General features: G+C 60.2%; 84 protein-coding genes, 2 tRNA genes and 1 pseudogene (2 of these 87 only partly in view). 39 read left to right on the top strand and 48 right to left on the bottom strand.

The annotated features are described in order from the left end of the window. On the top strand, positions 1-1393 hold the 3' portion of the coding sequence (locus C5F70_RS23295; RefSeq protein WP_017848568.1) for a phosphoenolpyruvate carboxykinase. It extends 149 nt beyond the left edge of the window; only the last 1393 of its 1542 coding nucleotides appear in the window; the start codon falls outside the window, past its left edge; its stop codon occupies positions 1391-1393. 86 nt (positions 1394-1479) lie between these two features. Here C5F70_RS23295 and C5F70_RS23290 read toward each other — a convergent pair whose 3' ends face one another. Beyond that, positions 1480-1836 (bottom strand): DUF1493 family protein, encoded by a 357-nt coding sequence (locus C5F70_RS23290; protein ID WP_017848567.1) that lies wholly within the window; start codon positions 1834-1836, stop codon positions 1480-1482. An 861-nt stretch (positions 1837-2697) separates the two neighbouring features. Between C5F70_RS23290 and C5F70_RS23280 the strand changes: the two genes are divergently transcribed. The 3 genes from C5F70_RS23280 to C5F70_RS23270 all read left to right on the top strand — a co-directional run bounded on the left by C5F70_RS23280 (position 2698) and on the right by C5F70_RS23270 (position 6552). Next, the gene (locus C5F70_RS23280) at positions 2698-3873 is read left to right on the top strand and encodes a tetratricopeptide repeat protein (RefSeq protein ID WP_017848566.1); all 1176 of its coding nucleotides are present in this window, start codon (positions 2698-2700) and stop codon (positions 3871-3873) included. A gap of 286 nt (positions 3874-4159) precedes the next feature. Continuing rightward, a complete protein-coding gene (locus C5F70_RS23275) occupies positions 4160-6097 on the top strand; it encodes an ATP-dependent DNA helicase RecQ (RefSeq protein WP_104904123.1) in 1938 nt (645 codons plus the stop codon). A 23-nt stretch (positions 6098-6120) separates the two neighbouring features. Beyond that, positions 6121-6552, top strand: a complete 432-nt coding sequence (locus C5F70_RS23270) for a thioesterase family protein (protein ID WP_046385048.1) — start codon at positions 6121-6123, stop codon at positions 6550-6552. A 118-nt stretch (positions 6553-6670) separates the two neighbouring features. Here the strand turns inward: C5F70_RS23270 and C5F70_RS23265 are convergent, their stop codons facing one another. From C5F70_RS23265 to C5F70_RS23250, 4 genes are all read right to left on the bottom strand, one after another. Then, a complete protein-coding gene (locus C5F70_RS23265) occupies positions 6671-7147 on the bottom strand; it encodes a glycine zipper domain-containing protein (RefSeq protein WP_017848563.1) in 477 nt (158 codons plus the stop codon). Between the two features lie 199 nt (positions 7148-7346). Next, positions 7347-9695 carry an FdhF/YdeP family oxidoreductase gene (locus C5F70_RS23260; protein ID WP_017848562.1) on the bottom strand — a complete coding sequence of 783 codons (2349 nt, stop codon included), beginning with the start codon at positions 9693-9695 and terminating at the stop codon, positions 7347-7349. Beyond that, on the bottom strand, positions 9692-10531 hold the full coding sequence (fdhD, locus tag C5F70_RS23255; RefSeq protein WP_046385046.1) for a formate dehydrogenase accessory sulfurtransferase FdhD: 840 nt from the start codon (positions 10529-10531) through the stop codon (positions 9692-9694). Before fdhD ends, C5F70_RS23260 begins: the two co-directional genes overlap by 4 nt. Positions 10532-10628: 97 nt before the next feature. Next, the gene (locus C5F70_RS23250; RefSeq protein WP_017848560.1) at positions 10629-11516 is read right to left on the bottom strand and encodes a LysR family transcriptional regulator; all 888 of its coding nucleotides are present in this window, start codon (positions 11514-11516) and stop codon (positions 10629-10631) included. Between the two features lie 131 nt (positions 11517-11647). On the opposite strand from C5F70_RS23250, the gene lysM reads away from it, so the two are divergent. Then, on the top strand, positions 11648-12091 hold the full coding sequence (lysM, locus tag C5F70_RS23245; protein ID WP_017848559.1) for a peptidoglycan-binding protein LysM: 444 nt from the start codon (positions 11648-11650) through the stop codon (positions 12089-12091). Positions 12092-12133: 42 nt separating this feature from the next. On the opposite strand, the gene yrfG is transcribed toward lysM, so the two are convergent. Beyond that, positions 12134-12796, bottom strand: a complete 663-nt coding sequence (gene yrfG / locus C5F70_RS23240; protein WP_017848558.1) for a GMP/IMP nucleotidase — start codon at positions 12794-12796, stop codon at positions 12134-12136. Between the two features lie 87 nt (positions 12797-12883). Here yrfG and nudE point away from each other — a divergent pair, with 87 nt between their 5' ends. Next, a complete protein-coding gene (gene nudE, locus C5F70_RS23235) occupies positions 12884-13450 on the top strand; it encodes an ADP compounds hydrolase NudE (protein WP_017848557.1) in 567 nt (188 codons plus the stop codon). Continuing rightward, positions 13447-14283: a 3'(2'),5'-bisphosphate nucleotidase CysQ gene (gene cysQ, locus C5F70_RS23230; RefSeq protein ID WP_017848556.1), complete on the top strand. Its 837-nt coding sequence runs from the start codon at positions 13447-13449 to the stop codon at positions 14281-14283. Before nudE ends, cysQ begins: the two co-directional genes overlap by 4 nt. 76 nt (positions 14284-14359) lie before the next feature. Here the strand turns inward: cysQ and C5F70_RS23225 are convergent, their stop codons facing one another. The 4 genes from C5F70_RS23225 to rfbB form a co-directional block, all read right to left on the bottom strand. Beyond that, a complete protein-coding gene (locus C5F70_RS23225; protein ID WP_017848555.1) occupies positions 14360-14818 on the bottom strand; it encodes a YiiD C-terminal domain-containing protein in 459 nt (152 codons plus the stop codon). A 26-nt stretch (positions 14819-14844) separates the two neighbouring features. After that, positions 14845-16230, bottom strand: coding sequence for a sigma-54 dependent transcriptional regulator (locus C5F70_RS23220; RefSeq protein ID WP_017848554.1), 1386 nt, complete (start codon positions 16228-16230; stop codon positions 14845-14847). Beyond that, positions 16227-18035, bottom strand: a complete 1809-nt coding sequence (locus C5F70_RS23215) for an ATP-binding protein (RefSeq protein WP_104904122.1) — start codon at positions 18033-18035, stop codon at positions 16227-16229. The genes C5F70_RS23220 and C5F70_RS23215 overlap by 4 nt, the downstream gene beginning before the upstream one ends. Positions 18036-18145: 110 nt before the next feature. After that, on the bottom strand, positions 18146-19228 hold the full coding sequence (gene rfbB / locus C5F70_RS23210; RefSeq protein ID WP_046488737.1) for a dTDP-glucose 4,6-dehydratase: 1083 nt from the start codon (positions 19226-19228) through the stop codon (positions 18146-18148). 154 nt (positions 19229-19382) lie between these two features. Here rfbB and C5F70_RS23205 point away from each other — a divergent pair, with 154 nt between their 5' ends. From C5F70_RS23205 to C5F70_RS23190, 4 genes are all read left to right on the top strand, one after another. Continuing rightward, positions 19383-22292, top strand: a complete 2910-nt coding sequence (locus tag C5F70_RS23205; RefSeq protein ID WP_104904121.1) for an aminotransferase — start codon at positions 19383-19385, stop codon at positions 22290-22292. Between the two features lie 120 nt (positions 22293-22412). Next, entirely contained in the window at positions 22413-23519 is a 1107-nt protein-coding gene (gene aguA, locus C5F70_RS23200) for an agmatine deiminase (protein WP_104904120.1), read from the top strand. Positions 23520-23753: 234 nt separating this feature from the next. Beyond that, on the top strand, positions 23754-23969 hold the full coding sequence (locus C5F70_RS23195) for a hypothetical protein (protein ID WP_017848546.1): 216 nt from the start codon (positions 23754-23756) through the stop codon (positions 23967-23969). Between the two features lie 587 nt (positions 23970-24556). After that, on the top strand, positions 24557-25843 hold the full coding sequence (locus tag C5F70_RS23190) for an OprD family porin (protein ID WP_104904119.1): 1287 nt from the start codon (positions 24557-24559) through the stop codon (positions 25841-25843). Positions 25844-25981: 138 nt separating this feature from the next. Here the strand turns inward: C5F70_RS23190 and C5F70_RS30675 are convergent, their stop codons facing one another. From C5F70_RS30675 to C5F70_RS23150, 8 genes are all read right to left on the bottom strand, one after another. Continuing rightward, positions 25982-26320: a hypothetical protein gene (locus C5F70_RS30675; protein WP_158683881.1), complete on the bottom strand. Its 339-nt coding sequence runs from the start codon at positions 26318-26320 to the stop codon at positions 25982-25984. 136 nt (positions 26321-26456) lie between these two features. After that, entirely contained in the window at positions 26457-28034 is a 1578-nt protein-coding gene (locus tag C5F70_RS23180; protein WP_026140221.1) for a M48 family metallopeptidase, read from the bottom strand. A 13-nt stretch (positions 28035-28047) separates the two neighbouring features. After that, on the bottom strand, positions 28048-28413 hold the full coding sequence (locus C5F70_RS23175) for a hypothetical protein (protein ID WP_017848541.1): 366 nt from the start codon (positions 28411-28413) through the stop codon (positions 28048-28050). 37 nt (positions 28414-28450) lie between these two features. After that, positions 28451-29794, bottom strand: coding sequence for a CHASE2 domain-containing protein (locus C5F70_RS23170; RefSeq protein ID WP_104904117.1), 1344 nt, complete (start codon positions 29792-29794; stop codon positions 28451-28453). Between the two features lie 339 nt (positions 29795-30133). After that, complete coding sequence (locus C5F70_RS23165; protein ID WP_104904116.1) at positions 30134-31132, bottom strand: NADP-dependent oxidoreductase; 999 nt, start codon at positions 31130-31132, stop codon at positions 30134-30136. A gap of 68 nt (positions 31133-31200) precedes the next feature. After that, the gene (locus C5F70_RS23160) at positions 31201-32070 is read right to left on the bottom strand and encodes an alpha/beta fold hydrolase (RefSeq protein WP_104904115.1); all 870 of its coding nucleotides are present in this window, start codon (positions 32068-32070) and stop codon (positions 31201-31203) included. Between the two features lie 46 nt (positions 32071-32116). After that, complete coding sequence (locus C5F70_RS23155) at positions 32117-32905, bottom strand: SDR family oxidoreductase (RefSeq protein WP_104904114.1); 789 nt, start codon at positions 32903-32905, stop codon at positions 32117-32119. Between the two features lie 66 nt (positions 32906-32971). Next, positions 32972-34072: an alkene reductase gene (locus C5F70_RS23150; protein WP_104904113.1), complete on the bottom strand. Its 1101-nt coding sequence runs from the start codon at positions 34070-34072 to the stop codon at positions 32972-32974. A 146-nt stretch (positions 34073-34218) separates the two neighbouring features. Between C5F70_RS23150 and C5F70_RS23145 the strand changes: the two genes are divergently transcribed. From C5F70_RS23145 to C5F70_RS30665, 4 genes are all read left to right on the top strand, one after another. Continuing rightward, positions 34219-34788, top strand: a complete 570-nt coding sequence (locus C5F70_RS23145) for a TetR/AcrR family transcriptional regulator (RefSeq protein WP_104904112.1) — start codon at positions 34219-34221, stop codon at positions 34786-34788. A 539-nt stretch (positions 34789-35327) separates the two neighbouring features. Beyond that, positions 35328-35843 (top strand): hypothetical protein, encoded by a 516-nt coding sequence (locus C5F70_RS30670; protein WP_158683880.1) that lies wholly within the window; start codon positions 35328-35330, stop codon positions 35841-35843. A gap of 259 nt (positions 35844-36102) precedes the next feature. After that, positions 36103-37776 carry an AAA family ATPase gene (locus tag C5F70_RS23140; RefSeq protein WP_104904111.1) on the top strand — a complete coding sequence of 558 codons (1674 nt, stop codon included), beginning with the start codon at positions 36103-36105 and terminating at the stop codon, positions 37774-37776. Continuing rightward, positions 37773-38579, top strand: coding sequence for a hypothetical protein (locus C5F70_RS30665; RefSeq protein WP_158683879.1), 807 nt, complete (start codon positions 37773-37775; stop codon positions 38577-38579). The genes C5F70_RS23140 and C5F70_RS30665 overlap by 4 nt, the downstream gene beginning before the upstream one ends. A gap of 254 nt (positions 38580-38833) precedes the next feature. Here the strand turns inward: C5F70_RS30665 and C5F70_RS23135 are convergent, their stop codons facing one another. From C5F70_RS23135 to C5F70_RS23095, 7 genes are all read right to left on the bottom strand, one after another. Then, positions 38834-40447, bottom strand: a complete 1614-nt coding sequence (locus C5F70_RS23135; protein WP_104904110.1) for a TIGR04141 family sporadically distributed protein — start codon at positions 40445-40447, stop codon at positions 38834-38836. 568 nt (positions 40448-41015) lie between these two features. Next, positions 41016-41972 carry an integrase domain-containing protein gene (locus C5F70_RS23125; protein WP_104904109.1) on the bottom strand — a complete coding sequence of 319 codons (957 nt, stop codon included), beginning with the start codon at positions 41970-41972 and terminating at the stop codon, positions 41016-41018. A 910-nt stretch (positions 41973-42882) separates the two neighbouring features. Further along, positions 42883-44205 carry an integrase arm-type DNA-binding domain-containing protein gene (locus C5F70_RS23115; protein WP_104904108.1) on the bottom strand — a complete coding sequence of 441 codons (1323 nt, stop codon included), beginning with the start codon at positions 44203-44205 and terminating at the stop codon, positions 42883-42885. Between the two features lie 172 nt (positions 44206-44377). Continuing rightward, a tRNA-Thr gene (locus tag C5F70_RS23110) sits at positions 44378-44453 on the bottom strand. Between the two features lie 130 nt (positions 44454-44583). Next, positions 44584-45960, bottom strand: a complete 1377-nt coding sequence (locus C5F70_RS23105) for an HlyD family type I secretion periplasmic adaptor subunit (protein WP_026140219.1) — start codon at positions 45958-45960, stop codon at positions 44584-44586. Next, complete coding sequence (locus C5F70_RS23100; RefSeq protein WP_102618928.1) at positions 45950-48103, bottom strand: type I secretion system permease/ATPase; 2154 nt, start codon at positions 48101-48103, stop codon at positions 45950-45952. Before C5F70_RS23100 ends, C5F70_RS23105 begins: the two co-directional genes overlap by 11 nt. A gap of 46 nt (positions 48104-48149) precedes the next feature. Next, positions 48150-49502, bottom strand: coding sequence for a TolC family outer membrane protein (locus C5F70_RS23095; RefSeq protein ID WP_017848528.1), 1353 nt, complete (start codon positions 49500-49502; stop codon positions 48150-48152). Between the two features lie 347 nt (positions 49503-49849). Between C5F70_RS23095 and C5F70_RS23090 the strand changes: the two genes are divergently transcribed. Together C5F70_RS23090 and C5F70_RS23085 are read left to right on the top strand one after the other, a co-directional pair. Then, entirely contained in the window at positions 49850-65110 is a 15261-nt protein-coding gene (locus C5F70_RS23090) for a retention module-containing protein (protein ID WP_104904107.1), read from the top strand. 123 nt (positions 65111-65233) lie between these two features. Further along, positions 65234-65572 (top strand): hypothetical protein, encoded by a 339-nt coding sequence (locus C5F70_RS23085; RefSeq protein ID WP_017849960.1) that lies wholly within the window; start codon positions 65234-65236, stop codon positions 65570-65572. A 44-nt stretch (positions 65573-65616) separates the two neighbouring features. Here C5F70_RS23085 and lapD read toward each other — a convergent pair whose 3' ends face one another. Further along, the gene (lapD, locus tag C5F70_RS23080; RefSeq protein WP_046385016.1) at positions 65617-67575 is read right to left on the bottom strand and encodes a cyclic di-GMP receptor LapD; all 1959 of its coding nucleotides are present in this window, start codon (positions 67573-67575) and stop codon (positions 65617-65619) included. A gap of 11 nt (positions 67576-67586) precedes the next feature. Next, positions 67587-68303: a cysteine protease LapG gene (gene lapG / locus C5F70_RS23075; RefSeq protein WP_017849958.1), complete on the bottom strand. Its 717-nt coding sequence runs from the start codon at positions 68301-68303 to the stop codon at positions 67587-67589. A gap of 265 nt (positions 68304-68568) precedes the next feature. On the opposite strand from lapG, the gene bcsQ reads away from it, so the two are divergent. Further along, on the top strand, positions 68569-69528 hold the full coding sequence (bcsQ, locus tag C5F70_RS23070) for a cellulose biosynthesis protein BcsQ (RefSeq protein ID WP_104904106.1): 960 nt from the start codon (positions 68569-68571) through the stop codon (positions 69526-69528). Between the two features lie 241 nt (positions 69529-69769). Here bcsQ and C5F70_RS23065 read toward each other — a convergent pair whose 3' ends face one another. The 5 genes from C5F70_RS23065 to C5F70_RS23045 form a co-directional block, all read right to left on the bottom strand. Next, positions 69770-70957 carry a methyltransferase gene (locus C5F70_RS23065; protein ID WP_104904105.1) on the bottom strand — a complete coding sequence of 396 codons (1188 nt, stop codon included), beginning with the start codon at positions 70955-70957 and terminating at the stop codon, positions 69770-69772. Beyond that, on the bottom strand, positions 70938-71627 hold the full coding sequence (locus C5F70_RS23060) for an ABC transporter permease (RefSeq protein WP_104904590.1): 690 nt from the start codon (positions 71625-71627) through the stop codon (positions 70938-70940). Before C5F70_RS23060 ends, C5F70_RS23065 begins: the two co-directional genes overlap by 20 nt. Positions 71628-71665: 38 nt before the next feature. Then, on the bottom strand, positions 71666-72361 hold the full coding sequence (locus C5F70_RS23055; RefSeq protein ID WP_104904104.1) for an ABC transporter permease: 696 nt from the start codon (positions 72359-72361) through the stop codon (positions 71666-71668). A 74-nt stretch (positions 72362-72435) separates the two neighbouring features. Beyond that, positions 72436-73188, bottom strand: coding sequence for an ABC transporter substrate-binding protein (locus C5F70_RS23050; RefSeq protein WP_017849952.1), 753 nt, complete (start codon positions 73186-73188; stop codon positions 72436-72438). A 13-nt stretch (positions 73189-73201) separates the two neighbouring features. Next, the gene (locus C5F70_RS23045) at positions 73202-73975 is read right to left on the bottom strand and encodes an ABC transporter ATP-binding protein (RefSeq protein ID WP_017849951.1); all 774 of its coding nucleotides are present in this window, start codon (positions 73973-73975) and stop codon (positions 73202-73204) included. A gap of 179 nt (positions 73976-74154) precedes the next feature. On the opposite strand from C5F70_RS23045, the gene C5F70_RS30660 reads away from it, so the two are divergent. After that, the gene (locus tag C5F70_RS30660; RefSeq protein ID WP_158683878.1) at positions 74155-74340 is read left to right on the top strand and encodes a hypothetical protein; all 186 of its coding nucleotides are present in this window, start codon (positions 74155-74157) and stop codon (positions 74338-74340) included. 190 nt (positions 74341-74530) lie between these two features. After that, positions 74531-75922, top strand: coding sequence for a GABA permease (gene gabP / locus C5F70_RS23040; protein WP_017849950.1), 1392 nt, complete (start codon positions 74531-74533; stop codon positions 75920-75922). A 140-nt stretch (positions 75923-76062) separates the two neighbouring features. Here the strand turns inward: gabP and C5F70_RS23035 are convergent, their stop codons facing one another. Beyond that, a complete protein-coding gene (locus C5F70_RS23035; protein WP_104904103.1) occupies positions 76063-76476 on the bottom strand; it encodes a hypothetical protein in 414 nt (137 codons plus the stop codon). Between the two features lie 69 nt (positions 76477-76545). After that, positions 76546-77493, bottom strand: coding sequence for an alpha/beta fold hydrolase (locus tag C5F70_RS23030; protein WP_104904102.1), 948 nt, complete (start codon positions 77491-77493; stop codon positions 76546-76548). 284 nt (positions 77494-77777) lie between these two features. Between C5F70_RS23030 and C5F70_RS31240 the strand changes: the two are divergent. The 3 genes and pseudogenes from C5F70_RS31240 to C5F70_RS23015 all read left to right on the top strand — a co-directional run. Further along, positions 77778-77950: pseudogene (locus C5F70_RS31240) on the top strand (type II toxin-antitoxin system RelE/ParE family toxin); the annotation flags it as partial. Between the two features lie 41 nt (positions 77951-77991). Further along, positions 77992-78966 (top strand): arsenic resistance protein, encoded by a 975-nt coding sequence (locus C5F70_RS23020; RefSeq protein ID WP_104904101.1) that lies wholly within the window; start codon positions 77992-77994, stop codon positions 78964-78966. A 78-nt stretch (positions 78967-79044) separates the two neighbouring features. Continuing rightward, complete coding sequence (locus C5F70_RS23015) at positions 79045-80652, top strand: glycosyltransferase family 39 protein (RefSeq protein WP_017849945.1); 1608 nt, start codon at positions 79045-79047, stop codon at positions 80650-80652. Positions 80653-80795: 143 nt separating this feature from the next. Here C5F70_RS23015 and C5F70_RS23010 read toward each other — a convergent pair. The 4 genes from C5F70_RS23010 to C5F70_RS22995 form a co-directional block, all read right to left on the bottom strand. After that, a tRNA-Phe gene (locus C5F70_RS23010) sits at positions 80796-80871 on the bottom strand. Positions 80872-80974: 103 nt separating this feature from the next. Further along, a complete protein-coding gene (locus C5F70_RS23005) occupies positions 80975-81247 on the bottom strand; it encodes an oxidative damage protection protein (protein WP_017849944.1) in 273 nt (90 codons plus the stop codon). Then, positions 81244-82311 (bottom strand): A/G-specific adenine glycosylase, encoded by a 1068-nt coding sequence (mutY, locus tag C5F70_RS23000; RefSeq protein ID WP_046490893.1) that lies wholly within the window; start codon positions 82309-82311, stop codon positions 81244-81246. Before mutY ends, C5F70_RS23005 begins: the two co-directional genes overlap by 4 nt. Continuing rightward, the gene (locus C5F70_RS22995) at positions 82308-84527 is read right to left on the bottom strand and encodes an AsmA family protein (RefSeq protein ID WP_102618614.1); all 2220 of its coding nucleotides are present in this window, start codon (positions 84525-84527) and stop codon (positions 82308-82310) included. The genes mutY and C5F70_RS22995 overlap by 4 nt, the downstream gene beginning before the upstream one ends. A 323-nt stretch (positions 84528-84850) precedes the next feature. On the opposite strand from C5F70_RS22995, the gene C5F70_RS22990 reads away from it, so the two are divergent. The 7 genes from C5F70_RS22990 (at position 84851) to C5F70_RS22960 (ending at position 90550) form a co-directional block, all read left to right on the top strand. Beyond that, positions 84851-86512: an OFA family MFS transporter gene (locus tag C5F70_RS22990; RefSeq protein WP_046490889.1), complete on the top strand. Its 1662-nt coding sequence runs from the start codon at positions 84851-84853 to the stop codon at positions 86510-86512. A 169-nt stretch (positions 86513-86681) separates the two neighbouring features. Then, entirely contained in the window at positions 86682-87275 is a 594-nt protein-coding gene (hisB, locus tag C5F70_RS22985; protein ID WP_017849940.1) for an imidazoleglycerol-phosphate dehydratase HisB, read from the top strand. Beyond that, positions 87275-87913, top strand: coding sequence for an imidazole glycerol phosphate synthase subunit HisH (gene hisH, locus C5F70_RS22980; RefSeq protein ID WP_017849939.1), 639 nt, complete (start codon positions 87275-87277; stop codon positions 87911-87913). The genes hisB and hisH overlap by 1 nt, the downstream gene beginning before the upstream one ends. After that, entirely contained in the window at positions 87914-88171 is a 258-nt protein-coding gene (locus C5F70_RS22975; protein WP_017849938.1) for a DUF2164 domain-containing protein, read from the top strand. 39 nt (positions 88172-88210) lie between these two features. Beyond that, the gene (hisA, locus tag C5F70_RS22970) at positions 88211-88948 is read left to right on the top strand and encodes a 1-(5-phosphoribosyl)-5-[(5-phosphoribosylamino)methylideneamino]imidazole-4-carboxamide isomerase (RefSeq protein WP_104904100.1); all 738 of its coding nucleotides are present in this window, start codon (positions 88211-88213) and stop codon (positions 88946-88948) included. 9 nt (positions 88949-88957) lie between these two features. Continuing rightward, complete coding sequence (gene hisF, locus C5F70_RS22965; RefSeq protein ID WP_010563131.1) at positions 88958-89728, top strand: imidazole glycerol phosphate synthase subunit HisF; 771 nt, start codon at positions 88958-88960, stop codon at positions 89726-89728. A 66-nt stretch (positions 89729-89794) separates the two neighbouring features. Further along, positions 89795-90550: an ABC transporter substrate-binding protein gene (locus C5F70_RS22960; protein ID WP_017849936.1), complete on the top strand. Its 756-nt coding sequence runs from the start codon at positions 89795-89797 to the stop codon at positions 90548-90550. Here the strand turns inward: C5F70_RS22960 and C5F70_RS22955 are convergent. The 4 genes from C5F70_RS22955 to gpmI form a co-directional block, all read right to left on the bottom strand. After that, positions 90541-91320, bottom strand: a complete 780-nt coding sequence (locus C5F70_RS22955) for a divergent polysaccharide deacetylase family protein (protein WP_017849935.1) — start codon at positions 91318-91320, stop codon at positions 90541-90543. The genes C5F70_RS22960 and C5F70_RS22955 overlap by 10 nt on opposite strands. Position 91321: 1 nt before the next feature. Further along, positions 91322-92638 carry a S41 family peptidase gene (locus C5F70_RS22950; RefSeq protein WP_046490883.1) on the bottom strand — a complete coding sequence of 439 codons (1317 nt, stop codon included), beginning with the start codon at positions 92636-92638 and terminating at the stop codon, positions 91322-91324. Between the two features lie 30 nt (positions 92639-92668). Beyond that, positions 92669-93964, bottom strand: coding sequence for a murein hydrolase activator EnvC (locus C5F70_RS22945; RefSeq protein ID WP_017849933.1), 1296 nt, complete (start codon positions 93962-93964; stop codon positions 92669-92671). A gap of 246 nt (positions 93965-94210) precedes the next feature. Beyond that, entirely contained in the window at positions 94211-95737 is a 1527-nt protein-coding gene (gene gpmI / locus C5F70_RS22940) for a 2,3-bisphosphoglycerate-independent phosphoglycerate mutase (RefSeq protein ID WP_046385000.1), read from the bottom strand. A 151-nt stretch (positions 95738-95888) separates the two neighbouring features. On the opposite strand from gpmI, the gene C5F70_RS22935 reads away from it, so the two are divergent. From C5F70_RS22935 to secB, 3 genes are read left to right on the top strand one after another with little or no spacing between them, the layout of a single operon-like run. After that, entirely contained in the window at positions 95889-96302 is a 414-nt protein-coding gene (locus C5F70_RS22935; protein ID WP_017849931.1) for a rhodanese-like domain-containing protein, read from the top strand. Between the two features lies 1 nt (position 96303). Next, the gene (grxC, locus tag C5F70_RS22930; protein ID WP_017849930.1) at positions 96304-96558 is read left to right on the top strand and encodes a glutaredoxin 3; all 255 of its coding nucleotides are present in this window, start codon (positions 96304-96306) and stop codon (positions 96556-96558) included. 41 nt (positions 96559-96599) lie between these two features. Further along, entirely contained in the window at positions 96600-97079 is a 480-nt protein-coding gene (gene secB / locus C5F70_RS22925; RefSeq protein ID WP_104904099.1) for a protein-export chaperone SecB, read from the top strand. Positions 97080-97197: 118 nt separating this feature from the next. On the opposite strand, the gene C5F70_RS22920 is transcribed toward secB, so the two are convergent. Continuing rightward, a complete protein-coding gene (locus C5F70_RS22920) occupies positions 97198-97653 on the bottom strand; it encodes a tRNA (cytidine(34)-2'-O)-methyltransferase (RefSeq protein ID WP_017849928.1) in 456 nt (151 codons plus the stop codon). Between C5F70_RS22920 and C5F70_RS22915 the strand changes: the two genes are divergently transcribed. Beyond that, positions 97652-98092, top strand: a complete 441-nt coding sequence (locus tag C5F70_RS22915) for a hypothetical protein (protein WP_017849927.1) — start codon at positions 97652-97654, stop codon at positions 98090-98092. The two genes, C5F70_RS22920 and C5F70_RS22915, sit on opposite strands and share 2 nt — an antisense overlap. Before the next feature lie 531 nt (positions 98093-98623). Here C5F70_RS22915 and ntrC read toward each other — a convergent pair. The 4 genes from ntrC to glnA all read right to left on the bottom strand — a co-directional run bounded on the left by ntrC (position 98624) and on the right by glnA (position 103604). Further along, positions 98624-100060 (bottom strand): nitrogen regulation protein NR(I), encoded by a 1437-nt coding sequence (gene ntrC, locus C5F70_RS22905; protein WP_017849926.1) that lies wholly within the window; start codon positions 100058-100060, stop codon positions 98624-98626. Then, positions 100057-101142 carry a nitrogen regulation protein NR(II) gene (gene glnL / locus C5F70_RS22900; protein WP_017849925.1) on the bottom strand — a complete coding sequence of 362 codons (1086 nt, stop codon included), beginning with the start codon at positions 101140-101142 and terminating at the stop codon, positions 100057-100059. The genes ntrC and glnL overlap by 4 nt, the downstream gene beginning before the upstream one ends. Before the next feature lie 311 nt (positions 101143-101453). Beyond that, entirely contained in the window at positions 101454-101990 is a 537-nt protein-coding gene (locus C5F70_RS22895) for a chorismate mutase (protein ID WP_046490877.1), read from the bottom strand. Between the two features lie 207 nt (positions 101991-102197). Continuing rightward, the gene (gene glnA / locus C5F70_RS22890; protein WP_017849923.1) at positions 102198-103604 is read right to left on the bottom strand and encodes a glutamate--ammonia ligase; all 1407 of its coding nucleotides are present in this window, start codon (positions 103602-103604) and stop codon (positions 102198-102200) included. A gap of 334 nt (positions 103605-103938) precedes the next feature. On the opposite strand from glnA, the gene thiI reads away from it, so the two are divergent. Next, on the top strand, positions 103939-105393 hold the full coding sequence (gene thiI / locus C5F70_RS22880; protein WP_046384997.1) for a tRNA uracil 4-sulfurtransferase ThiI: 1455 nt from the start codon (positions 103939-103941) through the stop codon (positions 105391-105393). Between the two features lie 139 nt (positions 105394-105532). Continuing rightward, complete coding sequence (gene typA / locus C5F70_RS22875; protein WP_017849921.1) at positions 105533-107353, top strand: translational GTPase TypA; 1821 nt, start codon at positions 105533-105535, stop codon at positions 107351-107353. 195 nt (positions 107354-107548) lie between these two features. On the opposite strand, the gene C5F70_RS22870 is transcribed toward typA, so the two are convergent. Continuing rightward, entirely contained in the window at positions 107549-107983 is a 435-nt protein-coding gene (locus tag C5F70_RS22870) for a YkgJ family cysteine cluster protein (RefSeq protein WP_017849920.1), read from the bottom strand. 236 nt (positions 107984-108219) lie between these two features. On the opposite strand from C5F70_RS22870, the gene C5F70_RS22865 reads away from it, so the two are divergent. The 3 genes from C5F70_RS22865 to C5F70_RS22855 all read left to right on the top strand — a co-directional run. Next, entirely contained in the window at positions 108220-110670 is a 2451-nt protein-coding gene (locus tag C5F70_RS22865) for a glycogen/starch/alpha-glucan phosphorylase (protein ID WP_046490873.1), read from the top strand. Positions 110671-110827: 157 nt separating this feature from the next. Next, complete coding sequence (locus C5F70_RS22860; RefSeq protein ID WP_104904098.1) at positions 110828-114367, top strand: DUF2339 domain-containing protein; 3540 nt, start codon at positions 110828-110830, stop codon at positions 114365-114367. After that, on the top strand, positions 114367-115343 hold the 5' portion of the coding sequence (locus tag C5F70_RS22855; RefSeq protein ID WP_104904589.1) for a DUF3999 domain-containing protein. The gene runs 376 nt beyond the window's last position; 977 of the gene's 1353 nt are visible here — the first part of the coding sequence; its start codon is at positions 114367-114369; its stop codon lies beyond the right edge, outside the window. The genes C5F70_RS22860 and C5F70_RS22855 overlap by 1 nt, the downstream gene beginning before the upstream one ends.

Genomic DNA, 115343 nt, shown 5'->3' with positions numbered 1-115343 from the left:
TTTCATCGTTGAAGAGCCTTCGACCCAGGACGCCATTGCCTGGGGCCCGATCAACCGCAAGTTCCCGGCCGACAAGTTCGATGCCTTGTGGGCTCGCGTCGAGGCGTTCAACAACGCGCAAGAACATTTTGTTTCCCACGTGCATGTAGGGGCCTCCGAAGACCACTACCTGGCCGTGAAGATGACCACCCAGACTGCCTGGCATAACCTGTTCGGTCGTTGCCTGTTCATCAACCCGGCCCAGTACAACCCGGCCGGCCGTGACGAGTGGCAAGTGCTCAACGTGGCCAACTTCGAGTGCGTGCCTGAGCGTGACGGCACCAACTCCGACGGTTGCGTGATTCTCAACTTCGCCCAGAAAAAAGTGCTGATCGCCGGCATGCTTTACGCTGGTGAAATGAAGAAAGCCATGTTCTCGGTGCAGAACTTCCTGCTGCCGGCCGCCGACGTACTGCCGATGCACTGCGCCGCCAACATTGGCGAAGCAGGCGACGTGACCCTGTTCTTCGGCCTGTCCGGCACCGGCAAGACCACCCTGTCCGCCGACGAAAGCCGTTACCTGATCGGTGACGACGAACACGGCTGGGGCAAGGGCGTGGTGTTCAACATCGAAGGCGGTTGCTATGCCAAGTGCATCGACCTGTCGGAGAAGAACGAGCCGGTTATCTGGAAAGCCATCAAGCACGGCGCGGTGCTGGAAAACGTCGTCATCGACGAGGCCAAGCATGCCGACTACAGCGATGTCAGCCTGACCCAGAACAGCCGTGCCGCCTACCCGCTCGAGCACGTGGCCAAGCGTTCCGAGAAGAACCTCGGCGGCGAGCCAAACGCTGTGATCTTCCTGACCTGCGACCTGACCGGCGTACTGCCGCCTGTGTCGATCCTCAGCGAAGAACAAGCGGCCTACCACTTCCTGTCCGGCTACACCGCACTGGTGGGCTCGACTGAAATGGGTTCGGGCAGCGGCATCAAGTCGACCTTCTCGACTTGCTTCGGTGCGCCATTCTTCCCACGCCCGGCCGGCGAATACGCCGAGCTGCTGATCAAGCGCATCCGCGGCTTCGGCTCCAAGGTCTACCTGGTCAACACCGGCTGGACCGGCGGCGGCTACGGCGTCGGCCAACGCTTCAACATCCCGACCACCCGCGGCGTGATCGCAGCGATCCAGAGCGGCGCGTTGATCGGCGTTGAAACGCAACACCTCGACACCATCAACCTGGACGTGCCATTGGCTGTACCGGGTGTTGAGACCGGCCTGTTGAACCCACGTAACACCTGGGCTGACAAGGCTGCCTACGACGAAGCGGCGAAGGCGCTGGCGGGTCTGTTCATCGAGAACTTCAAGAAGTTTGACGTGAGCGATGCGATCAAGGCAGCGGGTCCGAAGTTGTAAGATTCGGTCGTTGTGAAAAAGCCGCCCCTTGTGGGCGGCTTTTTTGTGCGCGAACGGTCAGTTGGCGCCTGCCGCTGTTTTGTCGGTTAGCTCAAGTTTTCCAGCGTCTGCGTGTCCCAGCTGTGGGTTTTGATCGCCAGGTAAAGCATGCCGATAGTCAGCGGCACCTTTTCGCCACGCCCCTTGGCCCGCCGCTTGAGGAACACATCAAACACCGGTGGGTTGAAGTAACGATAAGTGTCGTAGTCGCCCAGATCGAGGGCGAATTCCTGTTCCAGCGCTTCCATGAGTTGCTTGGCTTCGCTGCCGTCGCAGCCCAGGTCGAAGTTGAGTGAGGTCTGCAGGCGAATGGTCTTGTGTTTGGGCAGGCCGATTTCTTCGTGCAGCAGTTGCAGGAGTTGCTGCATGACCGGGTCTTCGGGGAAGTTGGGGGCGAGGTTCATGGTGGGAGCACGCAGGAGTGGGTGAGGGGGACGGTCGCGTTTGAGGCGAAATTTGTTTCGGGTGATGAAGAGTGCCAAGCCTATCAAGAACAGGGCTAGAGGAAGGAGTTGAATGCTAAGGATGATGGCGACGTAGGGTAGCCAGAACAAAAGGACTAACCCAGTTACGACGAAGGTAACGGCGAAACGCTTTCTTAGCGTGCAGTCGGTGATTTTGTAGTAAAGCGATAAATAGAAGGCAAGAAATAGCGCCGTCTGTAGGTAAAGCCATTGATTATGGTTCATTTGAATACACGTGCATTGAGATGCTTGAGCGCTGAGGGTCTATGCCACCGCTCGCCTGAGCATCGAGGCCGATGATGATGTCTGCGCTATGCAAGTTGCAGGGTTTGCGAGATATCAAATCGCTGAGCGCTTGCTTGCCGTTAGGCTTTACGGTGGAGCGAATCACGGAGAGCGTGACGCCGTAATGACCGATGTATTGAGTCCTTTCTAAATTCACGGGCTTTTGCCGAAATAGTTGAGAGGACGCTATTTTCGGTCAGCCGCAGGTCACTTCTATAGAGGGCCAAGCGGGTGTTTGAAGCGGTTTAGGAAGAGGATTACGCTGTATTTGACGGTTTCTTACAGATGCTTCCGGCATTTTTTATTTCGCCGGGACTTGCCGGGTAAAACCAATCAATTGTGGGCGTTGCGCTTGCCCGTCGTCCGAGGCGAAGGCTGATCTTGGCGTAGTACCAAGTGCTCGATAAAACCACATCACATTCTGTAGAAAAATTCTGCCAGCGCTCTGAATTCAGCGTATGTTTCACCGCGAAATCTTACAGGGCGATTCCGCCTACTACTTAAAGGGAGTTAAGCATGGGTTTGCTTCGTGTCGCTTCGGCGATGTCATTGTGTGCAGTGGCTTTTTCGATCCAGGCCGAGCAGTTGCCGATCGAGGTGCTCAGTGCGGTGGTCAAGGACCAGAAAATCGCCGACGCCGAAGTCCTGCTGCAACGTAACGGCGCACAGAACGTAGTGGGCCGCACCAACGCCCAAGGCCAGGTGACCCTCACCAGCGAAGCGGCCGATGATGCCAGCAACCTGTTGATCATCAAGAAGCCCGGCTATTCCAACCTGGTAGTGAAGTGCCCCTGTGCCGGCATGACCTACGCCATCAGCCCGGTGATGGAAAACCTCGACGGCCTGCGTGTGGTGCTGACCTGGGGCAAGACCCCGCGCGACCTCGACTCGCATATGATTTTCCCCGGCAATAACATCTTCTTCCGTAACAAAAAGGGCACCGACGCTGAGTTGGATGTGGACGACACCGACAGCTATGGCCCGGAAACCATTACCCTGCAGAAGAAGCACTACGGCGAAAGCTACGTGTATGCCGTGCATGACTACTCCAACAGTGGTTATCCAAACTCGAACGAGTTGTCCAACAGTGAGGCCAAGGTGTTTGTGTACATGGGACAATCCCTGGTACGCACCTACTACGTGCCGCAGAACCGCGCTGGCAACCTGTGGACCGTGTTCCGCATGACCGGTAGTGGCGACTTCCAGGACATCAACACGTTCACCGGTGTGAGAGTCGGTGCCGAAGACGTACTCAATGAGGTCAAGCCGCTGCTGGACGACAGCGTGGCTGTCACCGCAGTGGCTGTCAGCTCGTCGGTACAAGCGGATGCGAAGAAGCTGAACCTGAAGGGCGAAGCAGCCTACCAGGCAGGTAACCTGGACCAGGCCATCGACCTGTTCCGTCAGGCCATCGACCTGGACAATAGCTTCGGCAAAGCCTACGGCAACCTGGGCCTGGCGTATCAGAAGGCCGGCAACACCGCCGAGTCGATCTGGGCCAACCGCAAGGCCATCGCCCTGGCGAACGGTGCCACTGCCGCGACCGTGCGTGCCGGCGCCTACTACAACATTGCGCGGATCTACGAAGCGGCGGGGCAGTTCGCGGATGCGTTGCGTCACTACCAGTTGGCCAAGGAACAGAAGGCCAATCCGGTGTATGACACGGCGATCGAGCGTGTGCAGAACCGCTGATTTAGCTGTAGGGCCGTTCTAAGGTGTGGGAAGGAGGTTGCTCCCGATGGCGGTAATTCAGTCGGTTAATTTCTGACTGATACACTGCCATCGGGAGCAATCCCCTTCCCACATTTGGTTTGTGATGTTCCTACTTACACAGTCGAACTTGTCACATTTGGCCCAAGGCCATTGCCCCATCCTGTGTATCATCCTGTCTCTTTTTTCCTTGCGACCTATCTCGATTCGCTGAGCGTCCCAGGCTATGTTTTTGAGCCACCTTCAGCGGTCAATGGAGTGACAGCTTATGCACGACACCCTCCAGCAGGTCTTTGGTTATCCACAATTTCGTTTGGGCCAGGAAGCCGCAGTCAGCGCCGTGCTGGCCGGTCGTTCGGCGGCAGCGATTTTTCCGACCGGGTCGGGCAAGTCCCTGTGTTACCAGCTGTCGGCGGTGTTGCTACCGCACCTGACGCTGGTGGTATCGCCGTTGCTGGCGCTGATGCAGGACCAGTTGGGTTTCCTGCAACGCCATGGCATCTCGGCCGGCAGTATCGATTCGGCGCAAAGCCGCGATGAGGCCAATGAGGTGATGGCGCGCGCGCGCTCGGGCGAGTTGAAAATCCTGATGATTTCCGTGGAGCGCTTGAAGAACGAGCGCTTTCGCAACTTCCTGCAGAGCGTGCCCATTTCATTGCTGGTGGTGGATGAGGCGCACTGTATTTCCGAGTGGGGCCACAACTTCCGTCCGGATTATTTGAAGCTGCCGGACTACCAGCATCAGTTCAATATCCCACAAGCGCTGCTGCTGACGGCTACAGCGACGCCCAAGGTGATTGCCGACATGCAGGCCAAGTTCGCCATTGCGCCTGACGACGTGATCACCACGGGCTTCTACCGGCCGAACCTCAACCTGTTGGTAGAGCCGGTGAGCGGCGCGGACAAGCGTCGGCGGCTGGTGCAATGGATGAACGAGCGGCCCGGCCAGCCGAGCATCGTCTACGTTACCTTGCAGAAAACCGCCGAGCAGATCGCCGAGCACCTGAATCGCCATGGCATCCAGGCCGAGGCGTATCACGCCGGCTTGCCCCACGATAAACGCGAGGGCATCCAGCAGCGTTTCATGGGTGGGCGCTCCAATTGCATCGTCGCCACCATCGCGTTTGGCATGGGCATCGACAAGAGCGATATCCGCAACGTGGTGCATTTCGACCTGCCCAAATCCATCGAAAACTACAGCCAGGAAATCGGCCGCGCCGGGCGTGATGGGCAACCCTCGGATTGCCTGGTGCTCGCCAACCGCGACAGCCTCAATGTGCTGGAAAACTTCGTGTACGGCGACACGCCCGAGCAGGAGGGCATTCGCCGTGTGCTGGACGAGTTGCAGGCCGCGCGAGGGGACGGGCAGTGGGAGTTTCTGCTGCGCTCGCTGTCGGACCACAGCAACATCCGCGAGCTGCCCCTCAAGACGCTGCTGGTGCAGTTGGAACTCAAAGGCGTGATTGCGCCGCGCTACGCGTTTTACGCCGAATACCGGTTCAAGTACCTGATCGAGCCTGAGGCCTTGTTGGCGCGGTTTTCCGGGGAGCGGCAGGCGTTTGTCGCAGCGATCGTCCAGGTGTGCAAACGGGCCAAGACCTGGGCGACGGTGGATTTCGACACGCTTTATCAACAGCACCAGGCCGAGCGCAATCGCGTGGTGAAAGCACTGGATTACTTCCAGGAGCAGGGCCTGATCGAGCTGGAAAGCAAGCAGATGACGGAGGTCTACAGCCTGCTGAATACCGATTTCGATCCGCAGGTGTTGAGCGCCGAGTTATACACAGGCTTCAAGCAACACGAGGTCACGGAAGTGGCGCGGATTCACGCCATGCTCGACCTGTTCGCCACCGAACACTGCCTGGGCCAGCGCCTGGCCCGCTATTTCGGTGATGAACATGCACCGCAGCGCTGCGGGCATTGTTCGGTGTGCCACGGCCATGTCGCGCATTTGCCGGCGCCGCCGAGCCTGGCGCCGCTTGTGGATAAAAACTTCATGGGGCTGTGCGGTGATTTTATCCACAGGCATCATGAGTACTGCGGCCAACTGCCCGGCGCCGAACGGCTGACGCGGTTCCTGGGCGGTATCAGCGTGCCGCTGTTCACCAAATTGAAGGCACGCGGCATCCCTGGTTTTGCTGCGCTGGAGGACTACCCCTACGCCGAGGTACGCGAGTGGGCCGAAATCCATTTGAATAACCTGTAAACCCACTTTGACGAGACGCGCCGATGCCTGACTCCATGCCCCAACGCGCCGATTACCGGCACTTCCAGCCGATCATTACGCGCTGGCACGACAATGATGTGTATGGTCATGTGAACAACGTGACCTACTACAGCTTCTTCGACACCGCGGTGAATACCTACCTGATCGAACACGGTGGCTTGGATATTCATGACGGCGAGGTGGTGGGGTTTGTGGTGAGTTCGGCGTGTGATTACTTTGCTTCCGTCGCCTTTCCCGAGCGCATCGAAATAGGCCTGCGGGTCGGCAAGTTGGGCAACAGCTCGGTGCAGTATGAGTTGGCGGTGTTCAAGGCAGGCGAAGAGGACGCCTGTGCGGCAGGGCGCTTCGTGCATGTGTTCGTGGATCGGGGGACGAACCAGCCGGTGACGATTCCGGAGCGGTTGCGCGAGGCGTTGCAGCGCTTGCTGGCCTGACTGTGGGAGGGGGCTTGCCCCCGATAGCGGTGTATCAGCCAGCACATGGGTGACTGAAACTCGGCTATCGGGAGCAAGCTCCCTCCCACAGTGTTTCTTCAGTGTTCTTTAGATCTGATCAATCACGGTAGTGATGCTTGTTCTTGCGATGGCCATAGGCATGGCCACGGCCAGGGTGACCATCCCGGTAGTAGCGACGGTCGTCACGGCCACGGTAACGACGGTCGTCGTCATCGCTCTTGTTGCCCATGTAGTTGCCCAGCGCGCCGCCCGCGCCGCCGCCAGCGGCTGCGCCGATCAGGCTGCCGGTGGTGCCGCCCATGCTGCGGCCTACCACGTTGCCGCCCGCTGCGCCCAGGGCGCCGCCAATGGCTGCTTCGCCGCGGCTGCGCTTGTCAGCGCCGACCGCACTGCCGCCCGCGCCGCCCAGGGCTGCGCCGATGGCTGAACCGGTATTACCGCCGACCTGCTGGCCGACAACCGAACCGAGTACCCCGCCCAATGCGCCGCCTACACCGGCTTCGGTGGTGCCACCGGCCATGGCTGCGCCACTGACCAGGCCAAGGGACAACAAGAGAATCGAGGAGAACTTCATAGAGAGACCTCAAGAGGATGACGGCGCGATCCTGAGGCTGTGTCGACATTGTGACAATAGAAATCCGACCAGTAACACGACTTGTACACAATTCTCTAACTTACTGTTTTAGCTAGGGAACTTAAGTGATTTCGGCGGGTCTTTAGTTACTTCGGAACGGCCGCTTTTATGCAAAAGCGGCCTTTTTTGTGCCCGGGATTTACGCCGAGCGCGCCATGATCAGGCCATTGTCGCTCGCCGCTTCCAGGCGGATAGCCACAAATTTCGACGTCGGCGTATGGCTGCCATCCCCGGTGCTTTCCAAGGGCACCAGCGGGTTCACTTCCGGGTAGTAAGCCGCTGCCTGCCCCGCCGGAATATCGAACGCGAGCAAGGTGAAGCCTTTTACGCGGCGCTCACGGCCGTCTTCCCACAGCGACACGATGTCGGCCTTTTGCCCCGGCTTGAAGCCCAGGCGGATGATGTCGGCTTCGTTGACGAACAACACGTCGCGTTGACCTTTGACCCCGCGATAGCGGTCGTCCAGGCCATAAATGGTGGTGTTGTACTGATCGTGGGAGCGCATCGACTGCATGATCAGGTCCGGCACGTGCCCGGTGGCGTGGGTGCGTTCGTGGATCAGGTCCTTGGGCAGAACGTTCGGGCGGAAGTTGGCGCGGCCCGAAGGCGTGTTCCAGCGACGTGCCCCGGCGGCGTTGCCCAGGTAGAAACCGCCCGGGTTTTTGATCCGCTCGTTGAAGTCCTTGAAGCCTGGGATGGTGTCGGCGATCAGCTCGCGAATACGTCCGTAGTCGGCCACCAGCCAGTTCCAGTCCACCGGTTGGCTGCCCAGGGTGGCGGCGGCGATGCCGGCGAGAATGGCCGGCTCGGATTTCATCAGGCTCGACAGCGGTTGCAGCTGGCCGTTGGAGCCGTGGACCATGCTGAACGAGTCTTCCACCGTCACCGCCTGCGGGCCTTCGGCCTGGATGTCGATGTCGGTGCGGCCCAGGCACGGCAGGATCAGCGCGTCTTTGCCGTGCATCAGGTGGCTGCGGTTGAGCTTGGTGCTGATCTGCACGGTCAGGTCGCAATTGCGCAGGGCTTCGAAGGTGCGCGGGCTGTCCGGGGTGGCTTGGGCGAAGTTGCCGCCCAGGCCGATAAATACTTTGGCGCGGCCTTCCAGCATGGCGTGGATCGCCTCGACCACGTTGTGCCCGTTGGTGCGCGGCACCTGGAACTGGAAGCGCCGCTCCAGGGCGTCGAGGAACGCCACCGGCGGCCGTTCGTTGATGCCCATGGTGCGGTCGCCCTGCACGTTACTGTGGCCGCGCACCGGGCACAGGCCGGCGCCCGGGCGGCCGATATTGCCGCGCAGCAGCATCAGGTTGGCGATTTCCTGGATGGTCGGCACCGAGTGACGATGCTGGGTGATGCCCATCGCCCAACACATGATCACGTTCTTGCCTTTGGCGTACATGCGCGCCGCTTGCTCGATTTCCACCAGGGGCAGGCCGGACTGCGCGACGATTTCTTCCCAGGAGGTGTCATCGATCTGGCCGAGGTAATCGAGCACGTGGGTGGTGTGTTCGTTGAGGAAGTCGTGGTCGAACACCGCTGCCTTGCCTTCGGCCTGGGCCTGGCGCTCCCACAACAGCAGGAACTTGGCCATGCCGCGCAGGATGGCCATGTCGCCCCCCAGCGCCGGGCGGAAGTATGCGGTGTTGGTCGGCTTGTCGCCGTTGGTGAGCATTTCCAGCGGGTGTTGCGGGTGCTGGAAGCGTTCCAGGCCGCGCTCTTTCAGCGGGTTGATGCACACCACTTGAGCGCCGCGCTTCACCGCTTCGCGCAGCGGTTCGAGCATGCGCGGGTGGTTGGTGCCGGGGTTCTGGCCCCAGACGAAAATCGCGTCGGCGTGTTCGAAGTCGTCAAAGGTCACGGTGCCTTTGCCGACACCGACACTTTGCGCCAGGGCCACGCCACTGGCTTCGTGGCACATGTTCGAGCAATCCGGGAAGTTGTTGGTGCCGTAGGCGCGCACGAACAACTGGTACAGGTACGCCGCTTCGTTGCTGGCGCGGCCCGAGGTGTAGAACTCGGCCATGTCCGGGCTCGGCAGGGCGTTGAGGTGCTGGCCGATCAGCTCGAACGCCGCCTCCCAACTGATGGGCTGGTAACGGTCGGTCTGTGCGTCGTAGCGCATCGGCTCGGTCAGGCGACCCTGGTATTCCAGCCAATAGTCACTTTGCTCCAGCAACGCGGTGACGCTGTGCTTGGCGAAGAACGCGGCATCGACGCGGCGTTTGGTGGCTTCCCAGTTGACTGCCTTGGCACCGTTTTCGCAGAACTTGACCATGCCGCTTTCCGGCGAGTCGCCCCAGGCGCAGCCCGGGCAGTCGAAGCCGCCGTTTTGGTTGGTCTTGAGCATCATGCGCAGGTTTTTCAGCGCGTTGTCGCTGGTCAGCCATGCCTGCGCCACGCTGATCAGCGCGCCCCAGCCGCCTGCCGCACCCTTGTAAGGCTTGTAGCGCGGGGTTGGGGTTTGGTCGGCTTGGTGGTGATTGCTCATGGCTGTTTCTCCATCGCAGGGCTGTAGACCCGCGGCGCACTTTTCTGCGGCAGGTGGATGAGATTGAGGTTGTGCCGGCGTGCCCATTGCAGGGCCAGGCCGGTGGGCGACGACAGGCTGACCAGGGTCTGGATGCCCGCGCGCAGGACTTTCTGGATCAACTCAAGGCTGCAACGGCTGGTGACAATGGCCAGGCCGCCTTCGCTTGGAATCCGTTGGCGGATCAGCGCGCCGATCAATTTATCGAGGGCGTTGTGTCGGCCGATGTCTTCGCGGCCCAGCAGCAGTTCGCCCTGGTTGTTCATGAACACCGCCGCATGCACCGCGCCGCTGTGCTGGCCCAGAGGCTGGAACGCGCTGATGCGCTGGCGCAGGCCGTCGAGCCACTCCGCCGGCGGCAGGGGCGCGCCGGGCAGTACCTCAAGGTCCGGCAGGGCGTGTTCCAGCGCTTCCACGCCGCACAACCCGCAACCGCTGGTACCGGCCAGTTGGCGGCGCTGCTGCTTGAGGTTCCAGAACGCGCGACTGGAAATCTGCACCTGAGCGTACTGGGCAGAGCCCGTGCCGCTGAGTTTCAGGTCATAAATGTCGCTAACGTCGGCGATAATGCCGCTGCCGATACTGAAGCCTACAATGAAGTCTTCGAGGTCCGTCGGCGTCACCAGCATCACGGCCTGGCTGATGTCGTTATAGGCAATCGCCAACGCCACTTCTTCCGCCAACGCGGTGCTGGCGACTTCCGTGTGTTCGAGCGTGCAAAACTGGTAGCTCTGGCTGGCGGCGGGCGCGGGCGTTTGAACAGCGGGCGCCGCGCAGACTGGGCGCTTGGCGTTCATGAGGCAGTACCGACGGCGGATGGGTCAGTGTTTAGACTAGGCGCGACAAAGCGTCGCGTCTAATTGCCAGTACTGATCTACCGATAGATGACGTCGATCAAGACTCGGTTTGCGATTTCTGAAACAGCGCGAAACACGCTTCCGCCAACGCAGAGCGCGGGGCGCTGCGGCGCATGATCAGCCCCAGGCGCGCCAGGGTGTGGGCGTCTTCGATCGGTTGCAGGCGCAGATGCTCGGTCAGCGCATCCAGGCCACCGTCCAAGGGCATCACCGCACAGCACAGCCCGCCGTGAACCGCTTGTAACAACTGATGGACCGCGTCTGTCTGCAACAACGGTTGCGGGTGCAGGCCCCGGCTATGGAAGTTGTGATCGATGGACTGCCGGAAGTGCATGCCGCTGGTGAGCATGCCCAGCGGCAGTTCGATCAGGGCTTCCCAGCTCAGGGGCTTTTCGCCGAAGCTGAAATAGCGTTGGTCGTACAGCAGGCCCATGCGGGTTTCGCCGAGGGCCAGGGAGTCGAAGCGCTCGTTGTCCAGGCGGTCGAGGTAGGACACGCCGAGGTCCAGGCGATTGCTCGCCAATTGTTCGAGGATCTGTTCAGAGCTGAGGGCCGACAGCTCAAAGCGCAGGCTTGGGTGTTCTGTGTGCAGTTGCTGCATCAGCGCCAACGGATCGAAACTCGACAGCGGCACTACGCCCAGGCGCAACGTCCCCACCAGGTTGCCGCGACAGGCTGCGGCTTCGGCCAGCAGGCCGTCATACGCCGCCAGCACCGTGCGCGCCCAGGCCAGCACGCGCTCACCCGGGGCGGTGAAACCTTCGAAGCGCTGGCCACGGTTGACCAGTGGCAGATCAAGTTCTTCTTCGAGGCTGCGCAGGCGCATCGACAGGGTCGGCTGGGTGATATGGCAACGCGCGGCCGCCTGGCCGAAGTGGCGCGTCTCGTCGAGGGCGATGAGGAATTTCAGTTGCTTGATGTCCATCTTCGCTCCAGGGCTTATTCCAATGGCGGGGGGATTCTAGCGTGTTTGGGTCTTTAGGCGGCTGGGAACCCAGATCTGTTGGGCTGGTCTAGTCTTTGGCATCTGGAACTCAAACCCAAGGAGAGAGCAGCATGAGTATTTTGAGCTTTGTTAAGGAAGCCGGCGAAAAGTTGATCGACCTGTTGACGCCGGGTAATGCGAACGCCAGCGAGCAGTTGAAAGAGCATGTGGCCAAGGTCGGTCTGGGTAATCCGAACGTACAGACCACGGTTGACGGCGACAAGGTGACCGTGACCGGCGAAGTCGCCAGCCAGGAAGAGAAAGAGAAGATCCTGCTGGCGCTGGGCAATATTGCCGGGGTCGCGAGTGTGGATGACCAGATCAAGGTCACCGACCCCGCACCGATTGTGGCGGCGCGTTTTGTCGTGGTGAAAAAGGGCGACACCCTCAGCGCGATTTCCCTGGCGGTGTACGGCAACGCCAATCTGTACAACAAGATCTTTGAGGCCAACAAGCCGATGTTGTCGCATCCGGACAAGATCTACCCGGGGCAGACGCTGCGTATTCCCGAGTAGTACACGCGGTAAACCTGTGTGGGGGCTTGCTCCCACATGGGTTCAGAGTCCGACAATGAGATCCCGGTAGTCCTCGACTGCCGCAAATTCCCCGGTGTCCTTTGGCCCTTTTTTGCTGTCCGGCTCTTTCACCGCCAGCAAATGCCCCACGCCGAAGTCCCTGGCGCTGCGCAGGATCGGCAAGGTGTCGTCGATGAACAGGCTGCGCGCCGGGTCGAAGTCGATATCGGCCTGCAGGGCGTCCCAGAACTGTGGGTTTTCCTTGGCGAAACCGTAGTCGTGGGAACTGATCATCCGCTCGAAATACGGCGCCAGCTCGATGCGTTCCATCTTCAATGACAGTGAATCACGGTGCGCGTTGGTGATCAGGATCACGCGCTTGCCGGCCTGTCGGATCGCCGCCAGAAACGTATCGGCATCCGCACGCAGGGCGATCAGGTGGGCGGTTTCCTGCTTGAGTTCGCGCACCGGGATTTTCAGCTCGGCACTCCAGAAATCCAGGCAATACCATTGCAACTGGCCGGCGTTACGCTCGAACAGAGGCTGCAACTCCATCTCGGCCATGGCACGGCTCACCCCGTGCAACTCGGCGTAGCGTTGGGGCAGGTGCTCCATCCAGAAGTGGTTGTCGTAATGCAGGTCGAGCAGGGTGCCGTCCATGTCCAGCAGGACGGTGTCGATGGCGTGCCAGGGCAAAGAGGGCATGGGGCGTTCTCACGTAAGTAAAGATATCCGACACAGACAATCGGAAAAGCCACGGTATAGTAACCCGATCACCCCAAGGAGCCGCTTATGCGCCAGAAACCCACCGTCCTCTCCCGCGAAATAGTCGCCAGTAGCCGTTTGTTCCGCGTGGAAGCAGTGCAATTGCGCTTTTCCAACGGCGTAGAACGGACCTACGAACGCCTGGTGGGGCGCGGTGCCGGCTACGGCGCGGTGATGATCGTGGCGATGATCGACGCCGAGCATGCGTTGCTGGTGGAGGAATACTGCGGCGGGACCGACGAATACGAGCTTTCGCTGCCCAAGGGTTTGATCGAGCCGGGCGAGGATGTGCTGGCGGCGGCGGACCGTGAACTCAAGGAAGAGGCCGGCTATGGCGCGCGCCAGTTGGAGCACCTCACCGAGCTTTCGCTGTCGCCTGGCTACATGAGCCAGAAAATCCAGGTGGTACTGGCCACCGATCTGTATGAAGAACGCCTGGAAGGCGATGAACCCGAGCCGATGCGTGTAGACCGGGTCAACCTGCGCGAGCTGGCGCAACTGGCGCAAAACGAGCAGTTCAGCGAAGGCCGCGCCCTGGCCGCGCTGTACCTGGTACGAGACCTGTTGACCCAGCGTGGAGTGTTCAGCGCATGAGCGAATTGTTTCTAGGCCACCCATTCATTGCCCCGGTGATCGAGCTGGCGCGCCAGGCCGGTGAAGTCATCATGCCGTTCTGGCGCGCCAATGTGGCCGTGACGTCCAAGTCCGATAATTCACCCGTGACGGCGGCGGACCTTGCCGCCCATCATCTGATTCTCGCCGGCCTTACCGCGCTGGACCCGAGCATCCCGGTGCTTTCTGAAGAAGACGCCGATATCGACCAGAGCGTGCGTGCCGGCTGGCAGCGCTGGTGGTTGGTGGACCCGTTGGATGGCACCAAGGAATTCATTTCCGGCAGCGATGAGTTCACTGTCAACATCGCGTTGATCGAACAGGGCCGCGTGGTGTTTGGCGTGGTGTCGATGCCCACCAGCGGCCGTTGCTACTTTGGCGGCGCGGGCCTGGGGGCGTGGCGCTCCGATGTGAACGAAGCGCCCAGGCCGATCCAGGTGCGCCTGGCCCCGGCCGCCGGCGAGGCGTTTACCGTGGTTGCCAGCCGCCGACACAGCAGCCCTGAGCAGGAGCGTTTGCTCCAGGGCTTGAGCGAAGGCTTGGGTGAGTTGAAGCTGGCGAATATCGGCAGCTCGTTGAAGTTTTGCCTGTTGGCCGAAGGCAGTGCCGATTGCTACCCGCGCCTGGCGCCGACCTCCCAGTGGGATACCGCCGCAGCCCAGGGCGTGCTCGAAGGTGCGGGCGGCGAAGTGCTGGAGTTGAGCGGCGAGCCGTTCAGCTATCCGGCGCGGGAATCGTTGCTGAACCCGTTCTTCCTGGCGCTGCCGGCCAAAGCCGCGTGGCGCGAACGCCTGCTCACCCTGGCCCGCGCTTAAGGCCTCCGCAGATCAACATGTGGGAGGGGCGGTGCGACGATTTGACTTGCTCCCACTTTGTTTTGTGGCGCGGCGGCTAGCGGTGCAGGACGTACTGGCCGCTGAAAACCACTGCGCGCTCGTCACTGCCGTCATTCACAATCCACGTTTCCAGGGTCAACCGCGCGCGGCCATAGCGCTTGTACGTCGCCACAAAGCGCTTCCACACTTTCTCCTCCGGCGCCTGGCAGATCACGGTCGCGTCTCGTGTGACCGGCAGCGGGTAACTGATCTGCCCTTCCTGGATCACGATATGCCCGTCTTCGAGAATGCCTTCTTCGCGCAACTGCAAGTGCAGCCAACCCCAACCCGCCAAGACCGCGCCGCAATAGAGGCTGCCGCCGAACATGGTGCTCTTGTGGTTGATATTGGCTTGCAGGGGCAAGTGCAGTTGCAATTGGCCGTGTTGCCAGTCGAGCACCTTGAGGCCCATTTCCCGGGTGAGGGGGATGTCGTGGTGGAGGATAGATTCCAGGTAACGGCTGTCGCGGCTCATGGCGGCCTCTTGGTGGGTAGGGTGGGTCATTCGTCGTCGCTGCTGTGGCTGGCGCTGTCGGCAAAGTTGAGGCCGTGCTTGCGCAGTTTGTCATGCAGGGTCTTGCGCGGTACGCCGAGGGCTTCGGCGAGGCTGCGCAGGGAACTGTGGGGGCGGCTCAGTTCGGCGGCGATCAGGCTTTTTTCGAACTGTTCGACTTGTTCGCTCAGGCCGCCGGGGGTGGAGGTCAGCAGGCCGGCGGAGAGATTGTCCGGGGTGTTGTCCAGCGCCAACTCCAGGCCCAGGGCGAAGCGCTCGGCGGCGTTCTGCAATTCCCGCACATTGCCCGGCCAACTGTGGCGCAGCAGCAGCGCGCGCTGGCCCGGCTGCAATTCGTGCAGCGGCAGGCCATGGCGGCTGCTGGCTTCGTCGGCAAAGTGCTGGAACAGCATCAACGCATCTTCACCGCGCTCACGCAGCGGTGGAATGCGCAACGGCGCGACGTTGAGGCGGTAATACAAGTCGGCGCGGAAGCGGCCCTGGTCGGCGGACTGGCGCAGGTCTTCCTTGGTGGCGGCGATGATGCGGATATCCAGCGGGATCAGTTGATTGCCGCCCAGGCGCTCGACCACGCGCTCCTGCAGCAGGCGCAGCAGCTTGACCTGCACGTCCAGGCTCATGCTTTCGATTTCGTCGAGGAACAATGTGCCGCCGTTGGCGAATTCGAATTTGCCGATGCGGCGTTTTTGCGCGCCGGTAAAGGCGCCCGGCTCGTGGCCGAACAGCTCGCTTTCGACCACCGACTCGGCGAGCGCGCCGGCGTTGATCGCCACGAAAGGCCCGCTACGCCGACTCGACAAGTCGTGCAGTGCGCGGGCGACCACCTCTTTGCCGGCGCCGGTTTCGCCGAGGATCAGTACATCGGCCTTGGTTGCCGCCAGCGCGCCGATCTGCTCGCGCAGGCGCAGCATTTGCGGGGAATGCCCGACCAGGCGCGTGCTCAATTGCTGGCGATCGCTGAGGGCCAGGCGCAGGCTGCGGTTATCCAGCACCAGCCGGCGCAGGGCCAGGGCGCGGCGCACGCGGTCGAGCAGGGCGTCGCTGGCGAACGGCTTTTCGAGGAAGTCATACGCACCGGCACGCATGGCCTGCACCGCCAGCGGTACATCGCCGTGGCCGGTGATCAGCAGCACCGGCAGCTCCGGGTCCTGGCCGTGCAGCTCGGCCAGCAGCTCCAGGCCGTCCATGCCAGGCATGCGGATATCGCTGACCACCACGCCCGGCCAATCCCGCGACAGCTGTGCGGTGAGGCCGGTGGCTTCGCCCAGGGGCAGGACTTTCAGCCCGGCCAGGTCCAGGGTCTGGCACAGGGCCTGACGCAAGTGTGGATCGTCGTCGATCAACACCACCTGAATCTGGTTATCGATACTCATACACTGCGGTCCTCGGACGGTTGCAGACTGACGCCCGGCGAGCCGGCACGCAATTTCAAGGTTAACAGCGCGCCGCCTTGCTTGTGGTTGGCAAACAGCAGTTCGCCACCAAAGGCACGCATCAAGGTGTCACAGATCGCCAGGCCCAGCCCGAGGCCCTGGGTGCGGGTCTTGGTGGTATAGAACGGCTCGCTGGCGCGTCCCAGGGCTTCCATGCAAAACCCCGGGCCGTTGTCGCGAATGTACAGGTTGACGCCCTGCTCGGTGGTTTCGGCACTCAGCCAGAGTTTGCGCGGCGGGCCTTTTTCGGTGAGGGCGTCGAGGGCATTGGCCAGCAGGTTGCCCAGCACCTGGCGTAGACGGGTTTCACCGGCCTCGACCCACAAGGTCGCCTCGGGCAAATCGCGGATCAGCTCGACTTCCATCGCGCGCCGCCGTTTGGCCAGCAACGCCAGCGCGTCGTCCAGCGCCGGTTGCAGGGCGACGCTTTCCGGCGCATGCCGATCGCGGCGGGCGAACGCGCGCAAGTGGGCGATGATCGAGGCCATGCGGCCGGTCAGTTCGCTGATCAGTTTGAGATTGCCGCGCGCGTCGTCGGTTCGCTCATGGTCGAGCAGGATTTCGGCGTTTTCCGCGTAGCTGCGAATCGCCGCCAGGGGCTGATTGAGCTCGTGGCTGATGCTCGCCGACATGGTGCCCAGCGCCGACAGTTTGCCCGCCTGCACCAGGTCGTCCTGGGCGCGCACCAGTTCCTGCTGCGCATGTTCACGCTCCAGCACTTCCTGTTTCAGGCGCCGGTTGAGCCCTTCCAGGTCGCTGGTACGCTCGGCCACGCGCATTTCCAGTTCGCGTCGGGCCTTGGCTTCGAAGGCGATGCGGTCCAGGTAGTGCCGACGGCGCTGCATCATCAGGCCCAGCAGCAACATCAGCACCAACAGCGTGGCGCCGCCCACCGCGACCACGGTGCGTACCGGGCGGTTGATCAACGATTGTGGCGCGAGGATCGCCACGTTCCAGCCGGTTTCGGCGATGGCCGTGGATTGGCGCAGCCAGGCCGTCGGGCTCAAGGCCAGCGGTTGCGGATCGCGGGTCGGGTAGGGCTGGATCGCGATGATCGCCTGGTGCTCTTCGTCCGTCAGTGGCCGGGTGGCGCGGAACCGCCATTGCGGGCGCGAGGTCAGGATCACGACGCCGTTGTGGTCGGTGACCAGCAGTTGCTCGGGGGTGTTGCCCCACAGGCTTTCGGTGTGGTCCAGGTCGACCTTGACCACCAGCACACCGATGACTTTCTCGCCGTCGCGCACCGCGGCGGCGAAGAAGTAGCCGCGTTTGGCCGAGGTGGTGCCCAAGCCGAAGAATCGGCCCAGGCGTCCGGCCATGGCTTCGCTGAAATACGGGCGGAACGAGAAATTGCGCCCGACGAAGCTGTCTTGCTTGTCCCAGTTGGACGCAGCGAGGGTCTTGCCGGTGGTGTCCATCAGGTACATCACTTCGACCCCGGCCTGGGCGGCGACGTCCTTGAGCAACAGGTTGGCGTTGGCCAGGTTGGTACTGACCTGCGGTGCCGCCAGCGCGGTGCGCAGGGCTGGCAAGTCGCCGAGGATCTGCGGCAGCACTTCATAGCGGTGCAGGGTGCCCAGCAGGTTGGCGACGTACAGGTCGAGGGTCTGGCGGTTCTGCCCGGCCAGTTCGCTGCGGTAGTAGCGCTCGGCCAGGTGCTCCAGCGGCCACAGCAGCGGCGCCAGGCACAGCGCCAACAGGGCGAGGCTGCGCCAGCGGGGTCTTCGCGGGAGGGGTGGGGTCATGGGAGTCATGCGCCTGAGGGTACAGGCGCATTATGCCTAGTGCTGCTGTGCAAGACACTCGCGCAATGCGTCTTGCCACTGTGGCCCGTGGGCCTATGCGATCCCCTTCATCATGCAAGCAGATCCTTCATGTCGGTATTGCCCAATCGTTCGCCCTGATAACTGCCGTCCTGGACTCTGCGGCACCATTCCAGGTTATCGAGGTACCACTGCACGGTTTTGCGCAGCCCGGTTTCAAAGGTTTCTTGCGGCACCCAGCCCAACTCGCGTTCGATCTTGCTGGCATCGATGGCGTAGCGCTGGTCGTGGCCGGGGCGGTCCTTGACGAAGGTGATCAGGTCGGCAAAGTGCGCGACACCGGCCGGGTGTTGCGGTGCCAGCTCTTCCAGCAGGGCGCAGATGCTGCGTACCACGTCGATATTCTTCTGCTCGTTGTGGCCGCCGATGTTGTAGGTCTCGCCGACCACGCCTTCGGTCACCACCTTGAGCAACGCACGGGCGTGGTCTTCGACGAACAGCCAGTCGCGGACCTGCAAGCCGTCGCCATAGACTGGCAACGGCTTGCCAGCGAGGGCGTTGAGGATCACCAGGGGGATCAGCTTCTCGGGGAAATGAAACGGCCCGTAGTTGTTCGAGCAGTTGGTCAGCAATACCGGCAGGCCATACGTGCGCTGCCAGGCGCGAACCAGGTGGTCGGACGCAGCCTTGCTGGCCGAGTAGGGCGAGCTGGGGGCGTAGGGCGTGGTTTCAGTGAACAGATCGTCCACGCCGTGCAGGTCGCCGTACACCTCGTCGGTGGAGATGTGGTGGAAGCGGAACGCGCTCCTGGCCGGCTCTGCGAGCGTTTGCCAATACGCGCGGGCGGCTTCCAGCAGGCTGTAGGTGCCGACAATGTTGGTCTGGATAAAATCCGACGGGCCGTCGATGGAACGGTCCACGTGGGACTCGGCCGCCAGGTGCATGATCGCCTGGGGCTCGAAGCGCGCGAGCACGGCGCTGACGGTGGCCTGGTCGACGATATCGGCCTGGACGAACTCATAGCGGCTGTTGGACGCGATGCTGGTCAGCGACTCCAGGTTGCCGGCGTAGGTCAGTTTGTCCAGGTTGAGCACTTCGTGCTCGGTGTGTTGAATCAGGTGGCGGATCAGGGCAGAGCCGATGAAACCAGCGCCGCCAGTGACAAGAATGCGCATGTTCGGAGGGCCTTTTCCTTGGACGGACGTTAAGCGGATGGAGCATAGCTTGAGTTGTGCGGCAGGGTCGCGCAAGCACGGTATGCGAAGGGGTTGCCTAACCCCCCTCAATAATGGCGATATAAGCGCCTGACAAAAAAACCGAGGTCGCCCCATGTTGCTCGCTACGTTGATCCATCGCGCCAGCCTACCCTGCCCGCAAGTGGGGCCCGACCAGGCGATTCGGTTACTTGAGCAGCATTACGGCCTCACTGGCACCTTACGGTCCCTGGGCAGCCAACAAGACCTCAACTACAGCGTCGACACCAACCATGGCCGCTTTGTTCTGAAAATCTGCCTGGGCGACTACGCCGCCGTCGAATTGCACGCCCAGCATGCCGCGCTCCACGCCTTGCAGGCGCAGGACGGGTTGCGCGTCCCCCGAGTCATCAAGGCCCTGACCGGTGAGGACCTGCTGACCGTGACCGTCGACGGGCAAACCCTGCACCTGCGGCTGTTGGATTACATCGACGGCCAGCCCTTGACCCACCTGCCTCACGTGGGCCGCGAGGTCATCGCAGGCTTCGGTGACTTGTGCGGGCGGATGAGCCAGGCGCTGGCCGATTTTGCGCATCCGGGCCTGGAGCGGACCCTGCAATGGGACCCGCGCCACGCGCAGGAACTGATCAGCCACCTGCTGGCGACCCTGCCAGACCTGCCCCACCGCGCGGCATTGGAGCAAGTCGCCGAGCAGGTCGGTGAGCGCATTCGGCCCCTGGCGGATCACTTGCCGTGGCAAGCGGTACACATGGACATTACCGATGACAATGTGGTCTGGCAGCGCGATGCCCTGCGTCATTGGCAGATCCAGGGGGTGATCGATTTCGGCGATCTGGTACACACCTGGCGCATCGCCGACCTGTCGGTGACCTGCGCCGCCTTGCTGCACCATGCCCAGGGCGATCCCTTTGCCATTTTGCCGGCAATCCAGGCCTGTCATGCCGTTACGCCGTTGCAGCGCGAAGAACTGCAGGCGCTATGGCCGCTGATCGTCGCCCGTGCGGCGGTGCTGGTGCTCAGCAGCGAACAGCAGCAACGCCTGGACCCCGATAACGACTACCTGTTGAAAAACGCCGAGCATGAGTGGGAAATTTTCCAGGTTGCAACGTCGGTGCCGTTTGAATTGATGGAGGCGGCGATCCTGCTCTGTGTCGGGCAGACGCTGCCACCGATCGCCAGCGAGGGGTTCGCGCCGCTCTTGCCGGGGCTGGTGGGACGCGAGTTCGCGCTGATCGACCTGGGAGTGCTCAGCCCACACTTCGAAGCGGGCAATTGGGAGCAGCCGGGGATTGACCGGCGCTTACTGGACGAGGCTGCGGCGGTTCACGGGTTGGCCGCCAGTCGCTACGGCCAATACCGTTTGTCGCGCACCTGCCCGGACAGCGCCACCGAGCCGCAGACGTTCCCGCTGCATGTCGAGTTGCACCTGCCCCACGGTACAGCGGTGGAGGCGCCCTTCGCTGGGGTGCTGCGTGTCGGTGCCGATGGCTTGCTGTGCGTGCAGGATGGTCCGTTGAGCCTGCGCTTGTGGGGCGTAAGCACCTCGTTGAGCGCGGGAGCGGCGGTGGTGGAAGGGCAAATACTGGGCGAGGTCCATGCCCCCCTGACCGTGCAATGGTGCCGCGCTGACGTTGAGCCACCGCTGTTCTGCACGCCGAGCCGGGCGTCGGCGTGGCAAGCGCTATGCCCGTCACCCTCGGCGCTGCTGGGGCTGGCCTGCGATGCCGAACCCGAGCTCGACCCCCAAGCCCTGCTGGCGCGACGCGACGCCAGCTTCGCGCGCTCGCAGAAGCACTATTACGTCGATCCGCCGCGCATCGAACGAGGCTGGCGCAACCATCTGATCGACATGCAGGGGCGCTCCTATCTGGACATGCTCAACAACGTCGCCGTGCTCGGCCATGGTCACCCCCGCATGGCAGCGGTGGCAGCGCGGCAGTGGTCGCTGCTCAACACCAACTCGCGCTTTCACTATGCGGCGATTGCCGAATTCTCCGAGCGCTTGCTGGCGCTGGCGCCGGACGGCATGGACCGGGTCTTCCTGGTCAATAGCGGCACCGAGGCCAATGACCTGGCCATCCGCCTGGCCTGGGCCTACAGCGGCGGGCGCGACATGCTCAGTGTGCTGGAGGCCTACCACGGTTGGTCGGTGGCGGCGGATGCGGTGTCCACGTCGATTGCCGATAACCCCAAGGCCTTGAGCAGTCGTCCGGACTGGGTTCACCCGGTGACCGCGCCCAATACCTATCGCGGCGAGTTCCACGGGCAGGACAGCGCGCCGGATTACGTGCGAAGTGTGGAACACAACTTGGCGAAAATCGCCGCGAGCCAGCGCCAACTGGCCGGCTTCATCTGTGAGCCGGTGTATGGTAATGCCGGGGGCATCTCCCTGCCGCCGGGCTATTTGCAGCAGGTGTATGCGTTGGTGCGCGCCCAAGGTGGCGTGTGCATCGCCGATGAGGTTCAGGTGGGTTATGGCCGCATGGGGCATTTCTTCTGGGGCTTTGAAGAGCAGGGCGTGGTGCCCGATATCATTACCATGGCTAAGGGCATGGGCAACGGTCAGCCGTTGGGGGCGGTGATCACCCGTCGCGAGATTGCCGAGGCGCTGGAGGCCGAGGGGTATTTCTTCTCGTCTTCGGGGGGCAGCCCGGTCAGTTGCCGGATCGGCATGGCGGTGCTGGATGTGATGGAGGAAGAAAAGCTCTGGGAAAACGCCCAAGTGGTCGGCGCGCATTTCAAGGCGCGGCTGGAAGCCCTGATCGATCGTCACCCGTTGGTCGGCGCGGTTCATGGGTCCGGCTTCTATCTGGGCCTGGAGCTGGTGCGCGACCGGCATACCCTGGAACCTGCCACCGAAGAGACCACACTGCTGTGCGACCGCTTGCGTGAGCTGGGGATTTTCATGCAGCCGACCGGTGATTACCTGAACATTCTCAAGATCAAGCCGCCGATGGTCACCTCCAGACGCAGTGTGGATTTCTTTGTCGACATGCTGTCGAAGGTGCTGGATGAACAGCTATAAATAATCGATTGTTATCGGTTAAATGCTGTCATATTTATCGGCTATATTGTTTTGATGCTTTTAAGGCCGATTTTTATCGGTTATAAAGTCGGCCTTCACCCTTTCGGAGCCCTGATCGCCATGACCACCCTGCACAGCACACCTCGCGCCGATGGCTTTCATATGCCTGCCGAATGGGCGCCACAGACCCAGGCCTGGATGATCTGGCCCGAGCGCCCGGACAACTGGCGCCTGGGTGGCAAGCCGGCGCAGGCCGCGCACGTGGCGGTGGCCAAGGCTATCGCGCGTTTTGAGCCGGTCACCGTGGCGGTTTCCGCCGGCCAGTACGAAAACGCCCGTGCCCGCCTCGACGTGCCCAATATCCGTGTGGTGGAAATGTCCAGCGACGACGCCTGGGTGCGCGACACCGGCCCGACTTTCGTGATCGACAACCGTGGCGAAGTGCGCGGCGTAAACTGGGATTTCAACGCCTGGGGCGGTTTTGACGGCGGCCTGTATGCGCCGTGGAACCGTGACGCGCAGGTCGGCGGCAAGATCCTCGAGATCGAGCGTGCGCCGCGCTACCGCACCGAAGGGTTTGTGCTGGAAGGCGGCTCGATTCATGTCGACGGCGAAGGCACCCTGATCACCACCGAAGAATGCCTGCTCAACCGCAATCGCAACCCGCATCTCGACCGTGCAGCCATCGAGGCGGTGCTGAGCGCCAACCTGGCTGTGGATAAGATCATCTGGTTGCCAGACGGCCTGTTCAACGACGAAACCGACGGCCATGTGGATAACTTCTGCTGCTATGTACGCCCGGGCGAAGTGCTGCTGGCCTGGACCGACGACCCGCAAGACCCGAACTACTCACGCTGCCATGCCGCCATGGACGTGCTGCAAAGCAGCACCGATGCCCGGGGCCGCTCGTTCACAGTGCATAAAATGCCGATTCCGGGGCCGCTTTATGCCACCGAAGCAGAGTGCGCGGGTGTGGACCCGATGGACGGCAGCCAGGAGCGCAACCCTTCCGTGCGTCTGGCCGGTTCCTACGTCAACTTCCTGATCGTCAACGGCGGCATCATCGCGCCGAGCTTCGACGACCCGCTGGACAACCAGGCCCGTGAAATCCTGCAGAACCTGTTCCCGCAGCACGAAGTGGTGATGGTGCCGGGCCGCGAACTGTTACTGGGTGGGGGCAATATCCATTGCCTGACCCAACAACAGCCTGCCCCGCAGAAAAATTGAGTGCGGTTGTAACAACGTCGGAGCGACGACCGAGCGCCACTCGGTTCTAGCGTTCACAGCAAGCCCGCGGCCCCGTAAGGCCGTGGGCTTTTTTGTGTCCAACTGCCTATAAATACTGCACATTGGCATAGCTCTTGTATTGGTATTGTCACAGTGGCCCACGGTGATGACTGCGCAGTTCTGTCATAAACCTTGAGTAAGTTAGCCGCTCATGCAGTAGGAGAGAGCGCTGAAATGAATGTCGATATCAACTTGATGCACACGCGCACGTTCCACCCCGTGCGAGTCAACAGTGACGAAATCCATGCGCTGGCGCTCTGGTTGAAGGCACATGGCTCACGGCAGGTCAGGCAGCCGCCCGATTTATTCAGTGTGATGAGTGAGCGCTACCCGGCAGGCTTGTTCAGCGACGAAGAAATGCACGCATTGTGCGAATTGATGAATAACTGAGAACTCGCCGATCAACCATCGGCGAGGGAACATGTTCGCTATTGCGGTGTGCCCTTCACTGAATAAGTGATTGAGCTATACCTGTCGCGAGCAGGCTCTCATTTAAAGTCGGTTCAGTCTCAGAAACGGCAGGTTCCCCTCACCATGATGTGACGACAGATCTTCGGGCTGAATCTGCGTCACATGGTTCGCTTAAGCGCATAAGACCTTACTTGAGAATAATGACAATTATTTGCATTTGGGCGCATGCCTGTTCCCACGCGTTCGACTTATAAAATATGTTAGTGAGTCCGTATTTTTTCTGTATGGATAAGACTTCCAGGCGATGGCCAAAGCGCTGTAGGCCGTGGCTTAGAATTTTTTTGCCTAAATACAGACGATTCGCGAAATTGACACATAGTTCAACGCGAGACTAGCATTGCGTCTAACGCCTGTGGCTAACAGCCATGACTTAACCAATAAGAAAAGGCCCGCGGCAGTTCAGTCGTCCGCGGGCTTTGTTTTTTTCGGAAAAAGTCGACACCAAAACAGCAATATGGAGCCTGGTGTCATAGCGCGTACTCAACCAGAAATAAGGAATATAAGAAATGTTGAAACAACGGATGAGTCTGATCGCTCTGGGGATTTTGAGCGCATCGACAGCCATGGCAAACGACCAGGAGCAATCCAAGGGTTTCGTTGAAGACAGCCACCTGAACATCGCCGCACGTAACGCTTACATCAGCCGTGACTACAAGAACGGCAAGCAAGACAAGGCCGAATGGGGCCAAGGCTTCATCGGCAAGTTCGAGTCCGGTTTCACCCAAGGCACCGTCGGTGTGGGTGTGGACGTGATTGGCCAATACGCCATTCGCCTGGACGGCGGTAAAGGCCGCAGCGGCGCGGGCGGTATCGACTTCTTCAAGCAAGGCGACAGCGGCTCGGCTGCCAACGACCTGGCCAAAGGCGGCGCGGCGGTGAAGTTCCGCCTGTCCAACACTGTGCTCAAGTACGGCGACCAGTTCCCGAACGTGCCCGTGCTGGCTTACGACAACTCTCGTCTGTTGTCGGAAACCTACACCGGTACCTCGATCGTTTCCAAAGAGATCGAAGGTCTGCAACTGGACGCGGGTCACTTCACCAAGGAAGCGCGTAAGAGCGCTGAAGGTACCGACAGCGGCCGTCTGAAAAGCATCGATTACATCGGTGGTAGCTACAAATTCACCGAAAGCCTGTCGGCAGCGCTGTACGCCTCCGACATGCAGGACGTGCTGAAGAAGCAATACGTCAACGTCAACTACGTACTGGCCCTGCCGGAAAAGCAGTCGCTGACGTTTGACTTCAACGGCTACAAGACCAAGCTGGATCGCAGCTTCGCCCTGGAAAACCAAGGTGATGCAGACGCGCGCGACAACAAAATCTGGAGCCTGGGCGCCACGTGGGCTGTTGGTCCGCACAGCTTCACCGTCGCTCACCAGCGCAGCACCGGCGACACCGGCTACCTGTACGGCGGCTACCGCAACGATGGCGGCATCGGCGACGGCGGCAACACCATCCTGCTGGCCAACTCCTACTGGTCCGACTTCAACGGCAAGGACGAGCGTTCGTGGCAAGCGGCCTACGGCATCGACTTCGCTACCTTCGGTGTACCTGGCTTGACCTACAACGTGGCTTACGTGCGCGGTACCAACATCGACGACGGCAGTGGCCGTGGCGATGGCACCGAGCGTGAAATCTTTAACCAGTTCAAGTACATCGTCCAGAGCGGCCCGGTCAAAGACCTGAGCCTGCGTGCTCGTGCCTCGTGGTTGCGCGTTTCCAACAACGCTGACAAGTACAACGTAGGCGGTAACGAATTCCGCCTGTTCGCCGACTACCCGATCAACGTTTTCTAATTGATCCGGCGTCGCGCCTGATTGCAGGCGATAAAAAACCCCGACTGGTTCGGGGTTTTTTTATGTCGCGGGTTCAGTCCTGCCGGTTTTGCAGAATCTTGCGGGCGAGGGATGCGTTGACGTAGTCGGTCATCAGCGTCAGGCCTTCAAAGGGTTCGATCCTCTTGTTGTCGATGCACAGCTGCGCCATCTGCAACAGCACCTCGCCATCGCCACCACCTGGCTTACCAGCACGTAGGGCAACAACCGGCTGCCCAGGGAAAATACCTGCAGCAACTGTTCTCGCGACTGTTGCGCGCGCCGCCCCGCCCATTGCGTACCGGCCAGCGCGGCCACGCCGATCAGCACGTTGACATAGGCTTGGGCTTGTTCGGGAACCCGCGCGCCCTCGGTGGCGCGCTGCAATTGCCATGTTCCAACGCCGGCCAGCAGCAAGGGAAAAATGATCAGCAGGAAAAGCAGTTTTATGGCGTTCATGGGAGTCCGTTCGCAACGCAGAAAGCGAACGTTTATACCGAAGAACAGGTGGGGTGGGCGAGAGGAGCGGTCTTCCCGGGCGTTAGGAAAAAGCGCCGCGGGAAGGAGGAGGGCTCTGTAGGCTAAATCGTCAGCCTCAGGCTTTGGCTGGCGCCAGTTTCTTGCAGTTTGCCTTGCGGGTCGGGTATTGCTCGCACTTGCGCAGCACGGTTTGCACCTGCTGCGCGTTCTGCAGTTGCTGGTTGGCCAGCAACTTCTCGGTGATGAACAGCTCTTCCGAGCCCAGGTTGCGTTCGGCCTTATCGATCATCGCCAGTGCCGATTGCCCGTCGCCGCGCTTGAGGTGGTAGCTGATCATCAGGTCATAGGTCGACGGGCCGGCCAGGCTCCAGTCCTTGATGGCCTGCAACTCTTTCAAGGCTTCGCCGCTGTTGCCCTGGGCCAGGCGCACGGTATACGCCGTGCGCCGGATGCTTGGCTGGTCCTTGACCGGCGAGGCCAGGGCTTTGCGGATAAACCCGTCGGCCGCAGGCAGCTTGTTTTTCTCCAGGGCGTCGTTGGCGAAGTAGGCGTCCTTGTAGCCCTGCATGGCCTTGGCCACTTGTGGCGTACTTTTGATCTTCGCCCAGCTCTCGGGGTTGATGCGCGCGCGGCGCTCCTGGCGGTACTCGCGCTGCAGGTACTGGCGCAACTCGGTGTCGCGATCCATCGCCGACATGTGGGAGCGATTGAAATACTGGGTGGTCGCGGAAATGCTGGTGGTCAGCCCATCTTTGACCAGCACGTCCAGCTCCTGGGTGAAGCGGTTGAGATTGAACTGCTGCAGCGAATCCTGCATGGCGTTCTTGCGCGCGGTCAGGAAGCCGCTGAGCAACGGTTTCTGTTTGCCCTGGAAGTCGTTGAGGCGCTCCAGGCTATGGGTGGCGGCACGGGGCGCGTAACCGGCGCGGATCATCAAGTCGGTGCCGAGCAGGTCGGCCTGGTCTTCCTGGGTGCGGCCCCACGCGGTGCTCCACACATGGTCGGAAAACGTGTTGGCCAACGTGGTGTAGAGCACGGTGTTGCCGATGGTTTTCTGGGTGCCGGCGGGGTCTTTGCTGAACAGCTTCATCGTGCCGGAACTGCGGTCCACGCCGGTATCGGCGGCCATGGTGGCCAAGGCCACGGTGGAGGCCACTGTGGTGAACATCTCTTTCTGCTGCTGGAAGGCCGCCATGCGGTCATGGTGATGCAGCAGAACGTGGCTCATTTCGTGGCCGAGCATTGCAGCGATTTCATCTTCGCTGCCGACGTTGTCCAGCATGCCCAGCGGCACGAACACATTGCCGTAAGGGTCCGCCGAGGGCCCGAAGCTGTAGCTGTCGGTGATTTTCACCTGCAAGGCCGGCAACTCCCCCGGCCAACCTTTGGACAGGCGCGTGACAATCCCCTGCAGATACACCTGCAGCATCGGGATATCCACCAGGTTCTGCTGGCGTGCTTCGGCCGCCGGTACGGCGCGCCCGTCATAGCTCAAGCGCTGCTGGCTCTGGCGTTGCGGGTCGAGCTTGTAGTACTGGCGCACGTCGGTGTTATCCACGTAGTGGCCCTGGACCCTGGATTGGGTCGACGGACCCACCAGGTTCAGGAACGCCTGGTCGGCGCCCTTCAACGTCGCGCAACCACTGAGTACCGTGCTGGCCAGTAAGCTGGCTGCCAATAGAGATCCCTTCACCGCACCGCTCCTTTTATTGATTGCAGCCCGCACCAAAACCGATGGTGGAGTTGTTGCGGCTGTCTTTGGTCTGGCTCTTGGTCAGGCCCTGGCAGGGCAGGTCGACCACATTGAGTGGCGGTTCGATGCGCAGGTCCATGGTGTCCAGCCAGACCTTCTGACCCGCCAGCTCAACCTGCACCAGATCCAGCGCCTTGTTGTACTGCAACACGGGGACGGGTTGGGTCGGCGCGTCTTTTTTCGGCAGCTCGCGCTGTTGTTTACCTTGTTCATCCAGCACCGCCACCGGGTCGGCCAGAAACGCCTTGATGCTGTGGGTTTCCGCCCAGGCACCCTGGGTGAAGAGTGCAACGAGCACGACGATCAGACTTCTGTTCATCCTTGGATTCCTTGAGTCAAATGACAAAGCGACGCGCTCAACGATCGCGATCGAAGAAGGCTTCGATACGTTCGCTGAACAGCACCAACGACAGCAAAACAATGCCCAACACGTTCACCGGCGTGATGTGGCTGACGCTCAGCAGCACACTCACCGAGACGAGCACCGACATCACCAGCAGCCATGACGGGCACGGCGAAGAAAAAAACCAGATTTCCTGGCGCCGCCACCGGCTCCAGGTGCGCTGACCCGCCAGCCGCCGCGCGTGCAGCGCCTTGAGCACGGCTATCAACGCCAGCAGGCCCAGTTCGAGCAGGTCCAGCCAATTAAAGGGCAGGCCAGGGAAGTTGGCAGGCTCATGGTCATAGTCCATGCCCGCATTGATCAGGTTGTCGAGGGCCATGGCATGCAGATAAACGCCAGGTAGCTGGCCGTGTACCGGCGACTCCACCAGATCACCCGTCGAGGTGATATTGGCCCCGACCAGGACCAGACGGTCGCGCAGCAACTCGGCGACCAGGGCTTGGTCGTCCGGGTCGCTGACTTCCAGGTCGCTGGCCGCCAACGTCAGCGTATAAGGGCAGCGTGCCTGCTCCGAGTCATCGAGTTTCCAGAACACCGCCTGAAGCAACTGCGCCAGGCCATCCAGCAAAAAATGCCGCGCCGGTGCGCAGTGGCGCACGTCGGCGATCCGCGCCTGTTCCGGTGCCAGCTTCAGCCCCCATTGCACCGCGATCGGTTGCCGGCGTGCGGCGGTTTGGGCGTCCACCGGCGGCGATGGGCAGGCCTGTGTCCCACAGAATGCGCGGTACAGCGCCAGGGCCGGTGTTTCCATCAGGCCTATGGGCGTATTCACCGCCAGCGGGTACTTGTCATCGACTCCATCCCATGCCACCAGGCCCGGGCGGCTGACCTCGACAAACGGTGCCAGCGTATTGGCCTGGCCTGCCTCACCCCGCGCCACCCCGGTATTGGCCAGCCACAACGGAATGCCCTGGCGTTGATAGCGCTCGAACACATTCGCCAATAACTGACTGCCCCGTGCCGGGTCGCCGAAAGAGTGGTCATGGCTGTAGAGCAAGTCGACAAACACCGCCTTGGGTTTGAACGCCAGCAAGCGCTTGAACAACTTGCTCTGCTCGCCATAGGGCATCGGCCAGGAGGTGGCGTTGCGCATCAGGTACGCGTCATCGATCAACACCACCGCCACCCGCTGCTGCCCTTCATGGGCGTAGTGGCTGGCGAACATCCGGTTGAGCCACTGCGCCGACGCCTTGTCGCTGGAACTGGCCAGGCCGAAAGGATCGAGGATCGCCAGCAGCACGATGAGGGCCGCCAGCCAATAGCGGCGGTATTTGAACAGCGGGGGGGGCGACAACATCCATGTCTCGATAAAAGGCAGCAGCAAGACAGGGTTTTTAACGTGGTGGGGAGGGGGTGTCAATTGGAAAGGTGGCGAAATGCCATATTCTGTGTGTGAATTGCCGGCGCAACCTGAAACATCGTGAGCAGGCACAAACAAAAAGGCTCATCTTTCGGCGACCCTTTCCCGTTACTGCTCAAGCATCAAGCTACGCCAAATGATTATCGGCGCTTCCACAGGTACGACTTGCGGTTGCAACGGCGCCTGTGTGTGCGGTGGCGGTTCCTCTGGTTCAGGCGCTGGGGGCTGATACCTGGCGGCGTGCGCGTTATCGACTGACATATTGTTGGAGTGCGCTTATTGGAGAGTGATGATGACTTTGCCTTTTGATCTGCCCTGCTCGACGTAGCGCAACGCCTCTGCCGTCGATTCAAAAGGGAAGGAACGATCGATGACCGGTTTGATGACGCCAGCTTCGATAAGCGAGCTGATTTTTTGCAGTTGTACGCCGCTGGCCCGCATAAACAGAAATGCATAGTTCACCCCGTGCTTGCGGGCTTTTCTACGAATACCGTTGCTCAGCAGGCGCATGACTTGTCGCAGCATCCAGGACAAGCCTTGCGCTTGGGCAAAGGCTGCCGTCGGTGGCCCGGAGAGGGAGATGAGCTGTCCACCGGGTTTGAGAACCTCGACCGATTTCATCAGCACATCCTTGCCCTGGCTGTTCAATACCACGTCGAAATCGTGTAATTCGCTCGCAAAGTCGTGCTTCTTGTAGTCGATGACCACATCCGCCCCGAGCGCCTTCACCCATTCGACATTCGCCGTACTGGTGGTGGTCGCAACAAAAGCGCCGAGGTGTTTGGCGAGCTGGATGGCAAACGTGCCGACACCGCCGGAGCCGGCATGAATCAACACCTTCTGGCCTTTTTTCAGCTGGGCGGTCTCAACCAGCGCCTGCCAGGCCGTCAAGGCGGCCAAGGGGACGGACGCCGCTTCGGCCATGTCCAGGTTCGAGGGTTTCAGCGCGAGCGCGTTTTCGTTCACGGCGATCAGTTCGGCAAACGTGCCAATGCGATCCTCGGGAGGGCGTGCATAGACTTCGTCTCCCGGGTTGAACCGCGTCACCGCCGAACCTGTGCGAACGACCACCCCCGCCAGGTCGTTGCCCAAGACCAATGGAAATGTATAAGGCAGGATCAGTTTGAATTCGCCGGTTCTGATCTTCGAGTCCAACGGGTTCACGCTCGTTGCATGTACCTGGATCAGAACGTCATGCACACCGACCGCAGGGTCGGGCACTTCGCCAAGCAGTCCGTTCTGCTTGCCGTAGCGGTCGATAAAAAATGCCTTCATGTTGCAACGCTCTTGTCGGTGGAATGAGAACGGGGCGCGGCCCCGGCAACGTTGATGCGATGAGACGTTCAGGCGTCGAGGAACGCCAAGGCCTTGCTCACGAAATCGCCTGGGTGCTGGAAAATGCTGCCATGCCCGGCGTCCGGGTAAATGACCAGTTGCGCGGCAGGGATTCGCTTTGCCAGCTCAAGCGAGTTGACCGTGGGCACCATGATGTCGTTGTCGCCGTTGGCGATCAGCGTCGGCATCTGCAAGCGCCCGAGGTCTTGCGGCGCCTGCCTGCCCCACGCAGTAATGGCTTTTAATTGCCGAAAAAACGCACGGGGTGTCGGGCCTTTGTCCCGGTCTTGCTGGCGCTCTTTCAGCCGTTGCAAATACTCGGACGCGGCGCGTTGTCCGTTGGCCGTGCCGGTAAAGAACAGGTAGAACTTGGGATCGCGTAGCGTCAGCAGCCCCTTGAGCATCAACGGCCAGGTCACCGAGCCGACGTTGTCGATGCCTGTGCCGCCGGCCGGTCCGGTTCCGGTGAGGATCAGCCGGCGCACGCGTTCGGGGGCTTTCAGGGCGATGTCTTGAGCGACGAAGCCGCCGAGTGAAAAGCCGAGCAGGTCCACCTTGTCCAAACCCAACGCACGGATAAAACCGATGCCATCGTCAGCCATTTCACCGACGGTCAACGGCGCGACGCCCCCCGAGCCACCGATACCACGGTAATCGGTGGTGATGACACGCCGGTTTTTCGCCAGACCGTCAATGATCCTGGGGTCAAAGTTATCCAGCACTGCCCCCCAATGGTTGAACATGACCAGCGGCACCTGCGTTCTGGGGCCCAGATCGCGGTAGGCAAAAGGTATCCCGCCCACCAGAACCGACTGGTTCGCCGCGTGGATAAATGACGACGGTGAACCGGGATGATTGCTGCTAGCCAAAAAAGTCATGTTTAATCCGTGCGATTGCGGAGCGGGCCGACCTGCTCGACAGGGTTCAGACTTCAGTCAAATAGCGCGGCGCCACGACGGACTGTCTGATCTGCGACAAAAGACCCTGACGTGCAGTTTGCAGGGCATCCCAGCGCTCGCCTTCTTGCAGCGGCGGAATGGTCACCGGTTCGCGGCGATCGAAGCCGACCAGTGCGGCATCGACCAGGTCAGCCACTTCCATGACTTCGCTCAAGGTGTTGATGTCGATACCGGCGCGATCCCAGATCTCCGTGCGGGTGGCCGCGGGCAATACGGCCTGCACATAAACGCCCTGAGGTGAAAGCTCCAGGCTCAGGCCTTGGGAAAGGAACAGCACAAACGCCTTGGTCGCCCCATAGACCGACATACCAAACTCAGGCGCCAGGCCCACCACCGAACCGATGTTGATGATCGCGCCTGCACCGGCTTTGGCCAGGCGTGGCGCGATGGCGCTGGCGAGTCGCACCAGCGCAGTGGTGTTGAGGGCCACCAGTTGCGCCACGCTGTCGGTGCTTTGCTCGATGAAGCTGCCGGACTGCGCGGCACCGGCATTGTTGACGAGGATGCCGATGCGAGCGTCATCCCGCAGGCGCGCTTCGACGGTGTGCAGGTCGCTGAGTTGAGTCAGGTCGGCCGTAAGCACTTCAACGGCGACGTTGTGTTCGCCACGCAACTTTGCGGCGAGCGTTTCCAGGCGCGCGTGGTCGCGGGCAACCAACACCAGATCATGCCCGCGTTGGGCAAAACGCTCGGCGTAAACCGCGCCGATGCCAGTGGAAGCGCCAGTGATGAGAACAGTAGGGTAAGTCGTCATGATGTCAGCTCTTTATCGGGAACATGGATTGATGCACGAATAAAACCGGGCTCGATCAGCCAGTGCTCAGTTCGCGCGGGTGCTGGATTCGGCAAGCGTTGGGTAGTCGATGTATCCCGCCGCGCCGCCGCCGTAGAGCGTGGAGGGGTCGAAGGCGGACAGTGGCGCAGCGGTCTTGAGCCGCTCCACCAGATCGGGGTTGGCGATAAACGGGCGACCAAAGGCGATCAGGTCGGCCCTGTCATGCGCAAGGCGCGCCGAGGCCAGGTTCAGGTCATAGCCGTTGTTGGCGATGTAAGTGTTCTTGAAGCGCTGGCGCAAGGCGTCGAAATCAAAGGGCGCCACATCGCGTGGCCCACCGGTTGCGCCTTCGACGACGTGCAGATAAACGATGTCCAGGGCATTGAGTTGATCGACGATGTAATCGAACTGAGCCTGCGGATCAGTGCTCGATACCCCATTGGCCGGCGAGACCGGCGAAAGGCGAATCCCCGTGCGATCAGCACCGATCTCGGCGGCCACCGCGGCTGTCACTTCCAGCAGCAGGCGCGCACGGTTTGCGATCGAGCCGCCGTAGGCATCGGTGCGCAGGTTGGCGCCGTCCTTGATGAACTGATCCAGCAAATAGCCGTTTGCGCCATGGATTTCCACGCCGTCGAAGCCCGCCGCAATGGCGTTTGCCGCCGCTTGGCGGAAATCGTTGACGATGCCTGGGAGTTCGTCAATTTCCAGCGCGCGCGGCTCGGAAACGTCCTCGAAGCGATTGTTGACGAACACCTTGGTCGCGGCACGCAGCGCGGAAGGGCCTACCGGCGCCGCGCCGTGCGGTTGCAGATCCACGTGGGAAACACGGCCCACATGCCACAGCTGCAGGAAAATCCTCCCGCCCTTGGCGTGTACAGCATCGGTCACCTTGCGCCATCCCTCTATCTGAGCCGCTGTGTAAATACCAGGCGTGTCCTGATAGCCCTGCCCCTGCTGGGAGATCTGCGAGGCTTCGGAAATCAGCAAACCCGCACTGGCCCGCTGGCTGTAATAGGCCGCAGCAAATTCACTCGGGACAAAACCCTTTCCGGCGCGATTGCGCGTCAGTGGTGCGAGAACCACGCGGTTCGACAGCGTCAGAGCGCCCAGTGTGTAGGGGGTGAACAGGTTCAAGTCGCTCATGGGTGTGTGTTCCGTGCCCGTTGGTAAATGGTCATCTTGCTTGCGATTAGGATGATGATCGAAATCTAAACTGTCAACGGTTTTGATTATGGTCGACATCTATGTATCATCAGCCGATGAATTTCAGCGGTAGAGAGGTATCGAACATGCGAGTGTCCAAGGCTCAGGCCCAGGCAAATCGGGAGCACATCGTCGAAACGGCGTCAGTCGTGTTTCGCGAGCGCGGCTTTGACGGAGTCGGCGTGGCCGACCTGATGGCCGCCGCCGGTTTCACCCATGGCGGTTTCTACAAACATTTCGGCTCAAAGGCCGACCTAATGGCCGAAGCCTCGGCCAACAGCCTTGCGCACTCACTGGCCAACGCCGAAGCATTGAGCGTGAAGGACTTCATCGATCTGTACGTCTCCAGAGACCATCGCGACAGACGCGCCACGGGTTGCACCATGGCAGCGCTGTGCGGTGACGCTGCGCGTCAATCGGGCGACTTGAAATCGGCATTCGCTGAAGGCATCGAGCACATGCTGCAAACGCTCGGCGAAAAATACCCGACCGGCCCGGATGCGGCGCCGGGTGAGGCAAGGGAGAAAATGATCGACCTGCTGGCACGCGCGGTCGGTGCGATCACGCTATCGCGCGCCTGCCCTGACGACTCGGCGCTGGCGGATGAGATTTTGGCGGTGTGTCATGGGCAGATGATCGAGTCGTTGTCGGAGTAGTTGGGGGGTTGATGGTTGTGGGTGGCGGGGGAGGAGCATGATTTTTCTGTGTTGGGGGGCAGGACTTGTTCGCTCACTACTCTCCCCTCAGTAAACGCCCGTTCACCGCTGAAACAACAAAGCCCTCGCATTTCTGCGGGGGCTTTGTTTTGTATGGTGCGGCACCAGGAGTCGAATTAGAATGTAAATATTTGATAACAATTAGTTTTACGAACGATTTTTTAGACTCCTATCCCTAAAACTATCCTTAAGGTCAAGAACAGCTGCTCCATAAATACGACATTTAAATCCGCAATTTGATGCTGAATGCTGTGCCCCTTAAATCTCTCACTTCTTCGCACCTAGAAATATGGATAGCCCATCCTAATGGATTGATAAAAATACTCAAAAAAAACCAGCCATAATATGATACCTCAACACTAGATTAAATAGTTATTTTAACCATAGAAACTAACTTGTAACACTATTCTTCCCGAAAATGAAAAATATAGTCACATTTAGTCTTCACGTTAACTTGTATTTTTTTGGATGTGTCTCATATGAAATATGACATCAATGCACTGCTAGAAAAATATAGAGCCTGTGCCAATGATATGACCGAAGAATTCCGTCAGTTCTTTAGAGCATTCGATTATCAAAATAACGATTACAAAAAAATAAAAATCACAAAAATTGAATCTCTTCAATCTCTTGATAGTGTTCTAAGTGGGGCTGGATTCTATCTTATCGCTTCAACCATGCCCACGCCAAATAATGGTTGCCGGCTACAAATCGGCTCTTCACGGGTTATATATAGAGGCCACAGTTCGAACGTCAGAGAGAGACTAGAAAGTCATTTGTTTTATGGCTCATACACTACAAAAAATGCAGGACGAAAATTTACTGTTTGCATGAAGTTAAACGGGAAGAATGTCAATCTTGACGAGTGCTCCAAAATTGATGACGATTGGTACGTTGTTACCCACAGCATGCCCAAGAGTATGAAATTGATTCGTGAGGCCGCAGAGGCTGCATTCGATGCTGAGTTCGGAAAACCTGTGTGCAGCACCAAGTGATTTCAAGCGTCTCTGAAAAATCTCAGATATCTCAATGCGCCAAAGGAACGCTTTACACACCTTAATTGAGCTATCTGAAAGAGTCGAAATTGCTTCCGGCTCACGCCTGATAAATTTTTCGAGAAAGCCGCCTATATAGAGTTGAAGTGGTGCTCGAGTACGCTAGCACACAGACGTGACTAGTGGCATATTGATATGCCAAACTGTTTGCACATCAGTCGTAGTGATAAACAGAGAAAATACTGAAAGGATTGCAGCTATGAAGTGGAACCTCAACGTTGTAAGCCAGGAAACGGTACCTAGTCGTGATTATGATTTAATCATCTATCCAGTGAAAATTAACTGGAATGACTTCACCTACAACTACAGAACAAAAATATACATAAAACATCCCGCAAGGCTTTTTCACTTCGATTTATTTGTCGTGCCTTTAGCTGATGGAAAAATTATAGAAACAATCTCGGCAGCAATAAAGAAGGGTTTTAATAATGCCTTCACGCTATTTTTTAAATGCTCTTCATATAGGGACCTCGCGCATCAATTAACGGAGAGTGAATATATTTCACTCCTTGAAACCATTAATGATATTTCATCCGCCAAGTATATTAAGCAAGGCTCCGTACCTGAGTTAGAGCACGTTATCGATTCAGAAAACTTCAGGTTGGGTGTATTACGTTCTGCGCACACCTTCGATGCCTTCTTGCACGGCTTTAAAAATTCTTTTCATCAGGATCCTATAGATGATGCTCGGGTAGATTTTGAAATCTCTACTACACTTCCTGGCTGCTTTACAGCGTTGCATCTACCAATTTCACATAAAAATCATCAGCATTTTCAAGATAGAGTTCATTGTCTAATCGGGGTAAATGGCGTAGGTAAAACCCAGCTACTGCGAGGAATAATTATAGGCGCCGCGAATAATTTTTATAATAAAAATCAGTGGTTACCAAAAACTATATTTCGTGACAAAGATGGGCAGATGTTGATTGACGAAGAATCAAACATAAAATTCAGATATAACTTCTCCGCTTTTAACCGAGTGGTCGCATACACTTCCGACTCAGAATCAGCGCTCCCCGCCTCTTCCGAGATTGGGGGGTTCGATTACAGTTTTTTCAATATGAACGATTCCTCCACCGGTTTCTCGTATGACAAACACCTCTCTTATTTACTTGCCTCACTTTATAGATCCGATGCAGACCCTCTCTTGAACAAATGGGCGATTTTTGAAAGCGCTGTATTAGACATAGCACCAGCTTCAGATCTGATGATACCGGTAAGAAGCAGTTTCACAGATAATATTTTTATACTCGACAAAAACAATAACAAATGGGTGCTTGTAAAAAACTTAAGCGGTGAGCAACGAATACTTGATATCTTTGGAATGATAGATCCTAGCCGAGATCTTTGCTTTCTATCAAGAATAAATAATCAACCCATAAAACTGAGCAGTGGGCAGCGGAGTTTTTTTAGATTTATTCTCCATTTTTTAACGCACGCAGGCATGGGCACATTACTACTCATAGATGAGCCAGAGACCCATCTCCACCCAAATTTAATAAGCGAGTATATGATGCTTCTATATGGCATCCTCGAAAAAACCAAATCAATTGCTATAATTGCAACGCACTCAACTTACGTTGTTCGGGAAGCTCCCACCCATTGCGTCCACATTCTTAAGAAAAGTGATGGTCGTACTTTTTTAGAAAGTGTGTATATGAATACTTTGGGCGCAAATGTATCCTCTCTTTCCATGGCGGTATTCGGAGATAATACCGTTTCGAATTATCATAGAAAAATTAGTCAAGAAATAGCCAATACTAGCCTGCCTCTAAACTCAATAATAGAGCAATACAAAGACATATTCAGCCTAGACATGTTAATCGAAATTCGTGCGCGCATTGAAAGTCGTGACGTTCTGGGTGACATATGAATAGTTTTGGCTATGTTGTACGAGACGACCTTCTGGCTCTAAAAAAAATCACAACTGGTTACGTCTGTTTAAATGGATCATACGATGCTATATCAGATGCATACGATCAATATAAAGCTCTGAAAGGTTCTACATCGATAGTCCCACTCGGCCTAAATGCGGGCCAAGTTGAAACATTAAAATTAGCATATCAAAATCGACCAGCAAAATTCAAACTTGACTGGATTAACGAAGTGCTAAATCACACATTGCTTGCCTGTCCAATGTGCGGAGGATCTGGTGGGCGAACACTCGAGCACTACCTGCCGAAAACTCCTTACCCCGAGTTTGCAGTATTCAGCTACAACTTATTTCCATCATGCGGCAGCTGTAATTCAAAGCGTGGATCAAAGAACAAGCACTTAGCGTTTCCAGCACTGCTCCACCCTTACTTTGATGAAAAAACGCTGAATTCAATAGAGCTTATAACAAATTTTACTATAAGAAATGGAGTTCCTGGCTTCGAGCTAAAATTCAATTCGTCGCATTTTGACGCAGCTACTAGGCATCGTATCGAATATCACTTAGAAGTATCCTTGGATAATTTGGATTTTAGAAACTACTCCGGGGGCTACCTAAATAAGGCACTCCATCGAGTGCAGGATTACAACAATTACAATGGTTATATTTTCGCAATAAAAAAAGATCTTGAACTTTGCGAAAGAAGCGGTTCAAGAAATTCATGGGAGGCAGCTTTTATGCGCGGACTATTAGCGCTATCTATTTTTGATTTCAATAAATTGCTAGGTGCAAATTATATTTAGCACAATTCACTTAAATATAAAGAGGACCCTGGTGACTGGCAGGCTCGTTGATTCAAGATTGCTGCGAGCTAGCCTAGGCCTAAGAACGAATAAGGATCGCTCAAGGTAATGTTAAGGTAACCGTCTGCCCAGCACTCTCTCCTGACAGTTGCCAGCGGGCTCTCCTAGCATACTGGTCGAAGGACCCATTATTAGACTTTGCAGGAGGTTGTTTTTGACAATAATTGCAATGTATAGGTCTTTGGACAAACGCTTTAAGGCCTTGGAATTTTTGCGGCAGCTGAAATTTTCACCGAGAAGCCACGCTGTGATAAACTGTCATATGCTCGCACAAGGTTAACTTTGCTGAAGAAAGGTAGATTGTTTTTTACAGCCGCAGCGTCGTCCCCCAAAATCAAAAATACCACTTGGTAATCTGAGCTTCGAAAATTGTCCAGTGGAACGATTTCACGCACGTCATTACCAAATGTATTCAATACTTTTCTTGCTGCTTTTCTGAAGTCTCGATCACCGAGTAAGATTTCTGCTGCGACGCTCCCTTGAGCGAATAGATGGCTTAATCCGGCAGATCCGCCTTTACGATGCTTGACATGAATAAATTGCTTATCCGCTGTAAGAAGATCGCATAATTCGATAGAGCTGGTGGATCTGTTGCTTTTAACTAATCGTTTATCTAATAAGTGATATCCGTGGAGTAAGGATGCTCTGGTGTTGTAGTCACCTTCAGACTCTATTTTTGTTTCGTTATTTTCTTCCCATACATGGACACCAGGGAATTGAAGCTCAGAAATGACAATCTTGGCTAAACTAGAATTGGTTCTTCCAATGAATGAGTTGTCGATCTCGTACCATGTCCCTCCAAATATTAAGTTTGTTTTGTTTTCAGTAACAATTTCGAAGTAAATGCATTTATATATAGAGTGAGAGAACTCGTTTTCGTAGATGTCGAAAACATACAGATTGTCCCTCTTTACTGTGTCAATTGTTACTTTGCTATTGTCGATGGTGTTCAGATAATTATCAGAAGATATTATTGGTACTCGATCATTTTTGGCGCGAGTAAAACTAAATCCAATAATTGAGTCCCATTTTTCTATTTCGGGTAGGGTGATGACTAGTCTGGGGTCTCGGTTTTTTATAGCGTCAAGCAGTAGCTGGTCCAATCGATCTATATCGGATTTCTCTTTGATTTTTCGAACATTATCTACCCAGAGAAATTCTGTTTTATAGTCATCTTTAAGGTAATGAGATTTTAGGGTTTCGATTAGGCTCGATAAATCACAGATCTCCATTTCAACGCCAAAAGAAAACATTGCATCGCCACCAGAGATATTTTTGAACTCTATACCCGGTTTAGGTGTTCCGGTCACAGCTCTTAATATATCGCGGGAAATATCGATGCCAAATACACTGATTTCTGAGTCGCGTGCAGCCTGTGATCTTTTTTGAACAGGTTGGTCGTCTAATGTATGAATGTCAACGCTTCGTAAACTTTCATGATTCAGTGTGTTTAACGCAGTTTTTAGTCCAAAATCTTGTACGAAATATGAAAAGTCTAATAAATGTCGTCCATAGCCAAAGGTTATTGCAAATACATCTTCGCCTGTTCTAATCAATAAAACAGCAGAGCTCGACTTGTTGCCGATTTGTGCAACATCAGTTCCAGTTAGTGTGTCAACTAACTCGCTCCAATGTGGTCTTTTTTCAGTTGTGCGCTTCACATACAAAATGCCTTCAATTTCGAAGGCCGGATTAAGCTCATAGGACGCTACATCCCTATCCGCCGCGAGCAAGTCGGAGAAACCATTCGTTACGGTGCCTGGCTTCATCATGAAGACGTTCAAGTGGCGATATTTTTTTTCAGGCATCATCCGGTCCGTGGTCGTATTTGTATGGTGAAGTACGAGTGCGATGCTGGATATATTGCTACTTTTGAATCAGCTTAGCAACTCTTTCGGAACGCTTTGATTTTTCGGGTGAGCGCGTGTTCAGATGAGTGAGACGTACACGGCTGCTAGTTAGATGTTATAGATGTTTGTTTAATTTAATCCAAACTTCGCATGCCAAATAAATATCATGGACTACTGTTGGGTATCAGGCGCGATTGAAACCTATACTTTAATCAGTTACTGATATTTGGCTAGAGGTCGAATATCCACGACTTAGCTAACCGCAGAGTGAGCAAACGTATCGTCAGCAGATAGTAATAGCGTGTATACACAGTATGCCGATTCAGATGCTGATGTAAAAACCATTGTAGGTGCTTTTGTCGCCACCTCCATGGGTTTTCTCGGTGCCAGCGATCAGAAATTGCGGCTTGAATGACCTTAGCTTGGCGTATGTGGCGTTGTCGTGTGGCATGCGCGCCGGTCAGGATACCGCTAAGAAATAGCTCCATATCGAATGGTTTATTCATGTTCGCCCTCCAATGTACGCCTATATCACATCGATACGGCCGTGCCCGAGCTCGTAACTGATTTTCTCTCGGGCCTGCTGATCGAGGTGCCGGTCGAGCTGGAAGCAATTGCCGCCATTGATGGGCGCGTAATGATGGGTGATTTGCTTATAGCGTTCGCACGCATAGGCCGCCCGTAATTCATGAAAGCCTTTGAGGTTGTGCGTATGGAGGATGTCCCGTGCGGGGCGAACGATTATTTGTTGGAAATCGAGGTAGCGTTCGTCCGGTGCAAGCAGGTTGTGGCTACCGTCGGGCAAGACTTGATGGGCGAATGCCAGGGCTTCGCGGATGTGATCGTTCATTATGATCCAGCGAGGTGCCAGCGCACCTGAGCGACCACCTTTGGTGCCTTCCTGAATGTTGATCTTGCCGTAGTACTCGGCTTCACGTTTTAGACGCGGTAGGTCGGCCAAAATCGCCTCCCGTAAGCGCATTCCTGTTGCTCGGGTCAACTGCACGATGGCGGCGGCGCGCGGCTGCTGGTGTGCGCAAAGCACGTCTACGATCCGCTTCAGGTGTTCGCGGTCTTGGCCTTGCGGAACTGAACGACGAACACTGGTACGCCGCATTCCTAGCGCCTTGCTCGGACTCTGCACCTTCACATACTGATCACCGCGAAGCGCTGCAAGGGTACGATTCACACTGGACAATTGGTTTTGCGCAGTAGCGATGGCGAGTTCACCCTGTTCAACTTGGTGACGCAGATGCCCGGCGTAGTCCAGCAACGTCTGCCGATCAATCTGCCGCGCATCGTTAAACCCGGGCCCATCCTCCGAGCGACACCAGCGTACAAACGCCAGCCACCGATCGCTGTGCGCCTTAACCGTCCCGTAATGCCCGCCGCCAAATAGATCTTTCAGCGCCTGCGGCCCGGCATAACTCAGTTGTCGCCCATAGCCAAAATTGCGTCCATCTCGCCTGCCCACCAATGCCATGATCGAACACCTCTTGAAGCCAAAACTTTTAAAACCTTCCCCACGTCATCCCGCCACGAATGTTGAGTGTTATCAGGGATCAAGGCCCCTGCGACCTGTGAGGGTTGTCCACTAACGCGGGACTGGCGGCTCTTTACGACCGGGAGCTTGGGCATCTCATGATCTGGCCTCCTGAACACTTCCGAGGAAGTGGGCGGGTGGTGGCTGCATCGGCTGACGAATCCAACGCCGCGAGATCCTGAGTCAGGTAAAAGCAGTGATGCGATGACCGGGGCATGCCTGACTGTCAGTCAGGTGCAGTCCATTCCCTGGGCTGCGGCACCATCATCTGCGTCGCTGTTGCTGGTGACTTCGGTGTTTGTCACGCCGATTGTCACGAGGGGAAATGCCGCAATGCCTTGTACGAGTTGGGCTGCAGCAGCGGTAGGAGCGCCCGTCTCTTTCCGGAAGAAAGAGACGGGCGCAGGTTGGCGCAATGAATGGCCAAGCGGATAGGTTGCTGCAGGGCAGCTATGAAAGGGGGTGAGTTGCCGCAGTGGGCACACTGGTAAAAGTAGGCATCCATCACATCGATGTGACCGTGCGAGCCGCCGGACGCTAATCGCACTTTGGGAGAACCACCACCGTGTGGCGTAGCCTTAAAGGTTCTGGCTACCTGGGTTGCTGTCAACGACAGCGCTTTGCCCGATCTTTTCTACGCCTGTGGATAATTCGGGTCAAGGCTCGAATTTTCGGGAGTTTTGCGGCTGTGGATGAAATTATCCACCGGTGGAAATCAGTGGTTTTCCACAGACAGTTACGTGGGCTTTAGATTTTTTAAGTGAGGTCCATCCAAGCAGGGCGGCTTTGCAGCCCTGTTTGGATGGACCCGCGTGGACAAGCGGACCACTGATATATGTAGACCGAGTACTTACTCGGTTGCGCCACGTTTTGCTTTTAGGCGAGTGACGTTCGCTCCGGTCTGGTTCGCGAATTCGTGTGGAGTGACATGCTCCTGCCGGTTGGCCTCCAGGTACCGGCTCCACCAGTTCATGATCAGCCTGCGCTCCTCGATGAACTCGGCCTTGTGGATGTAAGCGGCGCGGACGTTGTTGCGCTCTTTGTGGCTCATCTGCCGTTCAATGGCTGTCTCCGACCACAATCCTGACTCGATCAGTGCGCTGCAGGCCATCGAACGAAACCCATGCCCGCAGATATCGGTTTTGGTGTCATATCCCATCGTCCGAAGCGCGTTGTTCACGGTATTTTCGGACATGGGCTTCCAGGGTTTGGCATCCCCTGCGAAGACCAATGCGAATTTGCCTGTGAGTGCATGGATTTTTTCGAGTAGCGCCACTGCTTGCGGTGATAAGGGTACTAAATGGATATCCCCTGCCATCTTCGTACCCCTTGTGGAAAAGGGTACTCCCTCCAACGCGGGTCGAGTGTCCGGTATCTCCCAGGTGCCGCGCTTGAGGTCGAACTCGCTCCAGCGTGCGAAACGCAGCTCGCTGGATCGTACAAACACATGCAGCGACAGCATCACCGTCAGACGGGTAAGTGCCCGGCCTTTATAGGTGTCGATCCGCTCCTGCAGTTCCGGCAGTCTCGATAAGGGTAGAGCGGGGCGATGTACCACCCGCGGGGCTTTGATCGAGCCTTCGAGATCGTAAGCAGGGTTTATGGTGATAAGCCGGAGGCGTTTTGCCTCGCGCATGATGCTCTGCAGGTAGTTTTGTACCCTTAAAGCAACGTCGATCGTTCCGCGCTTCTTGATCGCTTCCAAGGGCTGCATGAGGTCATGGGTGTCGAGGTCGACAATGGCGCGAGTGCCGATCAGCGGGAACACGTGGGTTTTGAGGCGGCTCATCACAGTCTTGGAGTGGCCTGGTGCCCACTTGGCCGACATTTCCGTGTGCCAGTCCAGGGCAACGCTTTCAAAGGTTCTGCCTTTGATCACGGCTTCCGCCTTGGCTTGGTGCTTGGTCTCTATGGGATCAATGCCATCCGCCAGCATTCGCTTGACGTCCAAGCGCTTGCGGCGAGCATCGGCGAGGCCAATGACGGGGTAGTTGCCGAACGAGGTCAGTCCTTCGCGTCCGTCAGGTTTGACGTAACGGAGCCGCCAGCCTTTGCGGCCATTGGGTTGGACTAGGAGATAGAGGCCATCGCCGTCGAAAAGCTTGTAGGCGCGGTCTGTAGGTTTTGCCAAGCGGCAAGCTGCGTCGGAGAGCGGAGCTGTGGTGCGCGACATAAGGGTACTCCCTTTTATCGAAGTGACCTGTATCCCAAACTCTACCCTTAAAACGGTTGGAATCCACCAGTTTCTGACGGAAACCGATGGAACGCCAAAACGAAAAAACCCGCCAAAAGGCGGGTTTTTCGGGGGTTCCAGAGATTTTGAAAGCCTTCTCTGGAACCTTGTATGGTGCCGGCACCAGGAGTCGAACCCGGGACCTACTGATTACAAGTCAGTTGCTCTACCAACTGAGCTATACCGGCGTGTTAGGGCGACGATTATAGCGATTGAAAAAGTTCTGTAAACCCCTGAAATCTGACTATTTTTGCGAAAACCCAAGTTTTCGTCCTTCGCCCTGCATTTACCCGCTTCTCCCGCAGCCAAATGCCCCGATCAGCGCTCGTGCATGGCCTCTGCGCGGGATTTGATGATTGGCTTGAGCAGGTAGCTCAAGATGCTCTTCTTGCCGGTGATGATGTCCACAGAGGCCACCATGCCGGGGATGATCAGCAGGGGTTTGTCGTCGGTGCCGAGGTGGCTGCGGTCGGTGCGCAGTTTGATGACGTAGAAGGTGTTTTTCTTCTCTTCATCCATCACGGTGTCGGCGCCGATCTGTTCGAGTTTGCCTTTGAGGCCGCCGTAGATGGTGTAGTCGTAGGCGGTGAATTTGATCATTGCTTCCTGGCCGGGGTGGAGGAAGGCGATGTCTTGCGGGCGGATCTTGGCTTCTACCAGCAAGGTGTCGTCCAGCGGTACGACTTCGGCGATGTCGCTGCCGGGCTGGATCACGCCGCCCACGGTGTTGACCAGCATTTGCTTGACGATACCGCGCACGGGGGAGGTGACCATGGTGCGGCTGACGCGGTCTTCCAGGCCTTTGGAGGTGGCTTGGGCCTTGCTCAGGTTGGTGCGCGCTTCGTTCAGTTGAGCCAACGCTTCGCTGCGGAATTTGCCGCGGGTCTCGTCGATTTTGCGTTGCACTTCGTTGATGGCGGCCTGGGCGCGGGGGATGGCCAGGGTGGTGCCGTCGAGCATGCCGCGGGTTTCCACTTCGGAGCGTTTGAGGCGCAGCACTTCTACCGGCGAGACCGCGCCCTGTTGTACCAGCGGTTCGGACATGCCGATCTCCTGGCGCAGCAGGTTCAGGCTGTTGCGGTATTGGTCCTGCTTGGAGGCGAATTCACGCAGTTCCTGCTGGCGTTGCAGCAGTTGTTGTTGCAGCCCGCCGATTTCGTCCGACAGTTGCTGGCGTCGGCTCAGGTACAGCGACTCTTCGTTCGACGCCTGGTTGGGCACGGCTTTGCGCGCGTCTTCGGTAATGTTCAGCGGGCGATTTTCGACTTCGGCGCTGAGACGCTCCACGCGCAGTTCCATGGCCACGCGGTCGGCTTCGGTTTCGTCGACGTTGGAGGCAAAGCGTGTGTCGTCCAGGCGTACCAGCGGCGCACCGGCGTCGACGATTTGGCCTTCATGCACGTAGATCTGGGCGACGATGCCGCCTTCCAGGTTCTGGATTTTCTGGATGCGCGAGGAGGGGATCGCCTTGCCTTCGCCTTTGGTCACTTCATCGATGATCGCAAAGTGCGCCCACAGTATCAGGAACACGAAGAAGCCGATCACGCCCCAAATGGTCAGGCGCACGATGCGCGGGGCGTCGTCGACCAGGGCTTTTTCGACTTCGGGCAAGGGCTGGTCTTCGAGCGAGTCGGTGCCTCTGAAATAGCCGAAGATGACGTCTTTCAAACGGCGTGGGCCGGATTTAAGCAACACTGATCTGCCCCTTTTTCAGCGCTTCCATGACGGCCGCTTTTGGACCGTCCGCGAGTATCTGGCCACGGTCGATCACCAGCAGGCGATCCACCAGGCTCAATAGCGAGGCGCGGTGGGTGACCAGAATCACCGTCTTGTTTTCGATCACCGACTGCAAGCGCTGTTTCAGGCGCTCTTCGCCGGTGTTGTCCATGGCGCTGGTCGGTTCGTCCAGCAGCAGGATCGGTGGGTTCAATAGCAGCGCACGGGCGAGGGCGACGTTTTGTCGCTGGCCGCCGGAGAGGTTTTGCCCGCGTTCGCCCACTTGCAGTTCGTAACCTTGCGGATGCAGCCTGGCAAATTCATGCACGCCGGCCAGTTCTGCGGCTTGCAGCACCATTTCGTCGTCCACGTAGCGCGCACCCGAGACGAGGTTGTCGCGCAAGGTGCCGGCCAGCAGTTGGATGTCCTGGGCCACGTAGCCTATGTTGTGGCGCAATTCGCTGACATCGATCTGGCGAATGTCCACGCCATCGACCAGCAACGAGCCCGAATCCGGCTGGTAAAGACCGACCAACAGTTTGGCCAGCGAGCTTTTGCCCGAGCCGCTGCGCCCGATGATGCCGATCTTCTCGCCCGCCCGCACATTCAGGTTGATGCCGCGCAGCGCCAGGTTTTGTTGGTTCGGGTAGGTGAAGTCGACTTCGCGGAACGTCATCGCGCCTTGCAGCGCCTTGCGGCTGAGCGGGCGTTCGTCGTAGTTGCGTTCTTGCGGCAACTCCATCATCTGGTCGACCGAGACCATCGTCACCTTGGCTTGCTGGTAACGCGTCAGCAGCCCCGACAGTTGCGCCAACGGGCCCAGTGCGCGGCCGCTGAGCATGTAGCAGGCAACGAGGCCGCCCATGCTGAGGGCGCCATCAATGATCTGGTACACGCCGAAAATGATCATCGCCACGCCGGCCACTTGCTGGATCAGCAAGGTGATGTTCATGGCCAGGCCGGACAACACCTTGACCCGCAGTTCCAGGCGGCTGAGGGTGCCAATGGTCTGTTCCCATTGATACTGGCGCTCGCTTTCTGCGTTATTGACCTTGACCGCATCGAGCCCGGCGAGGGTTTCGATCAGGCTCGACTGACGCTCGGCGCCCAGGGCCATGGTGCGCTCCAGTGTCGCAGTCAGCGGTTTCTGGAGCATGTGGCCGATACCCAGGGCCAGCGGGAAGGCGATGATCGGAATCCACACCAGGTGGCCGCCGAGCATGGCGATCACCACCAGGATGATCAGGGTGAAGGGCAGGTCGATCAGGCTCGCGAGGGTCAGCGAGGTGAGGAAGTCGCGCATCCCCTGGAATTCATGGATGTTCTGCGCAAAGCTGCCGACCCGCGCCGGGCGCACTTTCATGGCCATGCCCACGATGCGCTCGAACAGCGTCGCGGAGATGATCAGGTCGGTTTTTTTGCCCGCCAGGTCCAGGCATAAACTGCGCAGGCTCTTGAGCAGCAGATCGAACAGGTACGCGCCGCAGATACCGATGGCCAGCACCCACAAGGTGGCGGTGGCCTGGTTGGGGACCACGCGGTCATACACGTTCATCACAAACAACGGTGCGGCCAGGGCGATCAGGTTGATCACCAGGCTCGCGGCGATTGCGTCGGCGTAGAGCCAGCGCGAGCGCTTGAGGGTGTCTCGGAACCACGAGCGTGCGCGCGGGATCAGCGTGCCGCTGGTGATGTCAAATTTATGCTGCGGTTGGGCGAAAAATACCCGACCGCTGTAATCCTGACTCAAGGTTTCACGGCTGACCTGTACTTCGCCGCCGTCGCTTTCGCTGAGCAGCAGTCGCGCCGTGTCGCCTTCCCAGCCCAACAGCACCGCGCTGCGCCCTTCCTTGAGCAGCAGCATGGCGGGCAGTGCGATGGATGGAATCTGTTCCAGCTTGCGCTGCAGCAACCGCCCCTGCAACCCCGCCCGAGCGGCTGCACGCGGCAGCAACTCGGCGCTCAGGCGCTGGGCCGCGAGTGGCAGCCCAGTGGTCAGCATTGCGCGGCTGGCGGGTTTGTAATGCAGTGAGCAGAGTGTCAACAACCCGTCCAGCAAGGGGTCGTCATGCTGACTGCGCGGGTCATGGTTGAGTTGCGCCACACCTATTTCAGAATCCAAGCTGACTCTCTCTTACTGCAGTTGAGTGGTCCAACGCCGTCAAGAATCAGTTCATCCCTGGCAGGTTTACCGACGGTTTAATATCGTTCTGCACAACCGATGCCATCGGCGCTACCACGCCCTGACTTCTCAGCAGTTGGCCCATGTCGGCCTTGATTCGATACTGCGTGTAGATCTGCAGGTTTTTGATCTGCGCCAGACGCTGCTGAGCGGTGAACAGTTCATTCTCGCTGTCGAGCAAGTCGAGCAGTGTACGCTCACCGAGGCTGAACTGCTGTTGATACGAGGTACGTACTCGCGTGCTGCGGTCCACGTATTCCTGCGCGATCGGCACCTGCTGGGTGGCGTTGTTGTAGGCGTTCCACGCCAGGCCCAGCTCTTCGTTCAGCTGACGCAGGGCGTTGTTGCGGATGTCCAGCGCCTGGGAGGCCTGGGAGGCCTTGGACTGCAGGTTGGCCTTGTCGGTGCCGCCGTTGAACAGGTTGAACTGCATGTTCAGCATGGCGGAATAGCTGTTGTCATGGCCTGGGTCGCCGGCGATGTTGTCATTGGCCGAACGTTGCAGCACCGCATCGAAGCGCGGGTAGAAGGTCGACTTGGCGGATTCGTACTGCTTTTCAGCGGCGGTGATATCCGATTCGGCAGAGCGCAATACCGGGCTGTCGGCAATCATCTGGCGGCGTGCTTCATCCAGGCTGGCTGGCAGCAAGGTCACGATGCCCGCTGGCTTTTCCAGTTGGTCAGGCTCTTGGCCGACAACGCTCATGTAGTTGGTATTGGCGTCAGCCAGGTTGGTCTGTTCGGTGATCAGGTTGTTTCGAGCCTGAGCCAGACGGGCTTCGGCCTGGTCCATGTCCGCCATTCTTCCGACGCCACGGCTGGTGCGCAATTTGATCTGGTCAAAAATGCGTTCGTGGCTTTTCAGGTTCTCTTCTGCCAGTTGCACCATCTCGCGACGGGTCAAGACATCCAGATAAACCTGGGCGACCGTCAGGGCGGTGCGCTCGGTCGTGTTGAGCAGCGCATAACCGCGGGAATTGGCGGTGGCTTGTTGGCGGCCTACTTCATTTTGGGTGCCAAAACCCTGGAACAGGTTTTGCTGCAGACGAATGGTCGATTCGCCGCGGTTCATGGTTTTCCAATCGTGGCTGTTGCTGGCCGCGCGGGTGGTGGTGTTGTCCGAGCGTTCACGGCCATAACCGCCCAGCAAGTCGACTTTAGGCAAGTAGCCGCCTTTGGCTGCGTCGACTTGGTAGTCAGCAGCAATGCGCGCATTGACACCCGCTTGGATCTCCGGATGGACTTCCACCGCTTTCTGCATCGCCTCTGTCAGGGTTTGAGCCTGTACGAAACTGGCGGCTAGAGCAAAAGGCAAAGCTTTGAATAAGTGCAAACGCATTGTGATTCTTCCCTGGGGATTGGTTGCCTGGAAAACCGCAACAAACTTGAAATAGTGCATTGGATTGGCAACCGAAATCACTGCTTGTCATGAGTGCTGGACGGTGCAAACAGAAAGTCGCGATGCCGTGTAAATATCAATGTGACATTACCGGGCGGATTGTTTAGGATGGCGCCAAATAGGTCAATACCTTGACGGAAAAGTAATTCGTCGAGCGAAACACCAAATTATTGACGCCAAATTTTTTACATGGGTTTAACGTACTCCAGCTATCGAATCGGCACTAGAGAGAAAGGCCGGTCTCCATGATGGATGCCCCCTGAACGGTAATACACGGAGAGTCTTTTATGAGCAGCGTTGCGGTCGTCAAAAGCATTGTCGGTCAAGTGTTTGCGGTATCCCCGGAAGGGATTCGTCGCCTGCTGGTAGAAGGGGATCGTTTGTTTGCAGGGGAGCAGGTGGAAACCGGTCCTGCCGGCTCCGTGTCGTTGGAGCTTGCCGATGGCCGCACCCTTGACCTGGGGCGCGACACGCAATGGAGCGCGAACACGCCTGACTCAGTGACCGACCTGAGTGCCGCCACTGCCCAGGAAGCACCCTCTGTTGCCGAACTGCAGCAAGCCATCGCTGCCGGTGCCGACCCGACCCAAGACCTTGAAGCCACTGCTGCCGGCCCGACTGCCGCTGGTGCGGACGGCGCCGTGGGCGGTGGCCACAGCTTTGTCGTGCTGGAGGCCACCGCAGGCACGGTTGACCCTACTATCGGTTATCCAACGAACGGCTTGAATGCCGCTGATGCCGCGACCGGCCTGTTCACTGCCGCTGCCGATAACAGCCTCGATCCGCGCAGCGTCACCATCACCTTGACCGCCACGCCGAGCATCACCGAAGCCGGCGGCGTCGTGGTTTACACCGTGTTTGTCACCCAGGCGCCGACCAGTGACCTGACCGTCACCTTGTCCAACGGCTTGTCTGTCGTGGTCCCCGCCGGCCAGACCGCGGGCGCGCTGAACGTCACGTTCGCGGGCAATGACACGCCTTACCTGGATGCTTCGTCGATCTCCGCCACCATCACCGGCACGTCCGGCGGCGGCAACCTGATCATCACCACCGACCCGGCGCCGGCGGTTACGCAGATCAATGACACCATCGACACCACCACCGTCACGCTGAGCGCGAACGCGTCGGTCGATGAGGGCGGCAAGATCGTCTATACCGCGACCGTGAACAACGCCGCGCAGACCGACGTCACCATCACGCTGTCCAACAACACCACCATCACCATCGAAGCCGGTAAAACCACGGGCACCGTCAGCGTCGATACGCCGGCAAACCTGGCCGACGGCAAAGACCTGAGCGTCAGCGCCACCATTACCGGTGCAAGCGGCGGTAACTACGAAAACCTGGCGATCAACCCGGAAGCCGCCACTACCACCGTGATCGCTGTCGACAACCCGAGCGTGCTGGTCGCAGACACCAACACGGTTGCCGAGGAGCAGGTTGCCACTGGCAACGTGCTGAGCAATGACAGCGACATCGACAACGTGCTGACCGTCGCGACGTTCACCGTTGGCGGCACCACGTATAACGCAGGCCAAACCGCCATTGTCGAAGGTGTCGGTACCGTCACCATCGGTGCGGATGGCGCGTATGCGTTTACCCCGGTCAAGGATTACAACGGTGAAGTGCCGCAAATCGGCTACACCACCAATACCGGTTCGAGCAGCACGCTGGACGTGACGGTGACGCCGGTTAACGACGCGCCGGTGGCAGTGGTGGTCGCAGCGAACGGAACTGAAGATCCGGCCCAGGGCATTGCGGTCAAACTGAGTGCGACCGATGGGGATGGCTTGGCGAACGTGAAATCGTTCACTGTCGGCACGCCAACCAATGGCACGTTCTACACTGACGCGGCCATGACCAAACCGGTGACTGGCTCGATCGACGCGGTCAACGGCGAAGCCACGATTTACTTCAAGCCGAACGAAAACTTCAACGGCACCGCGAATTTCACCTATACCGCCACCGACAGCGGCAACGCTGACGGCAGCAACCCGCTGACCTCTGCCCCGGCTAACGGCACTGTCACTGTGACGGCGGTCAACGATGCACCGGAAGCGATCGCGACCACTGCAACCGGGACTGAAGATCCAAGCGTAGGCATTGCGGTCAAGCTGAGCGCGACCGATGGGGATGGCCTGGCGAACGTGAAATCGTTCACCGTCGGCGAGTCGGCCAACGGCACGTTCTACACCGACGCAGCCATGACCAAGCCGGTGACTGGCGCGATTGACGCGGTCAATGGCGAAGCCACCGTGTACTTCAAGCCGAACGAGAACTTCAACGGCACCGCGAACTTCACCTATACCGCGACCGACAGCGGCAACGCGGATGGCAGCAACCCGCTGACCTCTGCGCCGGCTAACGGCACTGTCACTGTGACGGCGGTCAACGACGCGCCTGAGGCTGTGGCGACCACTGCGACCGGTTCTGAAGATTCGGTCCAGGGTATTGAAGTCAAGCTTTCGGCCACCGACGTAGACGGCGTGGACAACGTGAAATCGTTCACTGTCGGCACGCCAACCAATGGCACGTTCTACACCGATGCTGCCATGACCAAACCGGTGACTGGCTCGATCGACGCGGTCAACGGCGAAGCGACTGTTTACTTCAAGCCAAACGAAAACTTCAACGGCACCGCGAATTTCACTTATACCGCGACCGACAGCGGCAACGCTGATGGCAGCAATCCGCTGACCTCGACTCCAGCCAACGGCACCATCACTGTCACTGCGGTGAACGACGCGCCGGTGGCTGTGGCGACCACTGCGACCGGTTCTGAAGATCCGGCCCAGGGCATCGAAGTCAAGCTTTCGGCCACTGATATCGATGGCGTGGAGAACGTGAAATCGTTCACCGTCGGCACGCCTACCAACGGCACGTTCTACACCGACGCGGCCATGACCAAGCCGGTTACCGGCTCGATCGACGCGGTCAACGGCGAAGCCACGGTTTACTTCAAACCGAACGAAAACTTCAACGGCACCGCGAATTTCACCTACACCGCGACCGACAGTGGCAATGCTGACGGCAGCAACCCGCTGACTTCTACTCCGGCCAACGGCACCATCACCGTGACTCCGGTCAACGATGCACCAGAAGCTGTCGCCACTACCGCGACCGGTTCTGAAGATCCGGCCCAGGGCATCGAAGTCAAGCTTTCGGCCACTGATATCGATGGCGTGGAGAACGTGAAATCGTTCACCGTCGGCACGCCAACCAATGGCACGTTCTATACCGACGCGGCCATGACCAAGCCGGTGACCGGCTCGATCGACGCGGTCAACGGCGAAGCCACGGTTTACTTCAAGCCGAACGAAAACTTCAACGGCACCGCAAACTTCACCTACACCGCGACCGACAGCGGCAATGCTGATGGCACCAACCCGCTGACTTCTACTCCGGCCAACGGCACTATCACCGTGACTCCGGTCAACGACGCGCCGGTCGCAGCACCGACCACCGCAACGGGTTCCGAAGATCCGGTTCAAGGCATCGAAGTCAAACTGAGCGCCACTGACGTAGATGGCGTGGCAGACGTGAAATCGTTCACCGTCGGCACGCCAACCAACGGCACGTTCTACACCGACGCTGCCATGACCAAGCCGGTAACCGGCTCGATTGACGCAGTCAACGGCGAAGCGACCGTTTACTTCAAGCCAAACGAAAACTTCAACGGCACCGCCAACTTCACCTACACCGCCACCGACGGTGGCATTGCTGACGGCGGCAGCCCGCTGACCTCGGCTCCGGCCAACGGCACTATCACCGTGACCCCGGTCAACGATGCGCCGGTCGCCGCACCGACCACCGCAACGGGTTCTGAAGATCCGGTTCAAGGCATCGAAGTCAAACTGAGCGCCACTGACGTAGACGGCGTGACAGACGTGAAATCCTTCACCGTCGGCACGCCAACCAACGGCACCTTCTACACCGACGCTGCCATGACCAAGCCGGTAACCGGCTCGATTGACGCAGTCAACGGCGAAGCCACCGTTTACTTCAAGCCAAACGCGAACTTCAACGGCACCGCGAACTTCACCTACACCGCCACCGACGGCGGTATCGCTGACGGCGGCAGCCCGCTGACCTCAGCGCCTGCTAACGGCACCATCACCGTGACTGCGGTGAACGACGCGCCAGTAGCGGCACCGACCACCGCAACGGGTTCCGAAGATCCGGTTCAAGGCATCGAAGTCAAACTGAGCGCGACCGACGTAGACGGCGTGACAGACGTGAAATCCTTCACCGTCGGCACACCAACCAACGGCACGTTCTACACCGATGCCGCCATGACCAAGCCAGTGACTGGCTCGATTGATGCCGTCAACGGCGAAGCCACGGTGTACTTCAAGCCGAACGCGAACTTCAACGGCACCGCGAACTTCACTTACACCGCGACCGACGGTGGCATTGCCGACGGCGGCAGCCCGCTGACCTCAGCACCTGCCAACGGCACCATCACCGTAACTCCGGTCAACGACGCGCCTGTGGCTGCGGCCACTACCGCGACCGGTGCTGAAGATCCAAGCGTAGGTATCGCGGTCAAACTGAGCGCGACCGACGTAGACGGCGTGGCAGACGTGAAATCCTTCACCGTCGGCACCCCAACCAACGGCACCTTCTACACCGACGCGGCCATGACCAAGCCGGTAACCGGCTCGATCGACGCGGTCAACGGCGAAGCCACCGTTTACTTCAAGCCAAACGAAAACTTCAACGGCACCGCGAACTTCACCTACACCGCCACCGACGGCGGCATTGCTGGCGGCGGCAGCCCGCTGACCTCTGCGCCTGCTAACGGCACCATCACCGTGACCCCGGTCAACGATGCGCCAGTGGCTGTGACCACTACCGCGACCGGTGCTGAAGACCCAAGCGTAGGTATCGCGGTCAAACTGAGCGCGACCGACGTAGACGGCGTGACAGACGTGAAATCCTTCACCGTCGGCACGCCAACCAACGGCACGTTCTACACCGACGCGGCGATGACCAAGCCAGTGACTGGCTCGATTGAAGCCGTCAACGGCGAAGCCACCGTTTACTTCAAGCCGAACGCGAACTTCAACGGCACCGCGAACTTCACCTACACCGCCACCGACGGCGGCATTGCTGGCGGCGGCAGCCCGCTGACCTCGGCTCCAGCCAACGGCACCATCACCGTGACTCCGGTCAACGATGCACCGGTCGCCGAACCGACCACAGCAACGGGTTCCGAAGATCCGGTTCAAGGCATCGAAGTCAAACTGAGCGCGACCGACGTAGACGGCGTGGCAGACGTGAAATCCTTCACCGTCGGCACCCCAACCAACGGCACCTTCTACACCGACGCGGCCATGACCAAGCCGGTAACCGGCTCGATCGACGCGGTCAACGGCGAAGCCACCGTTTACTTCAAGCCAAACGAAAACTTCAACGGCACCGCGAACTTCACCTACACCGCCACCGACGGCGGCATTGCTGGCGGCGGCAGCCCGCTGACCTCGGCTCCAGCCAACGGCACCATCACCGTGACTGCGGTGAACGACGCTCCGGTACTGGGCAACGCCTCGACCAACGCATTCGGCGACACCTATATTGAAGGCAAGCCTGGCGGCTACGTGGCGGCGAACCTGACCGTCAGCGACGTCGACAACGGCACCCTGCAAAGCGCCAAAGTCACACTCGTCAACCACCTGGCAGACGATGTGCTGATCGCAGATGTCAGCAACACCAAAATTGCAGTCAGCTACGACAAGGCCACTGGCATCTTGACCTTGTCCGGTGAGGCCACCACGGCTGAGTACCAGGAAGTCCTGCGTTCGGTACACTTCGCCAGCGAAAGCGAGAACCCGGACCCGGCCAATCGCACCCTGACCATCACCGTCAACGACGGCCAGCTGGATTCGGCGCCTGTCACCTCCGTGGTGTACGTGGTTCCGGTGAACGATCCGCCTGAGGTCAAGTTCGACAGCACCACATTCACTGAGCAAAAAGACGCAGTCGCGCTGGTCGAAAACCTGACCATCAAAGACGTCGACAACACCACCTTCAGCAAAGTCGTGGTCACCGTCGACCACCTGGCTGCAGGTGATTTGCTCAGCAATACCGATGTGCTCAAGGCCCTGGCCGTTGCCGGGATCACCATCACCCAGAGCGGCAGCGCCGCCGACGGGAAAATCGTCTACACCCTCACCAGCGACTCGAAGGCCGGCAGCAGCGCCGCCGACTTCGTCAAACTGGTTGAAGCCATCACCTTCCAGAGCCCGGGCAATAACCCTGTCGGTACCGATCGTACCGTCACCATCGATGTGACTGACAACGGTGGCGGCAACCTGGATCGCGAACCGCCGGAAACCGGCAGCGCCACCGGCAAGGTCACTATCGACCTGTTCAACGACGCCCCGACTGCATCGGCCGACAACACCACCGCCGATGAAGACCATACCGCCAAGATCGTGCTGGACGGCAAGGATGTGGACGGTACCGTCTCCAGCTTTGTCATCACCACCTTGCCGGAAAATGGCAAGCTGTACAGCGATGCCACGCTGCAAACCGAACTCAAAGTCGGCGACTCGGTGCCGGCGGGTGCCGACGGCAAGGCCGCGGTTTACTTCGCCCCGACCGGCGACTGGAGCGGCAAAACCGAGGTGACGTTCACTGCGGTCGACAACGGCGGTAAATCGAGCGCCGTAACGACGGCCGACATCACGATCGCGCCGGTTACCGACACTCCGCACCTGGGCCTGCTCGGCGGCGGCCCTGTGACCTCGATCAACTTCGACAGCGCCAACCTCAATGGTTCGTGGGGCATCGTCGGGGTAAATGACGCCAACAACGCGCCTGTCAATGGCACCCCGAGCACTCCGTGGCTCACGGGGAATGCCGGCGGCCAAGTCGAAATCGGCCAAAGCAGCAACTACGGCGTAGAGACCCCAGGCAACAGCCAGGTCATCGAGCTTGAGAAAAACGCCGGCGACGACTCCAGCCTGTACACCATCATCAAGGCAGAAGCCGGCACGGCGTACACCATCTCGGTCGACTACTCGCCGCGTGCGGGCGCCGAGAACAATTCGGTGATCGACGTATTCTGGGGCGGCGTCAAAGTCGGCACCCTGGATACCACCACCGTCGGCATGAAGACTTACACCTTCGTCGTGCCGGTCACCGCTGACGGCGATGCCAAACTCGAGTTCAAAGCCCCGGCCGGGGATGCAAACAACTCGTTGGGCGGTGTGCTGGACAACATCAACGTCACCCAGGTGCTGAACACCGGCCTGGAAGACCATGCGATCAAGCTGTCGACCATCGACGCATACGCCACCGACAAGGATGGCTCCGAGACGCTCAAGCTGGAAGTCGGTGGCATACCGCTCAACGCGACCATCTCCGATGGCACGCCGGGCCACACCTTCACCGCGACGGCTGGCAATCAAAGCGTCGACATCAGCAACTGGAACAAGGCCACCCTGGTCTTCACCCCGGCGGAAAACGCCAACGGCCTGGTGAACCTCACCGTCACCGCCACCGCGCAGGACGGCACGGCTGATCCGAAGTCCGAGTCGATCACCCTGCCGATCAACGTGATTGCCGTTAACGATGCGCCAGAAGCTATCGCGACTACCGCGACCGGTTCCGAAGATCCGGTTCAAGGTATCGAAGTCAAACTTTCGGCTACTGATATCGATGGCGTGGAGAACGTGAAATCGTTCGCGATTGGTACGTCGACCAGCGGTACGTTCTATACCGATGCGGCGATGACCAAACCAGTGACCGGCTCGATCGATGCCATCAACGGCGAAGCCACGGTTTACTTCAAGCCAAATGCGAACTTCAACGGCACGGCGAACTTCACCTATACCGCCACCGACAGTGGCAATGCTGACGGCAGCAACCCGCTGACCTCGGCGCCTGCCAATGGCACCATCACTGTGACTGCGGTGAACGATGCGCCGGTTGCCGCACCGACCACTGCAACGGGTTCCGAAGATCCGGTCCAGGGTATCGAAGTTAAGCTTTCGGCCACTGACGTAGACGGCGTGGCGGACGTGAAATCGTTCACCGTCGGTACGCCTACCAATGGCACGTTCTACACCGATGCGGCTATGACCAAGCCGGTGACTGGCTCGATTGATGCCGTCAACGGCGAAGCCACGGTGTACTTCAAGCCGAACGCGAACTTCAACGGCACGGCGAACTTCACCTACACCGCCACCGACGGCGGCATTGCTGACGGCGGTAGCCCGCTGACGTCGGCGCCTGCCAATGGCACTATCACCGTGACTGCGGTGAACGACGCGCCGGTTGCCGCACCGACCACCGCAACGGGTTCCGAAGATCCGGTCCAGGGTATCGAAGTTAAGCTTTCGGCCACTGACGTAGATGGCGTGGCGGACGTGAAATCGTTCACCGTCGGTACGCCTACCAATGGCACGTTCTACACCGATGCGGCGATGACCAAGCCAGTGACTGGCTCGATTGATGCCGTCAACGGCGAAGCCACGGTGTACTTCAAGCCGAACGCGAACTTCAACGGCACGGCGAACTTCACTTACACCGCCACCGACGGCGGTATTGCCGACGGCGGCAGCCCGCTGACCTCAGCGCCTGCCAACGGCACCATCACCGTGACTGCGGTGAACGACGCGCCGGTTGCCGCACCGACCACCGCAACGGGTTCCGAAGATCCGGTTCAAGGCATCGAAGTCAAACTGAGCGCCACTGACGTAGACGGCGTGGCGGACGTGAAATCCTTCACCGTCGGCACGCCAACCAACGGCACTTTCTACACCGACGCCGCCATGACCAAGCCGGTAACCGGCTCGATCGACGCGGTCAACGGCGAAGCCACCGTTTACTTCAAGCCAAACGAAAACTTCAACGGCACGGCGAACTTCACCTACACCGCGACCGACGGCGGTATCGCTGACGGCGGCAGCCCGCTGACCTCAGCGCCTGCCAACGGCACCATCACCGTGACTGCGGTGAACGACGCGCCGGTCGCAGCACCGACCACTGCAACGGGTTCTGAAGATCCGGTTCAAGGCATCGAAGTCAAACTGAGCGCCACTGACGTAGACGGCGTGGCGGACGTGAAATCGTTCACCGTCGGCACGCCTACCAACGGCACTTTCTACACCGACGCCGCCATGACCAAGCCAGTGACTGGCTCGATTGATGCCGTCAACGGCGAAGCCACCGTTTACTTCAAGCCAAACGAAAACTTCAACGGCACGGCGAACTTCACCTACACCGCGACCGACGGCGGTATCGCTGACGGCGGCAGCCCGCTGACCTCAGCGCCTGCCAACGGCACCATCACCGTGACTGCGGTGAACGACGCGCCGGTCGCAGCACCGACCACTGCAACGGGTTCTGAAGATCCGGTTCAAGGCATCGAAGTCAAACTGAGCGCCACTGACGTAGACGGCGTGGCGGACGTGAAATCGTTCACCGTCGGCACGCCTACCAACGGCACGTTCTACACCGATGCGGCCATGACCAAGCCAGTGACTGGCTCGATTGATGCCGTCAACGGCGAAGCCACGGTGTACTTCAAGCCAAACGCGAACTTCAACGGCACCGCGAACTTCACCTACACCGCCACCGACGGCGGTATTGCTGACGGCGGCAACCCGCTGACCTCGGCACCTGCCAACGGCACCATCACCGTGACTCCGGTCAACGACGCGCCTGTGGCTGTGGCCACTACTGCGACCGGTGCTGAAGATCCAAGCGTAGGTATCGCGGTCAAACTGAGCGCCACCGACGTAGACGGCGTGGCAGACGTGAAATCCTTCACCGTCGGCACCCCAACCAACGGCACCTTCTACACCGACGCGGCGATGACTAAACCGGTGACCGGTTCCATTGACGCGGTCAACGGCGAAGCGACCGTTTACTTCAAGCCGAACGCGAACTTCAACGGCACCGCGAACTTCACTTACACCGCCACCGACGGCGGTATCGCTGACGGCGGCAGCCCGCTGACCTCTGCGCCTGCTAACGGCACCATCACCGTGACCCCGGTCAACGATGCGCCAGTGGCTGTGACCACTACCGCGACCGGTGCTGAAGACCCAAGCGTAGGTATCGCGGTCAAACTGAGCGCGACCGACGTAGACGGTGTGGCAGACGTGAAATCCTTCACCGTCGGCACGCCAACCAACGGCACCTTCTACACCGACGCGGCGATGACCAAACCGGTGACCGGCGCTATTGATGCGGTCAACGGCGAAGCGACTGTTTACTTCAAGCCAAACGAAAACTTCAACGGCACCGCGAACTTCACCTACACCGCCACCGACGGCGGTATCGCCGACGGCGGCAGCCCGCTGACCTCAGCTCCAGCCAACGGCACCATCACCGTAACTCCGGTCAACGATGCGCCGACTGCGAGCAATGGCTACGTCGAAAGCAACGAAGACACCCCAGTCGAGCTGAAATGGTCGACGTTCGGGGTCAACGATGTGGATTCCACGGACCTGAAAGTCGTCTTCACCAGCCTGCCCAACGGTGCCATCGAGTACAAAGTCGACGGTGTCTGGGTCAAGCTCAGCGCGGCTGATCTGAAAACCGATACGTCGCCGGGCAAGGCCTTCAGCCAGGCCGACTTCGACAATCACAATGTGCGTTACAGCCCAGCGGCCAACGAGTCGGGCGATAACAGCTTCGGCAACGCCGGCGTCGGTAACAAGCAGGGTGATTACACCGAGCTGAAGTTCCAGGCGACCGACGGCCAGCTCAACAGCGATACGAAAACCATCACCGTGGATATCCACCCAGTGACGGACGTTCCTGTCGTGACCGTCGGCGCATTCGGTGACGTGCCAACCGGCTTGACCATTCAAACCTGGACCGGCGGCAACCTGCCGGGTGCATTGGGTACGAACGGCAATGGGGTTGTTCAGTCCAGCGATTTGATCCGGGTCATCAACGCCCAAACGCCTGACAGCGCAGCCTCCACGGGTGTGACCGCCAACGTGAGCAACGCTAATGTGGTGGAACTCACCGCGACCAAAGTCTCCGGCCTGATTTACCTGGAAGCCGGCAAGAGCTACAGCTTCACCGGCAGCGCCGATGACAGCCTGGCGGTTACCGTCGGCGGCAAGTTGGTGTCGACCGAGACCTGGAGCCAGGGCACCGGGATCAACGCAACCCCCTTTACGCCGACAGAGTCGGGTTATTACACCCTCGACATCTATCACTACAACCAGGCCGGCCCGGGCAACTACGACGTCAATGTCTCGATCAACAACGGCCCGTCGATGGCGTTGGGCAGCAGCGGCGTGCAGACCTATACCAGCCTGGAAGCGTTGAAAGCCGCCGGGGCGGTGTTTGACGATGCTCATGTGGTCAACGGAGAAGGTTATTACACCGGCTACGTTTATAACCACGGCCTGGAAGACACTGCGATCAAGATCAGCCCGATCACGACCACGTTTGTCGACAATGACCAGTCGGAATCGCACAAGGTAGAAATCAGCGGCCTGCCTGAAGGCGCTGTCATCACCGACGGCGCCACGGGCCACAGCTATACCTCGACGGGTGCGACCACCCAGTACGATGTCAGCAATTGGAACCTGGCTACCCTGACCGTCACTCCAGCCAAGGATGCGACTGCCAATTTCGATCTGACTGTGACGGCAACGGCCAAAGAGTTGAGCACGCAGGTTGAAGAAGTCACGACTGGCAAGGTGAGCGTGGTGATCACTGCGGTCAACGACGCGCCGGTGGCTGTGGCCACCACTGCGACGGGTGCTGAAGACCCAAGCGTAGGTATCGCGGTCAAACTGAGCGCGACCGACGTAGACGGCTTGGCGAACGTGAAATCGTTCACCGTCGGCACGTCGACCAACGGCACCTTCTACACCGACGCGGCCATGACCAAACCTGTGACCGGCGCGATTACCGCGGTCAACGGCGAAGCCACCGTGTACTTCAAGCCGAACGCGAACTTCAACGGCACGGCGAACTTCACCTACACCGCGACCGACGGCGGCAACGCTGACGGCAGCAACGTACTGACCTCGCCAGCCGCCAACGGCAGTATCACCGTGACTCCGGTCAACGATGCGCCGGTTGCAGCGGCAACCACTGCGACCGGTGCTGAAGATCCAAGCGTAGGTATCGCGGTCAAGCTGAGCGCGACCGACGTCGATGGCCTGACCAACGTCAAGTCGTTCACCGTCGGCACGCCAACCAATGGCACCTTCTACACCGACGCGGCCATGACCAAAGCGGTGACCGGCGCGATTACCGCGGTCAACGGCGAAGCCACGGTTTACTTCAAGCCGAACGCGAACTTCAACGGCACGGCGAACTTCACCTACACCGCGACCGACGGCGGCAATGCTGACGGCAGCAACGTACTGACCTCGCCAGCAGCCAACGGCAGCATCACCGTGACCCCGGTCAACGATGCGCCAGTGGCTGCGGCAACCACCGCGACCGGTGCTGAAGATCCAAGCGTAGGCATCGCGGTCAAGCTGTCCGCCACCGACGTCGATGGCCTGACCAACGTCAAGTCGTTCACCGTCGGCACGCCAACCAATGGCACCTTCTACACCGACGCGGCGATGACCAAAGCGGTGACCGGCGCCATTAACGCTGTCAACGGCGAAGCCACGGTTTACTTCAAACCGAACGCGAACTTCAACGGCACGGCGAACTTCACCTACACCGCCACCGACAGCGGCAACGCTAACGGCAGCAACGTACTGACCTCGCCAGCAGCCAACGGCACCATCACCGTGACCCCGGTCAACGATGCGCCGGTTGCAGCGGCAACCACCGCGACCGGTGCTGAAGATCCAAGCGTAGGCATCGCGGTCAAGCTGTCCGCCACCGACGTCGATGGCCTGACCAACGTCAAGTCGTTCACCGTCGGCACGCCAACCAATGGCACCTTCTACACCGACGCGGCGATGACCAAAGCGGTGACCGGTGCGATTACCGCGGTCAACGGCGAAGCCACCGTGTACTTCAAGCCGAACACGAACTTCAACGGCACGGCGAATTTCACCTACACCGCCACCGACAGCGGCAACGCTGACGGCAGCAACGTACTGACCTCGCCAGCAGCCAACGGCAGCATCACCGTGACCCCGGTCAACGATGCGCCGGTTGCAGCGGCAACCGCCGCGACCGGAGCTGAAGATCCAAGCGTGGGTATTGCGGTCAAGCTGAGCGCGACCGACGTAGACGGCCTGGCGAACGTGAAATCGTTCACCGTTGGCACGCCAACCAATGGCACCTTCTACACCGACGCAGCGATGACCAAACCGGTGACCGGCGCGATTACTGCGGTCAACGGCGAAGCCACGGTTTACTTCAAACCGAACGCGAACTTCAACGGCACGGCGAACTTCACCTACACCGCCGCCGACAGCGGCAACGCTAACGGCAGCAATCCGCTGACCTCGGCCCCGGCCAACGGCACTATCACCGTGACCTCGGTCAACGACGCACCGACCCTGGACCTGAGCACCACAGACGGTTCCGTCCTCACCAGCTACAGCACGGCCTACTCGGAGCGCAGTACGGGTGGGATAGCGATCACCGGCAACGTAGCCATCGGTGACGTCGACAGCAGCCAGATGCAAAGCGCGACCATCACCTTGAAAAACGCCAGCGCGGGCGACCAGCTCAGCTCGAGCCTGGTGACCGTGGGCGGTACTTACAACGGCGTCACCCTGACCAGCGTCGGCACCGACGTCAGTGGCAAAATCGTCCTGACCCTGTCGGGCGCGGCTGACACGGCCACCTACAAGTCGTTGCTCGAGTCGTTCCAGTACTCCAGCACCAGCAAGTATCCGACCACGGGTGATCGCACTGTCGAGATCGCCGTGAAGGACAACGCAGGCGCTGACAGCCTGAGTTCGTCGGTGGCCACCAGCACCATTACCGTTACGCCACAGACTTATGTGGTGACGGAAGGCGGCGGCACCGCCGATGTCGTCGACCTGAGCAGTACCTCGGCCAACAACATGGTGGTCGGTGACAAAGGCGGCATCGTCAATGCCGGCAGCAACTACAACATTGCCTTTATCGTCGATACCTCGGGCAGTATCGGCAGCAGTGCGATGAAGTCGATCAAGGCGCAGCTTGCGAGCGTGTTCGATACCTTGATCAGCAATGCCGGTAAAAGCGACTCGGGTGTTGTGAAGGTACTGCTGGTCGACTTCGATACGCGGGTTGAAGCGCAGGTCTCGGTCAACCTCGCCGACAAGGACGCCGCTAAAGCGGCCTTGCAGGCTGTGTTGACTCAGATGACGTCAAAATCGAGCGACATGACCAACTATCAGGATGCGTTCAACGCCGCCACCAACTGGTTCAAAGGCGACGAAGCCACGAGCAATGTGGGTGCAAAAAACCTGACGTACTTCATTACCGACGGTGAGCCGAACGTATACACCAGTGTTGATGGCAACCCTTACCTGGGCTGGACCGGTTGGAATGGCTCGGATGTTTACTTTGATAGCGTCGTCAACAACTCCAACTACGTTTTGGGTCAGAGCACCCCGGTCACCGCGACAATCAACGGCAGGACGCAGGTGATTGTCGATGGCGACGGCAACGTCTATTCCTACTATAACGGCTATAGAAACTACGAAGGCACCGTGGTGGCCAACAGCAGCGGCGGCTTTGACGTGGCGTCGGTCTACAACGATTCCAGCAACGCCATGAGCAACGCCAAGTCGGCCTATTCCGATCTGGTCAACGCGGTTCCAGGCAAGGTTGTCGTCGAGGCCATCGGTCTGGGCTCGAACATTGATACCGCTGTGCTCAAGCAGTTTGATACCGATCATAACGTCTCCACGATCGACACCGCGAAGCTGGCGGATGCCATCACCGGCCACGCGGCCGATACCGGCGCCGACACCCTCACCGGTGGTTCGGGCAACGACATTCTGTTCGGCGATCTGATCAGCTACAACAACCTTGAAGGCAGTGCTGCACTCAAGGCGTTCGCGGCCGACAAACTGGCCACGACCGTCGATCACATCGATGACCGTACCTTGCACCAGTTCATCACCGAGCACGTCGCTGACGTGGGTGCATTGGCCAGCGCGTCGAACATCTACGGCACCAACGACGGCGCTGACAAGCTGATCGGCAACGCCGGCGACGACATTCTGTTCGGCCAAGGCGGTAACGACGTGCTCAACGGCGGGGCGGGTAACGACATCCTGGTGGGCGGCAAGGGCAATGACACCCTCACCGGCGGCGCGGGGGCGGATACCTTCGTGTGGCTCAAAGGGGATACCAACACCGGGACTGGCGTCGATACCATCACCGACTTCAAGCACAGCGAAGGCGATAAGTTGGACCTGTCTGATTTGCTGCAAGGCAATAACGACACCAACCTGACCAACTACCTGAAGTTGAGCACCGACTCGGCGGGCAACTCGACGCTGAGTGTCAGCAGCAGCGGTTCGTTCACGGCGCAGGGTGGCGGTACGGCCGATGTTACGATCAAGGTCGATGGCGCCAGCTGGGGCAGTGGCAGTGCCGCGATCAACAGCCTGATCGCCGGTGGTGATCTGACCGTCAAGCATCACGACTGATCACCCTGGAGCGCCAATCTTTCGGGATTGGCGCTCCGTGGGCACCAGCTTCGGGAAAATGTGTGTAATCTCTGTAGGAGCCAGGTGCGGCGCCTGCAGGGATTTTTTATTGGGAGAACGCTGATGTTCTACGTGCAACGCGATCAATACAACGCTTTGGTTCGCGTCGAGGCGCAGGCCTTCGCCGAATCCACCGGGACTCTACCGGCGGATCATCAGGACATTCAGGCGTGGTTTGCCACGGATGTGATCGACAACAGCCTCAAGCAGCTCCAACAGAGCGACTCCGAGATGATTCGGGTGCTCGATGACTTGATCCAGGTGCTGACCGCCAAGGGCGTGATCCGCATCACTGACCTGCCGCCCGCCGCGCAGGTCAAGGTGATGGAGCGTACCCAGGCACGGACGGCGCTGGGCGGTTTGAGTGAGCTGATCAATGACGATGAAAGCGGTTTGATCTGAGGCGCACGCACCTCTTTCACGGCATGAGCGTCAAGCCGGCATGATTACTCGGCGCTCCACGTCCACGGCGCGGGTTCACCGACCAGTTGGCCTTGCACCCCTTCGATGCCCATCTCGCGAATCACGCGCAACTCACCTTCGGTTTCCACGCGTTCTGCAATCAACGGCAGATCGATGCTGTGGGCGGCACGCTGGATCGCCTCGATAAAAAAGCGCTTGTGGCTTTCCTGATCAATGGTCCGGATGTAGCTGCCGTCGATTTTGAGGTACGCCAGGCCCAGGTTCGCCAGGTTGCCGATCATGCTGAAACGCCCGCCGAAACGTTGCAGGCCGAGGCTGTATCCGAGGCTGCGCAGGCGCCGGGTGAGACGCTCCAGCTGGGCTTGCTCGGGCACTTGCTCTTCGCCGATCTCCAGCGTCAGGCGCGTACCGAGTGTCGGGTGTTGCGCCAATCGCTCGAACATCCGCTCCAGGGCTTGTGGGTCATTCAAGGTCGCCGCCGAGAGGTTCAACGCCACCGATTGGTTGTGCTGTGCCAGGTGTTTGATCACCAGGTCGAGCATCAATTGGTCAAGGCGCGCGGTCCAGCCGAAGCGCTCCAGCCAGGGCAGGAAGTGCCCCGCCGCAATGGTCTGGTCCTGGTTGTCGAGCAGGCGCGACAGTACCTTGTAGTGCAGCACCTGACGGGTATCGCTGCTACTGACCACCGGCTGGAAAAACAAGCGGAAGCGCCCCTGATTCAGGGCCTCGTCGAGCAGGGTGTGCCAGCTATGCGGATCGTCGCTGACGGTGTCCCGGGTCTGGCGCTCCAGGCATACCCAGGTTTGGCCGCTACTGGCTTCAGCCTGGGCCAGGGCCTGATCGGCCAGCTTCAACAGGTCGGCCGAGGCATCGCCGGGGTTGTAGGGCGCGAGGCCGATGTAGGCCACGCTCTGCATGTCTGTGGCGCCCGTTTCGTACAGGCTCTGCAGGGTGGTTTCCAGCGCCTGGGCCAATTGCACCGCTTCGTGACGCACCAGGCCTGGGGCAAGCACCGCGAACTCGCCGCCGCGGCTGCGGGTGATCAGGTTGTGGGTTTCCGGGTACTTGGCGCAGGTCCGCACCAGTTGCTGGCTGACGGCTTGCAGCAGTTGGTCGGTGCGTTGCCCGCCCAGGCGCTGGTTGAGACCGGCGAGGTCGTTGACCCGCAAGATCAGCAGGTAGCCTGAACTGGCTTCTTCCAGGTTGCTGACCCGCGAGTTGAGCTGCATCTCGAAATAGCGCCGGTTGGCCAGCCCGGTCAGGCTGTCCTGGTAGGACTCCACGCGCAGCTTCTCGCTGCGCTCGGTCTGTTCATTGAACAACGCCTTGAGCTTCTCGACCATCTGGTTCATGGCCTGCACCACGCGCCGCAGTTCGGGGGTGCGGGGCAGGTCGGGCAAACTGATGAATTCGCGCCGCGCGATGGCGTGGGACTGCTCGACCATATAGTCCAGCGGCTTCAACTGACGGCGCAGCAACAGCGCGCCGAGCACCGCACTCGCGGCGCCGCAGAGCAGCAACCAGCCCAGGCTGCCCAATGCGCTCTGCCACAGTTTGGCCAGGGCGAACATCGGGTGGCTGATCACCTCGACCCGTGCCGCCTGCTGCCAGCCTCGGCTGACGATGGCATCGCCGCCGGCTGGCGCGAGGCCGATCATTTTCACGAACCAGGCCGGTACGCCGCTGGCATCAGGTTCGGCGGCACGCTCCACCAGCACCTGGTTATTGCTCAGGTCCACCACGCGGATGCTCGCGTAGTAGCCACTGTCAAAAATCGAACTGACCATCAGCTCAGTCATCGCCGGGTCATCGATGTTCGGCGTCAGCGACAGCGCCAGTGCGGTGGCCGCATCCTGGGCGTGGGAACGCAACTGGTTGACGTACTGCGCACGCGAGCTTTCCAGGCTGACGATGAAGCTACCGCTGAAGGCAACCACTAGAAACACACAGATAGCGATCAGCAATTGTTTGAACAGTGACATCGTAGCTCCTGTTAATTATCCGAACTGGCCGGAAAACCTTCGGCGGTCATTTTTTTCAAGACATCCTGCCAGCGTGACAGGCGCTTGCTATCACCGACTTTTTTGTTGCCCGCCGCGCCGGTCAGCCACAACCCTTCGCCGTTGAAAGCGTAGACGGGCAGCAGGTCCGGACGTTGGCTGGCCGGCAGAATGGGGTCCATCAGGCTGTCGAGTACCAACGGCATGGCTTCCGGGCTTGCATAATAGGTCAGTACCATATGCGCGCGATTCTGGCGCAAGGCCTTGACGTAGGTTATGCGCAGCTTCTCGGCCGGCACGCCCAAGTGACGCAGGCTGAAGTATTTGGCGATGGCATAGTCTTCACAATCACCGGCACCTTTCCACAGGGATTGAATGGGCGTCGCCCAATAATCGATCTCGTGCCACAGGTCGATATCTTCTTCGTAGTGCAACTGGCGGTTAAAGAACAAGTTGACCACGTTGAGTTGTTCGGTCTCGCTGACCTGCTTTTGCGCCGTGAGCAGGTGTTGCCAGGCATCGATACGCTGGCGCCCGGCGCCCAGGGGCCCGTAAAGCGCCTCGGCGCGGCGGCTGATCTGGCTGAAATCCCAATCGGCGAGCAGATTGCCCAGCAGGCCGCCACCCAGCAACAGCGTGATGGCCAGACCGTACAGGAACCGAGGGAAGTTAAAGCGTATCGCCACTGCGAATACCCGAGCTTGCAGCATTGAAGGTGCGGCAATGGTGCGGTGATACCGGGTAAAAAACAATGGCACGATGAAATCACTTTGTAGCAATTTATCCTGAATAAGTGCCGGTAAATTGGCTATTTTCCGCTCGTCTGAAAGGGTGGCGGCAATTCCATCAAAATAATGACACCTCATAACGCCTGTCACAGAATGTCGCAACCAAAGCGCCGACAAAAAGACTTGCGGTCAGCCTTATCTTGCCGACCTTTCACGTCTTTAATGGCACTGTGAAGGAGTTATGGCCATGAGCCGTACCGATGATCTGTTTGCCCCGTCCGGCAAGAGCCTGACCCGGGAGCCCAAGGCACGGAACGCTCGGCTGCACTTTTTCGGCACCCTTCCATTCGATGATGGCACCCGCGCTAACCAGAAAGACGGCTCGCGCTTTTGCGCCAATGCGCCAGCGGCCTATGAACAACCTCATCATTATGACTTGAGCACACCGCGCCCAACCGTGGTGGCGCTGGTCTCGGTCAATGGCGGCGTTGGCCGCAGCACCCTGGCCACGGCGTTGAGCAGCGGCTTGCAGCGCTTGGGGGAGTCGGTGGTGGCGCTGGATCTGGACCCTCAAAACGCATTGCGCCAGCATTTCGGCGTGGCCCCGGAGCTCCTGGGCGTCGGCCGCGCCAGCCTGCTCAATACGCGCTGGGAGACGCTCCTGCAAACAGGGTTTGCCGGCTGCCGCGTGATCCCCTTCGGGCACACCGATATCAAGCAGAAGGACAACCTGCAACGTTGGCTCACGCGCGAACCGGAGTGGTTGGCGCAGCACCTGTCGACCCTGGGGTTGAGCGAGCGCCCGCTCATGCTCATCGACACCCCCGCCGGTAATAACGTCTATCTGCATCAAGCGTTGAGCGTGGCCGATAGCGTATTGGTCGTGGTCCAGCCGAATGCCGCATGCCTCGGCACCCTTGACCAGTTGGACGCGGTGCTGGCGCCTTATCTTGAGCGTGAACGCCCGCCACATTGCCACTATGTGATCAATCAACTGGAAGAAAACTCGGCGTTCAGCCGGGACATGGTCAATGCCTTCAAACTGCGCCTGGGCGACAATCCGTTGGACGTGGTGCATCGCGATCCATCGATCAGCGAAGCCCTGGCCTTTGCCACGGACCCGCTGGATAACTTGGCGGCGAGCGCCGCCTGCGACGATCTCAAGAGGCTGTGCCGGTTGTTGATCGGACGGAAAAAAGCCCGCTAAATCACGCTTTATGCGCTGAACGCGAAATGCTTATGCACAATCGGCAGGTCGCCGATGGCATCGAGTGGGGTCTGGGTGGAGCCATTCTCAATATGGCGCAACCGCCTGTTTTGCGTGCGTTTTATTCGCTGCACAAAAAATGATCAGCATGGCATTTGGCCTGTAGCGCAGATGGTTACAGCTTCTGTAAGGATTTCATCAACAGAGTTATCCACAGGGCGCGCGTAGGAAAAAATGCGCTTTAATCGCGCTCAGCCAGCACCATAAGGTTGCGTGGGGTCAGGGTGGTTTCGCAGAAACTGCCTACCGCCACGGTGTAGCCCTGTTCCCGCAGAAACAGAGCCCGATCCAGCACCAGCCACAGCTCCAGCGGGCGGCGGAACAACCCTCGCAGCAGTTCCAGGTTTCTGACCTCCGCCAAGCGCCGCCAGCCGTGTGCCTCCAGCGCTGTCCAATCCTGCTCGCCTGTGGATAAACCTTTGAGGCCGGCCAACTCGCGGCAATAGTCGGCGAAGGGTTTATCCAGCCAACTGGCGGGCAGGGACGGCGTGGGCAGGTACGTGTCGCAATGGCGCAATTGGCGCTGCAAGTGATCGAAACCCAGGCGCCTGGCCATGGACGTATCCCGTTGCCGGCGCACCCGCTTGCCGGCAGTGACGGTTTCACTGAGGGGCAGCCCCAGGTCATCCACCGATAAGCGCAACGCCGAAGCGCGGCCGACGCTCGACAGTGGCTGATAGCGGTCGGTGCGGATGCGGTTGTAGCAGCAGGGTGCCAGCGCCAGTTGCTTGCAGCCGGCAGTGCTGGCCAGTTGCAGCAGACGCACGTGCAGGTCGCCGCAGGCGTGCAGGGCGACGGGTGTGTGTTCGGCGCTGACTGTCACGTCGGCCAGTACGTCTTGCAGGTGATGGGTGACGGGCAGTTGGTGGTGGTCGCTCAAGGCCTGCCCGGCGGCGATCAGGGCCGGATCGTATTCCAGGCAGGTCACTTGCTGCCCGCTGTGCAGCAGGCGGCGGCCGAGGTGGCCTTTGCCGGCGCACCAGTCCAGCCAGTGCCGCGGTGGTTGCGCGAACCCCAGGGCGGCGCCGAAGGCTTCGATCTGTTGCCACTTGCGGCCGGGCACATCGACGTTCAGGCGCTGGCGGGCGGGTGCCAGGGGCCGCGTCGGTAACTTATCCACAGCACTGAGGCGCTGCGCCTGCGCGGCCAGCTGTGGAAAAGGCGCCGGGGCGGGCAGCTCATGGGGCCGGTTGTGGCTGCTTTCCGCGTCGGCCAGCGAGCGCCAGCGCAGCCACTGGGCGAGCGCGGGATGTTGGGATTCCCAGGGTAACTGGCGATGCGTGAAGGGCCGTGGTCGCCACAGCCCCTGGTGTTCGCTGAGGAACGCATCCAGCGCCTGGAAGTGCGCTTCAACGTCCCTGGCAAGCATCGACCCGCAGCCAGCGTTCCAGCAGTTTGAAACCGCGCACCAGCACATAGGCCATCAGCAGGTAGAACATCCCGGCGGCGAAGAAGATCTCCACTGGCAGGTACGTGCGCGCAATGATGGTGCGCGCCATGCCAGTCAGTTCGAGCAGCGTCACGGTGCTGGCCAGGGCGCTGGCCTTGAGCATCAGGATCACTTCGTTGCTGTACGCCGGCAGGCCGATGCGCGAGGCGCGCGGCAGGATGATGTAGAACAGCGTCTTCGGCCTGGACATGCCCAGGGCCCGCGCCGCTTCGATTTCACCCGGCGGGATGGCCTGGATCGCACCGCGCAGGATTTCGGCGATATAGGCGGCGGTGTGCAGGGTCATGGTGGCGGTGGCGCACCAGAACGGATCGCGCAGGTACGGCCACATGAAGCTGTTACGCACCGCATCGAACTGCGCCAGGCCGTAGTAGACCAGGAACAGTTGCACCAGCAACGGCGTGCCGCGAAAGAAGAAAATGTAGCAATAGGGCAGGGTCCGCACGTACCAGCGGCGCGAAGAGCGGGCGATGCCCAGCGGGATCGCCAGCAGCAGGCCGGCAATCACCGCAATGGCCACCAGCTCGAGGGTGAGGGTCGCGCCCTGGGCCAGTTTGGGCAGCCACTTGATGATCACGGCCCAGTTCAGGCCCAGGTCGAAATGGGACAGCCAGCTGTAGTCGCCGTTCATTGGGTGCTCCTTGCAAAGCCGCGACTGGCGCGTTTTTCCAGGAAGTGCATGCCAGTCATGGCCAGCACGGTGAGGCCCAGGTACATGAACGCCGCCACCATGAAGAAGGTGAACGGCTGCTTGGTCACGGTCACGCCGATCTGCGCATGGCGCATGATTTCTTCGAGGCCGATCACCGATACCAGCGCGGTGTCTTTCATCAGGATCATGAACAGGTTGCCCAGGCCCGGCAGGGCGATGCGCCACATCTGCGGCATGATCAAGCGGGTGAAGATGCGAAACTTCGACAGGCCCAATGCCACACCGGCTTCACGGTGGCCCTTGGGAATGGCGAGGATCGCGCCACGGAACACTTCCGTGGCGTAGGCGCCAAAGCACAGGCCCAGGGCGATGACCCCGGCGGCGAAGGCGCTGAGGGAAAGGTCGGGGTTACCGAAAAACTCCCCGAGGGCACGCATCAGGTTGACCGTGCCGAAATAAATCAGCAACACCCACAACAGCTCGGGAATACCGCGAACGAGGGTCGAGTAAGCCCCGCCCAGCCACTGCAGCGGCTTGTATGGGGACGTCTTGGCCAAAGCGCCGGCCAGGCCAAGTACCAGCCCCAGGCACAGGGCCGTGAGCGCCAGCTTGACGGTCATCAGCGCGCCGGCGGCGAGCGCCGGGCCGAATCCGTAGAGATCGAAATTCATGGTGTTTTCATATCGCGGCAGGCAAAGCTGAAAGCCGACGCGCCCCTGGGAGCGCGTCGGGCATACCGTTCAGATCATTCGATGCTGAAAGGGAAGTACTTGTCGTTGATCTTCTTGTAGGTGCCGTCGGCCTTGATCTCTGCCAGGGCTTTGTTCAGGCGTTCGCGCAGCGGGTCGCCTTTGCGCACGGCGATACCGATCTTGTCGCTCTCGACCACCGGGTCGCCCTTGAATTCGTAGGCAGAACCGTCTTTGCTCTTGAGCCATTCGTACTGCACGTACTTGTCGGCGAGGATGCCGTCCAGGCGGCCGGACGTCAGGTCGAGGTAGGCGTTTTCCTGGGTGTCGTAGAGCTTGCTGGTGGTGTCTGGCAGCTTGTCTTCCAGGTAGGTGCCGGCCAACGTCGCGCGTTGTGCGCCGATGATCTTGCCTTTCAGGTAGGCCGCGTCGGTCTTGAAGTCTGCCGTGGCTTTAGGTGCGATGAACTGCAGCTTGTTGGAGTAGTACGGGTCGGTGAAGTCGACGGCCTGCTTGCGCTCGTCGGTGATCGACAGCGAGGACACCAGGAAGTCGAATTTCTTCGCGTTCAGCGCCGGGATGATGCCGTCCCAGTCCGATACATACACTTCGCACTTCTCGACTTTCATCTTGGCGCACAGGGCGTCGCCGATGTCTTTGTCGAAGCCGACGACGTTGCCGCTGGCATCTTTATTGTTGAACGGCGGGTAGGCCGCTTCGATCCCCATTTTCAGGGTTTCTGCCATGGCCGAGGCGCTGAACGCCATCGAAACGGCCGCGGCCAGAAGGAATTTTTTATAGTTCTGCATGCATGTTGCTCCGTTAGCGGTTGCTGGACATGAATTGTTTGCAGCGCGCCGAAAGCGGGTTTTCAAACACCTGCTGTGGCGATCCTTGCTCTTCGACCAGGCCTTGGTGCAAGAACACCACTTCACTGGACACCTGGCGGGCGAAGCCCATTTCATGGGTGACCAGCAGCATGGTGCGGCCTTCTTCGGCCAGCGCGCGGATCACATTAAGTACTTCCTGGACCATTTCCGGGTCAAGGGCCGAGGTGGGTTCGTCGAACAGGATGACTTTCGGCTGCATCGCCAGGGTACGCGCGATGGCCGCCCGCTGCTGCTGGCCGCCGGACAATTGCGCGGGGTAGGCGTGACGCTTGTCGCCGATGCCGACCTTGGCCAGCAGGGCTTCGGCCACTTCGATGGCTTCGGCCTTGCTCTGGCCGAGCACACGGCGTGGGGCCTCGATGATGTTGTCGAGGATGCTCATGTGCGGCCACAGGTTAAAGTTTTGAAACACAAACCCGATTTCGCTGCGCAGGCGGTTGATCTGCTTGCCGTCGGCGGCTATCAGCTCGCCGTTCTTCGCGGCCTTGAGCTTGAGCTCTTCGCCAGCCACCAGGATCTGGCCCTGGTGCGGGTTTTCCAGCAGGTTGATGCAGCGCAGGAATGTGGACTTGCCGGAACCGGAGGAACCCAGGATCGAGATCACATCGCCGTCGCGAGCGGTCAGCGAGATACCTTTGAGTACCTCCAGCTCACCATAGCGTTTATGCAAGTTGCGGATTTCAAGCGCGGGCGCGGCCAGAGCCATGTGCGGTCCTCATTGTGTTCGTTGCGTTCCTGCTGTTGGGTCGCCTTCCTGGCGAGGCGCCAACCTAGCATAGCGTCCGGATGGCAGCCAACAGCGCGGCGGATGCTTAACAGGTGGCCTGCGGCAAGGTGTCGCATCGACACAGCGGCGTGTCGCGCCATCAACAACCGAACAGCCGTTTGAACCTGAAAAACCCGCAGGCTTCGCGTGAAAAAGGGCGCGATGGTGCCAGCTTTGGGCGGGTGTTGGAAGGGTTAACCGGGCAAACGGTGATCATCGGCCCTTTTATGGGGCGTCAGGTACTTTTTGTGTGTATTTGTGGTGCGCGCGTTCGGGTAAAAGTGAGTCGCTCGGTAACGCTGTAGCGGAATGCCAGCATTCTCAATGACTTGCGAGGGCTGCTGGATCGTCCTACAGCCCGCGTCAATCGGGGTTTTGTAACATTTTGGCGCAAATATTGCGTAAAAAATAAAGAACGCCCTGTTTGTTTCTTTTCACGTAAAAGGCACGCGCCGGGCGGACCGTTTTCGCAATTCCTCGTTTAAAGGTGTGTCAATGAGTAGTACGCATAGCTCCAATGACCTCGAACAGGGGCTCAAACCGCGTCACGTCACCATGTTGTCGATTGCCGGCGTCATCGGTGCCGGTTTGTTTGTCGGCTCCGGCCACGCGATCGCCGCCGCCGGCCCTGCGGTACTGCTGGCGTATGCCGCCGCCGGTGCGCTGGTGGTCTTGGTGATGCGGATGTTGGCCGAAATGGCCGTGGCGTCGCCGGACACCGGTTCGTTCTCTACCTACGCCGATCGGGCGATCGGTCACTGGGCCGGTTTCACCATCGGCTGGCTGTACTGGTGGTTCTGGGTGCTGGTGATTCCATTGGAAGCCAACGCCGCCGCGACCATCCTCCATGCCTGGTTCCCCGGCGTGGCCATCTGGGCGTTTACCCTGATCATCACCTTGCTGCTGACGGCGACCAACCTGTTCAGCGTGAAGCACTACGGTGAGTTCGAGTTCTGGTTCGCGCTGATCAAAGTCGTCGCGATCGTGGGCTTTGTGATCCTCGGCCTGCTGGCGATCTTCGGCTTCCTGCCGACCAGCCAGGTCAGCGGTGTCTCGCACCTGTTCGACACCCAGGGCTTCATGCCGAACGGCATGGGCGCGGTGCTGGCGGCCATCCTGACCACCATGTTCTCGTTCATGGGCACCGAGATTGTCACCATCGCGGCCGCCGAGTCGAAGGACCCGGGCCAGCAGATCACCAAGGCCACCAACTCGGTGATCTGGCGGATTGGTTTGTTCTACCTGCTGTCGATCTTCATCGTGGTGTCCCTGGTGCCTTGGAACGATCCGACCCTGGCTGCCGTAGGTTCCTACCAGACAGTGCTGGAAAGCATGGGCATCCCGAATGCCAAGCTGATCGTTGACCTGGTGGTCTTGGTTGCCGTGACCAGCTGCCTCAACTCGGCGCTGTACACCGCCTCGCGCATGCTGTTTTCCCTGGGCCGTCGTGGTGATGCACCCGCCGTGTCCAAGCGCACCAACAAAAGCGGCACGCCTTACTGGGCGGTGATGCTGTCCACCGGCGCAGCGTTCCTGGCGGTCTTCGCCAACTACGTGGCACCGGCGGCGGTGTTCGAATTCCTGCTCGCCAGTTCCGGCGCCATTGCGTTGCTGGTGTACCTGGTGATTGCGGTGTCGCAACTGCGCATGCGTCAGAAGCGTACTGCGGCGGGCGAGACGCTCGCGTTCAAAATGTGGTTGTTCCCAGGCCTGACCTACGCGGTGATGGTGTTCATCGTCGGTACGCTGGGGATCATGCTGTTCCAGGAAGCCCATCGGGTCGAGATCATCGCGACCGGGGTCTTGAGCTTGCTGGTGGTGGCGGCGGGGCTGCTCGTTTCGAGCCGTCGCAAGGCCCAGAGCGTAGGCGCTGCAGTACTGAATTGATGTGATGGAGTGCGGTGCTTGATTGCGCCGCAGTTCAAATGTGGGAGGGGGCTTGCCCCCGATAGCGGTGTATCAGTCAATTAGATGTCGACTGGCACACCGCAATCGGGGGCAAGCCCCCTCCCACATTGCGTTTTGCGTCAGTCTTGGGAAATCACCAGCGCCTGGGATGCGGCGACGTAATCCGCCTGGAACTGCGGCGACTCGACCCACGCCAGGGCTGCCGCTTCATCCTCGGTGTCGGTAGCCCACTGCCGATATTCGATCAGTGCCGCCAGGATAAAGTCGGTGGCCTCTTCTTCGCCTTCCTGCTCCAGCACCAATGCCAACAGCGGGTGCGCCAGGAATGCCGCGCACAGCGCTTGCTGGCTGATTTCGCCGGCAGTACGCATCTCGACAAACAATTCAGTCAAATCCACCGACTCAAGATCGATGCGGCTGTCATCGCCGGCAAATGCATCCGGCTTGCTCGCGACGGTGCGTTGGGTACGGTTTTGCTTGGCCTTGGCCTTTGCCCGGTGGGCACGTTTTTGCTGCTTGTTCGGCGAGGCCATGGGCTCACGTCCTTGGTTCAGGATCTGGGTGGGTATTGAAGCGCAGGTTGAGGGAAATCCCAAGAGGTTCTAGACGCGCGCCGTTATGCGACGGCCCGGTGTGCCGGGTGTTAGCGCGCCGTGTTTCAGCCATGCCAGCGCAATCGGCCACAGCCGATCCTCATACTCGCTGCGAAAGAACGCGAAATGTCCGACCTGTGTTTCTCCGATATCGTCAGGGGCGATGCGCAGGTGAGTGCGTTCGCTGCTGGCGAAGTAGCTCAGCAAGCGCTCGATGGCCGGCACGGTGCCGAAGGGATCGTCGGTGATGCTGATCGCCAGCACCTGCGCCGTTACCCGGGCAAACGGCAGTTCACCCAAGGCGCGCCCGCTGGGCCGTGTTTCATAGCTCGGCGTCGGCGTGCCCCAGTCCCGCACCACGCCGGCCGGCGTATCCTCCAGCCAGCCCAGGCGCTTGCCCGGGAAGTAGCCGAACAGCGCCGTCACCAGTGGCATCACCACGTGCCACTTGCCAACCATGCGCCAGCGCCCGCTCGCTGCGTAATCGCGCCAGTAGGCGAATTGCGCGCCCACCGTCACCAGGCGCCGGATCACTGCGCCGGACGCCCCCAGCCCCGCTGCGCAGCCGCCGAAGCTGTGACCGACCACGTCGATCGGCTGCCCCGGGAACTCGCGCTGCGCCCGCTGCAATATCGCCTCGAAATCCAGGCGGCCCCAATCCGACCATGAGGCCTTGAAGCCTCGCAGCGAGCCACGGCGGGACTCGCCGATGCCGCGATAGTCGTAGGTGATGACATCGAAGCCGTTGGCGAACAGGTAGTCGGCGAAGCGTGAATAGTGGCGACAGCGCACGGAGGTGGCGGCGTTGATGATGACGACCGGGCGTGTAGGGTCGCTTCGGATATGGCGCCAGGTGAAGCCGCCAAGCGGGTAGCCGTCTGCGGCGGGTGCTCTGAAGGAAGTGTTTTGGCTGGGTTGAGTTGCAGGCGTTAGCGAAGAGGCATCATTCAAATTCATCGTTTTGGGCCTGTGCCGATTTTTTATTTTTGGTAATGGTTGGCCAGTTTGCCAGCACTTGTACTTCGTTCCGCTGACTCACTAATCTCTGGCGCTCACAACGCCTACAACGCCCGCGCACAGTGGCTTGTTCCGAAAAAACCACGCATCTGAGAGAAACGACAGCCAACCATGGACAGATTAGACTGGCAGGCATCCATTACGGAGGTCTCTATGAGCATTCCACGTTCTCCCATCGTTTCGGAGTTTGAAACAGAAGAGCAAGCTGCCAGCTACGACCGTTGCCATACGGATTCAAGCACGGTCGCTTGTCTGGTACTCGGGAAATGGTTGTTCATCCAAACTACTGGTGGTCTATCGGGTGACGGAGCACGTTGAGATAGTGATGGTGTTACACACTCGCCAGGAATATCCCAGGGATGTGATCGGGCCACACCACTCGACCTCACGCCAGTAGATGCTTAGGCTTGCGCCTTTGCAATCAGCGAGAGCGTCCTGATGACCCGCGACACCCTCGAACACCACCAGATTCCCATCTACTTCGCCACCGTCCTCCTGGCCGCCGCTTTCGGTCTGCTCGCGCCGTCATTGGCGCATGGCCTCGGCGTGCTGGTCACGCCGGCCATCGCGGTGCTGATGTATGCGATGTTCCTGCAAATCCCGTTTCTGCAGCTGCGCCAAGGCGTGGGCAACCAGCGGTTCCTGGCGGCGTTGCTGCTGGCCAATTTCGTTCTCGTGCCCGTGCTGGTGTGGCTACTGACGCGTGGCCTGGTGGAGCGCCCGGCGTTGCTGGTGGGGGCGTTGCTGGTGTTGCTGACGCCGTGTATCGACTACGTGGTGGTGTTTACCCATATCGGCAAGGGCGATTCGCGCTTGATGCTGGCCGCGACGCCGCTGCTGTTGTTGCTGCAGTTGGTGTTGTTGCCGGTGTACCTGGGGTTGATGTTGGGCGCGCAGTCCGCGGTGGTGGTGGAGGTGCGGCCGTTTGTCGAGGCGTTCCTGTTATTGATCGTGGTGCCGATGGTGCTGGCGGTGATCACCACCTCGCTGGCGCGGCGATCCTCGGTCGTCAACGCCTGGAACGATGCCTGGGCCTGGTTGCCGGTGCCGGCGATGGCCGCGGTGCTGTTTGTGGTGATCGGCTCGCAAATCACCGCGGTGGTGCGCGATATCAGCCTGTTGCTGCCGGTGATTCCGGTCTACGTTGGCTTCGTGCTGTTGGCGCCATTGATGGGGATGTTCGCCGCGCGCCTGTTCGCGCTGCCGGCGGTGACGGCGCGCGCGGTGACGTTCAGCGCGGCGACGCGTAACTCGCTGGTGGTGTTGCCCCTCGCGCTGGCGTTGCCCGAAGGCGTGCGCGGGTTGGCTGCGACGGCGGTGATCCTGCAAACCCTGGTCGAGTTGATTGGCGAGCTGATCTACGTTCGCCTGATCCCGACGCTGGTGTGGCGCGCAGATCGGCCGGGCACATGAATGTTCAGGGTTGTTCAGGCGCTATTTGGGATGTGTTGGGCACCATAAGCCGCCGCTCACTACCTGGCAGGACAACCGATGGATCAGCGCAACTCTTTTCGCCTGGAGTCTCTGGGCATTTTTCTGATTGCTTTGTTGTTATTTACGTTGGGGATCTGGGACCAGCAGCCTCAGGGATTTGACGGACGCTGGGCGTTGTTCATGCAGGAAATGTTTCGCCATGGGGCGAGTCTTTTCCCCACCACCTACGGCCAGCCCTACGCGGATTATCCCGGTACGGCGACGTTCTTCAGTTTTGTATTCGCCCGGCTGTTCGGTGCGCCCAACCACCTGGCGAACGTCCTGCCCACTGCGCTGGCCTCTGCCGGAGTGGTGGCGCTGATCTATCGCTTGCTGGCGCCTTCCAGTCGCGCCTGGGCGCTGTTGACGGTGCTGCTGACCTTGCTCACCACCCAGTTGCTCGAAAAGTCGCGCTCGGTGTGCCTGGATCAGATGGTGGCGCTGTTGTGCGTAGGCAGCTTCTACCTGCTGCACAGTGGCGAACGCCTTGGCTCGAGGCTGCGGCAACTGGCGGTGTTCCCGCTGTTTATCCTGGGCTTTGCGATTCGCGGGCCATTGGGCTTGATCGAAGTCTGTGGGGTGGCCTGCGTGTATTGGGCGTTGGGTCGTCCGGGGGAGCGGGTCAGGCAAGTGCTGATCCACGGCGTTATCGGGTTGCTGCTGTTGGCGTGTTGCTGGTGGCTGCTGATGCAGTTGGCGCGGATCAGTGGGGGCCAGGCCTTTGCCGATGAAGTGTTCAAGATGCAGGTTGGCGGGCGTCTCGATGAAATCGGCGAACCGTTCTATTTCTACTTCCAGCTGAGTCTGTACCGTTACTTCCCGGTGGTCCCCATGGCGTTGGCGAGCATGGTTGCGTTGCGTCATCGCTGGCCGGAACGCTGGGGCAATGACGACGTGCAACTGGTCGTGCGGCTCGGCGCCTGCGGCTTGATGATTCTGCTCGGGCTGTCGGTGCCGCACTTCAAGCGCGCTTATTACATCCTGCCCATGGTGCCGATGTTTGCCGCTGTCGCTGCCTATGGGCTGCTCCACGCACAGAACTGGTTCGTCGGGGTGCGTCGCTGTTACACATGGCTTGTCGCGGCGCTGCCGGCGTTGTGCGTGGTTGTAGTCTTCGTGTGTCGGCATGGGTGGCAGAAGCACGGTTACTGGCCGGACGTTTCGTTGCCGTTGCTGATCGGCGTGCTGGTGATCCTGCAGGGGGCGGTATTGATCGCCTGGCGTCGCGCCGGGCGTTTGGTGTGGCTCAGCGCGATCGCACTGGCGGCGCAGTGGTTGTTGCTGGTGACCGTGGTAGAGCCGGCCAAGGACCTGCAGTTCGACACCCGGCAATTTGTCAGTCAGGTGGAAGCGCTTCGCGCACAAGAGCCGGGACCGTTGGTGTTTGTCGGCCTTGCGCGGGACACCTGGGCCGTGCGCTACATGATGAACCTGGATCACGACGAGCAACCGCTGTTCATCGGGCGTAACCAGCTCGATCAGTTGGACTCGCTGCCACGGCCGTCCTGGGTGATCGTGGCGCGCAAGGAAACCGAGCAGTTGAAGGGCACACCGGTGGAACACCTGGCGCCGATGTTCAATGGGCGACTGAACGACAATCCGTTGTTGGTGTTCTTGCTCAAGTAGGCGGCGCGAGGCGGGTATTGCGTACTGGGGTGGTGGTGAGCCACCCCGGTTCGGGATGGGTAAATCGAAGGCAACAAAAAACCCGCACTAGGCGGGTTTTTTGGGTGTTTCAGATGATCGTTGCACCACCTGAAACTTAATAGTGGTGCCCAGAGACGGAATCGAACCGCCGACACGGGGATTTTCAATCCCCTGCTCTACCGACTGAGCTATCTGGGCAACGGGGCGCATTAAACGGGTTTTTCAGGGGGGCGTCAAGCAAGTTTTCAAAAAATATTTAATTATTACCGTCGCTTACGTGCCGACCCCGGTTTTTGCTCAATTATTGAGCAGGCGGCACGTAGCCTTCGGCCTTGGCGTAATCCTCGCCGGAAAAGAACTTGTCCATCTCGCCTTGCAGGTATTTGCGGTCTTCGGCGTTCATCATGTTCAGGCGTTTTTCGTTGATCAGCAGGGTCTGGTGTTTCTGCCAGTCGGCCCAGGCCTTGGCGGAGACGTGATCGAAAATGTCCTGGCCCTTGGCACCCGGGAACGGGGCGCGCTCCAGGGCGGGCAGTTCTTCGTGGTACTTGCGGCAGATGATGGTGCGGGTCATGACGAAACTCCTGCGTTCAATACGTCGGCCGCGCGCTTCAGCAGTTTTTTCACCGGGGCGGCAAGGCCCAGGCGCGGCGGGGTGGCGAGGTTATACCAGAGCCAGTCGGCCTCGGCCACGTGATGGGCGGATTCCTCGACCTGGACCAGCCAGGGTTCGATGGCCAGCTGGAAGTGGCTGAAGGTATGGATCAGCCCCGGCAGTTCCTGTTGTTTGCCCAGCTCCAGCGCGTGCTGGTGGGCGAGGTGTTCGAGGTCTTGCAGGTCGTCCAGCTCCGGCAGGCTCCACAAACCGCCCCACAGGCCCGTGGACGGGCGACGGTAAAGCAGGATCGCGCCGTCGCCATTGGCCAGCATGGGCATCAGCGTGCGCTTCTGGGGGATGCTCTTGCGCGGCTTGGGGATCGGGTAGCGCGTCTCCAGGCCGAGCATGTGGGCTTCGCAGCCTTTTTCCAGCGGGCATAACAGGCAACTGGGCTTGCTGCGGGTACACAGGGTGGCGCCCATGTCCATCATTGCCTGGGTGTAGGCGTTGACGCGATCATGGGGCGTGAAACGCTCTGCGGTGGCCCAGAGCTGTTTGGCCACTTTGGGTTCGCCGGGGTAGCCCTCCTGCGCGGTAAAGCGTGCCAGCACGCGTTTGACGTTGCCATCGAGGATCGGCGCGCGCAGGCCCATGCTCAGGCTGGCGATCGCGCCGGCGGTGGACAGGCCGATGCCGGGCAGTTCGGTGAGCTTTTCCACGTCGCGGGGAAACTCGCCGCCGTGCTCGGCCACGACAATCTTCGCGGTCTTCTGCAGGTTGCGCGCCCGGGTGTAATAGCCGAGGCCGGTCCACAGGTGCAGCACCTCGTCTTCCGGCGCGGCCGCCAGGGCTTCGACCGTTGGCAGGGAGGCCATGAAACGGTCGAAGTAATTGAGCACGGTGCTGACCTGGGTCTGTTGCAGCATGATCTCCGAAACCCACACCCGGTAGGGCGTGATGCCCTGTTGCCAGGGCAGGTCATGGCGACCGTGGCGGTCGTACCAGTTCAGTACCGCCTCGGAAAACTGCTCGTTTCTCATCGTTTGAACAGGCCTTTCAACGCGTCTTTCAACTGCGGGTTAACTTTGTCGAGCTTCTCTTCCAGCTTCTCGTTGAGGCGGTTGCCAGCGGCCTTGATGGCGACCTGGCCGAGGCCGTCCTTGTCCAGGCGGCACGCCTTGGCGCCCAGCTCCAGCGGGCCACGGCAGCGCAGCGGCACTTCGATGCCCTGGAAGTTGGCGCCTACCTCGCAGGCGGGGTCCGGCACTTCGCGTTGATCGCCCTCGACGATGATGCCGACGCGATAATCCATGCCCAGCACGCGCAGGTCGATGTCGCCGTTGCCGTTGACCGTAAGGCCGGGGATACGCACCTTCAGGTCGGGGTTGTTGGCCACGCCGTTGCGCAACGTCAGGTTGCCCCTGAGTTCCTGGAACGGGGTGTCCTTGGCCCGTGGCTCGCTGCTCAAGGTCTTGCGGTTGAGCAGGGCGATGCCGGTACACAGTTGCTGTTCAAGGTTGGCGTTGAGCAGCACGCCGTTGTTGATCACGAAGCTGGCGTTGCCGTTGAGGCTGTCGATCAGTGCCTTTTGGCTGTTGCCGCGGCCGCTGAGGTTGCTGTCGAGGGTGATCTGGCCCTTGACCGGCGGCGTCTGCCCCTGGGCTTGCAGGATGCGCTCGACCGGCACTTGCTTGATCTGGCTTTGCAGGGCCAGCACTGGAATGTCCTGGCGCACATCGAGGCTGCCATTGGCCTGGAAGCTGCCGTTGTAGAGGCCGCCGCTCAGGCTGTCGAGCTTGAGCTGGCCGTCGAGGCCGCTGGCCTTGAGCATGGCGTTCTGGATCGGCAGCTTGCTCAGGGTCAGTTGGCCGAAGGCCAGGTCGGCCTCCACGTCCAGCGTGCGCAGGCGGGTCAGCGGCAGCAGCTTGTCGGTGCTCCAGGCGCCTTTGGTCGGGGCGTCCGGCAGCGGTGTGGTGCCACCGGCGGCCATGGCGCCGGCTTCGCTGTTCTGCACTTCGGCCTGGCGTGCGGCGGTTGCCCCCTTGGCGGACTCGGACTTGGCCGGCAGGTAATTGTCGGCGTTGAAGGTGTCGCCCTTGAGTTGCACGCGCAGCGATTGCTTGGCGAAATCGTCCACGGCAACGCGGCCGGTGAAGGTGCTGCCGTCGAGTTTCAGGTTGAGGTCTTCCAGGGCCAGGCGGGTCGGCGTGCCTTGGAGGCGGCTGACCAGCTCGACTTTGCTCAGGCTGCCCTCGGCCATCGGTGGCAGCGGGTTGCCGATGCTGTCGAGGAACTTGGCCAGGTCGAACTGGGCGATCGACAGGGCACCGCTGAGCTGCGGGGTCTTGTCCAGGTCATTGACCTTCAGTTCGCCGAGGGCGCGCAACTGGTTGGCCGAGAGTTTCAGGTTGGTCCACTCGGCAATGTTGGCCGCCAGGTCCACCAGCAGTTGGCCCTGGGTGGAGAAGGTCACGGTTTTGCCTTGCAGCGGCTCGCCGGTGGCTTCGCCGCTGAACCGCATGTCTTCGAACTGATAACGCTTGAGCGCCCGCTGAATGCGCAGGTTGCCGTTGAGTTCGGTCTTGACGCGCATGACCGGCTGGTTGCTGCCGAGGAACGCGGTGAGCTTCAGCGGAATGCTCGCCCCTTCGTGGATGGCGCCTGCACTCAGCTGGATGCTTTCGGCGCTGAACTGCTTGCCGGTCTCTTCATCGTTGTATTCGATGCGGGCGTTGTTGATGGTCAGGCTGTCGATGTCCAGGCGGATGGGCTGCGGCGGTTTCTCTGCCTTCACCTCGGTCACCGGTGCCGTCGCTTGCACGGGGGTTGGCGTAGCGGTGGGCGCCTCGGGGGCGTTCTTGCCGATGTCTTCCCAGTTGCCGTGGCCTTGCTTGTCGCGGTTGAGGCGCAGGTTCAGGCCTTCGACGCGCACATCGCTCATCTGCACTTCGCGGCGCAGCAGCGGCAACACGCGTACCGACAGGCCGAGCATCTGCAGATCGGCGAACGGCTGGGTCGGGTTGGTCAGGGTCGCGACGCTGGCTTCGTGCAGTTCCAGGCCCAGCCAGGGGAACAGGCTCCAGCCGATGTCGCCATTGAGCGTCAGCTCGATGTGGGCCTTGTCGCGGGCAATCTGGCGAATCTCGTCTTTGTAGTCGTTGGGATCGAAGAGATGGGTCAGGGCAAAGCCGAGAGCCACAATGATCAGCAACAGCCCGAGAAGTACCAGACCCAGGATTTTGCCGAACGCTTTCATGGGCGAGTCCTTGTATGTCGATTTCAAAATTTAGCCGCAGAGTATAGCGCCCGATGGCCTGCGTCAGTTCACGGATCGTTACATTGTATCTAGCGCAGGGGGCGGTATTTTGGCGTCAAAAAACACAAAAAATCCGCGAAAGGTAGTGGCATTTTGGTTTTTCTGTCATCCACTGATGCTAATCTCTGCGCGTTCGTCCGCCTTCTGCGACGTAACGTCGCGCTTTAAATGGAGCTTTATTCAACAAAACGGTCACGCCCTGCGTGCAAGGCCGAAGGAGAGCGCGCCTGACGAACACATACTAATAACTGGGGGAAACACCAATGAGCACTAGCACTGCGGCGGGTATTGCTGCCGCGCAGCCTGCGTTCCTGTCCAAGGAGCGCATCATCGCCAAGCCCGGGTTCAACCGCTGGCTGGTTCCACCGGCCGCTCTGGCCATCCACCTGTGTATCGGCATGGCCTACGGCTTCTCGGTGTTCTGGCTGCCGCTGTCCAAGGCGCTGGGGATCAGCGCGCCGGTGGCCTGTGCGCCGGATATGAGCTTTATCGCTCAGGTCTTCTCGTCTCAGTGCGACTGGCCGATCTCCATGCTGGGCTGGATCTACACCCTGTTCTTCATCTTCCTGGGCTGCTCGGCGGCGATCTGGGGCGGCTGGCTGGAACATGCCGGGCCACGCAAGGCGGGCGTCGTCTCGGCGCTGTGCTGGTGTGGCGGCCTGCTGATTTCGGCGCTGGGGATTTATACCCACCAGATCTGGCTGATGTGGATCGGCTCCGGGGTCATTGGCGGTATCGGCCTGGGCCTGGGTTATATCTCGCCCGTGTCGACCCTGATCAAGTGGTTCCCGGACAAGCGCGGCATGGCCACCGGCATGGCGATCATGGGCTTCGGCGGCGGCGCGATGGTGGGGGCTCCCCTGGCGGCTGCGCTGATGGGGCACTTCGCTTCGCCGACCAGCGTCGGCGTGTGGCAGAGCTTTCTGGTGATGGCGGCGATTTACTTCGTGTTCATGATCGGTGGCGCGCTGTCCTACCGTGTTCCGCCGACCGGCTGGAAGCCTGAGGGCTGGACCGCGCCGGTGAAAAAAGCCAGCAATGCGATGATCACCCATCGTCACGTTCACGTGAACGTCGCCTGGAAAACCCCGCAATTCCGTCTGGTATGGCTGGTGCTGTGCCTGAACGTATCGGCCGGTATCGGCATCCTCGGCATGGCTTCGCCGCTGCTGCAGGAAGTGTTTGGCGGCAAATTGCTGGGTGTGGATGTGCCGTTCGGCCAACTGAATGCCGGGCAACTGGCCTCGATCGCGGCGATCGCGGCGGGCTTTACCGGGCTGTTGAGCCTGTTCAACATTGGTGGCCGGTTCTTCTGGGCGTCGTTCTCCGACTACCTGGGCCGTAAAAACACCTACTTCGTGTTCTTCGCCCTGGGCTTTGCCCTGTATGCGCTGATCCCGAACCTCGGGCACCTGGGCAACGTGGCGCTGTTCGTGGCGGCGTTCTGCATCATCCTGTCGATGTACGGCGGCGGTTTTGCGACGGTTCCGGCTTACCTGGCCGACCTGTTCGGCACCCAGATGGTCGGCGCGATCCATGGTCGCCTGCTGACTGCCTGGGCTGCGGCGGGCGTGCTGGGCCCGGTGTTGGTGAACTACCTGCGTGAATATCAGTTGAGCATCGGCGTCGAACGCGCCGCCGCCTACGACATCACCTTGTACATCCTCGCCGGCCTGCTGGTGCTGGGTTTCATCTGTAACCTGCTGGTGCGCCCGGTGGCCGACAAGTACTTCATGAGCGACGCCGAACTGGCCGCCGAACAGGCGCTGGGCCATGACAAGGGTGCCGATTCGAGCACCGTGCTGGAGTGGAAAGCCTCCGCCGGCAGCAAGCCGCTGGCTGTCGCGGCCTGGTTGGTGGTGGGTATTCCGTTGGCGTGGGGTGTGTGGGTGACCCTGCAGAAGACGGCGGTACTGTTCCACTAAGTTGACTGCAGGCGGGCGCACCATCCTGGAGCGCCCGCTTGTATGCACATGTCTAGCGTCGACCTTCCTCGCTTCAACTCGTCAGTCTTATCCCCTTCGATGTTTCTGTTTAGCGCCCGCGCCCCTATAATGGCTGCCTTTTTCGCCCAATGATTTTGCGGAGCTGGTGATGGCCGAACGTAAGGCGTCCGTCGAGCGCGACACTCTGGAAACCCAGATCAAAGCCTCGATCAACCTGGATGGCACCGGAAAGGCCCGATTTGATATCGGTGTACCTTTTCTTGAGCACATGCTGGACCAGATCGCCCGTCATGGGCTGATCGACCTGGATATCGTCAGCAAGGGCGACCTGCATATCGACGACCACCACACGGTGGAGGATGTCGGTATCACCCTCGGCCAGGCTTTCGCCAAGGCCATCGGCGACAAAAAAGGCATCCGTCGCTACGGCCACGCCTATGTCCCGCTGGATGAGGCGCTGTCGCGTGTGGTCATCGACTTCTCCGGCCGCCCCGGCCTGCAGATGCACGTGCCCTACACCCGCGCCACCGTGGGCGGCTTCGACGTCGACCTGTTCCAGGAATTCTTCCAGGGTTTCGTCAACCACGCCCTCGTCAGCCTGCACATCGACAACCTGCGCGGCACCAACACCCACCACCAGATCGAAACCGTGTTCAAGGCCTTCGGTCGCGCGCTGCGCATGGCGGTGGAGCTGGATGAGCGCATGGCCGGGCAAATGCCATCGACCAAGGGCGTCCTGTAATGCAGACGGTCGCGGTTATCGATTACGGCATGGGCAACCTGCACTCGGTGGCCAAGGCCCTCGAGCACGTAGGGGCTGGCAAGGTGCTGATCACCAGCGATGCCACGGTGATTCGCGAGGCTGACCGCGTGGTGTTCCCGGGCGTTGGCGCGATTCGCGATTGCATGGCCGAAATCCGTCGCCTGGGCTTCGACAGCCTGGTGCGCGAGGTCAGTCAGGACCGGCCGTTCCTCGGCATTTGCGTGGGCATGCAAGCCTTGCTCGAGCGCAGTGAAGAGAACGACGGCGTCGACTGCATCGGCCTGTTTCCAGGCGAAGTGAAGTTCTTCGGCAAGGACCTGCATGAAGACGGCGAGCACCTGAAAGTCCCGCACATGGGCTGGAACGAAGTGCGGCGCACCGTGGATCACCCGCTGTGGCATGAGATCCCGGACATGGCGCGCTTTTACTTCGTCCACAGCTACTACATCGCCGCCGGTAACCCGCGCCAGGTGGTGGGTGGTGGGCACTACGGCGTCGACTTCGCCGCCGCGCTGGCCGAAGGTTCGCGTTTTGCGGTGCAGTTCCACCCGGAGAAGAGCCATACCCATGGCCTGCAATTGCTGCAGAACTTCGCTGCGTGGGACGGTCGCTGGTAGATGGCCAAGAAACCGAAGCTGCCGATCCTGAACCTCACGCCCGAACAGGAACGTGAGGCTACCAACAAGATCAAGCGCTTCATGGAGGACCGTTTCGAGCTCAAGCTGGGCTCGTTCGAGGTTGCCGAGATCCTTGAGTTGTTCACCATTGAAGTTGCGCCGCACTATTACAACAGGGCGATTTTCGATACGCAGACGCTCCTTAGGGAACGGTTCGAAAGCATCGAAAGCGACCTGTGGTCGCTTGAGAAACCCTGATTTCCCAAGCATTGCTGAATATCGAATAAGGTTTGCCAGATGCTGATTATCCCCGCTATCGATCTCAAGGACGGCGCTTGCGTGCGTCTGCGCCAGGGCCGCATGGAAGATTCCACGGTGTTTTCCGACGACCCGGTGAGCATGGCTGCCAAATGGGTGGACGGTGGTTGCCGTCGCCTGCATCTGGTGGACCTGAACGGCGCCTTCGAAGGCCAGCCGGTCAATGGCGAAGTGGTGACTGCGATCGCTAAGCGCTACCCGAACCTGCCGATCCAGATCGGCGGCGGTATCCGCTCTCTGGAAACCATCGAACACTACGTCAAGGCCGGCGTAAGCTACGTGATCATCGGCACCAAGGCCGTGAAAGACCCGGCCTTCGTCGCCGATGCCTGCCGCGCGTTCCCGGGCAAGGTGATCGTCGGCCTGGACGCCAAGGACGGTTTCGTCGCCACCGACGGCTGGGCGGAAATCAGCACGGTGCAGGTGATCGACCTGGCCAAGCAGTTCGAAGCCGACGGCGTGTCCGCCATCGTTTATACCGACATCGCCAAAGACGGCATGATGCAGGGCTGCAACGTACCGTTCACCGCTGCGCTGGCGGCGGCGACCAGGATCCCGGTGATCGCGTCCGGTGGCATCCACAACCTGGGTGACATCAAGTCGCTGCTGGATGCCCGGGCCCCTGGAATCATCGGCGCGATCACCGGCCGCGCAATCTACGAAGGCACCCTGGACGTCGCCGAAGCCCAGGCTTACTGCGATGCCTACAACGGCTGAGGACTGACCATGGCGCTGGCCAAACGCATCATCCCTTGCCTGGACGTCGACAACGGTCGCGTGGTCAAGGGCGTCAAGTTCGAGAACATCCGTGACGCCGGCGACCCGGTGGAAATCGCCCGTCGCTACGATGAGCAAGGTGCCGACGAGATTACCTTTCTCGACATCACCGCCAGCGTCGACGGCCGTGACACCACGCTGCATACCGTCGAGCGCATGGCCAGCCAGGTGTTCATCCCGCTGACCGTGGGCGGTGGCGTTCGCACCGTGCAAGACATCCGCAACCTGCTCAATGCCGGCGCGGACAAGGTCTCGATCAACACCGCCGCAGTGTTCAACCCGGAGTTCGTCGGCGAAGCCGCACAGCACTTCGGCTCGCAGTGCATCGTGGTGGCCATCGACGCCAAGAAAGTCTCCGGCCCCGGCGAACCGCCGCGCTGGGAGATCTTCACCCACGGAGGGCGCAAGCCGACCGGCCTGGACGCGGTGGAGTGGGCGATGAAGATGGAAGGCCTGGGCGCCGGTGAAATCCTGCTGACCAGCATGGATCAGGACGGCATGAAAAACGGCTTCGACCTCGGCGTGACCCGTGCCATCAGCGATGCGCTGGGCATTCCGGTGATCGCGTCCGGCGGCGTCGGCAACCTGCAGCACCTGGCCGACGGCGTGATCGAAGGCCACGCCAGCGCCGTGTTGGCGGCGAGTATTTTCCACTTCGGCGAATACACCGTCCCCGAGGCCAAGGCTTACATGGCCGCGCGCGGTATCGTGGTGCGCTAAACGCTGCTGGACACCATGGCAAGTGCGCGGCACTCTCTGCGCTTGCCATGGATTCCGGTAACTTTCATGTTCAAAGACCTGTTGCTCGCGCTCGCCAGTACCTCCGTGCTCATGATCGGAGTGGCCCAAGCCGAAGAATCGTCTGACGCCTCCCTGGTGTTGCTGACGGAAAACTTCCCGCCCTACAACATGGCGAAAAACGGCAAGAACTTCGCCAAGGACGAGAATATCGAAGGCATCGCCGTGGACATCATGCGCGAAACCTTCAAGCGTGCTGGCATTTCCTACAGCCTCACTCTGCGCTTTCCTTGGGAGCGGATCTACAAACTCGCCCTGGAAAACCCCGGCTACGGTGTGTTCGTGATGGCCCGCCTGCCGGAGCGCGAAGCGCTGTTCAAATGGGTCGGCCCTATCGGCCCGGATGACTGGGTGATGCTGGCCAAGGCCGACAGCAAGATTCGGCTCGACGAGCTGGCGCAGGCGCGGCGCTACAAGATCGGCGCGTACAAGGGCGACGCGATTGCCGAGACCCTGGAGAAGCAGGGCCTCAAGCCAGTGCTGGTGCTGCGTGACCAGGACAACGCGCAAAAGCTGCTGGATGACCAGATCGACCTGTGGGCCACCGGCGACCCGGCCGGCCGCTACCTGGCGCGCCAGGTCGGTGTGACCGGGCTCAAGACCATCCTTCGCTTCAACAGTGCCCAGTTGTACCTGGCGCTGAACAAGGATGTGCCGGACGAAACGGTGGCCAAGCTGCAGGCAGCGTTGGATCAGTTGCGCGAGGAAGGCCTGCTCGACCAGATGATGGCGCGCTATTTGTAGCGATAGGTGCCGTTCTTGCCGTGCCCTGCCATCGCCTGATTACTGCGCACGCTGATCATCAGTTTGATATCAATCCAGTCCACGCCCTGGGCCTTGAGCTTGGGCAGCTCGCGTTCGAGCACTGCTAGAGTTTGTGGATACGGATGGCCGATCATCACCGCTGAGCCCTGTTTGTGGGCCAGTTTGATGGCGCTCTGCAATTGCGTGGTGATCGCGGCTTCGGTGCGTTCGTCGTCGAGGAACACATCCCGCGAGACGCTGGCCAGGCCGATCTTCTGCGCTTCGGCGGCGCCGACGGTCTGCGCGCTGGTGCGGCTGTCGACAAAGAACTTGTGGCGCCGTTGCAGCTCGCCCATCAGCCAGGCCATGGCTTCGGGCTGGGCGGTCATGCGGCTGCCCATGTGGTTGTTGATGCCGGCGGTGTAGGGCACGGCCTTGAAAGCGGCGTCCAGGCGCTTGCCGAGCTCCTCGATAGGCAACTCGGGGTGCCAGGCGAACGGGCCGGTGGCCGGGTCCATGGGCATGTGCAGGATCACGATCTTGCCGGCCTTGTGCGCTTCGCGGGCGAATTCGGCGGCGTGGGGCGTGTCGGGCATGATCGCCGTGGTCACCGGGCCGGGCAGGGCCAGCACACGGCGATCCCGGGGCAGGTTTTGCCCCAGGTCGTCGATGATCAGGGTCAGGTAGGCTTTGTGCGGTTCGCTGGCCGGGGTCGCGTGGGCGACCCCGGCCAGGCTGCACAGTGCAGCGATGATCAGGGCAACGCGCATATCAACGGCTGCGCGTGATGCTCAAGCCCTTGAGCAGGCTCAACGCCTGGGCCAGTTGGTAGTCATCGTCCTGCGGCATCGGCTTGGCCTTGGCGCTGCTGCCGGTCGGCTGGTCGGCGCCGCCGTTGCCATTGCCGAGGTGGCCTTGCAGGTCGGCTTCCTTGTAGTACTCGCTGTCGACCTCGTTGGTGATCTTGGCCTTGCGCACTTCGATGTCCGGCACGATGCCCTGGGCCTGGATCGAGCGGCCGTTTGGCGTGTAGTACAGCGCGGTGGTGATTTTCAGGGCGCGCTCGTTGTTCAGCGGCAACACGGTTTGCACCGAGCCTTTGCCGAAACTGGTGGTGCCCATCAGCACACCGCGCTTCTGGTCTTGCAGGGCGCCGGCGACGATCTCCGAGGCCGAGGCGCTGCCGCCGTTGATCAGCACGGCCAGCGGCACGTTTTCGCTGAGGTCGTTGCCGGTGGCCGAGAAGCGCAGTTCGGAGTTGGCGATACGGCCCTTGGTGTAGACGATCAGGCCTTTGGTGATGAAGTGGTCGACCACTTCCACCGCCGACTGCAGCACGCCACCGGGGTTGTTGCGCAGGTCGAGCACGATGCCGTTGAGCTTCTTGCCGTTGTCTTTACGCAGCTTGGCCAGGGCCTTGGCCACTTCGTCGCCGGTCTTGACCTGGAACTGGGTGATGCGGATGTAGCCGTAGCCCGACTCCAGCAACTGGCTCTTCACGCTCTTGACCGTGATGGTCGCGCGGGCCAGGGTCACGTCGAACGGCGCGCCGCCGTCGCGCACCAGGGTCAGGGTGATTTTCTGGCCGATCTTGCCGCGCATCTTGTCGACGGCTTCGGTCATGGTCTGGCCACGGGTCGGCTGGCCGTTGATCTTGACGATCAGGTCACCGGCCTGGATGCCGGCCTTGGACGCCGGGGTGTCGTCGATCGGCGAGACCACTTTGATCTGGCCGTCTTCGGCGCCGACTTCAATGCCCAGGCCACCGAACTCACCGCTGGTGCTTTCCTGCAGCTCGGCGAAATCTTCCGGGCCGAGGTAGGCGGAGTGCGGGTCGAGGTTGCTGAGCATGCCCTTGATGGCATTTTCCAGCAGGGTCTTGTCGTCCACGGGTTCGACATAGGCTGCCTTGATCCGGTCCATGACCTCGGCAAAGGTGCGCAACTCCTCCAGCGGCAACGGCGCCTTGGTGGTCGCGGCCATGCCGGCGGATGCAGCCGGTTCGGCCTGGTCGGCGAAAGCCAGAGGCGCGCCGATCACCAGGGCGATCGTCAGGGCCAGCGAAGTGAGGCGGGACAAATACAGCATGTCGAACGAACTCCTAATGTAGATGCGACCCTATCCTTGGGTGCGGCACCATTGTGCAGGATCGCTCGGGCGGCCCTGCTGACGAATAGCGAAGTACAGCGCCGGGGTGTCCTGGCCGCCACTGTTACCGACAGTGGAGATGGATTCCCCGGCTTTTACCACATCACCTGCCGACTTGAGTAAAGTCTGATTGTGGCCATAAAGACTCAAATAGCCATTACCGTGGTCGAGAATCACCAATAAACCGGCGCCCCGCAGCCAATCGGCAAACACCACGCGACCGCCGTGGACGGCGTGGACCTGGCTGCCGGCGGCCGCGCTGATCATCACCCCGTCCCACTTGGCGCGGGTGTCATCGCCGCGGGTTTCCCCAAAGCGTGCCAGCAGTCGACCATCAACCGGCCACGGAAGTTTGCCGCGCGCGGAAGCAAAAGGCCCGCCGAAGGATTCGCCCGCGCTGGAAACCAGCGGCCCGGGCGCTGCGTGCGCCGGTTTACGTGGGGCCGGAGCGTCGGTAGTGGCTGCCAGTTCGGCCTCACGCTGGCGCTTTTTTTCCGCTTCCTGCTGGGCGATCAGCGCTTTCTGTCGCGCTTCTTCGGCCTCGCGTGCCTGGCGGGCCAGGGTTTCTTCGATGGTTTTCAATACTTTGGCCAGGTCGGCCTGGTCCTGCTCGCGGGCTTGCAGCTTGGCGTCGCGGGCCTTTACGTCGTCATTGAGCTTGGCCAGGGCCAGTTGGCGCTCCTTGCGCACCTTGTCGAGCTGGTCGCGCTGGCTGTCGAGGCTGCTTTTCTGGTCGAGCAGTTGCGATTGCTGGTCGGCGATTTCCTGTTCGACGTTGGCCAGTTGGCGCAGGGTCTCGTTGAAGCCCTTCAATTGGGCAAGGCGTGCCTTGCTCAGGTAATCATAGTAGGTCAGGGTGCGCGCGAACTTTTCCGGGTTCTGCTGGTTGAGCAGCAGCTTGAGGTACTCCTGGCGGCCACTCTGGTAGGCGGCGCGGGCCTGGATCGCGATCAGGCGTTGTTGTTCAACGCGGGCGCTCTGGAGTTTTTTTTTCTCAGCGTCGAGTCGCTCCAGTTCCGACTCGCTCTTCTTTAATTCTTTTTGTAGCTCCTGGACCTGCTTCTCCAGCTTGCCCATCTCGGTTTCCGTGCCGCGCAGGTCTTTCTGCACCCCGGATTTTTCTTCCTGGAGCTTGCCGAGCAGTTTTTTCAGCTCGGTGATGTCCTGACGCGTAGCGTCCAACTGTTGTTGGGTTTGCGCGCGCTCATCGGCAAATGCCGGTTGGAGCAGGCAGACGAGAGCGAGGGTAATCAAGGCGCGAAGCATAGAGGCGGGCGACACCAGGGAAAGGGACGGCCTAGTATGCCCGGCAAGCGCTGCAAAAAAAACGCCCAATTCGGGCTTCTGGGCAAGATAGGTGCCGAGCGGCAGTGGTATGGCGAAAAGACATCTACCCAACACCGCGAGTCTAGTGTGGGAGGGGGCTTGCCCCCGATAGCAGTGGGTCAGCCAACACCTATTCAGCTGACACGCCGCAATCGGGGGCAAGCCCCCTCCCACATGTGGTTTAGATCAGACCAGGATCGAAGTGCCGGTCATCTCTTTGGGCTTCTCCAGCCCCATCAACATCAGCATGGTCGGCGCCACATCGGCCAGCACGCCGCCTTTGCGCACTTTCAGATCACGCTTGCCGACGTAGATGAACGGCACCGGCTCGGTGGTGTGGGCGGTGTGGGCCTGGCCGGTGGACTCGTCGGACATTTGCTCGCAGTTGCCATGGTCGGCGGTGATCAGCGCTTCGCCGCCGACTTTTTCCAGGGCGTCGACGATGCGGCCCACGCACAGGTCCAGGCATTCCACGGCCTTGATCGCGGCGGCCAGGTTGCCGCTGTGGCCGACCATGTCGCCGTTGGCGTAGTTGACCACGATCACGTCATAACGCTGGTGTTCGATGGCGTCGACGATCTTGTCGGTGACTTGCGGTGCGCTCATTTCCGGTTGCAGGTCGTAGGTCGCGACTTTCGGCGACGGGATCAGGATGCGCTCTTCGCCCGGGAACGGTTCTTCGCGGCCGCCGGAGAAGAAGAAGGTCACGTGGGCGTACTTCTCGGTTTCGGCGATGCGCAGTTGGGTCTTGCCGTTTTTCGCCAGGTAGTCGCCCAGCACGTTTTCCAGGCTGCCGGGGGCAAAAGCCGACGGGGCCGGGATGTTGGCGGCGTATTGGGTGAGCATCACGAACTCGATTTTCGGCTGGCGCGCGCGTTCGAAGTCCTTGAAACCCGGGTCGACGAACACATGGCTCAGCTCGCGGGCACGGTCGGCGCGGAAGTTCATGAACACCACGGCGTCGCCGTCTTCCACTTTCACCGGCTCGCCGATGGTGGTGGCCTTGACGAACTCATCGCTCTCGCCGCGCGCGTAGGCGGCTTCCAGGCCTTCCTGGGCGGTGGCGGCGTTGAATTCGGCCTGGCCGTCGACGATCAGGTTGTAGGCCTGGGACACGCGGTCCCAGCGGTTGTCGCGGTCCATCGCGAAATAGCGACCGACCAGGCTGGCGATGCGGCCCTTGCCGAGGGCGGCGAAGGTGGCGTCCAGCAGTTCGATCGACGATTGCGCGCTTTTCGGCGGCGTATCGCGGCCGTCGAGGAAGGCGTGCAGGTAGATCTTGTCGGCGCCGCGCTTGAAGGCCAGTTCGGCCATGGCCACGAGGTGGTCCTGGTGGCTGTGTACGCCGCCGTCGGACAGCAGGCCCATGAAATGCACGGCCTTGCCGGCGGCGACGGCTTTATCGACGGCCGCGCAGATGGTCGGGTTCTCGAAGAACTCGCCGTCGCGGATCGCTTTGGTCACGCGGGTGAAGTCCTGATAGACCACTCGTCCGGCGCCGAGGTTCATGTGGCCGACTTCCGAGTTGCCCATTTGGCCGTCCGGCAGGCCCACATCCATGCCCGAACCGGAGATCAGCCCGTTGGGCAAAGTGGCGGTCAGACGGTCCAGCACCGGCTTGTTGGCCGAGTACACGGCGTTGTCGTGGTGGCTTTCACTGTGTCCGAAGCCATCGAGAATTATCAGGACCAAAGGTTTAGGCGTCGTAGTCATAGATCCTCTCGCGGCGGTAATTGATGAAGGGGATTGAAAAGGGAGTGGCAGTTTAAAGCGAAGTTCCGACCACGTCACCGCTTTACGGGGGTTGGCCCCCCCTGACGGCTGTGTATACTTACCGCCATTTTAACGCCCTGGAACCTCCTTGATGGTTGATCACCTGATTGCATTTGCCACTGCCCACTACCTGCTCGCGGGTGCCTTCGTCATCCTGCTGGCGCTGCTGATCGCTCATGAAATGAGCCGCGGTGGCCGCAGCCTGAGCACGTCGGAGCTGACCGCGCTGGTCAACAAGGATGAGGCCGTTGTCGTGGATATCCGTCCGGCCAAGGATTTTGCCGCCGGTCATATCGTTGGCGCCCTGAACATTCCCCAGGACAAGCTGATCGCGCGCCTGGCCGAGCTGGAAAAGCACAAGGCCAAGACCATCATCCTGGTCGACGCTCAAGGCCAGCATTCCGGCACCCACGCCCGCGAAATGCTCAAGACCGGCTTTACCGCCGCCAAACTGTCTGGTGGTATCAGCAGCTGGCGCGCCGACAACCTGCCACTGGTGAAGTGATATGAGCCAGGTTGTCGTGTATTCCAGCGATTGGTGCCCTTACTGCATGCGGGCCAAGGCCTTGCTGGAGAAGAAGGGGGTTGCCTTCGAAGAGATCAAGGTCGACGGCAAACCCCAGGTGCGCGCCGAAATGGCCCAGAAGGCGGGACGCACGTCCGTGCCGCAGATCTGGATCGGCGCCAAGCACATCGGTGGATGCGATGACCTGTTTGCCCTTGAGCGCGCCGGTAAACTGGACGCGCTGCTTCACGTCTGACTCCTAAACCCTAAAAGACCCAAGATCAAGAAGGATCTGCGATGACTGACCAACAGAACACCGAAGCAGCAGAAGTCCAAGGCCCACAGTTTTCGCTGCAGCGCATCTATGTGCGTGACCTGTCGTTCGAAGCGCCGAAAAGCCCGGCCATCTTCCGTCAGGAGTGGACCCCAAGCGTCGGGCTGGACCTGAACACCCGTCAAAAAGCCTTGGAAGGCGACTTCCACGAAGTCGTGCTGACCCTCTCGGTCACCGTCAAGAACGGCGAAGAAGTGGCCTTCATCGCTGAAGTGCAACAGGCCGGTATCTTCCTGATCCAGGGCCTGGACGAAGCGTCCATGAGCCACACCCTGGGCGCGTTCTGCCCGAACATCCTGTTCCCGTATGCCCGCGAGACCCTGGACAGCCTGGTCACCCGTGGCTCGTTCCCGGCGCTGATGCTGGCTCCGGTGAACTTCGATGCCCTGTACGCGCAAGAGCTGCAGCGCATGCAACAGGAAGGTTCGTCGACGGTTCAATAAGTCGATGCGCTAAAAATGTGGGAGGGGGCTTGCCCCCGATTGCGGTGTGTCAGCTGAATAGGTGTTGGCTGACCCACTGCTATCGGGGGCAAGCCCCCTCCCACATTTGTTATGTGTGTTACTTGAAGCCGAGTTGGCGCCAGCCTTCGTAGACGGCGACGGCGACGGTGTTCGATAAGTTCAGGCTGCGGCAACCTTCGCGCATCGGCAAACGCAGGCGATGGCCGTCGGGCAGGGCGTCGAGCACCTCGGCCGGCAGGCCACGGCTTTCCGGGCCGAACAGGAAGGCGTCGCCGTCGGCGAAGCTGGCGTCATGGAACGGCCGCGAGCCCTTGGTGGTAAACGCGAACAGCCGAGGGTGGCCGAGGCTTTCCAGGCAGCTGGCGAGGTCGGCGTGGCGTTGCAGGGTGGCATACTCGTGGTAGTCCAGCCCGGCGCGGCGCAGGCGCTTGTCGTCCATGTCGAAGCCCAGCGGCTCGATCAAATGCAGGTGGCAGCCACTGTTGGCGCACAGCCTGATAACGTTGCCGGTATTCGGCGGAATTTCTGGTTGAAAAAGGATGACGTGAAACATGCACGGCTCCGAAGGCAAAGATGCGCTGCATTCTACCCTCGAAGAAGACCCCAGGCCGAAGCTATTGCCAAGGGTTTTGGGCTCTTTGGCGATTGTCGGCCTGATGGTGGGCCTGATGATCGGGCGCCTGACCGCCCCGGACCCGGTCGAATTGCTGCAGGTGACGCCAGCAGCCGACGGTGTGGTGGTGTGGTTCAACAGCGAACCCAAGCTGCATGGCGAGCATATCGACGGCACCGTGGCGCTGTTGTTCGACGCGCAGGGCAAGGCCGCCAGCGGGCAGCTCAAGGTCAATGACAAGGATGTGAACTGGCGCGTGCGCAAGACCGATGGCGGCCTGTTGCTCAACCTGGTGGCGGCGCGGCCGTTGCGTGGGGAATGGTCGGGAGAGGAAGCTGAAGGCCGCTGGCGGCTGGAGATCCATCTCCAAGAGCAATAAAAGAGGGAGTTCCCGGCCTGCCTGTACCAGGGCTCCCAAAACGGGATGAAGCCATCCGGCTTCGTGTTAAAGAGGGAATCCCCGGCCTGCCTGTACCGAGGTTCCCGAAAGCGGTGTGGAGCGCGACGCGGTTCGCATCAAGCACCCCGGGTGTAAAGAGGGGATTCTCGGCCTGCCTGTACCAAGGTCCCCGAAACTGGGTTGTATCAGGGTTATTGCAGGGCGCGTGCCACACTGGCCAAGTTGCTCGAAAAAAACGCTCCAGACAGCGAAAAGCCCCGGAATACGGGGCTTTGGCGTTTTCGGTTGTCTGATTTCAGGCGGCGGTGCGAAGGTTTGAGGTGTTGGCGCCGTGCCCGATGCCGGTTCATGGTGCATTGAAGCGGTGCATGGTCGCCAAACCTTGTGCAGATCCAAATGTGGGAGGGGGCTTGCCCCCGATTGCGGTGGATCAGTCATGTAGATGCCGACTGACATGCCGCTATCGGGGGCAAGCCCCCTCCCACATTGGATCTTCAGTGGGGCTGAGATTCAGCCCTCGTCCCCGTCGTCATCATCCGCGCCATCGACCTTCATCCCCAGTTCCTTGATCTTGCGCGTCAGGGTATTGCGGCCCCAACCCAGCAGCACGGCGGCATCGCGACGGCGGCCGGCGGTGTGCTTGAGGGCGGTTTCGATCATGATCCGTTCGAAGGCCGGCACGGCGCTGTCCAGCAGGTTCGACTGGCCGCGTGCCAGGGCCTGGTCGGCCCATTGGCGCAGCGCCTGTTCCCAGTTGGTCACGGGGGCCGAATCCTGCGGCAGGCTGAGCAGCTCCGGCGGCAGGTCGCTGATATGCACTTCGCGCCCGGACGCCATGACCGTGATCCAGCGGCAGGTGTTCTCCAGCTGGCGCACGTTGCCGGGCCACGGCAGGTTCTTCAGGTATTCCTCGGTCTCGCTTTTCAGCAGCTTCGGCTCGACGGCCAGCTCCTGGGCGGCGCGGCTGAGGAAGTGGCGCGCGAGGGTCGGGATGTCTTCGCGACGGTCCGACATGCGCGGGATGTGGATGCGGATCACGTTGAGGCGGTGGAACAAGTCCTCACGGAACTTGCCCGCATGCACCAGGGTTTCCAGGTTCTGGTGAGTCGCGGCGATGATACGCACGTCAACCTTGACCGGCGTATGCCCGCCCACACGGTAGAACTCGCCGTCCGCCAGCACGCGCAGCAAGCGGGTCTGGGTATCGGCCGGCATGTCGCCGATTTCATCGAGGAACAGCGTGCCGCCGTCCGCCTGTTCAAACCGCCCGCGCCGCAGGTTGGCCGCGCCGGTGAAGGCGCCTTTCTCGTGGCCGAACAGTTCGGACTCCATCAAGTCCTTCGGAATCGCCGCCATGTTCAGCGCAATGAACGGCGACGCCGCCCGCGGGCTGTGGCGGTGCAGGGCGTGGGCCACCAGTTCTTTACCGGTGCCCGACTCGCCGTTGATCAGCACGGTGATGTTGGAGTGGCTCAAGCGCCCGATGGCGCGAAACACTTCCTGCATCGCCGGCGCTTCACCGATGATTTCCGGGGTGCGGGTCAGGGCGGGCGGGGCTTCCTGGTTCTGCTGTTCCTGGGCGTGCTGGTTGGCGCGCTTGACCAGCGCCACCGCTTCGTCCACGTCGAACGGCTTGGGCAGGTACTCAAAGGCGCCGCCCTGGTAGGACGCGACAGCGCTGTCCAGGTCCGAGTGCGCGGTCATGATGATCACCGGCAGGCGCGGGTGCTGCTCGCGAATCCGCGCCAGCAGGTCCAGGCCGCTGGCACCGGGCATGCGGATGTCGGAGATGATCACGTCGGGCTGCTGGCGCGCCAGGCGGCTCATCACCCCGTCAGCGCTGTCGAAGCTCTGGGTGGTCATGCCTTCCTGTTGCAGGGCTTTCTCGAGGACCCAGCGGATAGAACGGTCGTCATCGACGATCCAGACAGTTTCACTACGGCTCATGTCGATGGGGCTCCTTGTTCCAGAGGCAGAAAGATCGAGAACGTGGTGTGGCCAGGATGGCTCTCACATTCGATCAGACCCTGGTGCTGGCTGATGATGTTCTGGGTAATGGCCAGGCCCAGCCCGGTACCGTCCGGGCGGCCGCTGACCATGGGGAAGAAAATGGTTTCCTGCAGTTCTGCTGGAATGCCCGGGCCGTTGTCGGTGATTTCGACTTTGGTCACCAGACGATGGCGCACGTGGCCGATGGTGAACTGGCGCAAGGCGCGGGTGCGCAGGCTGATGCGGCCCAGGCGCAGCTCGTTCTGGCTGCTGATGGCCTGCATGGCGTTGCGCACGATGTTGAGCACCGCCTGGATCATCTGCTCGCGGTCGATCAACACGTCGGGAATGCTCGGGTCATAGTCGCGCACCAAGGTAATGCAGCCTTGGCTTTCGGCCTCGACCAACTGGCAGACACGCTCCAGCACCTCATGCACGTTGGTCATCGCCAGCGACGGCAGCTTGTTGGAGCCGAGCATGCGGTCCACCAGATTACGCAGGCGGTCGGCCTCTTCGATGATGACGTTGGTGTAGTCCTTGAGGTGCTCGTCCGGCAGCTCACGAGCCAGCAACTGCGCCGCGCCGCGAATCCCGCCCAACGGGTTCTTGATCTCGTGGGCCAGGCCGCGCACCAGCATCTTGCTGGTTTCCTGCTTGGACAACTGCGCTTCTTCCTTGGTGATGCGCAGCAGGCGGTCACGCGGGTGGACTTCGAGCAGCAGCAGGGTGCTGCCGTTGCTCAGGATCGGGGTCACGGCGTAGTCGACGGTCAGGGTCTGGCCGGTCAGGGCGGTGAGCATCGCTTCGCGCTTGGTGAACGGATGTGCCTGCTCCACCGCCTGGCGCAACGAGCTCAAGGCTTCGGCCGACTCGGTGAACAACTCGCTGATGAACTGCCCATGGCTGCGCTGCCCGCTGATGGCCAGGAGCATCTCCGCCGCCGGGTTCATGTACTCAAGGCGCAGGTCGTCATTGAGCAGGATGGTCGCGGTGGTCAGGTTGTCGAGTAACAAACGGTGCAGTGCATCGCTGATGGTCATCAGGACCTCTTTTGGAGCAAGGCGCGGGCTTGAGGCACACGCTGATACAAGGAAAATGCAAAAACCAAACCAAGGCTCCGAAAAGAAGCGTTTAAGCCCTGAAATAAGGGTTTAAGGCTCGAAACTGTTGCGTTCTGCCAGCTTCATCGGGTAGTTTCGAACCAAAATGGGCTGGGTCGGTGGGAAGGGTGCAGGCTATCGCACCAATATAGTGCGATTTTGTGACGATTGTTCTGGAGGCGCGAATTCACACAAATCAAATGTGGGAGGGGGATTGCCTCCTCCCGCATTTTTGGATCGGGTTTACCGTTTTAGTTTTTGTAGATACACAGCTCGGCGGTCGCGCGGATCATCGCCAACTGCTGCATCGGCTCATTGAGCGGCTCATGCACGGCTTCGGCCAGCCATTGCGGGCACTGTGGGTCGGTGCGCTGCGGGCTGAAGTCGGCCAATTGCTGCAGCAGGCGTTTTTGCAGTTGGTCCAGTTGCGGGCGAATCTGCTTGACCAGGTCCGGGCGCGGATCGTCGGGGGCCTTGCCCTGGAACTGCCAGTCAGAAAGATGGGCGTACTGCACCAGTTTGTTCGCTTCGATCTGTGCCGAGAAGAACTGCCCGGCGGCGACAGGGTCCAGCTTATAGCTCGGGGCCTGGGCGACGACGCTGGCGATCACCTCTTGCTCGCGTTTCTTGTCTTCTACGGGCTTGTGGCTGTCCCACTTGCTCAGGGCGACCTGGTCGGCGATCGCCAGGCGCTCGGCGATGCTGTTGAGTAAAGGTTCGAGGCTGGGCGGCGCAGCGCTCGCACTGGCACTGACGAATAACAGAGCGAACACAAGTCGACGTTTCAATGCTGATCTCCTTGTGAGAGGGGGCTTGCCCCCGATAACAGAGTGTCAGTCAGCACCGGTATCAACTGATCCACGGCTATCGGGAGCAAGCTCCCTCCCACCTTTTTGATTGGGTTTGCAGGTGCGGAGCTGTGTAATCCCCGGGCAAAAAAAGACCTCCCGAAGGAGGTCTTTTTCGATCACGCCACGTTAAGCGACGCTACCGGATCAGCAGCTGTAGTACAGCTCGTATTCCAGTGGGTGTACGAAGGTGCGGACTTTGATTTCTTCTTCGCTTTTCAGCTCGATGTAGGCATCGATGAAGTCGTCGCTGAATACGCCGCCTTTGGTCAGGAACGCACGGCCCTTGTCCAGCTCTTCCAGGGCTTCTTTCAGGCTGCCGCACACTTGTGGGATCTCTTTGGCCTCTTCAGGCGGCAGGTCGTACAAGTTTTTGTCGGCGGCGTCGCCTGGGTGGATCTTGTTCTGGATGCCGTCCAGGCCAGCCATCAGCAGTGCAGCGAAGCCCAGGTACGGGTTGGCTGCCGGGTCCGGGAAGCGGGCTTCGATACGGCGAGCGCGCGGGCTGGACACGTAAGGAATACGGATCGATGCGGAGCGGTTACGAGCCGAGTAGGCCAGCATTACCGGTGCTTCGAAACCTGGGACCAGACGCTTGTAGGAGTTGGTCGACGGGTTGGTGAAGCCGTTCAGGGCCTTACCGTGCTTGATGATACCGCCGATGAAGTACAGGGCAGTGTCGGACAGGCCGGCATAACCTTCGCCAGCGAAGGTGTTCTTGCCATCTTTAGCGATGGACAGGTGAACGTGCATACCCGAACCGTTATCGCCGTACAGAGGCTTAGGCATGAAGGTTGCGGTACGGCCGTAGGCATCAGCCACGTTGTGTACGCAGTACTTCAGGGTCTGGACTTCGTCAGCCTTGGCAACCAGGGTGTTGAACTTCACACCGATTTCGTTCTGGCCGGCAGTCGCCACTTCGTGGTGGTGTACTTCGATGACCAGGCCCATTTCTTCCATGGCGTTGCACATGGAGGTACGGATTTCGTGGTCGTGGTCGAATGGCGGAACTGGGAAGTAGCCACCTTTGATACCTGGACGGTGGCCTTTGTTGCCGCCTTCTACGTCCTGGTCGGACATCCACGAACCTTGTTCGGAGAAAATCTTGAACATGGAGCCGGAGATGTCGGACTTGAACTTGACCGAATCAAAGATGAAGAATTCTGGCTCTGGGCCTACGAATACGGTGTCGCCGATACCGGTCGACTTCAGGTATTCCTCGGCACGCTTGGCGATCGCACGTGGGTCGCGGTCGTAGCCTTGCATGGTCGAAGGCTCGATCACGTCGCAGACGATGATCAGGGTTGGGTCTTCGGTGAACGGGTCCAGCACGGCAGTGCTGTCGTCCGGCATCAGGATCATGTCGGAAGCTTCGATGCCTTTCCAACCGGCAATGGAGGAACCGTCGAACATTTTGCCTTCTTCGAAGAACGCGTCATCCAGCGCGTCGCGAGCCGGCATGGTCACGTGGTGCTGAGTGCCTTTTGTGTCCGTGAAGCGCAGATCAATCCACTTAACGTCATGATCTTTGATGAGTTGAACCGACTTCGACATGGTGTCCTCCGGGGTGGCTTCGGGCTGGGTAGTGGAGTTAGCCCTTAGAATGTGGGTGATGCCGGCGCGGATAGTCCGCCATGGCAACCTGCCTCACAAGAGAGCAAATTGCATGCCAGTGCGCCAACATGGCCTTTTTGCGTCAAAATGGCCCCTATAACAGTGCAAACCGCCGAAATGGAATAAATAACGCACTGCAATGTGGCGCGCATTTGCGTAAATGACCTTTTTTGGTGCGTTGCACCGTTGATGCATATTAACTGGTTAAACCTTGAGCGATTTCCGCTATAATCCGCGCCCCCCTTTTTCGGCAGGCCCTGCGCGCGCTGTTTCCATGAAATTAATCGTTAAAGTCTTCCCCGAGATCACCATCAAAAGCCGACCGGTACGGATGCGTTTCATCCGTCAGTTGGCCAAGAACATCCGTGCCGTGCTCCGCGATCTGGACCCGGCTGTGGTGGTGAACGGTGTGTGGGACAATCTCGAGCTGGAAACCCGTGTCACCGACGCCAAGGCCTTGAAGGATATGACCGAGCGCCTGAGCTGCATGCCGGGCATCGCGCATTTCCTGCAGGTCGACGAGTACCCGCTGGGCGACTTCGACGACATCACCGAAAAGTGCAAACAGCACTTCGGCAGCGAGCTTGAAGGCAAGATTTTTTCGGTGCGCTGCAAGCGTGCCGGCAAGCACCCGTTCAGCTCCATGGATGTGGAAAAATACGTCGGCAGCAAGCTGCGTCGCGAGTGCGGCGCTGCCGGAATTTCCCTCAAGGCGCCGCAAATTGAAGTGCGGATGGAAATTCGCGACCAACGGTTGTTTGTGATCCACAGCCAGCACAATAGCATTGGTGGCTACCCGTTGGGCGCCCTGGAACAGACCCTGGTCTTGATGTCCGGCGGTTTCGATTCCACAGTGGCGGCCTACCAGATCATGCGCCGCGGCCTGATGAGCCACTTCTGCTTCTTCAACCTGGGCGGGCGTGCCCACGAATTGGGCGTGATGGAAGTCGCGCACTATATCTGGAAGAAGTACGGCAGCTCCCAACGCGTGCTGTTTGTCAGCGTGCCGTTCGAGGAAGTACTGGGCGAAATTCTCGGCAAAGTCGATAACAGTCATATGGGCGTAGTATTGAAGCGTATGATGTTGCGCGCAGCGTCCCGAATTGCCGATCAACTGCAGATCGACGCGCTGGTGACCGGCGAAGCGATTTCCCAGGTATCCAGCCAGACGCTGCCGAACCTGTCGCTCATCGATTGCGTGACCGAGAAGCTGGTGCTGCGCCCGCTGATCGCCAGCCATAAGCAGGACATCATCGACCTGGCGGAACAGATCGGCACTGCCGACTTCGCCAAGCACATGCCCGAATATTGCGGGGTCATCTCGGTGAACCCCAAGACCCACGCCAAGCGCAACCGCGTGGAGTATGAAGAACAACAGTTTGATATGGCGGTTCTGGAGCGTGCGCTCGAGAACGCCAAACTGGTCCCGATCGATCGTGTCATCGACGAGTTGGGCCAGGATGTGCAGATCGAAGAAGTCAGCGAAGCCCTGGCCGGTCAGATCATCATCGACATCCGTCACCCGGATGCCGCTGAAGACGAGCCGCTGGAAATCGCTGGCATCGACGTACAAACGCTGCCGTTCTATGCATTGAACGCGCGTTTCAAGGAACTGGATAACAGCCGTCAGTACCTGCTGTATTGCGACAAAGGCGTGATGAGTCGCCTGCATGCCCACCATTTGCTCAGTGAGGGGCATGCCAATGTGCGCGTTTATCGACCGAGCTAAGAGCCCGGGGCTGTTTGCCTGTGGCCTGCGTCACCGGCCCCCCGACTCTGCCGTCAAGCTGTAACGGCAAGGCCTGACTCTACTGTTAATCGCTGCCACGACCTGTCAGCACACCGAATCCTCTGATCGAGATACACAAGTGATCGAAAATCTACGTAACATCGCCATCATTGCTCACGTTGACCATGGTAAAACCACCCTGGTAGACAAACTCTTGCGTCAATCCGGCACCCTGGAGCGCAACGAGCTCAACGACGAGCGCGTGATGGACTCCAACGACCAGGAAAAAGAGCGCGGTATTACCATCCTGGCTAAAAACACCGCTATCAACTGGAACGGCTACCACATCAACATCGTGGATACCCCGGGCCACGCCGACTTCGGCGGCGAAGTAGAACGCGTAATGTCGATGGTCGACTCCGTTCTGCTGCTGGTTGACGCTCAAGACGGCCCTATGCCGCAAACCCGTTTCGTGACCAAGAAGGCGTTCGAAGCCGGCCTGCGTCCGATCGTGTGCATCAACAAGGTTGACCGTCCAGGCGCGCGTCCGGATTGGGTTCTGGACCAGATCTTCGATCTGTTCGACAACCTGGGTGCTACCGAAGAACAACTGGACTTCCAGGTTATCTACGCTTCGGCCCTGAACGGTATCGCCGGTCTGGATCACACCGCCATGGCGGAAGACATGACCCCGCTGTACCAGGCCATCGTTGACCACGTTCCACCACCGAAGGTTGACCGTGACGGTCCGTTCCAGATGCAAATCTCGGCACTGGACTACAACAGCTTCCTGGGTGTTATCGGCGTTGGCCGTATCGCTCGTGGTAGCGTCAAGCCGAACACTCCGGTTGTCGCTATCGGCGCCGACGGCAAGAAACGCAACGGTCGTATCCTGAAGCTGATGGGTCACCACGGCCTGCACCGCATCGACGTTGAAGAAGCGTTCGCCGGCGACATCGTGTGCGTTAGCGGTATGGACTCGCTGTTCATCTCCGACACCCTGTGCCAGCCGGACACTGTCGAGGCGATGAAGCCTCTGACCGTCGACGAGCCAACCGTTTCCATGACCTTCCAGGTAAACGACTCGCCTTTCTGCGGTAAAGAAGGCAAGTTCGTGACCTCCCGTAACATCAAGGAACGTCTGGACAAAGAGCTGCTCTACAACGTGGCATTGCGCGTTGAAGAAGGCGACTCGGCTGACAAGTTCAAGGTTTCCGGCCGTGGTGAGCTGCACCTCTCGGTACTGATCGAAACCATGCGTCGCGAAGGCTTCGAAATGGGCGTTGGTCGTCCTGAAGTGATCATCCGTACTGTTGACGGCGTGAAGCAGGAACCGTTCGAAAACGTCACCATCGACACCCCTGAAGAATCCCAGGGCAAGGTCATGGAAGAGATGGGCCTGCGTAAGGGCGACCTGACCAACATGGTGCCGGATGGCAAAGGCCGTGTGCGTCTGGAATACAACATCCCTGCGCGTGGTCTGATCGGTTTCCGTAACCAGTTCCTGACCCTGACCAACGGTGCTGGCATCCTGACCTCGATCTTCGATCGCTACGACACCATGAAGTCCGGCGACATGTCCGGCCGTCAGAACGGTGTTCTGGTTTCGGTTGAAACCGGCAAGGCGCTGACCTACTCCCTGGAAACCCTCCAGGCGCGTGGCAAGCTGTTCGTTGAACACGGTCAAGAGATCTACAACGGTCAGATCGTTGGTCTGAACAGCCGTGACAACGACATGGGCGTCAACCCAACCAAAGGCAAGAAGCTCGACAACATGCGTGCTTCGGGTAAAGACGAAACCATCGCTCTGGTTCCACCTGTTCGCTTCACCCTGGAACAGGCCCTGGAATTCATCCAGGACGACGAGCTGTGCGAAGTCACGCCTAAGTCGATCCGCCTGCGTAAGAAGATCCTGGACGAAGGCGAGCGTACCCGCGCTGCCAAGAAAGCCAAGAACTGAGTTAACTCAGGCTGAATGAAAAACGCCCCCGGTCGAAAGGCCGGGGGCGTTTTTTTATGTCTGCAGGTTTTGTGCTGAAGGTGCCGGCCCTATCGGGGGCAAGCCCCCTCCCACATTTTGAAGGCGTTCACAAATCAAAACTGTGGGAGGGGGCTTGCCCCCGATAGGGCCCTTGAGAACCCTGCAAAACATGGATCAGAACTTATCGAGAGTCTTGAAATTGGTCTCGCGCACCACTTCTTTGGGCTTGTACGCGCAATACCCCGGCCGCGGGCCGATTTTCGGGTGGTTGCGGCAGGTATCCGGGCGCTTGTCATAAATAGTGCAGAAGCGCGTCTTACGATCCAGGTACAGGCAGTCGTTGTTGCTCATGCGCTGCAGGGTGAAGATCTCGGATTTGCTGTTGTAGCGCTCGACGATGCCTTCCTTCTGCAAACGCTTGGCGATGTTCTTCGGCGGGTCGCCACGCTCGAATTCATCGACGATGCCAATGCGGATCAAGTCTTTGATCTTCACTTCGACCGGCAGCGTGCAGCAGCTGGACACGCAGCCTCCGCACATGTGGGCGGAATATTTCTGCCAGGTCTCGAGACGGTCGAGTTCCGCAGCGGCGATCAGTTGAGGCTTCATCAGGGTTCCAAGGTGGGGCGGTATCCGGGCGCGCGATCATACCGGGATTGATGGTTTTTTGAACAATATTTTCGGGTTTTCAGCTCGAAGGCGGCTCGAACAGTGATCGGGCACGACCCCTGCATTAAATTCATGCAAAGGTGAATGAGTTAAAAAACTGCCGAACCAGCGCGTCGACCGCCGGTCAGACCGACTAGGCTCTAGCAACTCCTTCAATCTCGCCCGAGGTCACACCGATGTCTCAGGAACCGCTTGCACGAGAAGCAGAGGTAGCCGCATTTCGCGATGCTGTCTTGACCAAACTCACCTACGCGGTGGGCAAAGACCCGGATCACGCCTTCGACCATGACTGGTTCGAAGCCATTGCCCTGGCCGCCCGCGACCAGATGGTCGATCACTGGATGAACCATACGCGGCAAATCTACCGCAAAGGCCAGAAGCGGGTGTATTACCTCTCGCTGGAATTCCTCATCGGCCGCCTGCTCTTCGACAGCCTGAGCAACCTCGGCCTGCTGGAGATCGCTCGCGAAGCGCTCACCGAGTTGGGTGTCGACCTGGAACGCATCCGCCTGCTGGAGCCCGACGCAGCGCTCGGCAACGGCGGTCTGGGGCGCCTGGCGGCGTGCTTTATGGAAAGCATGTCGACCCTGGGCATTGCCGGCCATGGTTATGGCATTCGCTATGAGCACGGGCTGTTCCGCCAGGCGATTGTCGATGGCTGGCAGCAGGAACAGACCGAGCGCTGGCTGGATTTCGGCAACCCGTGGGAGTTCGAACGGGCTGAAGTGATCTACCCGATCGGCTTCGGCGGCAGCGTCGAAACCCTCGCCGATGCCGGCGGCAAGCTGATTCAGGTGTGGTCGCCCAGCGAAACCGTGCGGGCCGTGGCCTACGACACTCCGGTGGTCGGCTGGCGCGGCGCCAGCGTCAACACCCTGCGGCTGTGGCGTGCGCGTGCCGTGGAAGACCTGCACCTGGAGCGCTTCAACGCCGGCGACCACTTGGGCGCCGTCGCCGAAGTGGCCCGCGCCGAAAGCATCTCCCGAGTGCTTTACCCGGCCGACAGCACCGAAGCGGGGCAGGAACTGCGCCTGCGCCAGGAATACTTCTTCGTCTCGGCCTCGCTGCAAGACCTGCTGCGCCGCCACAAGAACATGCACGGCTCGGTGCTGAGCCTGGGCGAACATGCCGCCATTCAGCTCAACGACACGCACCCGTCCATCGCGGTCGCCGAGTTGATGCGGCAACTGGTGGACCTGCACGATATTCCCTGGGACGCGGCGTGGGACGTCACCGTCGAAACCCTGTCGTACACCAACCACACACTGCTGCCCGAAGCCCTGGAAACCTGGCCGGTCGGCCTGATGGAGCGCATGCTGCCCCGGCACATGCAGATCATCTACCTGATCAACGCGCAGCACATCGACTCGCTGCGCGCCAAGGGCATCCACGATTTCGACGTGCTGCGCGCCGTGTCGCTGATCGAAGAAGACAACGGTCGCCGCGTGCGGATGGGCAACCTGGCGTTCCTCGGCTCCCATAGCGTCAACGGCGTATCCGGCCTGCACACCCAACTGATGCGCAGCACGGTGTTCTCCGAACTGCACAAGCTGTACCCGGAGCGCATCAACAACAAAACCAACGGCATCACCTTCCGCCGCTGGCTGTACCAGGCCAACCCCCAACTCACCGGCATGCTCGTCGACGCGCTGGGTGCGGACATCCTCGACAAGCCCGAACAGCGCCTGATCGAACTCGAACCGTTTGCCGAGAAGCAGGCCTTCCGCAAGGCCTTTGCCGAACAACGCCTGCACAGCAAGCGCGCGCTGGCCGAGATCATCCATGAGCGTCTGGGTATTGCGGTCAACCCGGCGGCGATGTTCGACGTGCAGGTCAAGCGCATCCACGAGTACAAGCGCCAGTTGCTCAACCTGCTGCACACCGTGGCGCTGTACCAGGCGATCCGTGCCGAGCCCGAGACCGACTGGGTGCCGCGAGTGAAGATCTTCGCCGGCAAGGCGGCGGCGAGCTATCACCAGGCCAAGCTGATCATCAAGCTGACCAACGACATCGCCCGTACCGTCAACAACGACCCCACCGTGCGCGGCTTGCTCAAGGTGGTGTTCCTGCCCAACTACAACGTCAGCCTGGCGGAAAGCATCATCCCGGCGGCGGACTTGTCGGAGCAGATTTCCACCGCCGGCTTTGAAGCATCGGGCACCAGCAACATGAAGTTCGGCCTTAACGGCGCGCTGTCCATCGGCACCATGGACGGCGCCAACGTCGAGATGCACGAGCGCGTGGGCGGCGAGCACATGTTTATCTTCGGCCTCAGCGCCCAGCAGGTGGAGGCCCGCAAGCACGCCGGTGAATTCCACGCCGGGCCGGACATCGCCGCGTCCCATCGTTTGAGCGATGTGTTGCAAGCGATTCGCGGCGGGGTGTTCTCGCCGGACGATCCGGGCCGTTATGTGGGCTTGATCGATGGGCTGATCGAGTACGACCGCTTCCTGGTGTGTGCCGACTTCGATGCCTACTGGGAGGCGCAGACCCGGGTCGACGCGCATTGGCATGATTCCAAGGAATGGTGGCGTTCGGCGGTGCTCAATACCGCGCGGATGGGCTGGTTCTCTTCGGACCGCACCATCCGCGAATACGCCACCGAGATCTGGAAAGCGCTCGACTAAACACCCCAAAACCAAAATGTGGGAGGGGGCTTGCCCCCGATAGCGGACTGTCAGTTTGCAGATATGTGACTGGCACACCGCTATCGGGGGCAAGCCCTCTCCCACATAGGTCCTGCGTCGATATACTAGGTCCCGGTTTGCTTAGGGAATATCGACCATGCAATGGATTTTCATGCTGATTGGGCTGGCGCTCGGCTGGACGCTCGATGAGTCGTTCGGCGACGCGGGCATCGGCGCGCTGCTGGGGTTGGGCATTGGCCAGGCGATTCGCCTGTCGATGCTGGCTTCGCGCACGGATGAACAAGGCCGTCAGTTGGAGACCGCGCAGAAAGCGCTCTCCGCGCTGGAGCAACGCCTGGCGCAACTGGAAAAACCTGCGCCTGAACCCGCGCCGCTCGCACACAGTGTGTTGGTCGAATCCCCCGTCGCCGAATCCGCCCCGCCGGCCAAGGCCCCCGAGCTTATCTGGGAATTGCCCGCTGAACTGGCGCCAACACCCGTCGCCATCGTTGCCGAACCGAGTCAGCCATTACCGGCGGATGTCTGGAAACCTGCCGAGAAACCGCCTGCGCCTGAACCGGTTATTCCCCGTGGCCCCAACCTGATCGAACGTGCCATCGGCGGCGCGCGCAATTGGCTGTTCGGCGGCAATACCGTGTTGCGCGTCGGCGTGGTGCTGCTGTTCCTCGGCCTGGCCTTTTTGCTGCGTTATGCCACCGAAGGCATGGTGGTGCCGATCGAACTGCGTTATGCCGGGGTTGCCGCCGCCGCTTTGGGCCTGCTGGGCCTGGGCTGGTGGTTGCGGCTGCGCAACAGTAATTACGGCTTGATGCTGCAAGGCACCGGGATTGCGGTGCTGTACCTGACGGTGTTTGCCGCAATGCGCCTGCACCCGTTGATCGACCCGGGCGCGGCGCTGGGCCTGCTGGTGGCGGTCACGCTGTTTTCGGCGATTCTGGCGATCACCCAGGATGCGTTGGGCCTGGCCTGCGCAGCGGCGCTGGGCGGGTTTGCCGCGCCGATCCTGACCTCCACCGGCGCCGGTAACCATGTGGCGCTGTTCAGCTACTTCGCCCTGCTCAATGCCGGCATCCTCGCCATCGCCTGGTTCAAGGCCTGGCGCCTGCTCAACCTGATCGGCTTTGTCGGCACCTTCGGCATCGGCTTCGCCTGGGGCCTGCGTTCGTATGCGCCGCAGCTGCTGTGGAGCACCGAGCCGTTCCTGATCGTGTTTTTCCTGATGTACCTGGCCATCGGCCTGCTGTTCACCCGGCGCAAATTGCTGGAGATGAACGACGCGCCGGAGGACGACAGCCGGGGCGCGCTGCTGCGCTGGTCGGTGGCCAAGGGCGATTATGTCGACGGCAGCCTGCTGTTCGGTCCGCCACTGGTGGGCTTCGGCTTGCAGTTCGCACTGGTCCAACACCTGGAGTTTGCCGCTGCGTTCAGCGCCCTGGGCCTGGGCATCATCTACATGGGCCTGGCCCGACTGCTCAGTGGCGGGCGTGCCTTGCTGCTGGCGGAAACCTGTCTGGCCCTGGGCGTGATCTTCGCCAGCCTGGCGATTCCCCTGGGCCTCGACGCGCGCTGGACCGCAGCGGCCTGGGCCGTGGAAGGCGCCGGGATCTTCTGGCTCGGCCTGCGCCAGCAACGGCCGTTGGCGCGGGCGTTCGGCCTGTTGTTGCAACTGGGTTCGGCGCTGGCGTTCCTCAGTGAACTGCGCGTCGGCGCACACACAATGCTGGACGGTGCGCCATTGGGCGCGCTGTTGCTGGGTGCCGCGTTGCTGTTCAGCTTCGCGCAGTTGCGCAACGCCTCCACCGAACAGGCGGCGGCTTGGGAGCGCAGGGGCTTGCCGGTGTTGGCCAGCCTCGGGCTGACCTTCGTGTACCTGCTCGCACCGCTGTTGTTGCTGACCCAGGGCACCGCCATCAGTTGGGCGCTCGCCGGCCTGGCGACGCTGTATGTGGGCCTGCGCATCGGTTCACGGACCTTCCTGTTCACCGCGTTCGCCGTGCAACTGCTGGGTGGCGCGTTGTTCCTGTTGCGCCTGCAAGGCGGTGATGGCGCGGCGGTATTCAGCGCGGGTTGGGGCGGTTTGCTGACGGCCTCGCTGATCGGGCTGGCGCTGATCGGCGGCATGCTGCTGGCGGCCCGTGACGACATGGTGCGCAGCGACGCGCGCCTGTTGCGCGGGTTGTCGGTGGTGTTGCTGGCCGGCCTGGTGTTGATCAACCTGGCCGTGCTGTTTGTGCTGCCTTGGGAAAGCGCCAGCGGGGTGTGGGCGGCGAGCGGTCTGCTGATCATCTGGTTGAGCCTGTACCTGCAACAGCGCGTCAGTTTTGTGTTCGGTTTGCTGCTGCAACTGATCGGCGGCGCGTCGTTCCTGCTGGCGGTGCCGGAACTGCTCGGGCCGTTGACCAATGAAGGTTTGCGTCTATTGGCGCACAGCGGTTTCTGGACGCCAATGGTGTTGGGCCTGGCCGCTCTGGTCGGCGCCTGGCGCTTGCAGCGCGAACCTCATGCGCCGGTGTTTGCCGTGCTGAAACTGCAACGCCTGTCTGACCTGTTGCTGGTATGGGGCGCGGCCTGGTGGGCGCTGGCGCTGATCGGCGAAGTGCTGCGGTTTATCCCGCAAGAGTTGCAGGGCGCGTTCCTGCTGGGTATCGCCGCAGCGAGCGTGGCGCTCTGGACGTTGCTCGCGGCGCGCCTGCGCTGGGCCTCGCTGGCGATGCTCTGCACCTTGCTGATGCCGGCGGCGGCAGCGGTGTTGCTGGTGTCTGCCCATAGCTACTATCACCCGGCGGCGCAGTTCGGCTGGCTGGCCTGGCTGGCGGTGTTCGCGGTGCATTTCATCTCATTGCGGCGCTTGGCGGCGGTGGCTCCGGCCAAAGTACTGAGCGTTGCCCATGTGTTGGGTTGCTGGATGTTGATCGGCGTCCTGGCGCTGGAGCTGCGCTACGGCCTGTTGTTGCTGTCGAGCGAATACAACGCCTGGCGCTGGCTGGGCTGGGCGATCCTGCCGAGCCTCTACCTGGTGCTGGCGGCTGCGCCGCGCAGTTGGCCATGGCCGGTGTCGGCCTATGCCAAGGAGTACCGAGTGCTGGCGGCGCTACCGTTGGCGGTGCTGATGCTCGGCTGGTTCTGGCTGGCCAATACGTTCAGCGACGGTACGGCCAAGCCGTTGCCCTATGTGCCGCTGATCAACCCACTGGACCTGGGCCTGCTGTTTGCCCTGCTTGGCGTGTATCTGTGGTCGCGCAGTGTGGCGCCGCAGCGCGGGCCGCGTGCCGAATGGATCGCCCAAGGGGTGGCGGGGGCTTCGCTGTTTGCGTTCTTCACGGCGCTGGTGATGCGTACCGCCCACCATTGGGGCGGCGTGCCGTTTCACCTGGACGCGTTGCTGGAGTCGATGCTGGTGCAAGCCGGTTTGTCGATCATCTGGACCCTGATCGCCCTCGGCCTGATGATCGGCGGTCACCTGCGCCATCGTCGCGAGGTTTGGCTGATCGGCGCGGCGTTGATTGCCGTGGTGGTGGCCAAGTTGTTTTTTGTCGAGCTGAGCAACCGTGGCGGCCTGGCGCGGATCGTGTCGTTCATTGGCGTGGGCGGGTTGTTGCTGGTGGTGGGTTACTTCGCACCGCTGCCGCCCAAGCGCGCCGAACCTGTGTTGGAAACTGAAGGAGCATCCTCTTGATCGGTAAGTTGAGCGTGGCGGTAGTGGGCGTGTGTGCGACATTGTCGGTATGGGCCCAGGAAACGCCCGCCGACTTCTCCGCCCAGGTGCCGCTGAGTGTCAGCGGCAACGGCCCGTGGTATCGCCTCGAATTGCCGCTGGCCGTGCAACTGAGCGCGCGCCAGGCCGACCTCAGCGACCTGCGCGTATTCAATGCCGCCGGTGAGCCCCAGGCCTACGCGCTGTCGCGCCAATCCGCGCAACACACCGAGAACCGTAACGTTGCCGATGTGAAGTGGTTCCCGCTGTACGCCGCCGACACGCGCGAAACCTTGCCAGCGGTGGTGATGAAGTCCAGCGCCGAAGGCACCTTGCTGGAGGTGCGCCCCTCCACGGCAACCACGACCGGCCAGCAGGTGCTGCGCGGCTGGGTGCTCGACGCCAGTGCGATCAAGGCGCCGTTGCAGCAACTGAGCCTCGACTGGAGCCACGAGCAAGAAGGCTTCCAGCGATTCAGCATCGAAGCCAGCGATGACTTGCAGCACTGGACGCCCTGGGGCGACGGGCAAGTGGCGCGTTTGTCGTTTGCCGACGAGCGCGTCGAGCAGCACGACGTCAGCCTGCCGGGGCAAACGGCGCGTTACCTGCGTCTGTTGTGGCAGGGCCAGGCGGCGCCGCTGTTGACCTCGGCCAAATTGGTCAGCGCCACCCGCAGCAGCCTGCCGACGCCATGGGTGTGGTCGCAGCCGCTCTCCGGCACGCGGCTGCAGGCGGGGGAATACACCTGGCAGTTGCCGGCGGGGCTGAACGTCGAGCGCCTGCGCGTGGAATTGACACAACCCAATACGCTGGCGCCCGTGACCTTGTCGGGGCGACGCGACAGCAAGCAAGCCTGGCAGCCGCTGAGCAATGGTTTGCTGTACCGCCTGACCCAGAACGGCCGGGACGTGGTGCAGGATCAATTGCAGTTGCCGGGCCAGGCGGTCGCCGAACTCAA

The organism is Pseudomonas sp. LH1G9, assembly GCF_002949975.1.
In the GTDB taxonomy this organism is placed as follows: domain Bacteria; phylum Pseudomonadota; class Gammaproteobacteria; order Pseudomonadales; family Pseudomonadaceae; genus Aquipseudomonas; species Aquipseudomonas veronii.
Note: the sequence above shows the minus strand (reverse complement) of the source record. Positions and strands in the feature narration are given on the sequence as shown.

Excerpts from the sequence above, each read along its gene's own strand:
- C5F70_RS23290 (WP_017848567.1), bottom strand. The coding sequence starts at position 1,836 with ATGAACCTCGCCCCCAACTTCCCCGAAGACCCGGTCATGCAGCAACTC.
- C5F70_RS23280 (WP_017848566.1), top strand. The coding sequence starts at position 2,698 with ATGGGTTTGCTTCGTGTCGCTTCGGCGATGTCATTGTGTGCAGTGGCT.
- C5F70_RS23275 (WP_104904123.1), top strand. The coding sequence starts at position 4,160 with ATGCACGACACCCTCCAGCAGGTCTTTGGTTATCCACAATTTCGTTTG.
- C5F70_RS23270 (WP_046385048.1), top strand. The coding sequence starts at position 6,121 with ATGCCTGACTCCATGCCCCAACGCGCCGATTACCGGCACTTCCAGCCG.
- C5F70_RS23265 (WP_017848563.1), bottom strand. The coding sequence starts at position 7,147 with ATGAAGTTCTCCTCGATTCTCTTGTTGTCCCTTGGCCTGGTCAGTGGC.
- C5F70_RS23260 (WP_017848562.1), bottom strand. The coding sequence starts at position 9,695 with ATGAGCAATCACCACCAAGCCGACCAAACCCCAACCCCGCGCTACAAG.
- fdhD (WP_046385046.1), bottom strand. The coding sequence starts at position 10,531 with ATGAACGCCAAGCGCCCAGTCTGCGCGGCGCCCGCTGTTCAAACGCCC.
- C5F70_RS23250 (WP_017848560.1), bottom strand. The coding sequence starts at position 11,516 with ATGGACATCAAGCAACTGAAATTCCTCATCGCCCTCGACGAGACGCGC.
- lysM (WP_017848559.1), top strand. The coding sequence starts at position 11,648 with ATGAGTATTTTGAGCTTTGTTAAGGAAGCCGGCGAAAAGTTGATCGAC.
- yrfG (WP_017848558.1), bottom strand. The coding sequence starts at position 12,796 with ATGCCCTCTTTGCCCTGGCACGCCATCGACACCGTCCTGCTGGACATG.
- nudE (WP_017848557.1), top strand. The coding sequence starts at position 12,884 with ATGCGCCAGAAACCCACCGTCCTCTCCCGCGAAATAGTCGCCAGTAGC.
- cysQ (WP_017848556.1), top strand. The coding sequence starts at position 13,447 with ATGAGCGAATTGTTTCTAGGCCACCCATTCATTGCCCCGGTGATCGAG.
- C5F70_RS23225 (WP_017848555.1), bottom strand. The coding sequence starts at position 14,818 with ATGAGCCGCGACAGCCGTTACCTGGAATCTATCCTCCACCACGACATC.
- C5F70_RS23220 (WP_017848554.1), bottom strand. The coding sequence starts at position 16,230 with ATGAGTATCGATAACCAGATTCAGGTGGTGTTGATCGACGACGATCCA.
- C5F70_RS23215 (WP_104904122.1), bottom strand. The coding sequence starts at position 18,035 with ATGACCCCACCCCTCCCGCGAAGACCCCGCTGGCGCAGCCTCGCCCTG.
- rfbB (WP_046488737.1), bottom strand. The coding sequence starts at position 19,228 with ATGCGCATTCTTGTCACTGGCGGCGCTGGTTTCATCGGCTCTGCCCTG.
- C5F70_RS23205 (WP_104904121.1), top strand. The coding sequence starts at position 19,383 with ATGTTGCTCGCTACGTTGATCCATCGCGCCAGCCTACCCTGCCCGCAA.
- aguA (WP_104904120.1), top strand. The coding sequence starts at position 22,413 with ATGACCACCCTGCACAGCACACCTCGCGCCGATGGCTTTCATATGCCT.
- C5F70_RS23195 (WP_017848546.1), top strand. The coding sequence starts at position 23,754 with ATGAATGTCGATATCAACTTGATGCACACGCGCACGTTCCACCCCGTG.
- C5F70_RS23190 (WP_104904119.1), top strand. The coding sequence starts at position 24,557 with ATGTTGAAACAACGGATGAGTCTGATCGCTCTGGGGATTTTGAGCGCA.
- C5F70_RS30675 (WP_158683881.1), bottom strand. The coding sequence starts at position 26,320 with ATGAACGCCATAAAACTGCTTTTCCTGCTGATCATTTTTCCCTTGCTG.
- C5F70_RS23175 (WP_017848541.1), bottom strand. The coding sequence starts at position 28,413 with ATGAACAGAAGTCTGATCGTCGTGCTCGTTGCACTCTTCACCCAGGGT.
- C5F70_RS23170 (WP_104904117.1), bottom strand. The coding sequence starts at position 29,794 with ATGTTGTCGCCCCCCCCGCTGTTCAAATACCGCCGCTATTGGCTGGCG.
- C5F70_RS23165 (WP_104904116.1), bottom strand. The coding sequence starts at position 31,132 with ATGAAGGCATTTTTTATCGACCGCTACGGCAAGCAGAACGGACTGCTT.
- C5F70_RS23160 (WP_104904115.1), bottom strand. The coding sequence starts at position 32,070 with ATGACTTTTTTGGCTAGCAGCAATCATCCCGGTTCACCGTCGTCATTT.
- C5F70_RS23155 (WP_104904114.1), bottom strand. The coding sequence starts at position 32,905 with ATGACGACTTACCCTACTGTTCTCATCACTGGCGCTTCCACTGGCATC.
- C5F70_RS23150 (WP_104904113.1), bottom strand. The coding sequence starts at position 34,072 with ATGAGCGACTTGAACCTGTTCACCCCCTACACACTGGGCGCTCTGACG.
- C5F70_RS23145 (WP_104904112.1), top strand. The coding sequence starts at position 34,219 with ATGCGAGTGTCCAAGGCTCAGGCCCAGGCAAATCGGGAGCACATCGTC.
- C5F70_RS30670 (WP_158683880.1), top strand. The coding sequence starts at position 35,328 with ATGAAATATGACATCAATGCACTGCTAGAAAAATATAGAGCCTGTGCC.
- C5F70_RS23140 (WP_104904111.1), top strand. The coding sequence starts at position 36,103 with ATGAAGTGGAACCTCAACGTTGTAAGCCAGGAAACGGTACCTAGTCGT.
- C5F70_RS30665 (WP_158683879.1), top strand. The coding sequence starts at position 37,773 with ATGAATAGTTTTGGCTATGTTGTACGAGACGACCTTCTGGCTCTAAAA.
- C5F70_RS23135 (WP_104904110.1), bottom strand. The coding sequence starts at position 40,447 with ATGCCTGAAAAAAAATATCGCCACTTGAACGTCTTCATGATGAAGCCA.
- C5F70_RS23125 (WP_104904109.1), bottom strand. The coding sequence starts at position 41,972 with ATGGCATTGGTGGGCAGGCGAGATGGACGCAATTTTGGCTATGGGCGA.
- C5F70_RS23115 (WP_104904108.1), bottom strand. The coding sequence starts at position 44,205 with ATGTCGCGCACCACAGCTCCGCTCTCCGACGCAGCTTGCCGCTTGGCA.
- C5F70_RS23095 (WP_017848528.1), bottom strand. The coding sequence starts at position 49,502 with ATGCGTTTGCACTTATTCAAAGCTTTGCCTTTTGCTCTAGCCGCCAGT.
- C5F70_RS23090 (WP_104904107.1), top strand. The coding sequence starts at position 49,850 with ATGAGCAGCGTTGCGGTCGTCAAAAGCATTGTCGGTCAAGTGTTTGCG.
- C5F70_RS23085 (WP_017849960.1), top strand. The coding sequence starts at position 65,234 with ATGTTCTACGTGCAACGCGATCAATACAACGCTTTGGTTCGCGTCGAG.
- lapD (WP_046385016.1), bottom strand. The coding sequence starts at position 67,575 with ATGTCACTGTTCAAACAATTGCTGATCGCTATCTGTGTGTTTCTAGTG.
- lapG (WP_017849958.1), bottom strand. The coding sequence starts at position 68,303 with ATGCTGCAAGCTCGGGTATTCGCAGTGGCGATACGCTTTAACTTCCCT.
- bcsQ (WP_104904106.1), top strand. The coding sequence starts at position 68,569 with ATGAGCCGTACCGATGATCTGTTTGCCCCGTCCGGCAAGAGCCTGACC.
- C5F70_RS23065 (WP_104904105.1), bottom strand. The coding sequence starts at position 70,957 with ATGCTTGCCAGGGACGTTGAAGCGCACTTCCAGGCGCTGGATGCGTTC.
- C5F70_RS23055 (WP_104904104.1), bottom strand. The coding sequence starts at position 72,361 with ATGAATTTCGATCTCTACGGATTCGGCCCGGCGCTCGCCGCCGGCGCG.
- C5F70_RS23050 (WP_017849952.1), bottom strand. The coding sequence starts at position 73,188 with ATGCAGAACTATAAAAAATTCCTTCTGGCCGCGGCCGTTTCGATGGCG.
- C5F70_RS23045 (WP_017849951.1), bottom strand. The coding sequence starts at position 73,975 with ATGGCTCTGGCCGCGCCCGCGCTTGAAATCCGCAACTTGCATAAACGC.
- gabP (WP_017849950.1), top strand. The coding sequence starts at position 74,531 with ATGAGTAGTACGCATAGCTCCAATGACCTCGAACAGGGGCTCAAACCG.
- C5F70_RS23035 (WP_104904103.1), bottom strand. The coding sequence starts at position 76,476 with ATGGCCTCGCCGAACAAGCAGCAAAAACGTGCCCACCGGGCAAAGGCC.
- C5F70_RS23030 (WP_104904102.1), bottom strand. The coding sequence starts at position 77,493 with ATGAATTTGAATGATGCCTCTTCGCTAACGCCTGCAACTCAACCCAGC.
- C5F70_RS23020 (WP_104904101.1), top strand. The coding sequence starts at position 77,992 with ATGACCCGCGACACCCTCGAACACCACCAGATTCCCATCTACTTCGCC.
- C5F70_RS23015 (WP_017849945.1), top strand. The coding sequence starts at position 79,045 with ATGGATCAGCGCAACTCTTTTCGCCTGGAGTCTCTGGGCATTTTTCTG.
- C5F70_RS23005 (WP_017849944.1), bottom strand. The coding sequence starts at position 81,247 with ATGACCCGCACCATCATCTGCCGCAAGTACCACGAAGAACTGCCCGCC.
- mutY (WP_046490893.1), bottom strand. The coding sequence starts at position 82,311 with ATGAGAAACGAGCAGTTTTCCGAGGCGGTACTGAACTGGTACGACCGC.
- C5F70_RS22995 (WP_102618614.1), bottom strand. The coding sequence starts at position 84,527 with ATGAAAGCGTTCGGCAAAATCCTGGGTCTGGTACTTCTCGGGCTGTTG.
- C5F70_RS22990 (WP_046490889.1), top strand. The coding sequence starts at position 84,851 with ATGAGCACTAGCACTGCGGCGGGTATTGCTGCCGCGCAGCCTGCGTTC.
- hisB (WP_017849940.1), top strand. The coding sequence starts at position 86,682 with ATGGCCGAACGTAAGGCGTCCGTCGAGCGCGACACTCTGGAAACCCAG.
- hisH (WP_017849939.1), top strand. The coding sequence starts at position 87,275 with ATGCAGACGGTCGCGGTTATCGATTACGGCATGGGCAACCTGCACTCG.
- C5F70_RS22975 (WP_017849938.1), top strand. The coding sequence starts at position 87,914 with ATGGCCAAGAAACCGAAGCTGCCGATCCTGAACCTCACGCCCGAACAG.
- hisA (WP_104904100.1), top strand. The coding sequence starts at position 88,211 with ATGCTGATTATCCCCGCTATCGATCTCAAGGACGGCGCTTGCGTGCGT.
- hisF (WP_010563131.1), top strand. The coding sequence starts at position 88,958 with ATGGCGCTGGCCAAACGCATCATCCCTTGCCTGGACGTCGACAACGGT.
- C5F70_RS22960 (WP_017849936.1), top strand. The coding sequence starts at position 89,795 with ATGTTCAAAGACCTGTTGCTCGCGCTCGCCAGTACCTCCGTGCTCATG.
- C5F70_RS22955 (WP_017849935.1), bottom strand. The coding sequence starts at position 91,320 with ATGCGCGTTGCCCTGATCATCGCTGCACTGTGCAGCCTGGCCGGGGTC.
- C5F70_RS22950 (WP_046490883.1), bottom strand. The coding sequence starts at position 92,638 with ATGCTGTATTTGTCCCGCCTCACTTCGCTGGCCCTGACGATCGCCCTG.
- C5F70_RS22945 (WP_017849933.1), bottom strand. The coding sequence starts at position 93,964 with ATGCTTCGCGCCTTGATTACCCTCGCTCTCGTCTGCCTGCTCCAACCG.
- gpmI (WP_046385000.1), bottom strand. The coding sequence starts at position 95,737 with ATGACTACGACGCCTAAACCTTTGGTCCTGATAATTCTCGATGGCTTC.
- C5F70_RS22935 (WP_017849931.1), top strand. The coding sequence starts at position 95,889 with ATGGTTGATCACCTGATTGCATTTGCCACTGCCCACTACCTGCTCGCG.
- grxC (WP_017849930.1), top strand. The coding sequence starts at position 96,304 with ATGAGCCAGGTTGTCGTGTATTCCAGCGATTGGTGCCCTTACTGCATG.
- secB (WP_104904099.1), top strand. The coding sequence starts at position 96,600 with ATGACTGACCAACAGAACACCGAAGCAGCAGAAGTCCAAGGCCCACAG.
- C5F70_RS22915 (WP_017849927.1), top strand. The coding sequence starts at position 97,652 with ATGCACGGCTCCGAAGGCAAAGATGCGCTGCATTCTACCCTCGAAGAA.
- C5F70_RS22920 (WP_017849928.1), bottom strand. The coding sequence starts at position 97,653 with ATGTTTCACGTCATCCTTTTTCAACCAGAAATTCCGCCGAATACCGGC.
- ntrC (WP_017849926.1), bottom strand. The coding sequence starts at position 100,060 with ATGAGCCGTAGTGAAACTGTCTGGATCGTCGATGACGACCGTTCTATC.
- glnL (WP_017849925.1), bottom strand. The coding sequence starts at position 101,142 with ATGACCATCAGCGATGCACTGCACCGTTTGTTACTCGACAACCTGACC.
- glnA (WP_017849923.1), bottom strand. The coding sequence starts at position 103,604 with ATGTCGAAGTCGGTTCAACTCATCAAAGATCATGACGTTAAGTGGATT.
- thiI (WP_046384997.1), top strand. The coding sequence starts at position 103,939 with ATGAAATTAATCGTTAAAGTCTTCCCCGAGATCACCATCAAAAGCCGA.
- C5F70_RS22870 (WP_017849920.1), bottom strand. The coding sequence starts at position 107,983 with ATGAAGCCTCAACTGATCGCCGCTGCGGAACTCGACCGTCTCGAGACC.
- C5F70_RS22865 (WP_046490873.1), top strand. The coding sequence starts at position 108,220 with ATGTCTCAGGAACCGCTTGCACGAGAAGCAGAGGTAGCCGCATTTCGC.
- C5F70_RS22860 (WP_104904098.1), top strand. The coding sequence starts at position 110,828 with ATGCAATGGATTTTCATGCTGATTGGGCTGGCGCTCGGCTGGACGCTC.